General features: G+C 40.9%; 103 protein-coding genes (2 of these 103 cut by a window edge). 58 read left to right on the top strand and 45 right to left on the bottom strand.

The features are described 5' to 3' along the window. The 6 genes from kdpB to OC25_RS20500 form a co-directional block, all read left to right on the top strand. A protein-coding gene (kdpB, locus tag OC25_RS20525; protein WP_039479931.1) for a potassium-transporting ATPase subunit KdpB crosses the window boundary here: on the top strand, positions 1 to 1,898 show its 3' portion. 130 nt of this gene lie to the left of the window's left edge; 1,898 of the gene's 2,028 nt are visible here — the last part of the coding sequence; the start codon falls outside the window, past its left edge; it ends in the stop codon at positions 1,896 to 1,898. A 55-nt stretch (positions 1,899 to 1,953) separates the two neighbouring features. Next, the gene (locus OC25_RS20520; RefSeq protein ID WP_039479930.1) at positions 1,954 to 2,514 is read left to right on the top strand and encodes a K(+)-transporting ATPase subunit C; all 561 of its coding nucleotides are present in this window, start codon (positions 1,954 to 1,956) and stop codon (positions 2,512 to 2,514) included. Positions 2,515 to 2,618: 104 nt separating this feature from the next. Continuing rightward, positions 2,619 to 3,689 carry a porin gene (locus OC25_RS20515; RefSeq protein WP_039479985.1) on the top strand — a complete coding sequence of 357 codons (1,071 nt, stop codon included), beginning with the start codon at positions 2,619 to 2,621 and terminating at the stop codon, positions 3,687 to 3,689. A gap of 55 nt (positions 3,690 to 3,744) precedes the next feature. After that, entirely contained in the window at positions 3,745 to 4,002 is a 258-nt protein-coding gene (locus OC25_RS20510) for a hypothetical protein (protein ID WP_039479929.1), read from the top strand. A 33-nt stretch (positions 4,003 to 4,035) separates the two neighbouring features. Beyond that, on the top strand, positions 4,036 to 5,160 hold the full coding sequence (locus OC25_RS20505) for a sensor protein KdpD (RefSeq protein WP_039479928.1): 1,125 nt from the start codon (positions 4,036 to 4,038) through the stop codon (positions 5,158 to 5,160). Positions 5,161 to 5,359: 199 nt separating this feature from the next. Continuing rightward, positions 5,360 to 7,108 (top strand): ATP-binding protein, encoded by a 1,749-nt coding sequence (locus tag OC25_RS20500; RefSeq protein ID WP_039479927.1) that lies wholly within the window; start codon positions 5,360 to 5,362, stop codon positions 7,106 to 7,108. A 735-nt stretch (positions 7,109 to 7,843) separates the two neighbouring features. Here OC25_RS20500 and OC25_RS20495 read toward each other — a convergent pair. The 4 genes from OC25_RS20495 to OC25_RS20480 all read right to left on the bottom strand — a co-directional run bounded on the left by OC25_RS20495 (position 7,844) and on the right by OC25_RS20480 (position 12,761). Further along, positions 7,844 to 8,320, bottom strand: a complete 477-nt coding sequence (locus OC25_RS20495) for an acyl-CoA thioesterase (protein WP_039479926.1) — start codon at positions 8,318 to 8,320, stop codon at positions 7,844 to 7,846. Between the two features lie 407 nt (positions 8,321 to 8,727). Beyond that, entirely contained in the window at positions 8,728 to 10,872 is a 2,145-nt protein-coding gene (locus OC25_RS20490) for a glycoside hydrolase family 97 protein (RefSeq protein WP_209435616.1), read from the bottom strand. A gap of 169 nt (positions 10,873 to 11,041) precedes the next feature. Further along, complete coding sequence (locus OC25_RS20485) at positions 11,042 to 12,292, bottom strand: DUF2130 domain-containing protein (RefSeq protein ID WP_039479925.1); 1,251 nt, start codon at positions 12,290 to 12,292, stop codon at positions 11,042 to 11,044. 88 nt (positions 12,293 to 12,380) lie between these two features. After that, positions 12,381 to 12,761 carry an OsmC family protein gene (locus OC25_RS20480; protein WP_039479924.1) on the bottom strand — a complete coding sequence of 127 codons (381 nt, stop codon included), beginning with the start codon at positions 12,759 to 12,761 and terminating at the stop codon, positions 12,381 to 12,383. A gap of 355 nt (positions 12,762 to 13,116) precedes the next feature. On the opposite strand from OC25_RS20480, the gene OC25_RS20475 reads away from it, so the two are divergent. The 10 genes from OC25_RS20475 (at position 13,117) to OC25_RS20430 (ending at position 19,550) form a co-directional block, all read left to right on the top strand. After that, complete coding sequence (locus tag OC25_RS20475) at positions 13,117 to 13,482, top strand: YtxH domain-containing protein (RefSeq protein WP_039479923.1); 366 nt, start codon at positions 13,117 to 13,119, stop codon at positions 13,480 to 13,482. 51 nt (positions 13,483 to 13,533) lie between these two features. Beyond that, positions 13,534 to 14,292 (top strand): YdcF family protein, encoded by a 759-nt coding sequence (locus tag OC25_RS20470; protein ID WP_039479922.1) that lies wholly within the window; start codon positions 13,534 to 13,536, stop codon positions 14,290 to 14,292. Positions 14,293 to 14,553: 261 nt separating this feature from the next. Continuing rightward, on the top strand, positions 14,554 to 14,973 hold the full coding sequence (locus OC25_RS20465; RefSeq protein WP_156131544.1) for a hypothetical protein: 420 nt from the start codon (positions 14,554 to 14,556) through the stop codon (positions 14,971 to 14,973). Between the two features lie 20 nt (positions 14,974 to 14,993). Beyond that, complete coding sequence (locus OC25_RS20460) at positions 14,994 to 15,659, top strand: hypothetical protein (RefSeq protein ID WP_156131543.1); 666 nt, start codon at positions 14,994 to 14,996, stop codon at positions 15,657 to 15,659. Beyond that, complete coding sequence (locus OC25_RS20455; RefSeq protein ID WP_039479920.1) at positions 15,640 to 16,458, top strand: sensor histidine kinase; 819 nt, start codon at positions 15,640 to 15,642, stop codon at positions 16,456 to 16,458. The genes OC25_RS20460 and OC25_RS20455 overlap by 20 nt, the downstream gene beginning before the upstream one ends. 87 nt (positions 16,459 to 16,545) lie before the next feature. Beyond that, positions 16,546 to 17,199, top strand: a complete 654-nt coding sequence (locus OC25_RS20450; RefSeq protein ID WP_039479919.1) for a response regulator transcription factor — start codon at positions 16,546 to 16,548, stop codon at positions 17,197 to 17,199. 205 nt (positions 17,200 to 17,404) lie between these two features. Beyond that, entirely contained in the window at positions 17,405 to 17,710 is a 306-nt protein-coding gene (locus OC25_RS20445) for a hypothetical protein (protein ID WP_039479918.1), read from the top strand. A gap of 57 nt (positions 17,711 to 17,767) precedes the next feature. Continuing rightward, on the top strand, positions 17,768 to 18,322 hold the full coding sequence (locus OC25_RS20440; RefSeq protein ID WP_156131542.1) for a hypothetical protein: 555 nt from the start codon (positions 17,768 to 17,770) through the stop codon (positions 18,320 to 18,322). 2 nt (positions 18,323 to 18,324) lie between these two features. Continuing rightward, positions 18,325 to 19,146 carry a hypothetical protein gene (locus OC25_RS27065; protein WP_052266349.1) on the top strand — a complete coding sequence of 274 codons (822 nt, stop codon included), beginning with the start codon at positions 18,325 to 18,327 and terminating at the stop codon, positions 19,144 to 19,146. Then, positions 19,131 to 19,550, top strand: coding sequence for a thiol-disulfide oxidoreductase DCC family protein (locus OC25_RS20430; RefSeq protein ID WP_039479916.1), 420 nt, complete (start codon positions 19,131 to 19,133; stop codon positions 19,548 to 19,550). Before OC25_RS27065 ends, OC25_RS20430 begins: the two co-directional genes overlap by 16 nt. Positions 19,551 to 19,564: 14 nt before the next feature. Here the strand turns inward: OC25_RS20430 and obgE are convergent, their stop codons facing one another. From obgE to OC25_RS20410, 4 genes are all read right to left on the bottom strand, one after another. Then, complete coding sequence (gene obgE, locus OC25_RS20425) at positions 19,565 to 20,560, bottom strand: GTPase ObgE (RefSeq protein WP_039479915.1); 996 nt, start codon at positions 20,558 to 20,560, stop codon at positions 19,565 to 19,567. 171 nt (positions 20,561 to 20,731) lie between these two features. After that, positions 20,732 to 21,322 (bottom strand): adenylate kinase, encoded by a 591-nt coding sequence (locus tag OC25_RS20420; RefSeq protein WP_039479914.1) that lies wholly within the window; start codon positions 21,320 to 21,322, stop codon positions 20,732 to 20,734. A gap of 313 nt (positions 21,323 to 21,635) precedes the next feature. Next, a complete protein-coding gene (locus OC25_RS20415; RefSeq protein WP_039479913.1) occupies positions 21,636 to 22,220 on the bottom strand; it encodes a hypothetical protein in 585 nt (194 codons plus the stop codon). A 118-nt stretch (positions 22,221 to 22,338) separates the two neighbouring features. Next, a complete protein-coding gene (locus OC25_RS20410; RefSeq protein ID WP_039479912.1) occupies positions 22,339 to 22,605 on the bottom strand; it encodes a helix-turn-helix domain-containing protein in 267 nt (88 codons plus the stop codon). A 117-nt stretch (positions 22,606 to 22,722) separates the two neighbouring features. Between OC25_RS20410 and OC25_RS20405 the strand changes: the two genes are divergently transcribed. After that, positions 22,723 to 23,001: a hypothetical protein gene (locus OC25_RS20405; RefSeq protein WP_039479911.1), complete on the top strand. Its 279-nt coding sequence runs from the start codon at positions 22,723 to 22,725 to the stop codon at positions 22,999 to 23,001. 160 nt (positions 23,002 to 23,161) lie between these two features. Here OC25_RS20405 and OC25_RS20400 read toward each other — a convergent pair whose 3' ends face one another. The 6 genes from OC25_RS20400 to OC25_RS20375 form a co-directional block, all read right to left on the bottom strand. Beyond that, positions 23,162 to 24,421: an anthranilate synthase component I family protein gene (locus tag OC25_RS20400; RefSeq protein WP_039479910.1), complete on the bottom strand. Its 1,260-nt coding sequence runs from the start codon at positions 24,419 to 24,421 to the stop codon at positions 23,162 to 23,164. Positions 24,422 to 24,596: 175 nt separating this feature from the next. After that, a complete protein-coding gene (locus tag OC25_RS20395) occupies positions 24,597 to 24,902 on the bottom strand; it encodes a type II toxin-antitoxin system RelE/ParE family toxin (protein ID WP_245222104.1) in 306 nt (101 codons plus the stop codon). Next, positions 24,896 to 25,123, bottom strand: a complete 228-nt coding sequence (locus OC25_RS27995; protein WP_143009650.1) for a hypothetical protein — start codon at positions 25,121 to 25,123, stop codon at positions 24,896 to 24,898. Before OC25_RS27995 ends, OC25_RS20395 begins: the two co-directional genes overlap by 7 nt. Before the next feature lie 304 nt (positions 25,124 to 25,427). After that, positions 25,428 to 26,708 carry an adenylosuccinate synthase gene (locus tag OC25_RS20385; RefSeq protein WP_039479908.1) on the bottom strand — a complete coding sequence of 427 codons (1,281 nt, stop codon included), beginning with the start codon at positions 26,706 to 26,708 and terminating at the stop codon, positions 25,428 to 25,430. A gap of 38 nt (positions 26,709 to 26,746) precedes the next feature. Then, positions 26,747 to 27,244: a Fur family transcriptional regulator gene (locus OC25_RS20380; RefSeq protein WP_039479907.1), complete on the bottom strand. Its 498-nt coding sequence runs from the start codon at positions 27,242 to 27,244 to the stop codon at positions 26,747 to 26,749. A 173-nt stretch (positions 27,245 to 27,417) separates the two neighbouring features. Next, a complete protein-coding gene (locus OC25_RS20375) occupies positions 27,418 to 29,625 on the bottom strand; it encodes a RelA/SpoT family protein (protein ID WP_039479906.1) in 2,208 nt (735 codons plus the stop codon). A gap of 109 nt (positions 29,626 to 29,734) precedes the next feature. Here OC25_RS20375 and OC25_RS20370 point away from each other — a divergent pair, with 109 nt between their 5' ends. The 4 genes from OC25_RS20370 to OC25_RS20355 all read left to right on the top strand — a co-directional run bounded on the left by OC25_RS20370 (position 29,735) and on the right by OC25_RS20355 (position 33,145). After that, on the top strand, positions 29,735 to 30,349 hold the full coding sequence (locus OC25_RS20370) for a DUF4294 domain-containing protein (RefSeq protein WP_039479905.1): 615 nt from the start codon (positions 29,735 to 29,737) through the stop codon (positions 30,347 to 30,349). A 6-nt stretch (positions 30,350 to 30,355) separates the two neighbouring features. Next, positions 30,356 to 30,868 (top strand): glutathione peroxidase, encoded by a 513-nt coding sequence (locus tag OC25_RS20365; RefSeq protein ID WP_039479904.1) that lies wholly within the window; start codon positions 30,356 to 30,358, stop codon positions 30,866 to 30,868. 5 nt (positions 30,869 to 30,873) lie between these two features. Continuing rightward, entirely contained in the window at positions 30,874 to 31,590 is a 717-nt protein-coding gene (gene bshB1 / locus OC25_RS20360; protein WP_039479903.1) for a bacillithiol biosynthesis deacetylase BshB1, read from the top strand. 193 nt (positions 31,591 to 31,783) lie between these two features. Further along, positions 31,784 to 33,145, top strand: coding sequence for an acyl-CoA dehydrogenase family protein (locus tag OC25_RS20355; protein WP_039479902.1), 1,362 nt, complete (start codon positions 31,784 to 31,786; stop codon positions 33,143 to 33,145). A gap of 42 nt (positions 33,146 to 33,187) precedes the next feature. Here OC25_RS20355 and OC25_RS20350 read toward each other — a convergent pair whose 3' ends face one another. Both OC25_RS20350 and lat read right to left on the bottom strand, forming a co-directional pair. Then, on the bottom strand, positions 33,188 to 33,589 hold the full coding sequence (locus OC25_RS20350; RefSeq protein ID WP_039479901.1) for a hypothetical protein: 402 nt from the start codon (positions 33,587 to 33,589) through the stop codon (positions 33,188 to 33,190). A 2-nt stretch (positions 33,590 to 33,591) separates the two neighbouring features. Continuing rightward, complete coding sequence (gene lat / locus OC25_RS20345; protein WP_039479980.1) at positions 33,592 to 34,923, bottom strand: L-lysine 6-transaminase; 1,332 nt, start codon at positions 34,921 to 34,923, stop codon at positions 33,592 to 33,594. 320 nt (positions 34,924 to 35,243) lie between these two features. On the opposite strand from lat, the gene OC25_RS20335 reads away from it, so the two are divergent. The 11 genes from OC25_RS20335 to OC25_RS20285 are packed head-to-tail and all read left to right on the top strand — an operon-like array spanning position 35,244 to position 47,567. Then, positions 35,244 to 35,846 (top strand): HD domain-containing protein, encoded by a 603-nt coding sequence (locus tag OC25_RS20335; protein WP_052266348.1) that lies wholly within the window; start codon positions 35,244 to 35,246, stop codon positions 35,844 to 35,846. A gap of 35 nt (positions 35,847 to 35,881) precedes the next feature. Continuing rightward, positions 35,882 to 36,559, top strand: coding sequence for a response regulator transcription factor (locus OC25_RS20330; RefSeq protein WP_039479899.1), 678 nt, complete (start codon positions 35,882 to 35,884; stop codon positions 36,557 to 36,559). Further along, on the top strand, positions 36,556 to 37,815 hold the full coding sequence (locus OC25_RS20325; protein ID WP_039479898.1) for a sensor histidine kinase: 1,260 nt from the start codon (positions 36,556 to 36,558) through the stop codon (positions 37,813 to 37,815). Before OC25_RS20330 ends, OC25_RS20325 begins: the two co-directional genes overlap by 4 nt. Before the next feature lie 52 nt (positions 37,816 to 37,867). After that, on the top strand, positions 37,868 to 38,275 hold the full coding sequence (locus OC25_RS20320) for a PepSY-like domain-containing protein (protein ID WP_052266347.1): 408 nt from the start codon (positions 37,868 to 37,870) through the stop codon (positions 38,273 to 38,275). A 4-nt stretch (positions 38,276 to 38,279) separates the two neighbouring features. Then, positions 38,280 to 39,071: a phosphatase PAP2 family protein gene (locus tag OC25_RS20315; RefSeq protein ID WP_052266346.1), complete on the top strand. Its 792-nt coding sequence runs from the start codon at positions 38,280 to 38,282 to the stop codon at positions 39,069 to 39,071. A gap of 56 nt (positions 39,072 to 39,127) precedes the next feature. Further along, a complete protein-coding gene (locus OC25_RS20310; RefSeq protein WP_052266345.1) occupies positions 39,128 to 40,621 on the top strand; it encodes an ArnT family glycosyltransferase in 1,494 nt (497 codons plus the stop codon). Between the two features lie 35 nt (positions 40,622 to 40,656). Next, entirely contained in the window at positions 40,657 to 41,907 is a 1,251-nt protein-coding gene (locus OC25_RS20305) for a TolC family protein (RefSeq protein WP_039479897.1), read from the top strand. Between the two features lie 7 nt (positions 41,908 to 41,914). Further along, complete coding sequence (locus tag OC25_RS20300) at positions 41,915 to 42,853, top strand: efflux RND transporter periplasmic adaptor subunit (protein WP_039479975.1); 939 nt, start codon at positions 41,915 to 41,917, stop codon at positions 42,851 to 42,853. Positions 42,854 to 42,855: 2 nt separating this feature from the next. After that, on the top strand, positions 42,856 to 45,909 hold the full coding sequence (locus OC25_RS20295; RefSeq protein ID WP_052266343.1) for an efflux RND transporter permease subunit: 3,054 nt from the start codon (positions 42,856 to 42,858) through the stop codon (positions 45,907 to 45,909). Then, complete coding sequence (locus OC25_RS27060) at positions 45,902 to 46,558, top strand: phosphatase PAP2 family protein (RefSeq protein ID WP_167335420.1); 657 nt, start codon at positions 45,902 to 45,904, stop codon at positions 46,556 to 46,558. The genes OC25_RS20295 and OC25_RS27060 overlap by 8 nt, the downstream gene beginning before the upstream one ends. 1 nt (position 46,559) lies before the next feature. Then, complete coding sequence (locus OC25_RS20285) at positions 46,560 to 47,567, top strand: YncE family protein (protein ID WP_039479896.1); 1,008 nt, start codon at positions 46,560 to 46,562, stop codon at positions 47,565 to 47,567. 183 nt (positions 47,568 to 47,750) lie between these two features. Here OC25_RS20285 and OC25_RS20280 read toward each other — a convergent pair whose 3' ends face one another. From OC25_RS20280 to OC25_RS20270, 3 genes are all read right to left on the bottom strand, one after another. Next, on the bottom strand, positions 47,751 to 48,500 hold the full coding sequence (locus OC25_RS20280) for a hypothetical protein (RefSeq protein ID WP_039479895.1): 750 nt from the start codon (positions 48,498 to 48,500) through the stop codon (positions 47,751 to 47,753). 310 nt (positions 48,501 to 48,810) lie between these two features. Beyond that, a complete protein-coding gene (locus OC25_RS20275) occupies positions 48,811 to 49,680 on the bottom strand; it encodes a 1-aminocyclopropane-1-carboxylate deaminase/D-cysteine desulfhydrase (RefSeq protein WP_052266341.1) in 870 nt (289 codons plus the stop codon). Positions 49,681 to 49,746: 66 nt separating this feature from the next. After that, positions 49,747 to 50,775 (bottom strand): DUF6588 family protein, encoded by a 1,029-nt coding sequence (locus OC25_RS20270; protein WP_039479893.1) that lies wholly within the window; start codon positions 50,773 to 50,775, stop codon positions 49,747 to 49,749. Between the two features lie 94 nt (positions 50,776 to 50,869). Between OC25_RS20270 and OC25_RS20265 the strand changes: the two genes are divergently transcribed. The 3 genes from OC25_RS20265 to OC25_RS20255 all read left to right on the top strand — a co-directional run bounded on the left by OC25_RS20265 (position 50,870) and on the right by OC25_RS20255 (position 53,623). Next, on the top strand, positions 50,870 to 51,898 hold the full coding sequence (locus tag OC25_RS20265) for an RluA family pseudouridine synthase (protein ID WP_039479892.1): 1,029 nt from the start codon (positions 50,870 to 50,872) through the stop codon (positions 51,896 to 51,898). Between the two features lie 3 nt (positions 51,899 to 51,901). Further along, positions 51,902 to 52,741 carry an aminotransferase class IV gene (locus tag OC25_RS20260; RefSeq protein ID WP_039479891.1) on the top strand — a complete coding sequence of 280 codons (840 nt, stop codon included), beginning with the start codon at positions 51,902 to 51,904 and terminating at the stop codon, positions 52,739 to 52,741. Between the two features lie 129 nt (positions 52,742 to 52,870). Then, complete coding sequence (locus tag OC25_RS20255) at positions 52,871 to 53,623, top strand: hypothetical protein (RefSeq protein WP_039479890.1); 753 nt, start codon at positions 52,871 to 52,873, stop codon at positions 53,621 to 53,623. Between the two features lie 69 nt (positions 53,624 to 53,692). On the opposite strand, the gene fmt is transcribed toward OC25_RS20255, so the two are convergent. After that, entirely contained in the window at positions 53,693 to 54,601 is a 909-nt protein-coding gene (fmt, locus tag OC25_RS20250; protein WP_039479889.1) for a methionyl-tRNA formyltransferase, read from the bottom strand. An 88-nt stretch (positions 54,602 to 54,689) separates the two neighbouring features. Here fmt and OC25_RS20245 point away from each other — a divergent pair, with 88 nt between their 5' ends. Further along, a complete protein-coding gene (locus OC25_RS20245; RefSeq protein ID WP_039479888.1) occupies positions 54,690 to 55,733 on the top strand; it encodes a DNA topoisomerase IB in 1,044 nt (347 codons plus the stop codon). 32 nt (positions 55,734 to 55,765) lie between these two features. Further along, positions 55,766 to 57,625, top strand: coding sequence for a PAS domain-containing sensor histidine kinase (locus tag OC25_RS20240; protein ID WP_039479887.1), 1,860 nt, complete (start codon positions 55,766 to 55,768; stop codon positions 57,623 to 57,625). Between the two features lie 28 nt (positions 57,626 to 57,653). On the opposite strand, the gene OC25_RS20235 is transcribed toward OC25_RS20240, so the two are convergent. Both OC25_RS20235 and OC25_RS20230 read right to left on the bottom strand, forming a co-directional pair. After that, a complete protein-coding gene (locus OC25_RS20235; RefSeq protein WP_052266340.1) occupies positions 57,654 to 57,860 on the bottom strand; it encodes a hypothetical protein in 207 nt (68 codons plus the stop codon). Positions 57,861 to 58,012: 152 nt separating this feature from the next. After that, on the bottom strand, positions 58,013 to 59,281 hold the full coding sequence (locus OC25_RS20230; RefSeq protein ID WP_039479886.1) for an exo-beta-N-acetylmuramidase NamZ family protein: 1,269 nt from the start codon (positions 59,279 to 59,281) through the stop codon (positions 58,013 to 58,015). Positions 59,282 to 59,446: 165 nt separating this feature from the next. On the opposite strand from OC25_RS20230, the gene OC25_RS20225 reads away from it, so the two are divergent. Next, positions 59,447 to 60,667: an ABC transporter permease gene (locus tag OC25_RS20225; protein WP_039479885.1), complete on the top strand. Its 1,221-nt coding sequence runs from the start codon at positions 59,447 to 59,449 to the stop codon at positions 60,665 to 60,667. An 81-nt stretch (positions 60,668 to 60,748) separates the two neighbouring features. On the opposite strand, the gene OC25_RS20220 is transcribed toward OC25_RS20225, so the two are convergent. Both OC25_RS20220 and OC25_RS20215 read right to left on the bottom strand, forming a co-directional pair. Next, positions 60,749 to 61,192 carry a hypothetical protein gene (locus OC25_RS20220; protein WP_039479884.1) on the bottom strand — a complete coding sequence of 148 codons (444 nt, stop codon included), beginning with the start codon at positions 61,190 to 61,192 and terminating at the stop codon, positions 60,749 to 60,751. Between the two features lie 30 nt (positions 61,193 to 61,222). Continuing rightward, complete coding sequence (locus OC25_RS20215; RefSeq protein WP_039479883.1) at positions 61,223 to 62,029, bottom strand: tRNA pseudouridine synthase A; 807 nt, start codon at positions 62,027 to 62,029, stop codon at positions 61,223 to 61,225. Between the two features lie 76 nt (positions 62,030 to 62,105). On the opposite strand from OC25_RS20215, the gene OC25_RS20210 reads away from it, so the two are divergent. After that, the gene (locus OC25_RS20210; protein WP_039479881.1) at positions 62,106 to 62,489 is read left to right on the top strand and encodes a YchJ family protein; all 384 of its coding nucleotides are present in this window, start codon (positions 62,106 to 62,108) and stop codon (positions 62,487 to 62,489) included. Here OC25_RS20210 and OC25_RS20205 read toward each other — a convergent pair. From OC25_RS20205 to mnmC2, 8 genes are all read right to left on the bottom strand, one after another. Next, positions 62,484 to 63,608 (bottom strand): ATP-binding protein, encoded by a 1,125-nt coding sequence (locus tag OC25_RS20205; RefSeq protein WP_039479878.1) that lies wholly within the window; start codon positions 63,606 to 63,608, stop codon positions 62,484 to 62,486. The two genes, OC25_RS20210 and OC25_RS20205, sit on opposite strands and share 6 nt — an antisense overlap. Before the next feature lie 118 nt (positions 63,609 to 63,726). Further along, a complete protein-coding gene (gene mazG / locus OC25_RS20200) occupies positions 63,727 to 64,533 on the bottom strand; it encodes a nucleoside triphosphate pyrophosphohydrolase (protein ID WP_039479876.1) in 807 nt (268 codons plus the stop codon). A gap of 37 nt (positions 64,534 to 64,570) precedes the next feature. Further along, the gene (locus tag OC25_RS20195; protein WP_039479874.1) at positions 64,571 to 65,020 is read right to left on the bottom strand and encodes a DoxX family protein; all 450 of its coding nucleotides are present in this window, start codon (positions 65,018 to 65,020) and stop codon (positions 64,571 to 64,573) included. Between the two features lie 63 nt (positions 65,021 to 65,083). Beyond that, entirely contained in the window at positions 65,084 to 65,380 is a 297-nt protein-coding gene (locus tag OC25_RS20190) for a hypothetical protein (protein ID WP_039479873.1), read from the bottom strand. A gap of 1 nt (position 65,381) precedes the next feature. Further along, positions 65,382 to 66,491, bottom strand: coding sequence for an AI-2E family transporter (locus OC25_RS20185; protein WP_039479870.1), 1,110 nt, complete (start codon positions 66,489 to 66,491; stop codon positions 65,382 to 65,384). Positions 66,492 to 66,575: 84 nt separating this feature from the next. Beyond that, positions 66,576 to 66,779: a hypothetical protein gene (locus OC25_RS20180; RefSeq protein WP_039479868.1), complete on the bottom strand. Its 204-nt coding sequence runs from the start codon at positions 66,777 to 66,779 to the stop codon at positions 66,576 to 66,578. A gap of 211 nt (positions 66,780 to 66,990) precedes the next feature. Next, positions 66,991 to 67,938, bottom strand: a complete 948-nt coding sequence (locus OC25_RS20175) for an aldo/keto reductase (RefSeq protein ID WP_039479866.1) — start codon at positions 67,936 to 67,938, stop codon at positions 66,991 to 66,993. A gap of 120 nt (positions 67,939 to 68,058) precedes the next feature. Further along, positions 68,059 to 68,724 carry a tRNA (5-methylaminomethyl-2-thiouridine)(34)-methyltransferase MnmC2 gene (mnmC2, locus tag OC25_RS20170; protein WP_039479864.1) on the bottom strand — a complete coding sequence of 222 codons (666 nt, stop codon included), beginning with the start codon at positions 68,722 to 68,724 and terminating at the stop codon, positions 68,059 to 68,061. 329 nt (positions 68,725 to 69,053) lie between these two features. On the opposite strand from mnmC2, the gene OC25_RS20165 reads away from it, so the two are divergent. After that, on the top strand, positions 69,054 to 69,392 hold the full coding sequence (locus OC25_RS20165; RefSeq protein WP_082018668.1) for an MmcQ/YjbR family DNA-binding protein: 339 nt from the start codon (positions 69,054 to 69,056) through the stop codon (positions 69,390 to 69,392). A 57-nt stretch (positions 69,393 to 69,449) separates the two neighbouring features. Here OC25_RS20165 and OC25_RS20160 read toward each other — a convergent pair whose 3' ends face one another. Beyond that, positions 69,450 to 70,247 carry a DUF2625 domain-containing protein gene (locus tag OC25_RS20160; RefSeq protein ID WP_052266339.1) on the bottom strand — a complete coding sequence of 266 codons (798 nt, stop codon included), beginning with the start codon at positions 70,245 to 70,247 and terminating at the stop codon, positions 69,450 to 69,452. 269 nt (positions 70,248 to 70,516) lie between these two features. After that, positions 70,517 to 72,553, bottom strand: coding sequence for a M13 family metallopeptidase (locus OC25_RS20155; protein WP_039479860.1), 2,037 nt, complete (start codon positions 72,551 to 72,553; stop codon positions 70,517 to 70,519). A gap of 400 nt (positions 72,554 to 72,953) precedes the next feature. Between OC25_RS20155 and OC25_RS20150 the strand changes: the two genes are divergently transcribed. Next, positions 72,954 to 74,939 (top strand): heavy metal translocating P-type ATPase, encoded by a 1,986-nt coding sequence (locus tag OC25_RS20150; RefSeq protein ID WP_039479857.1) that lies wholly within the window; start codon positions 72,954 to 72,956, stop codon positions 74,937 to 74,939. A 231-nt stretch (positions 74,940 to 75,170) separates the two neighbouring features. Then, the gene (locus tag OC25_RS20145; RefSeq protein WP_039479854.1) at positions 75,171 to 75,806 is read left to right on the top strand and encodes a Uma2 family endonuclease; all 636 of its coding nucleotides are present in this window, start codon (positions 75,171 to 75,173) and stop codon (positions 75,804 to 75,806) included. Here OC25_RS20145 and OC25_RS20140 read toward each other — a convergent pair whose 3' ends face one another. Beyond that, positions 75,807 to 76,214: a DoxX family protein gene (locus OC25_RS20140; RefSeq protein WP_039479853.1), complete on the bottom strand. Its 408-nt coding sequence runs from the start codon at positions 76,212 to 76,214 to the stop codon at positions 75,807 to 75,809. Positions 76,215 to 76,615: 401 nt separating this feature from the next. Between OC25_RS20140 and OC25_RS20135 the strand changes: the two genes are divergently transcribed. From OC25_RS20135 to OC25_RS20115, 5 genes are all read left to right on the top strand, one after another. Further along, positions 76,616 to 79,282 (top strand): valine--tRNA ligase, encoded by a 2,667-nt coding sequence (locus OC25_RS20135; protein ID WP_039479850.1) that lies wholly within the window; start codon positions 76,616 to 76,618, stop codon positions 79,280 to 79,282. A gap of 329 nt (positions 79,283 to 79,611) precedes the next feature. After that, positions 79,612 to 80,967 (top strand): Gfo/Idh/MocA family protein, encoded by a 1,356-nt coding sequence (locus OC25_RS20130; RefSeq protein WP_039479848.1) that lies wholly within the window; start codon positions 79,612 to 79,614, stop codon positions 80,965 to 80,967. A 17-nt stretch (positions 80,968 to 80,984) separates the two neighbouring features. Continuing rightward, a complete protein-coding gene (locus tag OC25_RS20125; RefSeq protein WP_039479846.1) occupies positions 80,985 to 82,352 on the top strand; it encodes a 3-keto-disaccharide hydrolase in 1,368 nt (455 codons plus the stop codon). A 206-nt stretch (positions 82,353 to 82,558) separates the two neighbouring features. Then, a complete protein-coding gene (locus OC25_RS20120; RefSeq protein ID WP_039479844.1) occupies positions 82,559 to 83,752 on the top strand; it encodes a Gfo/Idh/MocA family protein in 1,194 nt (397 codons plus the stop codon). Positions 83,753 to 84,194: 442 nt separating this feature from the next. After that, complete coding sequence (locus tag OC25_RS20115; RefSeq protein ID WP_039479842.1) at positions 84,195 to 84,488, top strand: GIY-YIG nuclease family protein; 294 nt, start codon at positions 84,195 to 84,197, stop codon at positions 84,486 to 84,488. A gap of 485 nt (positions 84,489 to 84,973) precedes the next feature. On the opposite strand, the gene OC25_RS20110 is transcribed toward OC25_RS20115, so the two are convergent. Together OC25_RS20110 and OC25_RS20105 are read right to left on the bottom strand one after the other, a co-directional pair. Further along, positions 84,974 to 85,444 (bottom strand): type I restriction enzyme HsdR N-terminal domain-containing protein, encoded by a 471-nt coding sequence (locus OC25_RS20110; protein WP_039479840.1) that lies wholly within the window; start codon positions 85,442 to 85,444, stop codon positions 84,974 to 84,976. Positions 85,445 to 85,543: 99 nt separating this feature from the next. Beyond that, the gene (locus OC25_RS20105; RefSeq protein ID WP_039479838.1) at positions 85,544 to 86,227 is read right to left on the bottom strand and encodes a formylglycine-generating enzyme family protein; all 684 of its coding nucleotides are present in this window, start codon (positions 86,225 to 86,227) and stop codon (positions 85,544 to 85,546) included. 106 nt (positions 86,228 to 86,333) lie between these two features. On the opposite strand from OC25_RS20105, the gene holA reads away from it, so the two are divergent. Next, positions 86,334 to 87,356: a DNA polymerase III subunit delta gene (gene holA / locus OC25_RS20100; RefSeq protein ID WP_039479836.1), complete on the top strand. Its 1,023-nt coding sequence runs from the start codon at positions 86,334 to 86,336 to the stop codon at positions 87,354 to 87,356. A 139-nt stretch (positions 87,357 to 87,495) separates the two neighbouring features. Then, positions 87,496 to 89,754: a glycosyl hydrolase family 95 catalytic domain-containing protein gene (locus tag OC25_RS20095; protein ID WP_039479834.1), complete on the top strand. Its 2,259-nt coding sequence runs from the start codon at positions 87,496 to 87,498 to the stop codon at positions 89,752 to 89,754. A 109-nt stretch (positions 89,755 to 89,863) separates the two neighbouring features. Here OC25_RS20095 and OC25_RS20090 read toward each other — a convergent pair whose 3' ends face one another. Next, entirely contained in the window at positions 89,864 to 90,676 is an 813-nt protein-coding gene (locus OC25_RS20090) for an MOSC domain-containing protein (RefSeq protein WP_039479831.1), read from the bottom strand. A gap of 92 nt (positions 90,677 to 90,768) precedes the next feature. Next, positions 90,769 to 94,833, bottom strand: a complete 4,065-nt coding sequence (locus OC25_RS20085) for a hybrid sensor histidine kinase/response regulator transcription factor (RefSeq protein WP_167335419.1) — start codon at positions 94,831 to 94,833, stop codon at positions 90,769 to 90,771. Positions 94,834 to 95,138: 305 nt separating this feature from the next. Here OC25_RS20085 and OC25_RS20080 point away from each other — a divergent pair, with 305 nt between their 5' ends. From OC25_RS20080 to OC25_RS20055, 6 genes are all read left to right on the top strand, one after another. Next, positions 95,139 to 96,404, top strand: a complete 1,266-nt coding sequence (locus OC25_RS20080; protein WP_082018666.1) for a glycoside hydrolase family 88 protein — start codon at positions 95,139 to 95,141, stop codon at positions 96,402 to 96,404. A 132-nt stretch (positions 96,405 to 96,536) separates the two neighbouring features. Next, positions 96,537 to 99,686 carry a SusC/RagA family TonB-linked outer membrane protein gene (locus OC25_RS20075; RefSeq protein ID WP_039479828.1) on the top strand — a complete coding sequence of 1,050 codons (3,150 nt, stop codon included), beginning with the start codon at positions 96,537 to 96,539 and terminating at the stop codon, positions 99,684 to 99,686. Between the two features lie 19 nt (positions 99,687 to 99,705). After that, on the top strand, positions 99,706 to 101,397 hold the full coding sequence (locus tag OC25_RS20070) for a RagB/SusD family nutrient uptake outer membrane protein (RefSeq protein WP_039479827.1): 1,692 nt from the start codon (positions 99,706 to 99,708) through the stop codon (positions 101,395 to 101,397). 31 nt (positions 101,398 to 101,428) lie between these two features. Further along, positions 101,429 to 103,018: a DUF4955 domain-containing protein gene (locus OC25_RS20065; protein WP_167335418.1), complete on the top strand. Its 1,590-nt coding sequence runs from the start codon at positions 101,429 to 101,431 to the stop codon at positions 103,016 to 103,018. Positions 103,019 to 103,049: 31 nt separating this feature from the next. Next, positions 103,050 to 104,549 (top strand): sulfatase family protein, encoded by a 1,500-nt coding sequence (locus tag OC25_RS20060; protein WP_245222102.1) that lies wholly within the window; start codon positions 103,050 to 103,052, stop codon positions 104,547 to 104,549. A gap of 21 nt (positions 104,550 to 104,570) precedes the next feature. Beyond that, complete coding sequence (locus tag OC25_RS20055; protein ID WP_052266338.1) at positions 104,571 to 106,091, top strand: alpha-L-fucosidase; 1,521 nt, start codon at positions 104,571 to 104,573, stop codon at positions 106,089 to 106,091. Between the two features lie 1,701 nt (positions 106,092 to 107,792). Here OC25_RS20055 and OC25_RS20050 read toward each other — a convergent pair. The 3 genes from OC25_RS20050 to OC25_RS20040 all read right to left on the bottom strand — a co-directional run bounded on the left by OC25_RS20050 (position 107,793) and on the right by OC25_RS20040 (position 110,036). Next, positions 107,793 to 108,689, bottom strand: coding sequence for a hypothetical protein (locus OC25_RS20050; RefSeq protein ID WP_039479822.1), 897 nt, complete (start codon positions 108,687 to 108,689; stop codon positions 107,793 to 107,795). A 177-nt stretch (positions 108,690 to 108,866) separates the two neighbouring features. After that, positions 108,867 to 109,517 carry a hypothetical protein gene (locus tag OC25_RS20045; RefSeq protein ID WP_039479819.1) on the bottom strand — a complete coding sequence of 217 codons (651 nt, stop codon included), beginning with the start codon at positions 109,515 to 109,517 and terminating at the stop codon, positions 108,867 to 108,869. Between the two features lie 78 nt (positions 109,518 to 109,595). Then, positions 109,596 to 110,036 carry an energy transducer TonB gene (locus tag OC25_RS20040; protein WP_167335417.1) on the bottom strand — a complete coding sequence of 147 codons (441 nt, stop codon included), beginning with the start codon at positions 110,034 to 110,036 and terminating at the stop codon, positions 109,596 to 109,598. A gap of 122 nt (positions 110,037 to 110,158) precedes the next feature. Between OC25_RS20040 and OC25_RS20035 the strand changes: the two genes are divergently transcribed. Beyond that, positions 110,159 to 110,431, top strand: coding sequence for a hypothetical protein (locus tag OC25_RS20035; protein ID WP_039479816.1), 273 nt, complete (start codon positions 110,159 to 110,161; stop codon positions 110,429 to 110,431). A 167-nt stretch (positions 110,432 to 110,598) separates the two neighbouring features. Here OC25_RS20035 and OC25_RS20030 read toward each other — a convergent pair whose 3' ends face one another. The 3 genes from OC25_RS20030 to OC25_RS20015 form a co-directional block, all read right to left on the bottom strand. Beyond that, positions 110,599 to 111,249: a DMP19 family protein gene (locus tag OC25_RS20030; protein WP_245222101.1), complete on the bottom strand. Its 651-nt coding sequence runs from the start codon at positions 111,247 to 111,249 to the stop codon at positions 110,599 to 110,601. A 219-nt stretch (positions 111,250 to 111,468) separates the two neighbouring features. Beyond that, a complete protein-coding gene (locus tag OC25_RS20020) occupies positions 111,469 to 112,101 on the bottom strand; it encodes a hypothetical protein (protein WP_039479814.1) in 633 nt (210 codons plus the stop codon). A gap of 450 nt (positions 112,102 to 112,551) precedes the next feature. Beyond that, on the bottom strand, positions 112,552 to 113,064 hold the full coding sequence (locus tag OC25_RS20015; RefSeq protein WP_039479813.1) for a T6SS immunity protein Tdi1 domain-containing protein: 513 nt from the start codon (positions 113,062 to 113,064) through the stop codon (positions 112,552 to 112,554). 1,119 nt (positions 113,065 to 114,183) lie between these two features. On the opposite strand from OC25_RS20015, the gene OC25_RS20005 reads away from it, so the two are divergent. Both OC25_RS20005 and OC25_RS20000 read left to right on the top strand, forming a co-directional pair. Beyond that, positions 114,184 to 114,588, top strand: coding sequence for an EVE domain-containing protein (locus OC25_RS20005; protein WP_039479809.1), 405 nt, complete (start codon positions 114,184 to 114,186; stop codon positions 114,586 to 114,588). 229 nt (positions 114,589 to 114,817) lie between these two features. Beyond that, a protein-coding gene (locus OC25_RS20000) for a hypothetical protein (protein WP_156131540.1) crosses the window boundary here: on the top strand, positions 114,818 to 115,343 show its 5' portion. It continues 38 nt past the right edge of the window; the window shows 526 of its 564 coding nt (coding positions 1–526); it begins with the start codon at positions 114,818 to 114,820; the stop codon falls past the right edge of the window.

The following is a 115,343-nucleotide window of genomic DNA, read 5'->3' as shown; positions in this document are numbered from 1 at the left end:
TAATGGCTTACGTAACGGTATATTCTTTTAGCCATAGCGAACAAGGCTCAGCATTGTACAACTTCTTCATCTTTTTGGTGTTATTGCTCACCGTTCTCTTTGCCAATTTTGCCGAGGCCATTGCCGAAGCCAGAGGTAAAGCCCAGGCCGATAGCTTGCGCAAAACCAGAGAAGAAACACCTGCAAAAGTATTACTAAGCAACGGAACAACCGAAATCCGCTCATCAAGCCAGTTGCAGAAAGGCGATATTTTTATCTGTGAAAACGGCGATATCATCCCAACCGATGGCGAAATTATCGAAGGTATTGCTACTATTGATGAATCGGCCATTACCGGCGAGTCAGCTCCTGTAATTCGCGAGTCGGGTGGCGATAAATCATCCGTAACCGGAGGTACAAAGGTATTATCAGATGAGATTAAAGTTAAAGTAAGCACTGCACCGGGCGAAAGCTTTCTGGACAAAATGATTGCCCTGGTTGAAGGTGCTTCGCGCCAGAAAACACCTAACGAAATTGCTTTAACCATTCTTTTGGCCAGCTTTACCCTGGTATTCATTATCGTTTGCGTTACCTTAAAACCATTTGCCGATTATGCCAATACCCCTATCACCATTGCAGCTTTAATTTCGCTATTTGTATGTTTAATTCCAACTACTATTGGCGGTTTACTTTCTGCTATTGGTATTGCCGGGATGGACAGGGCTTTGAGGGCTAACGTAATTACCAAATCGGGTAAAGCAGTAGAAACCGCAGGTGATATCGATGTTTTACTTTTAGATAAAACCGGAACCATCACCATTGGTAACCGTAAGGCAACCAACTTCTACCCTACTGCCGGCGTGATCATTAAAGATTTTACCGATGCTTGTGTATTGAGTTCGTTAGCCGACGAAACCCCAGAAGGTAAATCGATTATCGAACTGGCCGCAGAGCAAGGTTTTAAAAGTTTAACTACCCCCGAAGGTTCGACCTTTATCAAATTTACAGCCGAAACACGCTCCAGTGGTTTAGATACCAAAGATGGTCGCAGGATCAGAAAAGGGGCTTTCGATTCGATTCGAAATATGGTAGAAAAAGCGGGTAACATCTTCCCTTCTGATATTGAAGACCACGTTAAAAGTATTGCCACCAATGGCGGTACTCCGCTGGTTGTAGCCGAAAACGAAAGGGCACTGGGTGTAATCGAATTACAGGACATTATTAAACCAGGTATTAGCGAACGTTTTGAACGGCTGCGTAAAATGGGCGTTAAAACGGTAATGGTTACCGGCGATAATCCGCTTACAGCCAAATACATTGCTGAAAAAGCAGGTGTAGATGATTTTATTGCCGAGGCCAAACCCGAAGATAAAATGAACTACATTAAAGACGAACAGGCTTTAGGTAAACTGGTAGCCATGATGGGCGATGGAACAAATGATGCTCCGGCCCTGGCGCAAGCCGATGTTGGTGTAGCCATGAACAGTGGTACCCAGGCTGCAAAAGAAGCGGGCAACATGGTCGATCTGGATAACGATCCTACTAAGCTGATCGAGATTGTTGAAATTGGTAAACAATTGCTGATTACACGTGGTACACTCACCACCTTCTCTATTGCTAACGATGTGGCCAAGTATTTCGCAATAGTGCCAGCTTTGTTTATTGCTTCAATACCAGCCTTGCAAAGCCTCAACATCATGGGACTTCATACCCCCGAAAGCGCAATTATGTCGGCGGTAATTTTTAATGCCATTATCATCCCGATTTTAATTCCATTGGCGTTAAAAGGTGTGGCCTACAAACCCATTGGCGCTACCGCGTTGCTACGCAGAAACCTCTTTATTTATGGCATTGGTGGCGTTGTAGCCCCCTTTATCGGCATTAAGTTAATTGATCTTTTAGTGGGTGTATTTATTTAAAAAGATCAGTGTCATCATATAAATCACAGTAAAAATCAGTGTAATCAATAAAAAAATGAAAAAGTACATCATACCATCTATACGCTTAACCTTAGTATTAATCGTATTGTTATGCATCTTATACCCCATCAGCATTGCGCTGGCCGGTAAATTCGCTAAAGGCAAGGGAGGAGGCGAAAAAATTGTTAAAAACGGAAAAACAGTTGGCTACGCCATGCTCGGTCAGTCGTTTACCAAACCCGAATATTTTTGGGGACGGCCATCGGCAGTGGCTTACAATGCAGCGGGTTCTGCAGGTTCGAACAAAGGCCCTTCCAATCCCGATTACTTAAAAGAAGTTCAATCGAGAATAGATGCCCTTTTAAAATATAATCCCGGACTTAAGAAATCAGATATCCCGGCAGATATGGTTACGGCATCAGGCAGTGGTTTAGACCCCAATATTTCTGAGCAAGGCGCTGCTATACAAATTGCCAGGGTAGCCAAAGCCAGAAAAATAGACGAGAAAAAAGTAAAAGAACTGGTAGCCATGAATACTTTAAAACCACTGATGGGTTTGTTTGGCCCCTCATCGGTAAATGTATTAAAGTTAAACCTGGCTTTAGATAATCTTTAATTGATCAATCATAAAGACCATGCATTAAGATTACCGCCTGTTCGGGAATGACCATCGGGCTGGTAATTACTTTAAATCACAATAAAAATCAGTGTAATCACTCCATGAAAAAATTAATCACCCTTATTACCACATTAACAGCAACAGTAAGTGCATTTGCACAAAACGAACCAAAAGTTAAATTCTCCGGTTATTTAGAAACTTACTACGGTTACGACTTTAACAAACCAGCCGATCATAACCGTCCGGCATTTATATATTCGCACAACAGGGCCAACGAGGTAAACTTAAATTTAGGTTTCATTAAAGCAGCTTATGATAGCGGGAATATCCGTGCCAACCTGGCTGTAATGGCAGGTACTTATGCCAATGCCAACCTATCGGCCGAACCCGGCGTGTTAAAAAATATCTTCGAAGCCAACGCAGGTGTTAAACTTTCCAAAACCGAAAACCTGTGGATTGATGCCGGAGTATTCGCATCACACATTGGTTTCGAAAGTGCTGTTTCTAAAGATTGCTGGGTACTTACCCGGAATATCGCTTCAGAAAACACCCCTTATTACGAATCGGGCGCTAAACTTACCTACGGTACCCAGGATGGAAAACTTACCGCGACCCTACTCTACCTCAACGGATGGCAAAGAATTACCCGTACTGATGGCAATAATAAACCTGCCGGCGGTGTGCAACTCACGTGGAAACCTACTGATAAAATTACGGTAAACTACAGCAATTATTTAGGTACGGAAGGTGCAGATTCGGTTCGTGTAAACCGCTTCTACCACAATGTTTATGGTGTTTTTCAGGTGACCGATAAATTTGGCTTAACCCTGGGCTTTGATTACGGCACACAACAAAAGGCAAAAGGTAGCAGCCATAAAAACGAAGTACTTTCGCCTGTGGTTATTGCACAATACAAATTTGCCGATAAATGGGCTGTTGCCGGCCGGTTTGAATATTATGAAGATAAAAACGGGGTGTTTATTGCTACCGGTACACCAAATGGTTTTAAAACCAAAGGTTATTCGCTCAACTTAGATTACGCACCAATTTCAAATGCAGTAATCAGATTAGAAGGTAAAACTTTTGATAGTAAGGATAAAATTTTTAGCCGCGAAGGCAACGCTGTAAATGCCAATACTACTTTAACGGCAAGTATTGCTGTAGCGTTTTAAATAAACCGTATCACCCTATTGCAAATCATTAGGGTGATACTCAATTTCCAATGAGATGAAACTATATATCGAAATATTATTCAGCATACTACTCTTAGCCAGTGGTATCTCTTTTATAGTTCTAAAGCACCGCAAAAAAGCCGAAAAACTGAAGCGGCTTTACACCCGTTTAAGCAACAACAGAAAAGAAATGCTACTGGCCATGCAAAGGGCTAAACTGTATAAACTCGTCATGATCCTCTCAGGAGTATTTCTTTTCACCTTGTGTGTGTGCGTACTCGTAAATGAGCACATTATAGCGATACAATGGTAATAGATTAAGTAAATTACAATTACATCAACAACCATGTTAGAAAAAGAAGATTCGGTTAAACATTTCCTCGAGCTGATTAAAAAATCGAGAAGAGGAAAACTCAAAATCTACATTGGGATGAGCGCCGGCGTAGGCAAAACCTACCGGATGCTACAGGAAGCCCATGCCCTTTTACGTGGTGGTATAGATGTTTGCATTGGCTATGTTGAAACCCATAAGAGGGTCGAAACCGAAGCACTTGTGGCCGGCTTACCTTTAATTGCACGCAAAAATATCTTTTACCGGGGTAAGGAAATAGATGAAATGGACTTGCAGGGTATTTTAAACCGTCACCCCGAAATTGTGGTGGTTGATGAGCTGGCGCACACCAATGCAGAAGGCAGCAAAAATACCAAACGCTGGCAGGATGTTTTCGATTTGCTCGAAGCCGGAATCAGTGTTATTTCGGCAGTTAACATTCAGCACCTGGAAAGCATAAATGAAGAAGTTGAGCAAATAACCGGTATCCAGATTACTGAACGCATCCCCGATAAAATATTGCAGATTGCCGATGAAATTGTAAACATCGATTTAACAGCCGATGAACTGGTTACCCGTTTAAAAGAAGGTAAGATTTATGATAAAACCAAGATCGAAAGTGCGTTGGGTAATTTTTTTCAGGCCGATAAAATTTTACAACTCCGCGAACTGGCCCTCAAAGAAGTGGTACATCAGGTGGAAAGAAAAATACAGACCGAAATTCCCAAATCGATTAAGCTTCGTCCCGAACATTTTATGGCCTGTATTTCATCCAATGCCGAAACCGCCGGTGTGGTGATTAGAAAAACTGCTCGTCTGGCATCATACTATCGCTCACCCTGGATTGTCTTGTACGTGCAGAGTGATGCAGAAAGTTTAGACCGCATTAAACTAGACAAACAGCGACACCTGATTAACCATTTTAAGCTGGCTACAGAACTAGGTGCCGAAGTGATTAAGATCAAAAGCAACCAGATTACCCAAACCATAATTAATACAGCTACCGAAAAGGAAATTACCACTATATGCATCGGAAAACCCCATTTAAATATTTTTCAGGTCATTCTTCGAACGGCAATTTTTAATCAATTGTTGCGTAATTTAGCCAGCCAGGAAATAGATCTGGTGATACTGTCTTAATAAACCGCAAAGGGCGCTGAGCATGGCGCAAAGCACGCCAAGTTTTGGTTCAATTCACCTAACCACTGCCCGTTGCGGATAATAATAAATGAATAATAGGTAAAGGCTGAGGAGAAGACGTAATAGCTCATGATGTATGATAAAACCTTTGAGCCCTTTGCGAAAAACTTTCCGTCCTTTGCGGTTAATAAAAAATGTCATGAAAATAAAAACCAAGCTTCGTCTCGGATTCGGCTTTCTCTTCATCATTGTCTTATCCTTTGGCTTAATAGCCTTATTCTTCCTGAATGAGCTTTCGGATAAATCGAAAATGATTTTGAAAGACAACTACAAATCTTTGCAATATGTAGCCTCCATGCGCAAGGTTATAGACCAAAATAACTTTCCCTTAAGCGAAGCACAGCGCCTGACATTTGTAGAAAACTTAAATAACGAAAGCCAGAATATTACCGAACAAGGTGAAAGAACAGCTTTCTTAAAGCTCCAAAGTGCCTATAAAGTGTTAAATGATCCATCTGCTACAGCGACTAACGGAAATAGTTTAAAAAACATACGAACTGCTTTACACGAGATTGAACAGGTAAACCTGGCAGCCATTTACGATAAAAATGAGCGTGCCAACGAAACTTCTTCGAGGGCTAACCTCTATATCATGATTGCGGCTACGCTGAGCTTCATCATCCTGTTTACTTTTATCGTCAACTTTCCGGGTTTTGTGGCTAATCCATTAGCTGAGTTTGGTGCTGCTATTAAACAGATTAGCCGCAAAAATTATAAACAACGCCTGCATTTCGAAAATGATGACGAATTTACCGAACTGGCCGATTCGTTTAACGGTATGGTGGTGAAATTGAATGAATGGGAAAACAGTAACCTATCTACCATTAAATCAGAAAAGCTTAGGATTGAAGCCATTATTGCGCAAATGCAGGATGCCATTATTGGCCTCAATGAAAAAGGAGAAATACTCTTTTTAAATCACCTTGCTGCAAAACTGATGGGTTTGGATGGTGATAAAATTATTGGGCAGAATGTAACTGAACTGGTTCAGAAAAACGAACTCTTGAAAAGGATTATTAAACCAGATACCAACGAGCATACTTTAAAAATTTATGCCGATGACAAAGAATCTTATTTCCAGCTCGAAAACCGCGAAATTATCATCCCCAATTATGAAGAACAAGGTGATGATACGCTAATTTCAGCCACCAAATCAGCTGGCAGCGTATATATCCTGAAAAACATTACTCAATTTAAGGAGCTCGATGAGGCGAAAACGAACTTCATTGCAACTGTTTCGCATGAGTTAAAAACACCACTATCTTCTATTAAAATGAGCTTAAAACTACTTAATGATTCTCGGGTAGGCAATATGAATGAAGAACAACAGGAGTTGCTCACCCACATTAAAGAAGATAGCGACCGGCTTCTGAAAATTACCAGCGAGTTGCTCGACCTTTCGCAGGTAGAAACTGGTAACCTGAAACTGAATTTTGCCATTACCAGTCCGGAGGCTATTGTGCAGTATGCTATTGAGGCCGTTAAATTTCAGGCTGAGCAAAAATCTATTCAACTAAGTTTAAACTGCGATCTAAACCTGCCAAATGTGTATGCCGATATTCAAAAAACAGCCTGGGTAATGGTTAATTTCTTGTCTAATGCCCTCCGCTACAGCGCAGAGAAATCGAAGGTAATTATCGATGTTTTTCAAAAAGATCAGTTTATCCAGTTTTCGGTTCAGGATTTTGGAAAAGGCATAGAAGAGAAATACCAGAAACGTTTGTTTGATCGCTATTTTCAGGTGCCAACTGATGGGCAGAACAAATCGGGCTCTGGTTTAGGCCTGGCCATTTCTAAAGATTTCATCGAAGCCGAACAGGGAAAAATATGGGTGGTAAGTGCCCTTGGCGAGGGTAGTAAGTTCTGTTTTACGCTGCCGGTGGCATAGTCTTTTTCATTTTACCACAGAGTGCACAAAGTTTGCACAGAGAAAAAGAGTAATATTTTTCCACCACAAAGAAAACACAAAAGAGGCCCACAACATTTCGTCGCTTGCGCTCGTTTTTAACGAGTGCATAAATAGCAATGCGATTCTATCGCACTTTATATAGCTCAAGAAACACTATTTTTTACCACAAAGACTCTAAGTACACAATGATACTCACAACAATATAACTTCGTGACCTCTGTGCCTTACCTCTGTTTGCTCTGTGGTTAAATTTACTACACAGGACGCTAAGTTTGCACAGAGAAAAGGAGTAATATTTTTTCGCCACAAAGACCTATTAAGAGACTCACTGCACTTAAAAACTTCGTGCACTCTGTGCTTTGCCTCTGTTTGCTCTGTGGTTAAATTTACTACACAGGACGCTAAGTTTGCACAGAGAAAAGGAGTAATATTTTTTCGCCACAAAGACCTATTAAGAGACTCACTGCACTTAAAAACTTCGTGCACTCTGTGCTTTGCCTCTGTTTCCTCTGTGGTTAAAGATTGCAGCTTGCGCTCGTTTTTAACGAGTGCTTAAATAGCAAAGCGATTTTATCGCATTTTATATATTACAAAAAACATTTTTTTACCACACTAAGCACACAAAGAGGCTCACAGCATTTAAAACTTCGTGCGCTCTGTGCCTTGCCTCTGTTTCCTCGGTGGTTAAATTTGCCAAACGCTTAACGCCATCCGCTAAACAATATAGGGTTCCATTTCCTTATCAATGCTTTTGCGTAGCTCCATCAGCTTAATGGCGTAGCCGTGCATGGCAATTTCCTTTTCGGTTTTAGGTTTAAACTCCGGTATACGTTGCGGATTTCCATTATCATCTACTGCCACAAAAACAATAATACAGTGGGTATTCTTCACAAAATCAATTTTCCCTACCGGTTTCGAATAAGCATCAACAGCGATGTGCATGCTCGTTTTACCTGTATAAATAATGCGTGCATCCATTTTAACCAAATGGCCAATGTGTACTGGGTGGAAGAAACGGATACCCCCAACATATACCGTTACACAATAGGATTGGCTCCACTGTAAGGCACAGGCAAAAGCTGCCTGATCAATCCACTTCATCATCATCCCCCCATGTACCTTGCCTCCGTAATTTACGTCTGAAGGTTCGCTTAAAAACTGAAGTTCGATGTGATTTTTGGGACGTGCCATTTTTAATAATAATTAGAAGGTTTGGTTGTTATGTCGCTAATATATTACAAAATCACTTATAAGCACAGGGAATTATGATTTTTATCATGTTTATTTAACAAAAACTTAACAACAAATCAATCCAACATACAAAAACACCATAATTCAATAAAAAATTAAGCAAAACACCTGAATCACCCAGCGAATAAAAGCATTTAACATCCAAAAAAAACAGACTAGAAATAAAAAAACACAGACAAGTAAATCTCATCTGTGTTTATCTGTAACAAAAAATAACTTTTCAGTGTCAGTTGGCAACAACTGACGCCACAACATATATAAAATCTTATCTGTGTTCATCAGTGTCATCTGTGGCAAAAAAAAATAACTTTCAGTGTCAGCTGGTAACAGCTGACACCACCGAGAAATTACTTAGCCATAATGCTAATTGCATAACCGCCACCCGGTGCACAATACTGGCTAAGTTTGCTTTTGCTGGTTACCTCTATTTTGCGGATGGTATATGCTTTCGGATTGGTTTCATAATGTGCATCCTTAGCATCAGCATAAATAGTTGCCGTATATTTTTTACCTGGATCTAAAAAGCTGAAATCTATTTTCGAAGTACGCGCCACCTCATCGTTGGTACGGCCAACAAACCAGTTGTTTTTACCTTTTGCTTTGCGCGCAAAAGTAATGTAATCGCCAGGTTCTGCTTCCAACACCTTGGTATCATCCCAATCAACGGCCACATCTTTAATAAACTGGAAAGCATCCATATACTTGTTATAAGTTTCGGGCAAATCGGCAGCCATTTGCAGCGGACTATACATGGTAACATACAAAGCCAGCTGACGTGCCAAAGTACTGTGAACAAAGGAAGTATTTGCAGGATTATAGGCACTTACCTTCGTTTCGAAAATACCCGGTGTATAATCCATTGGTCCGCCAATTAAGCGGGTAAAAGGTAAAATAGTAGTATGGTCTGCATTGTTGCCACCAAAAGCTTCGTACTCTGTACCACGTGCCGATTCGTTACCGATTAAATTCGGATAAGTGCGTGCCAAACCGGTTGGCCTGACTGCCTCGTGGGCATTCACCATAATTTTATATTCTGCGGCCTTTTGTATAGCATACAGGTAGTGATTGTTAAGCCACTGACCGTAGTGGTGCTCTCCCCTTGGGATCATATTACCCACATAACCGCTTTTTACGGCATCGTACCCATTAGCTTTCATAAATTTGTAGGCCGTATCTAAATGGCGTTCGTAATTACGTACCGAAGAGGAAGTTTCGTGGTGCATAATCATTTTGATGCCCTTGCTTGCTGCATAGCGGTGCAATTCCTGTACATCAAAATCAGGGTATGGCGTTACGAAATCGAAAACATAGTCTTTTGTTTTACCAAACCAGTCTTCCCAACCTTCATTCCAGCCTTCGACCAAAACGGCATCCAAACCATTTTTAGCTGCAAAATCAATGTATTCTTTTACATGGGCAGTATTGGCCGCATGTTTTCCGTTGGGTTTTGTTTTAGAATAATCGGTTACCCCCAATTGTACACTGGTTAAATCGTTGTATGCCCAGGTACTTTTTCCGGTAATCATTTCCCACCATACGCCAACGTATTTGGTTGGTTTAATCCACGATACATCTTTAAATTTAGTGGGTTCGTTTAAGTTGTAAGTCAGTTTAGAAGTTAAAATGTCGCCAGCCTTATCGCTCACAATAATGGTACGCCATGGCGATACGCAAGGTGCCTGCATATAACCTTTATCGCCAACCGCATCGGGTGTTAACCACGATTCTAAAACCATATTTTTATCATCGAGATTTAACGACATTAACGAATAGTTGATTAAAGCAGCCTCATGAATATTAATGTACAATCCATCTTTGCTCTTCATCATTAAAGGCGTTTGCAAGCCTGTAGGTGAAAAAGTAGTTTGCGATGCATTAGGTGTTACCGCAGCTTTCATTTTGCCACGCACTTCCGATAAATTCGACGTTACTGTGCTGTATTCCTGCGTATCGTAATCGCCAGGTAACCAAAAAGCTTTATGATCGCCGGCCAAAGCAAACTGCGTTCGCTCTTCTTTAATCACAAAGTAATCGAGGTTTTTCTGCTCCGGGAATTCATACCTGAAGCCCAGGCCATCATTAAATAAACGCAAACGCACCACAATAAAGCGGTTGCTTTCCTTTTGGGTTAAGGTAACGGCCAGTTCGTTGTAATGGTTTACAATTTCTTTTACCTCGCCCCAAACCGGTTTCCAGGTTTCGTTAAACGTACTGGTTTTGGTATCAGTTACTTCAAAGCCGTTTAATAAAGATTTACCCTCTTTAAGTTCTAAACCAAGCTTGCTGGTTTTAATCACGTCTTTTCCTTTATACTTTAAGCTATAGGTAGGTACTCCCCCATCAGCCAAAGCAAAGCTGGCTACCAGATTGCCATCCGGCGATTTCAATTCCATTCCGGGAACGTTCCCGAAAACATCCCCAAAAAATAGCATAGCGCATATTAAAGTAAGGATTTTAATGCCGTTAAAGAATTGGTTTGGTTTCTTATTCATCTTATCATTTATTTATTATTACTATATATATCACATTAGTTTTGGTTTGTGCAACGTCGAAAAGTATTTAATTAAATATAATTCATATCTCGCAATACTCAAAACAGCCATGGCTCGTGTAGCCACGAACCATACCATAACAACCTGTAAGTCAAATATTTGCGACAACTTATTCTAAAAGTAACGCATCATCCTCATCCGTTAAACTCAACTGAATGCTGTCGCTACCGGCAATACCTTCAATAGAACCACGAATGTGTGTGGCATTTAAAAGCACTTTTTCAAGTTGTTTTTCACGGGCTTTCCACAAACGCTCCATCGCATCGCGTTCGCGCTGTATCGATAGTTTCATGCTCATAAATCCTTCGCGAATGGCCTTCCACTGCTCCGAAAATTCTACTCCCGTTAAATAGTCGTACAACATGTGCATTTTATCGCCACGGTTTTCCTGCGATTTCATCGCACTTGCTAAACGCAGAATCCCATCGCGCAAAACATAAGCTACGGCATTTACTTCTTCGAAAGAGCAAATCCAAACGCCATCTCGCTGACCAAAGCTGCTCATTCCTTTAGGGTAACACTGACTCACAATCACTGCTACATCTACGCCCATGCTGCGCATGTCTTTTTTCAGTTTTTCAATCCAGTCGCCGCCAAAATCTTTGGTACGCTTACTTTCATATATAATTTTGCCACACTCCTGTCCAAACTGGTTGCGTACTACCTGTACACAATCTGCTCCTCGTACGCCTTTGCCAACCTCATCAATCAAATCGAAAGGGAAATTGCTGCGCAACAGTTCCTCCAAAATCAGCTCCTGCACCTCGCCCTGCAACTGCATACTGCCCTGCTCTGCTTTGCGCTTCATTTCTTCGGCAAGCTTTTTCTGGTCGTCAAGCTGCTTTTCAAGCTCCTTTAAACGCAGCTGATGTTCAGTTTCTTTAATACTGTTTTTTTCAGCCTCCTGCTTTCTAATCTGCTCTACCAACTCGTTGCGTTGTTCCTGCATTTTACGCTGAAAGGCCAGTTCCATTTCTTCCTCTTTCAGCTTCAGGCTCTGCTCGCGTCTTAAAAATTCAAGTTCCTTTTCGCGGGCAAGCTTTAATTTCTCTTCATTATCTTTTGCATTGCCTTCGAGCATTTGCAGCTTGGTTTCAAAATCGGCCGCGATACTTTTACGCAGGTTGCCCTCCAAATCATCTTTTAGTTTAACCTTTTCTTCAGCAAGTTTAACATCAAACGCCTTTTGCTGCTGTTGTTTTTCGTTTTCTATAGCAGCAAGCTTACGCTGGTATTCTTCGTCCTTTTGCTTGGTAAAAGTGACCATTTTCTCACGCAACTCTTTCTTATAATCTTCGGCCATCGCTTCTTCCATCGGAAAAACATGGGCACAGTTAGGGCATTTTATTTCGGTAGGCATAAATATTTTTACTCCTTAAAAAATCAGGGGAACTACAAAGATATTAAAGCTTTTCATCAATGTATAACCGAGTTTTGCACCGTTAGGGTTAAAGCACTTTTGATCTGATTTCGTGACCTGCAGCCAAAATCTTACTCACCGGACATTTTGTTGCAATATCTTCCAGTCGTAATTTCTGTTCTTCAGTAAGTACGCCTGTACAGGTAATTTCTTCCAAAAAAATAGTCTCGCCGTTTTCTGTATCTACGTTAACTTCCACCTCAATCCGTTCTACCGGCCAACCTTTCCGGTCAATATACATCCTCAAAGTAATGGCCACACATGATGCCAGCGAAGCCATCAGCAGCCCTTTGGGTGCAAACCCCTGGTGGGTACCTCCATATTCCAACGGCTCGTCGGCTATAATTTCATGCGATCCGTTGCTTACCGAACAAGCATAATGCTCGCGGTTTATTGTTGCTTTTACCATATTAATTTAGCTCTTAAAAACGCTAAACTTAACAAATATTTCCTGATTGAAGGGTACCCAGCCATATCTCTACCTTACTTACCTGCATTATTTTTTTTGAAAAGCAGGGTCTGTACAACTATTAACGGTAGCCCTGCTCCCGATGAATCGGGATGCCCGCTCTTGTCAGGTTTATTTTACCCGGGCAAACTGTGCTATTAAAAATAAGTTCCAGGCATAAAATCTGTAAATCTGCGGCTTTTACAAATAATTTTATCCTCTGGACAATTATTCCTCAATCTTTTTTAATCTTATTTTTAGTTATTTTTTTGAAACATTATTTCACGGCATTTGTTCTTTTTCGAAATGTGATGTTATGAAATACAGAAAGTTAATCAGAAAATATTTAACGCAAAGGTCCGATAACAATGTTCAGGTTGCACTCGCATTAGTTGCAGGTTTAGCGGCAGGTGCCGTAATCAGTGTTTTATTTGCTCCCGATAGCGGCGCTGGTACCCGTGGCAAAATTGCAGGCAAAGCCAAAAACCTGCGCTATGGCTTTCAGGATAAATATAACCTTTTAAAAGAAAAGGTATTTGGTGTTGAGGCTATAGAAGATGATATTGTTGAACACGAAGTGCCGCATTTTAAGCATAAAATAGAAAAAAAGCGTAAATCTGATGTGAAAGAAATATTAGATGACGCCTATAAAAACGGACAAGTACAGGAAGGTCAGGGATAATTGCGGTAAAGCAGATTAAAATCTTAGTTTTGCAGCTCCAGTCTGCAAATCATGATTTTTATCCTCTCCAAAGTTTTATTGTTTTTAATCAAGCCATTTATATGGTTTTGCGTTTTGCTGGTTGCCGCTATTTTAGCCAAAAAGGATAAAACAAGAAAGAAATTACTCATTGCATCCGCACTGGTGCTGCTGTTTTTTTCTAATCCGTTTCTGGCCGGAAAAGCGGTTAACTTGTACGAACCTGCATACCCTACGCAGAAGAAAAACTACGATATAGCTATTGTGCTTGGCGGCTTTTCGGGTTTAAACAAGCGCAACAATGAAATACAACTGAACGGACACAGCGATCGCCTGTTTCAGGCGCTATCACTTTACCGGCAAGGTAGGGTTAAAAAGATATTAATTACCAGTGGCAACGCCAGCCTGGTTAACAACGAGGTAAAAGAGGCCGATCTGGTTAAGAATTTCCTGCATCAAATCTGCATTCCCGATAGCGCAGTACTTATCGAAAACCAGAGCAGAAATACCATCGAAAATGCCAAATTCAGTTTGGCACTAATCAAAAAAACGATGCCTAATGCTAAAATTGTAGTGGTTACCACCGCATGGCATATCCCCAGGGCAAAGGTAATTTTTAAACGTTTTTTTGGCGATGGCTTAGATTACCTCCCCACCAATTATGCAGGTCAGGTAGATTACAGTTTCAACGATTTTATCATCCCCGATGCCGGCGCTTTCGGCACCTGGGATATGCTATTTAAAGAGTGGCTAGGCCTTCTGATCGACAACTTTCGCCAATTGATACTTTAAATCAATCACTTCCTTTATTTACTCATTAACCTATTGCAGACGCTTTATTGGTGGGTTCAAAAGATCTGTTAACATTAATAAATAACAATACACCTTCAAGATTTAAAACAGTATTCAAAGTTTTACTTAACAAGTATATTTTTAAATACATTATTTGTATACATTTATATCGTTACAAATACACTAAAAATTATGCTCACTAAAGAAAAACAAACCCAAAAATTTTATTGGCTCAAGTATGAGATTAGCACAATCCAGTCTATGATCTTAAATTCCCCAGGCATTGATCAATTTGTATTCTGCTATTTTTTCCCCGACACCGATAAAAAAGAAAAGCCTTTACAGCTGATTGCCTATGGTTATATGGCTGACACCAACCAATACAGTAGTTATTTCGATAAACTGGAGGTTTACAACAATAGCGCCCTTGACCTTAGTGGCCCGATCATCATGAGTAATAACATCATTTCCCTGGCCGATATCCAGTTACTCATTAACACTCCCGATACCCATGGCGATAAGCCCGATTATCTGGTATTTGTGCCGAATGTGGCGCAAGGGCATGTTTTCTATAATGTAAAAAGATTTAAAAGAATTGATACCGGAGATACAGAATTGTTGTACAACGATGGTCTCGATCCAATTGAAACCAATCCTTCGCCACCGGCAACCATAAGCTAATGCCATAATCCTTACCTCAGATGCTAAAAATATTCCAATTAGTCCTCGATTGGTCTGAAGTATGGGCATTGTTTATCCCAATTACCATTTTAATGGTTAAGCAACAACCAGCAAAACTTAAGCTGGTTGTTGCTTATGTATGGGCGGCATTGATTATTAACCTCGCTATAGATCTGGTTTGGAAATTCAGGATGCTGCTACCACCAGCATACAACTCCAACAACTTTCTTTACAACCTGCATTCAGCAGTGCGTTTTTATCTGTTCAGTGCCTTTTTTATCCATCTTCAGCAGCCTTTTTGGGTTAGGGTTAAAAAAATTATGCCAGTCTGTTTTACGCTCTTTATGATTATCAACTTTACTTTTTTCGAAAACTTTTTCGATTACTGGAAATTCAGCAGCCGGTTGCTTTCTATCGAGGCCGCGCTCCTGCTTTTTTATGTATTACAGTATTACCTGTTTAAAATAAACGATAACATAGGCACAAAGATTACGGATAACGTTTTTTGGGTTGTTACCGGCCTGGGCATTTTTGTGGCACTTAATTTCTTCATTTTCCTGCTCTACAATGAGCTTACCTTGCGTTTTCAGCGCTTTGCCATAAGTTTGTGGAGCGTGCACAACATATCGTATATTATTTTAAACCTGTTTTTAGCCAAAGGTTTTTATGAATCAGGAAAACAATAAGATTACCCTAATGTTAATGGCAGGTATGGCTGGTATGCTGATGCTTTTTATTAGCATTTTGCTCATTTTTATTTTCATGCAGCGCAAAAAACTTCAGTACAAAATGAATTTGCAAGCGCTGCAAAATGCACAAAAAAATCAGCTGATAGCTGCAGCTGTAAGAAGCGAGGAAATGGAAAAGCTACGCATTGCCGAAGAACTTCATGATGAGGTTGGGGCTATACTCGGGGCATCGAGCTTGCATTTTTATGGAATTAACCTCGATAATTGCGATGAAACCAGTAAGGAAATGTATGCCAAAAGCAAAAGCCTGCTCGATGAGGGAATCAGCAAGATCAGAGGCATATCGCATAACCTGCACTCCAATATCCTGCAGGAACTGGGCCTTAAAGAAGCAATTAGCCACTTCTGCGATAAGATTGGCCATAGCAGTTTAATTAACATTAGTTTAGATCTTCAGGACAGGCACAACACCAAAGCCAGTCCTAACGATATCAGCATTTACCGGGTTGTTCAGGAATTGCTTCACAACATTAACAAGCATGCAAAGGCCAGTCACATCCATATTACCTCGGCCAGCACAAACAACCAGCTGATCTTTACCATTACACACAACGGAAACGGGCTCACCCAAAATCAGTTCGAAGAACTCAGATATACTAAAGATGGCCTGGGTTTAAAAAACATCCAGAACAGGATGATCATGCTGAAAGCCTGCCTTAATTTTTCGGAACAGGCTGGCCATTACCAGATCGAATTAAAAATACCGGTTGAGGAAAGGAAACCAAATGACGAATAATTAATACAAATAAGTAGTATTAAAATGTAACTTGTACTGTCAGTTTATAAAAAATTAACTAATTTTAAAAGATTAAATAAAGTAACCATGCCCAAAATAAGGATAGCTATAGCAGATGATTACAGCATTTTTAGAGATGGCTTAAAAGTTGGTTTTACACGCGATAAAAACCTTGAAGTGATATTTGAAGTATCAGACGGGCATGAACTGATGCAAAAACTCGAAGAGGTAAAACCCGACGTGATTTTGATGGATCTCAAAATGCCCGGAATGGACGGTATCGAAGCCATCAAGCTGATCAGGAAAAAATACGAAAGCGATATTAAAATACTGGTTGTTACCATGTATGATGATGTTAAATTCATTATTCACCTGATGGAAAACGGTGCCAATGGCTATCTGCTCAAAAATACCGATCCAAAAGAAATCAGAAAGGCCATTTACTCCGTACATGAAAGTGGTTACTATTTTAATGATATTGTAACTAAAGCCTTGCTCAAAAAACTGACCATTAAAAGCACCTCCAAACTCTCACTTAATCAGACTATAGAATTCTCAGAACGCGAACTCGACGTATTAAAACTGATTTGCGACGAGAAAACAGCCAGTGAAATCGGTACAGCACTTTTCTTAAGTCCACGTTCTGTGGAAGGTATCAGAATGCGCATCATAGAAAAAACAGGTGTGCGCAATACAGCCGGTTTAGTCATGTTCGCCATTAAAAACGGTGTTATAGACTAATTTCCTTCCTTCCTCCCTTCCTTCCTATTACACCTCAACCCCTTGCACTTTACCCTACTAACTACGTAGAAATACTTAGTTTTCTGATTAGGTATTATCACGCTGGTATCAAAACCACCTCCTCCTGAACTTTACATTGTGCAAACGAAGCTTCAAAAACCACGCACATAAACAATTTATTTATTTACCTCAAAAAGAAAACAAAATGGCAAAGTCAGGTTTATCCAAGGCAGAACTAGCAATCCTTGATGCATTAATCGCCGATTTACAAGGCGACAATGAAATTGTTGAAGCAAATTCAGCAGCTCCCTTATTTATTACAGCAATAGCACGCACCGCTGTACAGGCTGTAAAGGTAACCGTTAAAGCAACTCCTGTAGTTACCCAGGTAGTAGAAGCTGTGGGTGCAGCAAATGCGTTGAACGAAGCTGAGATCAGCGATCTTTCTAAAGAGGCCAACAATGGCTTATCGTTAGATAAATTGATCGAACTCCGTAAAAAATTCAATTAACAATTTGTGGAGGACAGTTAAACTGTCCTCCCTTTTTTCTCCAATCTTATTTTAAAAATGATGATGTTGAAATTAACACCTACGGCAATTTACGAACTTGTAATAACCGTTATCCTGGCCTGCTGGTTTTTAGCCACCATATTATGCCAGTTCAAAGAAACCAGAGTATCCTGGTTCATCAGATATAAAATCGACCTCTTTAACCTGATTCCATTATGGACATTTTTCGCGCCCCATCCAGGCAAAAGAGACTATCATCTGCTATTCAGAGACAAGATATCAGATGACAGTTATACCGAATGGCATGAAATGGATATTACTGAAGAACGCACATTCTGGTCGTGGTTATGGAACCCCGAAAAACGGGATAAAAAAATCCTCTCAGATGTGGTACAGAGCCTTGTTTCAAGTATCCCATCTTACCGCGAAAAAACAGGCAATTTAAACTTACTCATGTTTTCTACGCCTTATATCATTGTATTGCATGCGGTTAGCCATTATAAACGACGTACAGAAAACTGCCACCGCCAGTTTATGCTGGCCGAATCGGCGGGTTATCAAAAAGAAACGACTCCATCATTAATCCTGTTATCTGTTTTTCATCAAATTTAGCCATGATTTTATTTAACAACATATCGCAAATTGTATTGATCATACTCAGTGTGGGTTTACTGATCTCTACCTTAGAATACCTCAAAAAAGTACAGATATTTTCTCCTAACGGCTTGTTATCCTGGAATGTAATGCAGCTTAAATGGACCAAAGAAAACCAAAAACCTCTTCTGAAACCCTTTTTTAAACTATTCAGTGTTCCGGGTTTGGCCATACTCTTCCTCATCAGGTGCCTGCTCATTACCGGTTTGTTATTTTTTCCTTTACAAAGTACAGTTGGATGGGTATTGATCAGTTTATTAGGCCTGAGCTTACTCCTGGCCTCACTGGTTACCCATTACGGAAGCGATGGTTCCGATCAGATGAGTATGCTGATCATCATTACCCTCATTTTATGCAATATGCCGGCACTGGCCAGTAGTAAGTTAAGGGATATCGGACTTTGGTTTATTGCATTACAGGCTTGCCTTTCATACGCAGTTGCAGGCATTGCCAAACTTGTATCGGCCGAGTGGCGTTCGGGCACTGCGATAAAAGACGTGTTTTCTACCAAAACATACGGTTCAAAAAAGGCAACGCTTTTCTTGCAGAAATATCCCGCAGCCAATCTTTTTCTATGCTGGAATGTTATCATTATGGAAACGATTTTTCCGCTATGCTTGTTTTTACCCTGGCCATTTGCGCTGATATTTCTGGTATGGGGGTTTATCTTCCACTTTTTTACAGCGGTAATTATGGGGCTAAACTCTTTCTTCTGGGCTTTTATGGCAACCTATCCGGCAATTTATTTCGTTAACCACCAAATTTCATGGCACCTGTTTTAAATACATCGAAAGATATTATCCTGTTTGATGGCGTATGCAATTTCTGTAATGGTTATATCAATTATGTTATTGCAAACGATCACCGTAATAAATTTCATTTTGCGCCATTACAGAGCAAGACTTCGGCAATGCTGAGCGAAATGCATAAAACTGATTTTGAAAAGCTCAACAGTATTGTTGTGGCTAAGGGAAATGAGGTACTGACTCAATCAAAAGCTGTGCTCTATATCCTGAAAAACCTGGATATCTGGTGGTCGCCATTAATCAATCTGGCCTATCTGATTCCAAACATTATCAGGAACTGGTTCTACATCGCCTTTGCTAATAAACGTTATAGCTTTTTCGGGCGAACAGAAAGCTGCATGATCCCAACGGCAGAAGTTAGGAGCCGGTTTTTGACCTAAAATAAGAATGGGATTTAGCCTTCAATAGCCTTCCAAAGCATATCTTTCAGTTCGAGAATATTCTTTTCTGCTACCGAAGAAATAAAAATAGCAGGTATTTTAGGCAAATCCTGTTTCATTTCTGCCATTAATTCCTCATCCAGCATATCCGATTTGGTGATGGCCAGTACGTGTGGCTTTTGCATTAATTCGGAGTTGTACGATTCCAGTTCTCTTTTTAAAATTTCGTACTCTTCTTTAATCGAGCGGCTGGTATCGGCCGGAACCATGAAAAGCAATACAGAATTACGCTCAATGTGGCGTAAAAAGCGATAACCTAAACCTTTACCCTGTGAAGCACCTTCAATAATACCCGGAATATCGGCCATTACAAATGATTTGCCACCACGGTAACTTACAATGCCCAGGTTAGGCACTATGGTAGTAAATGGATAATCGGCTATTTCGGGCTTAGCTGCAGATACTACCGAAAGTAGTGTAGATTTACCCGCATTCGGGAAGCCTACCAAGCCAACATCGGCCAAAACTTTCAGCTCAAGAATGTTCCAAACTTCCTGACCTTGCTCACCTGGTTGGGCAAAACGCGGTGTTTGTTGCGTTGGGCTTTTAAAGTGTGCGTTACCCAATCCTCCACGACCGCCGGCCGTTAAGATTTTGGTTTCGCCATCTTTTGTAATTTCAAAAAGCACCTCTCCGGTTTCCGCATCGCGGGCAATGGTTCCGAGGGGTACTTCTAATATTTCATCTTTACCTTGCTTGCCCGATTTATGCGAGCTGCCACCGGCACCACCATCTTCAGCAATAATGTGCTTGCGGTATTTAAGGTGCAATAATGTCCAGATATGGATGCTTCCTTTAACAATGATATGACCACCACGGCCACCATCACCACCATCAGGACCACCCATAGAAGTTAAAACATCACGATGTAAATGTGCCGAACCTGCCCCACCTTTACCAGAACGGCAACAGATTTTTACATAATCTACGAAATTTGAACCCTGTGACATATTATTATTGTTGAATGTTTTAATGTTTTAACGTTAACCTGCTACAACCACAGTTCCGTTAAAATTAAAGAGTTATAACGCTTTAACATTATAACTCTTCTTATGTTTTTATACTGCAGTACCGAAAAAATTGTCCGGTACTTCTTTATACTAATTTTGCTTTGCAGCTATTTATTTAACTTCGATACCGTTGCTGAACTGATCGATCACTTCGCAAAGATTGCTGTAAATGGTTTCAATTTCACCAATACCATTCACTTTGCTCAATTTACCTTGCTCCTCATAATAAGGTAATACGTGGATGGTTTTATCGAAATATTCTGAAATCCGTTTTTTTAGTTTTTCAGCATCATCATCCGGGCGGCCACTAATTTTCTGGCGCTCAGCAATACGTTTTGTTAATTCTTCCTGATCAACATCTAAAGCAATAACGCCTGCAATTTTGCTGCCTTTACGCTCTAAAAATAAATCAAGTTCTTTTGCCTGTGGAACAGTGCGTGGAAATCCGTCGAACACAAATCCTTTTGCATCAGGGTTTTTGTCTACTTCTTCTTCAAGCATGGCAATTGTAATTGCATCCGGAACCAATTCTCCATCCGCCAACAACTGACTTACTTTTTTTCCTAATTCGGTTTCACCTTTAACGTGTGCTCTAAAAAGATCGCCTGTTGAAACGTGTACCAGCTGATATTTTTCAATCAGTTTTTCAGATTGGGTGCCTTTACCCGCCCCCGGAGGGCCAAAGAGTACTAAATTAAGCATTCAGGTTGTTTAGGTTGTCTTCAAAATTAAAAAAAGCCTTATTCCTATGGCTTTACCGAAAGTAACGCACCTTTTAGTTAATAATCAGCTAAATAACTACGCCCTTTCGAGGCTGCAAATATACAATTATTAATTTACAAGCCATTTATAATTGAGAATTTATTTAAAAAAGCGCTGTTTTAATGACATTTCTCTTATCGTACAAAGATTCTTGTGCCATTTTTATATTTAGCAGAATATTCTTTTAAACAAACTGTTAATTAACCAAACTATTTTCAATATCTCTTCCAATAAATTCTTGCTTTTACACAACTTACCCTTTATTGGGATTCAAAAATTGCTTTAATACATCATCCACTCCTGGCAAACTTTTTAGGTTCGACTCAAGCCTTATTACCAAATCTTCAAAACGGGCTTCATAATTCAAAACTTTAACCGCATATTCAAATGGATAAAGCGATAACAACACTCCTTCCCGATCATACTTTAGCGTCATACCTCTCAATGGATACTCAGGTTTTTTATCATGAAATAGCTTAAATCCGTAAAGTTTAATCAGAAAGTCGCTAAAAGCATAAGCAAGCATCATAGCAGCATCTGTATTTCCTAAATTAAGCGCTTTACAATACAATTCGAAACCAAATCCATCCTCAACCACCTGATCCAGATTTAATGGATGATTTATTGGAGACTCAACCTTTCTGTCTAGTTTGTTAGCAACAGCAAAGCCTTCAATCATTTTCAGACAGCCTTCAAGCATTTCGGGCTTTATAAAATCTTCATCATATCTTTCATCAAAATACTCGGTAGAAACGATCTCTTTAAAAGGTGTTTCCTGATCAGTTTCATTTTGATTTTTTTCGCTTTTAGCAGAAAATAGTTTTTTAAAGAAATTCATAGCTACGTTAATTTATACAACTAAGATATTAATTAATCGCAGCATTCAGGCTATCAATTATGTTCAATATGCCAGTCCTCCTAATTTTTCATTACTGGCTCATTTATCATTTCTGCGATCACTTAGCTGATTGATCGAAACCCTCGCTGAAAAATTCCGCAAGGCTTATATCCAATGCCGATAGGACCTTGAGCAAAGACGAAAAATTCAGATCTTCCCCATTCTCATACCGCCAGAGCTGCGTGCGGTTAAGGTCATGCTTAAAAGCAAATTTTTCATAGTTGCGTTCCCCTTTAGCTTCCCTAAGGAAACGAATCCGTTCGCCAACCAATTTTAAAACCTGCTTTATATTCTCGCTGTTCTGATCGTTTTTGGCTCTACTCATAGGATAAAGTAAACCAAAATGATGCGCCAAAGGTACTTCTAAAAAGAAACACCACAATAGATACAGCTTATAAGAAACAAAGTTGTATCTTTATTATATTTCAAATACCAATAAAACATGGAAAAGGAGAACATACTACAGATCCCGATTGAAAAACTAGGTTTTAGTGCTAATTTCTGCAGGGCTTGTGATACCATGAATGTCAGCACGCTAAATGACATCACATCCGTTTCGCCTAAACAACTAATAGATAAAAAGGGATTTAGTTACGGCTGGCTGGGGGAGCTCAGCGCATACTTAGATAAGAAAGGACTGTTGCATTTATTGCAAAGATTCAGAAATATTTACCAGAGGCACAGCAGTATTACAAAAAATAAGGTAGAAGGCAGAAGGTAAAAAGGGTGGAAGGTTTAGCATGAAGCATAAACTTCCACCTTTTTCATTGATCCACATGCTGATCCGATAGCTATCGGATTTATTTCAGCATCTTTTTTCTTAAATAAGCTAAGTAATAGATTGATTAATTAGTATTGGGTTTATCCATTAAACCAGTGAACTAGTTATCGCCCAAAACCTGCAATATAGCACTCGCCTTAAGCAAACATTCTTCATATTCTTTTTCGGCGTCGCATTGATAGGTAATGGCGCCTCCAACCTGAAAGGACAGGTATTTTGATTCGGCATTAAATAAAATGCTGCGGATCACTACGTTAAAATCGAAATCTCCATCCGGACTAATACAGCCAAAAGAGCCTGAATAAATGCCTCGTTTGGTTTCTTCGTATTGTTCAATGAGCTGCATGGCCTTAACTTTAGGAGCACCTGTCATAGAGCCCATTGGGAAGGCATTTTTAATGGCATCAATAAAATGAATGTTCGGATCGAGCTCACAACTAATGGTCGAAATCATTTGGTGCACCTGAGGGAAACTATAAATACCAAAGAGCTCATCCACCTTAACAGTGCCTTTAACAGCCGATTTAGTAAGGTCGTGACGCACTAAATCTACAATCATTACATTTTCTGCCTGCTCTTTAATATCGTTTCTTAAATCTCTTTTAATCTGCTCGTCTGTTTCAGGATTTGAACTGCGTTTTGCTGTTCCTTTAATGGGTTGCGATATTAAGCGCTTGCCGCGTTTGCACATAAACCTTTCGGGAGTGGCCGATAAAATATACTGGTTGTACACTTTAAAGTAACCTGCAAATGGGGTAGGTGAAAGTTGATTCAGCGATTCAAAAGTTTCGACAGGATTGATCTGTGCATTTTCTGCAAAAAACTCCTGACAAAAATTAAGCTCATAAACGTCGCCACGGATGATATGATTTTTTAAGCTTTCAATTTTGCTGATGTACTGCACTTTTGAAAGTTTCTGTTGGATATTTAATGCTGCAACCTGGTGCTTAGTTTCGATTGGAAAGCTATTGATTTCATTTAAAATATCCTCATCACCAATTAATACCTCTGCTTTACCATTTTTAAATGCAATGAGATATTTCGGTACAAAAAAATACAGGTCTGGAAAGTTTAGCTGATCAGCATGATTAGAATGCAAATTCTCGGTCTCGTTTTTAAGATCGTAGCTAAAAAATCCAAAAAGCCATTGTTGATGGGCTGCCTGGAAAGCCTTTAACTGATCAAAAGCAGTACCTGATGCACAGCTTAGCTCGCTTTGTACGGCTGCTGCAATCACAAAATCGTACGCCGAGTAAGCATCTTTATACTGATTCGAATCCAGAAAGCAACACACTTCAAACTGGTTGGCCCAGTGCAGTGCTTTTTGTTTAAATTTTAATATGTTTTGTAGGGTTTCCAAGTTGCGGCAAAGGTAGAAATAGCGCTGATAATTGTAAGAAATTAATTTTTATCTTTTTGGAAAGTGATAGTCCTACTTTGTAACGAGAATTAATGAGAAAAGCGATTATATCGCTTATTTGTCTAACCACATTGCAAATGTGGCTTTCGTTCATCCTAGTTGCAAAGGAGGACGATTAGTATTTTTTAGGATTCATTTTAGTGTGCCTGATTCTTAAAATCCTTATAATTTCATTTTCGTTTCTATAAGAAACTCTAAAATGATGTTTTTCAAAGGCACGGTAGGTTCCATCGTTGTCTTTTTTATATTGATCGGGCTTATATTTTTCAGGATGTTGAACTATATTTCCTACGGCATCGGTTAAGTCATTAACAACCTTTATTGCATTTTGGACAGACTCTATCCTAATATATTCAAAGATTTCTCTTAATTGTTTTTTTGCCGGTGTGGTCCAGACAATTTCAATATTGTTGGTTACCAACTTTTAATCTCATTTAATAATTCATCATGAGAGATGTAATTACCGTTTTTAAATTCATTTTCGGCTGATAATAATTCGCTATTATATTGTTCAAGACTTTGTTTAGGATTTTCTTTTTTACCTTTTATAAATGCCTTTAACATTTTAACAACAGAAGTCTTTTCGGCATCGTCTAGTTGAGTAAAATAATTAAGCATTTCGCTTTCTAAGATAGTTGCCATGATAGAATATTTATAGTCAAAAATAATTAAATTGATATTGATTAGCAAATAGTTGCGTAGGTTGAATGTAAACAAAAGTGTTGTTTTGTAACGAGGATTAATGAGAAAAGCGATTATATCGCTTATTTGTCTAACCACATTGCAAATGTGGCTTTCGTTCATCCTCGTTGCAAACGAGGACGATAACGCATGATAGTCTGTAAAACAGAAAAGCAATCCGTTTTGGATTGCTTTTCTTTATTTTAGTCATTTATACTGAAGCTCTTGCCTGCGCAGGCAAGAGCTTCAGTATGACTAATATTAATTAGTGTAACTCTAAAGTTTGTGCCCTGTCTGGTCCTACCGAAAGGAATTTGATTGGCACTTGCAATTCTTTTTCTAAGAAAGCAATGTATTCAGTCAGTTTAGCAGGGATTTCGTCAACCGAAGTAATTTTAGTTACGTCAGTAGCCCAACCATCAATTGCTTTTAAAACAGGTTTTGGTTCGATAGAAATGATATCATAAGGCATGTAATCAATCGTTTCGCCATTATATTCGTAGTGTGTACAAGCATAAATGGTATCAAAAGTATCCAAAACATCGGCTTTCATCATAATTAACTCGGTAACACCGTTTAACATGATGGCATATTTTAAGGCAGGAAGATCAATCCAGCCACAACGACGGGCACGGCCTGTAGTTGCGCCAAACTCATGACCTAAGGCACGTAAGTTCTCACCAACTTCATTATCTAACTCAGTAGGGAACGGACCACCACCAACGCGTGTACAGTAAGCTTTAAAAATGCCATAAACCGCACCAACTTTATTAGGGGCAATACCTAAGCCTGTACAAGCGCCTGCAGTTGTGGTATTGCTTGAAGTTACGAAAGGATAAGATCCGAAATCAACATCCAATAAAGTTCCCTGTGCACCTTCTGCTAAAACAGCTTTTCCTTCTTTCAGGTAACCGTTTACAAAGTGCTCGCTATCTACGTGTGGAATGGTTTTTAAGAATTCAATAGCTTCGAAGAAAGCAGCTTCTTTTTCGGCCAGTTCATATTCAAAACCTTCGTAGTGCGAAAGAATTTCAGTGTGTTTTTCTACCAGTTTGGCATAACGCTCTTTAAAATCAGGTAGGGTAGTATCGCCAACACGTAAACCATTACGGCCGGTTTTATCCATATAAGTTGGACCGATACCTTTTAAGGTAGAACCAATTTTGTTTTTACCCATGCGTGCCTCATTGGCTGCATCTAATAACTGGTGACTTGGTAAAATTAAGTGTGCTTTACGGGCAATAACCAGTTTGCCTTCTGCAACCGGATCATGACCAGCTTTTTTTAAATTATCTAATTCTCTTTTTAAGATAATAGGGTCTATTACTACACCATTTCCAATCAGGTTCATGGTTTTTTCGTTAAAAATTCCTGATGGGATGGTATTTAAAACGAATTTTTTGCCATCAAACTCTAAAGTATGTCCGGCATTTGGGCCGCCCTGAAAACGGGCTATAAGATCATATTTTGGACTTAGTACATCAACGATTTTTCCCTTTCCTTCATCGCCCCATTGCAGGCCGAGAAGTACATCTACTTGCGTCATTATTTAATAAATTAAGCTGGTTTTATTAGTATTATAATTTAATTTGTTTCCAGATTTGCTGCTGTAGCAGCACTTTCATTCACTTTGTTAGCCATGCTGCAATCAGAGCAAAAGCCATAAAGGTTTAACGAATGGTGCTTAACATCAAATTTTAAAAGATCACCAACCATGGTTTGGATCTGGTGAATACGCGGGTCGCAGAATTCTACTACTTTACCGCATTCGATACAGATTACGTGATCGTGCTGGCGGTAACCATAAGATTTTTCGAATTGCGCCATGTTTTTACCAAACTGGTGTTTGGTAACTAAATCGCATGAAACCAGTAACTCCAGCGTGTTGTAAACCGTTGCACGGCTAACGCGGTACTTTTGGTTTTTCATGTGGATGTACAGGGTTTCTACATCAAAGTGGTCGTTTCTTGAATATATTTCTTCCAATATAGCGAAACGCTCTGGTGTTTTACGTAGATTTTTGTTCTCTAAATAAGCTTCAAAAATCTTGCGAACGAGCTCATTTGTTTTTTGTTCAGACATAGTTTTTAAACTCCATTCAAAGGTAGTCAATTAGTTTGATTGTTCGAGGGTTAGATTGTTTAAATGTTGTAATAAGTCGGAGGTCGGCAAGGCTGAGGTCCGAAGTTCAGTCTGAAAATAGCGTATAAATACCATCTTGACTTCTGACTCCGGACTTCCGACTTTCGGACTAATTAAGCATCAAACCTCGTAACTCCGGTAACTCCTCTAACTTTTAGTAAATTTTTAATCAGGTTTTCTAAATGTTCGGTATCGTTTACGAAAATCATAATCGACCCATCAAAAATTCCTTCGTTGGTATCAACGGTAATCGAACGCATATTTACCTTAAAATCGGTAGAAATAACCCGGGTGATGTTGTTAATTAAGCCCACATCATCAATACCCACAATGCGTAAACCGGTTAAGAAAGTAAGTTCCTGTTGCTTGTTCCATTTGGCCTTAACTACTCTATAACCGTAATTAGACATGAGCTGAGCGGCATTCGGGCAATTGGTTCTGTGGATTTTTATCCCTTCGCTAACCGTTACAAAACCAAACACATCATCGCCAGGAATCGGATTACAACAAGCGGCAAGGGTGTAATCTATTTTCTGCTGATCTTCACCAATCAATAAAATGTCGTTTTCCGAGCCCTTTATTTTGTTTTTAACCATATCAACCGTTAGGTTTTCTGGTCGTTCAGGCGCACGGCTTTCTACTTCTTTTTCGCTCGACAGGTATTCTTTAATGTCTTTCAGCTCAATTTTACCTAAGGCAACATTTACGAAAAGCTCCTGTGTTGAAGGCAGTTTGAAGAAATAACTTAGTTTTTGAATGTTATCGGTATTGTAGGTGATTTTTAGCGATTTCATTTTTCGCTCTAAAATCTCCTTACCATTTTCGGCAATTTTCCGTTTTTCCTCTTTTAATGAAGATTTGATTTTTGATTTCGCCTTTGCGGTAACTACGGTATTGAGCCAGTCTTCTTTTGGTGTTTGCTTGCTTGAGGTAATGATTTCTACCTGATCGCCATTTTGCAGCTTGTAAGAAATAGGTACGAGTTTGTGGTTAACCTTGGCACCAATACAGGTTGCACCTACATCGGTATGGATTTCGAAAGCAAAATCTAAAGCGGTGGCGCCCAGCGGTAACTGGATTAAAGCACCTTTTGGGGTGAAAATGAAGATCTCATCAGAAAAGAGGTTCATTTTAAAATCATCAAGGAAATCTAAAGCATTGGCTTCAGGATTACTCAGCATTTCGCGTACTTTCTGAATCCATTGGTCAAGCCCGTTATCGTTGCTCGATTCTTTGTATTTCCAGTGTGCCGCGAAACCTTTTTCGGCAATTTCATTCATCCTTTGGGTACGGATTTGTACTTCTACCCACTGGCCACGCGGGCCCATTACTGTAGTGTGTAAACTCTCGTAACCATTTCCTTTTGGCGATGAAACCCAATCGCGCAAACGGTCGGGATTAGGGCGGTATAAATCAGTTACAATCGAATAGGCTTTCCAGCAATCGGCTTTTTCATTTTCAGGTGCCGAATCCAGGATAATGCGGATGGCAAAAAGATCGTACACCTCCTCAAATGGGATGTTTTTCTTTTTCATTTTATTCCAGATGGAATGGATAGATTTTGGCCGGCCATATACATCGGCAACCAGGCCTTGTTCGTGCACAATCTCATCAATCGGCTCTACGAACTTTTTGATAAACAGTGCCCGTTCTGCTTTTTTCTCGTTAAGTTTCTTGGCAATGAATTTATAGGTATCAGGGTCGAGATATTTCATGGAAAGATCTTCCAACTCTGATTTTATGGCATATAAACCCAAACGGTGGGCAAGGGGTGCATATAGATAAATGGTTTCGGATGCAATTTTAAGTTGCTTATGTCGGGGCATAAAATCCATCGTCCGCATGTTGTGCAGGCGGTCGGCCAGTTTAATCAAAATTACCCTTACATCATCTGCCAGGGTAAGCAGCATTTTCCTGAAGTTTTCGGCCTGTAAAGAGCTGTTGGTATCAAAAACGCCCGAAATTTTGGTTAAGCCATCTATAATTTTGGCGGTTTTCTTGCCAAATTCGCGTTCAATATCTTCGAGTGTAATGTCGGTATCTTCTACCACATCGTGCAGCAGCGCACACACAATAGAGGTAGTTCCCAAACCAATTTCTTCGGCGGCGATTTGTGCAACTGCAATGGGATGGTAGATATAGGGTTCGCCCGATTTACGGCGCATATCTTTATGGCTTTCGAGTGCCATATCAAAAGCTTTGCGGATTTCCTTTTTATCGCCCTTCTGTAAAGTAGATTTACTGGCGCGTAATAATGCCCTGTATCTTTTAAGAATCTCTTGCTTTTCTGCCTCTAAATCAATCACTAACTCTGTTTTCATTTGTATTTTTTGCGTAAAAATTGCGTCTTATTTATGAATAAAACTTATATTAGTTCTGTGGAACAACTAATATATGAAATAACACCTAACTTTGTAAAAGTATAAATTTATGAAAATTAAAGGGCTCTTTTTTCTTTGTATTGTAATGATTTATGGTGTTTCACTGCAGGCGCAGGAACCAGCTGCCCCGGTATTCCCTAAATTGGGTAAAAGCGATACAATAAGAGTAGCCTCTACAAATGATAATGGGATCATGATTCCATGGATGCAGTTGCAGGATGTGACGATATTCGCCCCGCGGATATGGAAATCGCCGGCCGAGCAGGCAGCTTATAACCGTTTAAGGTATAATGTGCTCAAGGTGATGCCTTATGCTTTGTTTGCTAAACGCAGGTATGAACAACTTGAGCAGGACTTAGCCAAAACGGCAGAAAAAAAGGAACAAAAACAACTGGTTAAACAATGTGATAAAGAAATTAAAGACATGTTTAACCGCGAAATAAAGGAACTGACGATTACCCAGGGACAGATTTTAACGAAACTGATTGATCGCGAAGTTGGCCGTACAACCTACGATATTGTAAAACAAACCAAAGGAGGTTTTGCCGCGTTTTCATATCAGATTGTTGCCCGTGTGGTTGGCCATAATTTAAAAAGCACTTACGATCCGACGGAGGATAGGGATATTGAATCCATTATCCGCACTTCGGGTTTTTATCAATAAAAAATAATGCAGGAAAGCATTCCGAATATTTATCCCTTCAAGGTTAAGAAAATTAATGGCCAAGATCAGCCTTTATCTGCCTACCGGAATAAAGTAGTACTCATCGTGAATACCGCATCAGCCTGCGGATTTACCCCGCAACTGAGAGAATTACAGCAATTAAAAGACGAAATCAATCATCCCGACTTCGAAATATTAGGTTTCCCGACCAACGATTTTGGCCAGCAGGAGCCCTTGGATGGTACCGATATCGCGTCCTTTTGCGAGGTTAACTATGGTGTTCAGTTCCCGGTTTTTGATAAAATAATGGTACGTGGAAAGCTGATGCACCCGCTTTACCAGTTTTTGAGCGATAAAAAACAAAACCGCAAACTGAGTTCGAAACCCCGCTGGAACTTTCATAAATACCTGCTAAACAGAAATGGCGAACTGGTAGATTTTTATTTGCCTTTTACCAAACCTTTAAGTACAAAAATCAAGAAGAAAATTCAGCAGCTGCTGAATCAAAATGCCCGTTAAAACTTATGAAATTAGATATATTAGTTATAGCCGTTCATCCTGACGATGCTGAGCTTTGCTGTTCAGGAACAATTTTAAAACATATTGCACAAGGTAAAAAGGTTGGTATTGTTGATCTTACCCGTGGCGAACTGGGTACACGCGGTACTGCCGAAACCAGAGATGAGGAAGCCGCAGACTCGGCTAAGATACTGGGCCTGCATGTACGCGAGAATCTGGGCATGCGCGATGGCTTTTTCCAGAATGATGAGTTTCATCGTTTAGAAGTGGTTAAAGTGATTAGAAAATACCAGCCGGAGATTATTTTAAGTAATGCTTTGGAAGATCGTCACCCAGACCATGGAAGGGCAGGGGATTTGGTTTTCGATTCGGTATTTTTATCGGGTTTGCCTAAAATTGAAACGGTTTTAAATGGTGTTAAACAGGAAGCACACCGCCCGAGGTTACTTTTACAATACATTCAGGACCGTTATTTAAGACCAGATATTATTGTTGATATCTCTGATCATATGGATACCAAAATCAAATCAATTCAGGCCTTTAAAACACAGTTTTATAATCCGGATGTGGCAGGTCAGCAGACCTATATCTCATCGCCCGAGTTTTTTGAAAGTGTAATTGGCCGTGCAAGGGAATTTGGAAAAAGCATAGCCGCTACTTTTGGTGAGGGTTTTACCTCGAGAAAATTATTGGGTGTTGATAACCTGTTTGATTTGAGATAATAAAGATTTGTCATTCTGAGCGCAGCGAAGAATCTTTGAGTTAAAAAGTAAGCTTGGCATAAAATAACTTTTAGTGTGTTCTCGTCTTCCCGTAATACGCTCAATAGGTTGTAGATTCTTCACCGCGTTCAGAATGACAAGCTACGTCGCCAACAAAACCGCGCCTTATTTGTTATTCTTAAAACGAATAATAATGGCGAATATATTTTCTTCTCTTAAAAACGCGTACAAGCTTTTTAAACATGTTGATTTTGATAAGTTAGATGCCTTGTCGAAAAAGGTCGATCTGCCTAAAATGGTCGAAACAATTTCTAACCTGGACGATAAACAAATCCAGGGGATGATGAAAATGATGGGCGGAGGGCAGAAAAAGAAAGAATTGCCACCTATTGAAGGCGATTTCTACCATTTAGGTGATGAAGCTTTAAAAGATGAAGACCGTGAGCTCCAATTAAAAGTGCGCGCCTTTTTAGAAAAGGAAGTTAAACCGATTGTAAACCAGTATTGGAACAGGGCTGAATTTCCTTTCGAAATTATTCCCAAACTTGCTGAACTGAATATTTGCGGATTAACCTATCAAGGGTATGGCTGCCCGGGTAAATCTAACCTGATGGAAGGTATCTTAGCTATGGAAATGGCGAGGATTGATACCTCTATTTCGACTTTTTTTGGTGTGCAAAGCGGTTTGGCTATGGGCTCCATTTATTTATGCGGATCGGAAGCGCAAAAGCAGCAATGGTTGCCCCTGATGCAGCAGTTTAAAATTATTGGGGCGTTTGGTTTGACAGAGCCAGAAGTAGGCTCAGCTGCTGCCGGAGGTTTAACTACAACCTGTAAAAAGGCAGGAGGGAAATGGGTTTTAAATGGTCAGAAAAAGTGGATTGGTAATGCAACTTTTGCCGATATACTGGTGATCTGGGCACGGGATGAAGAAGAAGGCGAGGTAAAAGGCTTTATTGTTAAAAAAGATAACCCAGGTTTTGCAGTAGAAAAAATGCAAAATAAAATGGCACTCCGCATTGTGCAGAACGGATTGATTACTTTAACCAATTGCGAGGTAGAAGAGGCAGATCGTTTGCAAAATGCCAACTCATTTAAAGATACCGCAAAGGTTTTACAGATGACCCGGGCGGGCGTAGCCTGGCAGGCGGTTGGTTGTGCCCGTGGAGCCTACGAAAATGCACTCGATTATACCCGCACGCGTAAACAGTTTGGGAAACCAATTGCTTCTTTTCAGCTGATTCAAAACCACCTGGTAGAAATGTTATCGAATTTAACGGCGATGCAGACCCTGTGTTTTCGTTTATCTCAACTGCAGGACCAGGGCTTACTGAAAGATGAGCATGCATCATTAGCTAAGGTTTTTTGCTCCTTACGTACGCGCGATGTAGTAAGCAAGGCACGTGAGGTAATGGGCGGTAATGGTATTTTGCTGGAGTATAATGTAGCCCGTTTTGTAGCTGATGCAGAGGCTATTTACTCTTATGAAGGTACCAAAGAGATTAATACGCTGATAGTTGGGCGGGCAATAACAGGTTTTTCGGCTTTTGTATAGCTGTAAACCTATGAGGTTTTGAAAACCTCATAGGTTTAATATTTAATAAGGATGCTTATTAAACGCCACCTGACTCATGGCGCTTTTTTCGTACAAGGCAATGCAATCTTTGTTAAAAACCGGATCGAAATTTACTTCGCCGGGTTGCAAGCTTTGCGGAACATTGGCATTTTGCATAAAGAAATACACTTTGGTATTGCCATATTTGGTATGGGGCATTAAATTGCCATAATCTTCCAACTCTTTCCAAACCGAATCTTTAACCGTTACCACGTAAATGCGTTGCACAGGTCCGGTATTGTTGGCGTTTCTGTACTTCACAATTTCTTTGAATCCAGCTTTCATATCCTCAATTCCGGGTTGATTAAAAGTATCTTTAACCATAAAGAAAACCAGAATTAAAACAATTGCGGTAATGGTATAAATAAGAGATTTTCTGCTCATGCCTACAATAAAGGCAATATTTTTTCCATAACAGTCAGGCCTTCGTCAATATGTTTTTGTTCAATGCAAAGTGCCGGACGGAAGCGAATGGTTTTTTCGCCGCATCCCAGAAACATCACGTTGTTTTCCAGTCCTTTGCTGATAAAATTATTGCGCATTTCTTTATTTGGGAAGTCAAAGGAACAAAGTAAGCCTCTGCCGCGCACATTGGTCATCTGATCGAAACGTTGCGCTAAATTTTCGAGTTGACTGCTTAAATAAGCACCCACTTTTGTAGCATTCTCGCAGAGTTTATCTTCTGCTATAATCTGAAGAATTTGCGTTGAACGTACCATATCTACTAGGTTACCGCCCCAGGTAGAGTTAATGCGGCTGGGTACCTTAAATACATTGGTTTCGATTTCGTCTATTTTTTTGCCAGCCAAAATACCGCAAACCTGCATTTTTTTGCCAAAAGCTAAAATATCGGGTCGTGCCTTTTCGCTAAAGTGCTGGTGACACCAGAATTTGCCTGTTAAGCCAACACCGGTTTGTACTTCATCGTAAATTAAACAAGCTTCATTTTCATCGGCGAGTGCTTTTAACTGGATTAAGAATTCTTCGCGCAAATGGTTATCGCCACCTTCCGATTGGATCGGCTCAACAATAATGGCACAGATCTCATCTTTATTGTCGGCAAATGCCTTTTTAATCTGGGCTATAGTTGTTGCTTCAGTTTCGATAGCACGGGATAGGTTATCGCCCGATTGTGGGAATTTAACCTCCGGAACCGAAACCCTGGGCCAATCGAACTTGGCAAACCATTTGGTTTTATCGGGTAGCGTATTGGTTAAACTCAATGTGTAACCTGTTCTGCCATGAAACGCCCTTTCGAAATGCAGTACCTTAAAGCCTTTTTCGCTGGTATACCCTTTGGCAAAGTTCTTTTGCACTTTCCAGTCCATGGCTACTTTAAGCGCATTTTCTACCGCTAAACCACCACCTGCGATAAAAAAAGCATGGTGCAGGTAATCGGGGATACCCACTTCGGAGAAAGTTTCTACAAATTGGGCGTATTGCTGGGTATAAACATCAGAGTTTGATGGATTGGCCAATGCAGCCTGAAAAAGACTTTGTTTAAAGGCTTCATCATTGATCATTTTGGGGTGATTGTATCCTAAGGGAACAGATGCAAAACAGGTGAAAAAATCGAGCAGGGTTCTGTTATATTTCGAATCGTAGATATAGGCCCCATGACTCTTTTCCATATCATAGGTAAGATCGAAACCATCAGCTAAAATGTGCTTACTTAACGATTCACTAACGCGGTTTGCAGGTACTGTTAATTGATACATAAACTTGGTTTTGGTATAATCCAAATTTAGTAAAATGTGCCTGAAATTAAAATTTAAGCACTTTTTGAACCTGTAAAGCAAAAAATAGGTTTAAACAGTTTAAAGTATGTTTATAGACAAATTTGTGTTTTGGACTTCACAGATGTGGAAAACTTTTTTGCTAAAACTCCATCAAGAGGTTTTCGTTTGTCTACTTTTTCGGTTGGGTATTTCGGTAAAATTGGGGAAGAACCAGCTTCCTTAAAATATGCACCCGGGAGCATGTTCAACTCCAGTTTTTCTTCAGATTTGAATTTTAGTTTTGCAGCAAATCCCGAATTATGATCCAGGACAAAGCGATGCTTCTAAACCAGGTTGAAGTTTTTATCAAAGATATTTACAACAACCGTTTGCCTCAGGGGATGTATTTTCATAATTTTGAACATACCCTCCTGGTAGTAGAGGGCGTACAATTGATTTCCAGACAGGAGGGCTGTACAGAAGAAGAAAAGCTGGTTTTGATACTTGCCGCTATGCTTCATGATATTGGTTATGCTAAGCTTTATCTCGGCCATGAAGAGGTGGGGGCTAAAATGGCAGTAGAATTTCTCAATGAATTAAACGTTGATGAAGACATTATATCCCAGGTAACAAGCTGCATCATGGCTACCCGGTACCCGCAGAAACCAGGTTCTAAACTAGAATATATTATCTGTGATGCCGATTTTTATCATTTTTCACTTGAGGATTACCTATATTATGCAGACCGATTGAAAAAGGAATGGGAGGAAAAGCAGGATATCCGTTTTTCAGCACAGGAGTGGGATGAGCTTAACCTAAAACTGTTATCAACGCACGAATATTTCACCGGCTATGGAAAGACAAAACTTCAGCAGGAAAAAATGCTCAATATTGAAAAATTAAAAAGCAGGCTTGGCAAGTAGGTGATAACTATCGATAATTAAAACCAATACATAAAATGAAAATACTGGTAATAGAAGATGAACAGGCCTTGCTGGAGAGTATTCTCGATTACTTTAAAGGTGACGGAAATATCTGTGAACATGCTTCAGATTTTTCTGCTGCGGTAGAAAAGATATCGCTTTATTCTTATGATTGCATTTTATTGGATCTGGGTTTACCGGGAGGAGAGGGGCTCGATATCCTGACCCGGTTAAAGGAACTGAAAAAAAACGATGGGGTATTGATTATTTCGGCAAGGCATTCTCTGGATGACCGTTTGGCCGGACTTGATCTGGGTGCAGATGACTATCTGGTTAAGCCTTTTCACCTTTCTGAACTTAAATCCCGCGTTACCGCAATTGTGCGTAGAAAAAATTTTAACGGAGAAAACCAGATCCAGTTTCAGGAGATCAAGGCAGACCTGGGTGCCATGAAGGTAGAAATCAGGGGGCAGGTGGTTCCGCTTACCAGAAAAGAGTTTGAATTATTGGTTTATTTCCTGTCTAACAAAAACAAAGTGGTAAGCAAGAATGCGATGGCCGAACATCTTTGGGGCGATGAAATGGACATGTCTGACGATTTTGATTTTATCTATACCCATGTTAAGAATCTGAGAAAAAAACTAATAGAGGCAGGAGCGGGCGATTATCTGCGTTCTGTTTATGGAATAGGATATAAGTTTACCGATCAATGAAACTCGCGACCAATTACAACCGGGTAAATATTGTTACCTCCACTGTTGTGCTCATCTGTACCGGAATTGTCTATTACTTATTCATCCACTCCATACTCACCGACAAGCTCGACAAGGATCTTGTTGTGGAAGAAGATGAAATACAGCAATATGTAGCCACCTACCATAAACTTCCGTTACCGGCCAGTTTCATCAATCAACAGGTTGCCTATTCCGTGTTTGATCCCAGCCAACCGGAGCGTGAATTGCGTTACACCAGCTATATCGATCCCAAGGATAAGGACGAAGAGCCTGGGAGAAGTCTGTTTACCACGGTAAAGGTGGGAGAGGTGACCTATCGGGTTGTAATTACCAAATCGAGGGTTGAGGCCGAAGACCTGGTACGCGTTATCCTGTTGATTACGCTGGGCGTATCGCTGTTGCTGCTAACCGCACTTTTACTGATCAACCGGTTTTTCTTCAACCGGCTTTGGAAACCTTTTTACTCGATTCTTCAAAAAATGAAATCTTTTGAGGTGACCAGAATGACGGGTATCAGAGAAGAGTCTACCAGTATCGACGAGTTCATTGAGCTGAATGCCTCGGTAAATGCCATGGCCGAAAGGGTACACCGGGATTATCGCGAGCTTAAAAGTTTTACCGATAATGCTTCTCACGAGATGATGACCCCATTGGCAGTAATCAATTCCAAACTGGATTCACTGCTTCAGACCGAGGAATTTACCCTGAGACAGGGAGAACTCCTGCAGGATATTTATCAGGCCACCGGTAGGCTGTCCCGACTCCACCAGTCATTGCTTTTGCTTGCCAAAATTGAAAATAACCTCATTCCGGATATACAGCAGATAGATATGGCTGTTCTCGCCAGTTCAAAACTCAGACAGTTTCAGGAACTTTTTGAAAAAGATGATCTGCAGATAACAGCTGATATCGACAAATTGGAAGTACGGATGAGTAAATATCTTGCGGATATACTCCTTAATAATCTGATCAGCAATGCGGTGAGGCATAATATAAAAGGCGGAAGCATTGAGGTCTCACTAAAAGGAACGATGCTAACCGTTTCCAATACCGGAAATGCCGAGAAGCTTGAAAGCAACTCCTTTGACAGATTCGCGAAATCGTCACATTCGGAAGGAATGGGCTTAGGGCTTGCCATCACCAGGCAGATCTGCAATCTTTACCATTTTGATCTTGGTTATGCATACCACGATAACAGGCATTTTTTTTCAATAAATTTTAGTTCAGTCAGTTAACTACAGAATTGCTCCAAAATTGGTTTCTAGTTTTGATTAAAAATAAATGACTATGAAACATTTTTTTGGAATTTTGGCCATTGCGGTATGTGCAACAACCGCGGCTAAGGCACAAAAGTTAAGCACTGAGAAAGTGCCTGCACCCGTAAAAGCAGCCTTTGAAAAACTGCATCCACATACCAGGGTAAACTGGGAAATGGAGAAAAAAAACTATGAAGCAGGTTTCACTGCAAATGGTAAAGAAACTTCTGAGGTTTATAATGCTGGTGGCTCCCTGCTGGAAACCGAAGTAGCTATTAAAGTCTCTGAACTTCCTGCAAGCGTTCAATCGAAACTTAAAGGCATGAAAGTTGCCGAGGTCGCTAAAATTACCAAAGCCGACGGTTCGGTTAACTATGAGGCAGAGGTGAAGGGAAAGGATCTGTTGTTTGATCCAAACGGTAATCCAGTAAAACCTTAAGGCCATGGGTAGATTCTTCCTGAGTTTTGTCCTGCTTACAGGACTCTCTTTAAACCTGTCGGCGCAGTCAACAGACAGTGTTACCACTGCTCAGCCTGATACCCTGGGTAAATGGTATGCAGGTAAACCAATCCCTAAACAACATTTTAAACCCGCAGCGTTCATCGCTCCCGTTATTCTGGCAGGCTACGGTTTTGCCAGTGTTTATGATCACGGGGCATTAAAACAGCTAGATGAGAGCACCAGGGCCGAACTGCAGGAAGATCACCCTTTATTTGCCGCCCACGTTGATGATTACCTGCAATTTGCTCCCGCTGCGGCAGTTTATGCCCTGAACCTTTCGGGAGTAAAAGGCAAGCACAACCTCTTTGATGCTTCTATGCTGTACCTTACTTCCGGCCTGATTATGGGTGCCTCTACGCATTTTGTCAAGCAGGGGGTAGGACGCATGAGACCAGACGGAAGCGGTTATAATTCTTTCCCGTCCGGCCATACCGCCTCGGCTTTTATGGCAGCAGAATTTCTTCATCAGGAATATAAGGATACTAACCCATGGATTGGCTATGCCGGGTATTTTGTGGCCACCGCAACAGGCGGCTTACGGATGTACAACAACAAACACTGGTTCAGCGACGTGGTTGCCGGGGCGGGCTTCGGAATTGCCTCAACCAAAATTTCTTACCTGATCTATCCCTATATCAAAAGCCTTTTCAACGGCAAAAAAACGGCTAAGTTCACCCTGATGCCTTACTATGGTCAGGGTGCATCGGGACTGATGCTTGCAGGTAAACTCTAATATTCACCATTATAAACCCGGCCCATTTGGTGCTGGGTTTTTTTATACCTATTGTTATGTTTAAAAAGCTATCCGGCGATTTGCTTTTGAAAATGCTTCTTCCGGTTTTACTGATCCGGCTCATTTCCATTTTTGTTATGGGGCCAATGCCACAGGATGCCTATTATTTTTTTTATGCCCAGCATCCTGCGCTTTCTTACTTCGATCATCCACCTGCAATTGCCTATCTGCTTGGCGGGTTTACTGCATTGTTGGGAAAGCAGGTATATGTCATCAAGTTGGCAGATTCGTTGCTCACTGCAGGTACAGTCATAGCACTTTACCAGCTTTCAAAAAGATTTTATCCGGGAGAGAATTCCAGAAAAGTGATCCTGCTCTTTTTAAGCACGCTAATGGTTAGTATCCTCTCTCTGGTCTCTACGCCCGATACCCCTTTGCTTTTTTTCTGGACCCTATCGCTAATTGCACTGCACGACGCTATCTTCGCTTCCAAAAAATATAGCTGGATTATTGCCGGGATTTTAATGGGGCTGGCTTTTGACAGCAAGTACACTGCTGTGTTTATTCCTGGTGGGGTGTTCTTATTTCTTCTGTTATCAGCTTCAAAAAGGAAATTTTTATTGACAATCTGGCCCTGGTTATCCCTGCTGCTGATGATTTTGGTATCTGCTCCAGTTATCATTTGGAACATGAACAATCATTTTGCTTCATTTGCCTTTCAGGGATCGCAACGTATACAGGCAGCTTCGGCCTTTGCACTCAAGCCTACCTATGTACTTGGCCTCATCGGGCACCAGATGGCACTTCTGATTCCGGTCGCACTCATCGCAATAATATGGGCTGTTGTTCGGGTTTTTAAAATCCATAGCACCCATTTTAAGGAAATACCTGTAAAAACAATCTTTTTACTCTCTTTTTTCCTACCCATTTTTCTGACTTTTCTTTTGTTATCGCCAATTTATTGGATCAAGATCAATTGGATGATGCCGGCTTATATCACCGGGGTAATACTCGCTGGCGCTGTGATCAAAGAAAAATGGCTAAAGATTCAGCTGGCCTTATCCCTGGTGGTACATGTGGCACTGCTGGTCGAAATCATCTTTTATCCTTTTCCGATACGCTCGGATGATACCTGGGTGGGATGGAAAGCGCTTGCCGAAAAAACGGCCTTGCTGGCAAAGCGATATCAGACTGATTTTGTTTTCTCTGCCGACAGTTATAAAACAGCGGCAGAACTGAACCTGTATAGCCCCGAATTTGTATACGGGCAGAATATAATTGGCGAACATGCACTCCAGTTTGATTTTATAGGAACCAATCTTAACACATTGAAAGGGAAAGATGCACTTTTTTTAGACTCGGATCCACACTTGAGCAACGGTACTAGTGAGGAGAGTTCAAAACTACACTTATACTTCGAACAGGTGAAGGAATTAAGCCCAATCATCATTGAATTTCAGGGGCGCCCGGTAAGAAAATTCCATTTATTTCTTTGTAAAGGATATCGGCCGCCTCAAAAAGGGTTAACTACAGAATTACTTCATAATTGAGCACTAGATTTACATGATAAAATAGCATAGCAATAATGAAAATATTAGCTAATTCTACCCTGATCGTTTTGATAGCAGCTATTGGCCTTGGAAAAGCCAGGGCACAGCAAATACCCAAAGATCTCGGCTTCTTTCTCTCCCAGGCAAAATCATCAAGCCCACTGCTCAAAGACCTTAGCAACCAAAGGAAGTCGTTGGCCATTGATAGTATGGTTACCCGGGCTACTGCCGGGCCACAACTCAGTGCAAACGGAGCAGGGCTATATGCACCAGTTGTGCATGGCTATGGCTACGATGAGGTGATTACCAATGGACAGGCATTGGAAGGCTATCTCAGTCTGAATTATGATCTGCTGAATAAAAAGCGGGTACAAAACCAGCTCGAAGGAATAAAACTCCAGGGAGATTCTATCCGCTACGCCGGAAAGCTTTCTACATTTGACCTCGAACGTACGATTACCGACCAGTACCTTTTGGCTTATGCCAGTCAGGAGCAGCAACGCTTCAGCAGCGAAGTAGTTTCCCTGCTGCAAAAGGAGGATGCGCTGCTAAAGACCCTCACCAGGACCAATGTTTACAAACAGTCTGAATATCTGACTTTTCTGGTTACCCTTCAGCAGCAGCAGCTCGCAGAAAAACAAGCTGAAATACAATACCGGAACGATTATGCAACGCTTGCATATATGGCTGGTATGCAGGATACCACGAGGACCAGGTTGCAGGAACCGAAACTTCAGGATACCCAACTTTTAGAAAACCGGACTTTCTTTATGAAAAAGTTTGAGCTGGACAGCATGAGGAACGATAACCTGAAAAAAGGGATCGACCTCAATTACAGGCCTAAACTTGGCGTTTATGCCAATGGAGGATACAGCTCGTCGCTGGTATTGCAACCCTACAAGAATTTTGGGGCAAGCGTAGGTTTTACCTTTTCAGTTCCGATTTATGACGGACACCAGCGTAAAATGCAATATCAAAAGCTGCAGATATCGGGCGAAACCATAAATGCCTATCGCGATTTTTTCTCTTCGCAACAGCGCCAGCAGCTCCAGCTCATCCGCCAACAAATTAGCCAGACCAATGGTCTTTTTAATAAAATAAACGAGCAGATCAAATTCAGCAAGGGCCTGATCGAAGTAGACAGCAGACTGCTTCATACAGGTGACCTGAGAATAGCTGATTTCATTATCGCAATAAACAATTACATGTCTGCACAAAGCCTTTACCGCCAGACGATGATAAATAAACTTAAGCTGATCAATCAATACAATTACTGGAACAAATAAAATGAAAATGAACAGAACGTTATATTCTACAACATACTTACTGTTTACAGGATTAGCCATTTTTCTCCTATCAGCCTGTAAAGGAAATGCAGACCCTGCAGCGGTGGAAGATACCCCCTCAACAGTCACACCTGTGCAGGTTACCGGCATAACGGACAGCACGATGCAGGAGACCATTGAGCTATCGGCAGTTTCTGCCTACCTGGAAAAAAGTTTCGTCAAAGCCAATATCAACGGTTATGTATCTGCTGCAAATGTCCGTACCGGAGAACAGGTGGGCCGTGGCCAGCTACTTTTTAGCCTGCTTACCAAAGAAGCCCGGTCTATCGGCAATGCTGTAAACAAGCTTGATCCGGGCTTTAAATTTTCGGGTGTTTCTGCCATCCGTGCCGATGCTGCCGGCGTGGTGGTTCAGGTGAATCACCAGAAGGGAGATTATGTTCAGGACGGGGAAGCAATGGCGACGATCAGTAACCGCAACAGTCTGGTATTTCTGCTCGACCTGCCTTATGCACTGAACCAAATTATTACACAGAACAAAGTGCTATCGGTATTGCTTCCAGATGGAACCAGCCTTCCCGGAACCGTTTCCGGCACCATGCCGGCTGTGGATTCACTGGCCCAGACCCAGCGCTATATCATTAAGGTAAATGCTTCGAAAGATATTCCTGAAGGGCTTATTGCTAAAATAAAACTGACCAAGCTTTCGCATCCATCCGCCCAGGTTGTGGCCAAATCTGCTGTGCTTTCCAATGAAACTGAGGATGAGTTTTGGATCATGAAACTCATCAACGATTCTACTGCGGTTAAAGTGAATGTGAAAAAAGGCATTGAAAGCGACAGGCTGATAGAAATTTTAAACCCGCGGCTGAATAAAAATGACAGGATCATCAGCTCGGGCAATTATGGTTTGGCAGACACCGCTAAGGTGAAAATACAGAAATAGCCATGAAGAATTTTTTTGTTGCCCATAAAAACTCCATCCTTGCCGTAATCATCATCGTGCTTATCGGCGGAACCTATTCATTCTTTCAGCTCAAAACAGGATTATTTCCGGAAATCACTTTTCCAAAGATTAAAATCATTGCAGATGCAGAACTACAGCCGGTAGATAAAATGGTGGTAACGGTAACCCGTCCGCTGGAAAATGCAGTAAAGCAGGTGCCAGACCTTCAGCTTATCCGCTCTACAACCAGCCGCGGAAGCTGCGAGATTTCTGCTTTTATGAATCCCGGGGCTGATATCGACCTCAGCCAGCAAAGGATTGAATCGCAGATCGCCAAAATAAACGGTACCTTGCCTCCTGGGCTGAATATCTCGGTCGAAAAGATGAATCCCTCTATTCTTCCGGTAAGCGGCTATACGCTGGAGAGCCATAGTTATTCTCCTGCCGAGCTCAAAAAAATCGCCACCTTTACTGTAAAGCCTTTCCTCTCGCAGGTTGCAGGGGTTTCCGAGATACGGATCATAGGCGGGAAAACACGCGAACTCTGGATGGAACTGGATATGCAGGCCATGCAGACTTTGGGCATTACGCCCGATCTGATCAACCAGGTGCTTACCCAGACCAATTTTATCAAATCAAACGGCTATCTTTCTGATAATAACTTTCTGTACCTTTCGGTAACCGATGCTTCGGTAAAGTCGAAAGCTGACCTGGAAAATCTCGTGCTGACCAGAAGGGGTAACCGAATCGTAAGGGTATCTGACATTGCCAAAGTCAATTTCCAGCAGAGCGTGGAGTATACCCGTATTAATGCCAACGGAAAAGACGGTATTCTGGTTGCAGTAATCAAACAGCCCAATGCGAACCTGGTAGATCTTTCTGCCCAGATGAGTGCCAAGGTTACGGCATTAAAGGGCGTGCTGCCTGCAGGGGTTACCATCAAGCCTTATTACGTTCAGGCAGATTTCGTTAATGAATCGGTAAGAAGTGTAAAAGACAGTCTGTTTATCGGTTTGGCGCTGGCCATCATTGTGGCCATTATTTTCCTGCGTTCGCTGAAGGCCAGTGCAACCATACTGATCACTATACCAGTAACCTTGTGCCTTAGCGTAATTGTGCTCTATGGCATTGGTTATTCGCTTAATATCATGACCCTGGGCGCTATTGCTGCTGCTATAGGACTGATTATCGATGATGCCATCGTAGTTGTGGAGCAGATCCACCGTACCCATGAGGAGCACCCTGAAGTACCCACAGTAAGACTTTTAGGTAAAGCCATTCGCTACCTGTTTCCGGCTATGTTAGGCTCATCAATCAGTACGATAGTGATTTTTATCCCATTTGTACTGATGACTGGAGTAGCCGGATCCTATTTCCAGGTAATGACCAATACCATGATCATTACGCTCGTATGCTCGTTCTTTGTAACCTGGATTTGCCTTCCTGTGATCTATCTTTTGCTGACGCGGAATGCCCATAAGGGAACAACAGGGAAACAGACCATCACCCACGAAGTGAAAGCGCAGAACTGGGTAGGGTATTTCATCACGAGGCCCTATATGAGCTATATTTTTCTTTTGCTGCTGGTTTGTTCCATTGCGCTGGTGTTCCCAAGGCTACAGACCGGATTTTTACCGGAAATGGATGAAGGCAGTATTGTACTGGATTACTCTTCGCCACCGGGTACCTCTCTGGAAGAAACCGACCGGATGTTAAGGGAAGTAGAAAAAGAAATTGTTAAAATACCCGAAGTGGCAGCATATTCGCGCCGTACAGGAACACAAATGGGATTTTTTATTACAGAACCCAATACAGGTGATTATCTGATTCAGTTAAAACCCAATCGTAAGAAGACAACAGATGAGGTAATTGCAGAGATTCGTCAACATATTGAAAGCACCCAGCCGGCACTGGTGGTAGATTTCGGGCAGGTGATAGGCGATATGCTCGGTGATTTGATGAGCTCAACCCAGCCTATCGAGATCAAGGTTTTTGGAAGCGATCCGGTGAAGCTTAAGAGTCTTTCGAAACAGGTGGCCTCAATAGTATCCAAAGTGCCGGGTACAGCAGACGTATTCGATGGTATCGTACTTTCAGGACCAACGGTAACTGTAACCCCGAATTATGCTGCACTTGCACAATACGGCATCACGCCTGTAGTATTCCAGCAGCAGTTACAAACGGCCATGCAAGGCACTCTGGTAGGTGATATGTACGATAAACAGCAACTTTCGCCCATTCGTATGGTTTATCCCGGCAGTCGTAAATTCGGAACTGCCGATATTCAGCAGCTCAAAATATTCCTTGCCGACGGTACAGCAATTCCCATCACCAATTTAGCAGTAGTGGACCTAAAAGCCGGAAGTGCGGAAGTGGAGCGGGAGGACCTGCAAACCATTGGAGCCATTTCTGCGAGGCTGGATAACCGTGATTTGGGCAGTGTGATGAAGGATATTCAGGCATCGATAAAAACTAATATCAATCTTCCCTCGGGTTACCATATTGAGTATGGCGGCGCCTTTCAGGAACAACAAAAATCCTTTTCAGAGCTGCTGACTATTCTCATTGCCTCCAGTTTGCTGGTTTTTACCGTGATTCTCTTTCTGTTCCGTGATTTCAGGATAGCTTTTATGATTTTGCTCATTTCTGTATTGGGTATATCAGGCAGTTATCTGGCCTTGCTCATTACCGGCACACCTTTGAATGTGGGCAGCTATACCGGACTGATTATGATTGTTGGGATCATTGGCGAAAATGCTATTTTCACCTTTTTACAGTTCAGGGAATCGCTCCATGAGAAAGAAAAGGATGAAGCGATTATTTATGCCATATCAACCCGTTTAAGGCCAAAACTGATGACTGCTTTGGGTGCCATTATTGCGCTCATGCCTTTAGCACTAGGTATAGGTGCCGGAGCGCAGCTGCACCAGCCACTGGCTATTGCGGTAATCGGAGGTTTTGTGGTCGCCATGCCGCTATTGCTTATTGTACTGCCAACGCTCATCAGAAAGTTTTACAGCATACAACATACACACCATGAATGGCTTGATGATTGAAAATAAGCGCCCAAAATACCTGCGCTATCTTCTTTTTATCTCAGCTATTGGTTTCCTGGGATTAACAGCCATGGTTGTCATTTATCCTCCTACTGAAATCGATAAATGGTTTTCTTTAGCAATCCAGGAACATTCCTGTCCGCTTTTTGACGGGTTTATGTTTGCCGTAAGTATGGTAGGTTACATGCACATCACTATTCCCGTGGTACTATGTACTGCCCTCATTTTTCTGCTTTGTGGTTACAGGCGGGAGGCACTGTTTACTGCGCTTACGCTTTGCTCTGGGCTGATCAGCTCAGTAGTCAAATATTTTGTCAACAGGCCGCGCCCAACCAGCGACCTGGTCAGGGTAATAGAAATTACCCGCCAACAAAGTTTTCCGAGCGGACATGTGATGTTCTACACCGTTTTTTTCGGCATGTTAATCTACCTCATGTACCGGTTAAAGCAACTTCCGGGGGCAATTAGACTACCAGTATCTATCCTATCAGCATCAATGATTATACTGATATCCATTTCCCGGATTTATCTCGGTGCCCACTGGCTTACCGATGTGCTTGCAGGTTATCTGCTTGGGTTTTTATTCCTCAATTTACTCATCTGGCTATACCGCCAAAATGAGCAGCGTACCTTACTAAATATCAAATAAAATGAAAACAAAATTAATTGCAACCCTACTGCTAACAGCTTCTACGCTTGCCAGCCTAGCTCAAAGTAAGCATTCAATCTCGGTTCTGGCTACCCACAACATCAATAGCGAGGGAGGTTGGGACTACCTCAGTGTAGACAATAAGAATAATAACATTTTCGTATCGCATGGCAACCAGGTAAATGTGCTGAGCCTGGTAGGTGGAGATTCGGTCGGAATTATCCACAATACAATGGGCGTTCATGGGATAACTGTGGTGAACGCTCAGGGTAAAGGCTATACCACTAATGGAAAAGCTGGAACCTGTACCGTTTTCGATCTCAAAAATTTCATGGTTCAGGGAGAAATCAAAGTAGGATCAAATCCTGACGCTACCTTTTATGATGATTTTTCAGGAAAAATAATTGTATTTAATGGAAAAAGTCACGATGCGAGTATCATTGACCCCTTATCGGATAAAGTGGTGGCAACCATTCCGCTAGGTGGTAAACCTGAAGCAGGTGTATCAGACGGCAAAGGGAAAATATTCGTTAATATTGAAGATACGGGTGAAATCGTATGCTTTGACAGCAGAACCTTTAAAGTGCTTTCCAGGTATAAACTTCAGGGTGGAGAAGAACCCTCAGGCCTGGCAATAGACAGATCAACCTCCAGACTTTTTACTGTCTGTGCTAACAAGGTGATGCTCATTTTGGATGCCAAAACCGGAAAACAGGTAAAGACTATTCCCATTGGAGAAGGTTGTGACGGCGTTGTCTTCGATCCTTTTTCCAAAACGATTTTTTGCGCTAACGGCGAGGGAACGGTTACAGTAGTTAAAGAACTAGCTGCGGATAAATTCGTTGTACAACAGAACGCAAAATCTGCGCGTGGAGCCAGAACCATCGCTTTAGACCCTGTCACCCACCATATTTTCCTTCCTACAGCAGATATTAAAGAAAGCAAAGATTCAGCTGGTAAACCACAACGTGTTCCTGGAACTTTCCGGGTGCTGGAGATGGGAGAGTAACTGGTGCCGCGGTGTCGCTTACAATCAGAACCTGTTGCAGGTCAATGAAACACTGATCTGCAACAACACAGTTTAAAGTATGTTTATAAACAAATTCGTGCTTTAGACTTCACAGAAGTGGAAAGCTTCTCGTTTAAAATTTTGTCCGATTGTATCTTGTTTTTACAGTTTACCCGGAATTATTTAAAACTTAATCGATAACTTTTCAGATACCAGTACATTATCTTTATAATACTCAAAAAACCAGTTTCCGTCTTTTTTTAATACGATACCATTGGTGCTGCTGTTGCTGGCTATAAAGTAATCGGCAACAGTTGTTTTGAGTAGGGTGAGTACTATTTTGGGGGTCGAATCAATTAACTGGTAGCCATTGTTAATGCCTTGCGCATATAAAAGTGCTTCAGCCTGTTTGGTTGTGGCTGTTGCAGGTTGATTAACGGGGGCAGGAGCAGCTGTCTTTACTTCCTGAACCGGGTTTACAGGCGTTGCATTTACTACAGTAGTGCTGCCCGCTTCGTAATGTAAATCGCCGAAAGAGCTAAAAGCATCTCTCATAGCAGCATTGTACGATTGTTTGTATTCTTTTTCCCTGCTTTTGCCTTCTTTACTTTTGAGTACAACATTGCCTTTACAATCTTTAAGCAAAATGGTCAGGTTGGTAACAAACATGCTGTTGTGTTCCTCCACTTCAACTACCAAAGCCCTGCACCTGTCGGTTGCAATTTCTGAAGGTATTTCAGTGTTATCGTAATATACTGTAAAGCCTTTATCTTCAAAAAGTGCTTTGGCTAGTACATTTAAGTTATATTGATTGGGTTGTTTAAGAAAACTGAATTTTTCGGGTACAATTAAATATTTGTAATTAACGGTATTCGACTGTCCTTTTGCTGCAAAAGAAAACGCCAAAAGAAAAATGAAAAAATATGTTTTCATAACGGTTGTTGCTGTGGGGGATTAGATTCTGGTTCAAGTTATGCAATGATACAGAGAAAATCAAATTTGACTGAAGTCGTAATGAAATAAACGCACCTTTTGATGCCATGTTACTTGTTTTTCAAAAGTGTATAAATATGGGTATTACATCTATTAATTGATAGTGTTGATCTATTTTCCTCGCATTAGATCAGAATGAGCAATATATTTATACCAAGAATCAAATCAACGGGACGATTTAGAAATCTTATTTAGGCTCCACAGCAATGTGGGGCCTTTTTATTTATTTGTTAGTCATAATATCTACGGCTTAAAACTTATCCTTCATCCCAAATAAACCCATTAAACCACCAGTATGAATCGCCAGAATGCGTTCGTCGCGGTGCAACTGTCCTTTTTTTTCTAAATCGCTAATGGCATAAAACATTTTTGCGGTGTAAACGGGATCTAAAAGTAAGCCAGTTTGGGCGGTGAACATTTTGATAAAATGAATGAGCTCCGGAGTGGTTTTGGCGTAACCGCCGAAGTGGTAATCTAAATGCAGCGCTAATTGTTTATCTGTTGTTGTGTACCTAGCGATTTCGTCTGCTATAAATCCGCCACCTTTTAAAACCGGTACAACATGAAGTTTGGCAGCAAGTTGTTGCTGCTGAATGCCTTTAAGTAACCCTGCGGCTGTAGTGCCTGTTCCGGCTGCGCAAAAAATATGATCGTAGGTTTCGGTTAGCTCACCAATTATTTCTGCACAACCAAGCGTAGCTTCTGCCGATGCGCCACCTTCATCTACAAAATAAGCTTCAGCGTTGTTTGCAAAATGACTTTCAAAAAGCTGGTGCTTATCGCGGTAACTTTCGCGGTCGGTAAAAATCAGTTCCATGCCGAATAAGCTGCATAGCAACAGCATTTCGTTTTTTACCGTTTCACCGCGTACAAAAGCTGTAGCTTTTAAACCCGATCTTGCTGCGGCAGCCGCAGTGGCCACCAGATGATTGGAATAAGCCCCGCCAAAAGTTACCAAGTGTGTTTTGTTTTCAGCCTTTGCTTTAGCCAGTATGTATTTCAGCTTGCGCCATTTATTGCCCGAAATGTAAGGGTCGATCAGGTCATCGCGCTTTACAAAAAGATTGTTAAAAGGCGCCAGGACTATTTTTTGTACAGGGCTGTATATTTCTTCGAACACGCGTAAAAATAAAAAACACCTGATGTATTTCAGGTGTTTTTAAGAAATAATATCGCTGAAAGGCGCTTATTTGCCAATCCCTAAACCTATACCTGCATTAACCATGCTGTATTTAGCCTGGGTGTAAGAGCCGTAAAATTTAAAGAAGCCGAATTTTAACTGGAAACCTAAGCTCCCTCTCAGCCCATCAATATCAGTTTGTTTAACCGATACAGGGTCAACATAGGTGGCATTGGTTCCACCATCGGTAAACTGATAAGTACCTAAGGCTTTTAAATTGGTGTTTGAAGTTTGGTAACCTACGCTGGCAAAAGGAGTGAAAAATAGGATTTGCTTCGAAACAATGGCATCGAAATTCACACCATTAAATTTGGCATCAATCCGTTGGTCAGAATTAGCCGAGTTATTGATATTTAGCGGCAGGTTATATTTATATTGGGTAAAACCTCCTGCTATGGCAACATCTACCGGAAACAGCTTTTCAGCGGTTGAGCCCATAAATAAAGGTAAAAGTTCAACCTTTGCACCAAAACCAATCATTGATAAGCTTCCTAAATCGCTGCCCAGTTTTATTTTAGGCATGGCCCTTAAAGTAACATCGATATTTTTTGGCAAGCCCAGCGTTGCCTGTATTTGTGCTGCCGGTACCACATGGAAACCTACACCCTGGGGCAGGTTAAAAAATTTACCTGTTGGAATACCGCTACTGGTATAAATTTGCATTTTGCCGCCTTCATGGTCATCGCCAAAAGCAGTTGGGCCAATTGAAGAAGCACCAGGAGCTGGTTTAATGTTACCCAAACCCAAGGTATTTACATCGTAACTTCTGCCCGATTGCGGTACAAAAGAAGCCGAAGCCGATACACGCACTTCGAATTTTAAAAAGCCTTTGGATTTGGCGGTATTCGTCCAGCCATCGGTTAAACCCAATCCTAAACCTTTGTACAAAGGATCGAAATAGGCGTTAATTAATTTGGTCGCATCGGCTGGTCCTGACACAAATAAGCTCCCCACATCCTGTTGGGCACTGGCTTTTTGGGCGGTTGCCAATAACAATAAGGCACATAATGCCTTTAAAGCGTAGCATTTTTTCATATATAATAATTTGATTTAGAGTAAAGATAAAGCTGTTTTTTGCAAAACTGTAATCATTAAACAATTCTTGCTGTTAAAAGTTTATTTTTGCACCATGGAAAATGTGGTCGAAGTGCAGGAATCGGAAGAGCAGGAATTATATGAACATTTAAAAATTATTGTCGATAAAGGGCAGTCTTTGCTGCGCATCGATAAATTCTTAATGGTGCGTGTAGAAAATGCTTCGCGAAACCGTATTCAGAATGCCATTGATGCAGGTAATGTGCTGGTTAACCAGAAGCAAATCAAATCGAGTTATAAGGTTAAACCTTTTGATGAGATTTCGATTGTTTTACCACATCCACCACGCGATACAGAAGTTTATCCGGAAGATATTCCGCTGGATATTGTTTACGAAGACAGCGATTTGCTGGTGGTAAATAAGCCGGCCGGAATGGTGGTACACCCCGGTTTTAACAATTATACCGGTACGCTGGTTAATGCCCTGGCTTTTCACTTTGAACAGCTGCCGCAGTTGCCGGGTAACGATGGACGTCCGGGTTTAGTGCACCGCATTGATAAAGATACTTCGGGCTTATTGCTCATCAGTAAAAACGAAAAGTCGATTACCCATTTGGCCCGTCAGTTTTTCGATCACAGCATTACGCGTAAATATATTGCGCTGGTTTGGGGCGATATTGAAACCGATGGTACCGTTACGGGCTATATTGGCCGCAGTGCCAAAGACCGCCGCGTGATGGATATTTACGATGACGAAGAAAAAGGGAAATGGTCTGTAACGCATTATAAAGTTTTAAAGCGTTTGGGGTATGTTACTTTAATTAGCTGCGAACTCGAAACCGGCCGCACACATCAGATCAGGGCGCACATGCAGCACATTGGTCATCCGTTGTTTAGCGATGCCATGTACGGTGGTGATAAGATTTTAAAAGGAACTACGTTTAACAAATACAAACAGTTTGTAGAAAATTGTTTTGAGCTGTTGCCCCGCCAGGCTTTGCATGCACAGAGTTTAGGTTTTATACATCCAACAACTAAAGAATATATGTACTTTGAATCTCCGCTGCCGGAAGATTTTAAAGCAGGTTTAACTAAATGGGAAAATTATATCGCTACATCATAAAATATGCTTCAACAGTACCTTTTATTTAATGATGAATTTCATGCGACAGATGCTCCTGTTTTAAGTGCTTCTAACCGGTCTTTCAAATTTGGCGATGGTTTGTTTGAAAGCATGCGGATGATCAATAACAAGCTGCAATTTGCCGATTTGCATGCCGACAGGCTAACCGCAGGTATGAAAGCCCTGAAAATGGACGGACATGCCCTGATGGACGATTATTTTTTACGCCAAAAAACTGCCGATCTGGCCAAAAGGAACAAGTGGAACGGCAATGTGCGTTTTCGTCTTTCCGTTTATAGAGAAGGGGCAGGTGTTTATACACCCGAAATTAATAAAGCAGGTTATGTTTTGGAGGGGATTCCTTTAACTGCTTCTACCTACGAATTAAACAGCAAAGGCCTGATTATCGATGTTTTTGACGAAATGACCAAACCGGTTAACAAACTGTCTAACTTTAAAACCTCTAACGCCTTGCTTTATGTTATGGCCGGACTTTTTAAAAGCCAGAACCGTTTAGATGAGGCCATGATTTTAAACCAGCATGGTTTTTTGTGCGAAAGCATCAGCGCCAATGTTTTCGTAGTGTACAACAAGCAGGTTTACACCCCCGCATTAACTGAAGGTTGTGTGAGCGGTGTAATGCGTACGGCCATTATGCAGCTTTGCAAAATGAACGATATTCCTTTAATAGAAGCCCAGATTAATCCCGAAATATTAAAAGCCGCCGAAGAAGTTTTTATTACCAATGCCACCCAGGGCATACAATGGGTAATGGGTTATGGTCGTAAACGTTATTTTAACGAAGTTTCCAAGCTTTTAATTGATAAGCTGAACGCTTTGTAATAGTCGCCTTTAATAAACATGGTAGCAAGTTGCCTTTGCCTCGCCAATGTTACATTTTATTTCTGCCAGTTTGTGTTTATCCGAACTATATTTTTAGTATAATTGATAACACACACAAATTTAACCGAAATGAAAAAATTACTCATTCTCGTACTGGCTTGCTATGGCCTGAACGCCCGTTCACAACAGTTGAACGAATCCAGAAACTTTCTGTACTTCTATTCAGATTCTACAGTTTATGCACAAAAAATCAGATTGCGACCCGATTTTAGCGGCGGGTGGTCGCTCCGCGCCGATTCAAGGCGGGTGTCGGTAGCACAAGTTAAGTTTTTTAACAATCAGGATGGCTTTTTTGCGAACACGCGCAGACTCAGCCTCTTGGGCGAAGCCACTTTTGCTGAACGGATTATTGAAGGTAAAATTAATCTTTATCAGGAAGTGCTTTATGATAATGTTCCGATTGAGGGGGAATATTATGGCTTTAGAGATTACAGGCGACAGGCTGTAAATACACGCATGTTTTTTAACAAGGGATATTCCGACCTTGAAAGGGTAAACTACCGTAATTTAAACGAAGCGATGGCCGATAACCCAAAAAGTTTAGCCTTATTGAGGGAGTATAAAAGCCGTAAGAGTTTAGGAATTGTAATGTATGTTGCCGCTGGGGCAGCAATTATTGCCAGTGGGATTACACTGATGTCTAACTCAGGCTTTAAGCAAAGCAGTGCTGGCTTTGGTGGAATGCCAAAATATGAAGACCGAAGTTATACCGGCAGTTTTGTTTTGCTGGGGCTTGGTGCCGGTTTGAGCTTAGGAGGTTACCTGGTTGGCGAATCGGGTAAGAAAAGCATCGAAAGGGCTGTCGATAACTATAACCGCTAATGTTTAAAATAACCAGACAGGCCTGATTAAGGGACTGTCTGGTTATTTTATGAGTTTATATTAATCCGGTTACAAACGCATTCCCCTTAAAAAATCTTCAATCAGCATGCGTTTTTTGCCCTCGTACTGGATGTCTAACAGTTTTATAAAGCCATCCCTAGCAGCAAATTTTAAATAGGTTTTTCCATCAGTTAAAAAGCCTCCGGCAACAATGCCCGGCTCTTTATCTTCTATTTCGGCCTTAAATATTTTTAAGGTTTTATCGTTCAAAATAGTAAAAGCGGTAGGGTACGGGCTCAATCCGCGGATTAAATTATAAATCGGCTGCGCCTGATTGTTCCAGTCGATTTTGCAATCGTCTTTAAAAATTTTAGGGGCATGTTTTAAATCGCCGCTTTGCGGTTGAGGTTGCTCGCTAACCTCGCCAGCGTCAATTGCTTTAAGTGTTTTTACCAGCAGGTTGGCGCCAACGTGCATCAGTTTATCGTGCAGGTCGCCAGCGGTTTCGTCATCGGCAATAGCAACACTATCGCTCAGGATAATATTTCCGGTATCAATTTCGTGTGTAAGGAAAAAGGTAGTTACACCACTTTCTTTTTCTCCGTTTATAATGGCGTGGTTTATGGGCGCAGCACCACGATATTGTGGTAAAAGCGATCCGTGCAGATTTATGGTGCCCTTTGGCGGCATGTTCCATACCACTTCTGGCAACATCCTGAAGGCCACTACCACCTGTAAATCGGCTTTATAGCTGGCCAGGGTTTCCAAAAATTCAGGGTTCTTTAGTTTTTCAGGCTGTAACACTGGAATATGCTTTTCAACTGCGTATTTTTTTACTGCACTTTCGTTAAGCTTTTGCCCGCGGCCTGCAGGCCGGTCTGGTGCAGTTACTACCGCAACAACATTAAAATTGGCTTGTATCAGTGCATCTAACGAAGCTACAGCAAAATCGGGCGTACCCATAAAAACTATTCTCATAAGAAAATGTTGTGTTCTAAAATAACGTGGCTAGCCACTTAAAGTTTTGCAAAATAACTAAAAATAAACCCATACTTACAGGCAAAAAATGGTACAAGGTAAAGATGTTGTAAAAGCAAGTGGATTGGTTTATGTAACTGACAGTATGCCTGGTATATACCGGAAAGGCAAATCTGGTAAGTTTCATTATACAGATAAAGACGGAAATAAAATTACCGATGAGAAACACCTCGGGCGGATTAAAGCGCTTGTAATACCGCCCGCCTGGCAAAACGTGTGGATTGCCAATAAACCCAATGCCTATTTGCAGGTTACCGGGATTGATGCCGCCGGACGTAAGCAATACAAATACCATACAAAATGGACCAGCCGCCGCGCTGAAGATAAATATTTTCGTCTGCTCGAATTTGGAAAAGCCCTGCCCAATGTACGGAAAAACCTGCAAAAAGATCTCCGCAGAAAAGATTTCGACGAGCGTAAAGTATTGGCCATTTCTGTTGATGTACTCCAAAAAACACTCATTAGAGTAGGAAATGAGAGTTACAAGCAATTGTATGGTTCTTTTGGGCTTACCACTTTGCGCGATAAGCATGTAAAAATAAATGGAAGTAAGATTACTATGGATTTTGTCGGTAAAAAAGGAGTACAGCAAAAAGTAGAGCTGAACGATCGCACACTGGCTAAATTGGTAAAAAAATGCAGGGATATTCCAGGACAGGAACTTTTTCAGTTTTATACCCATGGCAGCGAACATAAAAGCATCGATTCGGGCAAAATAAATGCTTACATTAAAGAAATTACCGGCGATGATTTCACAGCCAAGGATTTCAGAACCTGGGGTGGCACCCTCGAAGCCATGCGGCAGTTTGCCCAGTGCCAGATTAATGAAAATGCCGGTTTAAACAGTAAAAAAACAATTGTGGCTGTTTTAGATTGTGTAGCCAAAAAACTGGGCAATACCCGGGCGGTATGCAAGAGTTCGTATGTTTACCCGCTTTTGCTCACCGCTTACGAGAACAATGAGCTTGAAAAATACCTGAAAAAGATAAATAACAATTCGCATAAGGGCAAGGTAAGTCTGGAGCACAACGAAAAGGTGTTATTATCTTTCTTAAAATCAGGTAGCAAGTAAAAAAAGCAATTATATTTGTTTTTTATCCTGTTATGCAAATCAACCTCGACGATACAGCCAATATTTTCAATACGCTTATAGAAGAGTCTCCAATGCCAATTGCGCTTTATATTGGCGAAAATATGGTTATTCAGGTGGCCAACAGGGCTATACTTAAAGCTTGGGGCAGAGATGCATCAGTAATAGGTCAGGAACTGGCCCTTGCATTACCCGAGTTAAAAGATCAACCCTTTCTAGGTATCCTGAATCAGGTAAGAACTACCGGGGTAGCTTATGAAGCTAAAGAAGATAAGGTGCTACTTTTAAACAATAATGTACTCCAAACCTTCTATTTCGATTTTATATATAAACCCTTAAAGGATACTGACGGAAATGTTTGGGGCATTTTAAATAATGCTACCGATGTTACCGAGCTGGTAAATGCCAAGTTTAAAGTTGAGCAAAGTGAGGCCCTGTTTAGGCAAATGATTTATGATGCCCCGGTGGCCATTGGTATTTTGAGGGGGAGAGATTTGATTATTGAAGATGCCAACGATGATTTGCTGAAAATATGGGGGAAAAGTAAAGCTGTAATCGGTTTAAAACTTTTAGATGGACTACCCGAAATTATTGGCCAGCCTTTTCCAGATCTTTTAGATGAGGTTTACAATAGCGGCATTGCACATTATGGTTACGAAACCATGGCCCGGCTGGAGCGAAACGGGGTTTTAGGCGATTTTTATTTCAATTTTGTATACGATCCGATTTTTGGTCAGGATGGACAGGTTTCGGGTATTATGGTGGTGGCCAATGAAGTTACAGGACAGGTTATTTCAAAAATGGAAGCTGCCAAAAGTGAGGAACGCTTTCGTAATTTCATGTACGATATACCGATGGCCACAGCGTATTACGAAACAGAAAATCTTATCATCAGGCTGGCTAACGATGAAATGCTCCGTTTTTGGGGAAAGGATAAAAGTGTAATCGGCAAAACTGTTGTAGAGGCAATCCCCGAATTGAATGTGCAGCCATTTGTAAGTATTTTGCAAGAGGTATACCAAACCGGAATAATTTATCATGCCGATCAGGAAGAAGCGCGTTTGCTGATTGATGGTAGAGAACAAAAACGCTGGTTCAGCTTTACTTATAAACCGCTTAAAGATGCGGATGGTCAGGTTTATGCCATTATCCATGCTGCAATGGATGTAACCAAGCAAGTGCAGTTACAACAGCAAAAAGACGAATTTTTGGGTATTGCCAGTCACGAATTAAAAACGCCTGTTACCAGTATTAAAGCCTATGCACAGGTGCTCGAGCGCATGATCAGGAACGAAGGTGATGAGAAAAAGGCCAATATGGTGCATAAAATGGATCTCCAGTTAAACCGCTTAACCGGCCTGATTGGCGATTTACTGGATGTGACCAAAATTCAGTCGGGCAAAATGACTTTTAACCCGGTTGAATTTGACTTTGATGCTGCGGTTGAAGAAATTGTGGAGGAAATGCAGCACATCAGTTCTAAACATAGAATAATTTGTGCTTTAGCCAGTAAGGCCATTGTTTTTGCAGATAAAGAGCGCATTGGACAGGTGATTACCAATTTTTTATCCAATGCAATAAAATACTCAACCGATGCCAGTGAGATAGAAGTTATAACTTTTAGTCAGGATGGCGAAGTAATATTAAGCGTTAAAGATTACGGCATCGGAATTTCGAAAGATATGCAACACCTGGTGTTCGATCAGTTTTATCGCGTTGACGGAAATTTACAACATACCTACCCTGGTTTGGGTTTAGGCCTTTATATCTCGGCCGAAATTATAAAAAGTGAAGGTGGCCGGATTTGGCTGGAAAGTGCTGCCGGGCAAGGCGCTACTTTTTTCTTTGCACTAAACATAAAATCGTTCAGATAATACAGTTTTCTGTAGTCTGAACGATTAATTATGCTTTCGGTGCTTTTTTTATCGGATGTACCGGTTGCTCTTCGTTTTCGCGCTGCTTAGCCGGATTATTCGTTTTAACAGGCTTGTTGGGTAAACTGTCGTTTTCTTTTCTTACCGTTTTATGGTCAACAGGCTCTCTGCCTTTTGGAACCTCTTCCTGATAATTGCTTCCGGGTTTATCGCTTTTAACTTTTGGACCGCTCATATTGTTAATTATTAAATGTTGAAAGGTTTTAAGGTTGAAATGTTGCCAGCACCCAGCCAAATCCTTTAATTAATAACAATGCTTTAGCGGTTAAGTTTGAAAAATTGCTTTTTCCATTCACTCAGCCATCCAATAATTTACTCGATGCGTCTTTACGGATAAAGCAGATACTTTTTACGCATGGTTTTGTAAGCACTCAGGCCTGGTTCCCAGCTGGCCCTGATTTCGGCTTCGCTTTTTCCATCGATAATCTGTTGCCTGAAATCGCCAGAGCCTACCAATCTTTCTATGGTGCCCATTTCTTTGCTCAGTTTCGAGTTAAAAAAATCTTCTTTTTTAGGCGATGCCTGGTATAACGAAATTAACCACGATAAATTAACCTGTTTGCTTTTGCGAAGTTCGGCAGTATCATATGTTCTTAAATCCAGTCCGTAACAAACCTGATCCTGAAACAAAGGTGTTTCCGACATGCCTTTAATGCTGGTAGGTGTAAAGCTGAAATCGAATTTTCCTTTCAGGTAAGGTGCCCCAACAACAGTAAAAGGGAACAGGGTGCCCCGACCATGATTTAAATAAGTGCCTTCGAACAAACAGGTTGAAGGATAAAGCAGGATAGCTTGTTGCGTATTTAAGTTTGGTGAAGGTTTAACCGGTAAGGTGTATTCCATGTCGTGGTTGTAATTGGCATTTTTAATCACCGTAATCTTACATTTCACCTTATCTTTTAACCAGCCTTCGCCATTTAACATTTGTGCATATTCGCCAACGGTTAAACCATGTGCGATAGGAATAGGCTGTATGCCGATGCCCGATTTAAATTTAGGATCGAGAATTGGTCCGTCAATTAAATAACCATTCGGGTTTGGCCGGTCTAAAATCAGCAATGTTTTTTTGTTGGCTGCACAGGCTTCCATAACATGTTGCAGGGTATTGATGTAGGTATAAAAACGAACACCCACATCCTGTATATCGAAAACCATAATGTCAATATCGGCCAGGTCTTCTGCAGTTGGGGTACTGTGCTTGCCATAAAGTGAAATGGCTTTGATACCGGTTTTGGTATCAACATCATCGTTAACCGTAACGCCGGCACTTGCATTTCCTCTAAATCCATGTTCGGGACCAAATATTTTCTGGATTTTAACGCCTAATTTTAAAAGGCTGTCGACCGAGGTTTGTGTACCAATTACTGAAGTAGGGTTAACCACCATACCCACCCTTTTACCTTTTAAAAGCGGCAGGTATAGCTCGGTTTGCTCTGCACCGGTTTTAAGTGCTGATGGCAGTTTCATCGTTCTGATCATCAGTTTTTTGGTGCCAAGGCCTTTACTGCCCCCAATTTCTTGTTCAAGTGGTTTAGGTTGGCTACAGGCCGATAAGGCAATTAAACTGGTTAAAGCAAAGCTGAGGTATTGTTTCATATCCGGTATATTCTAATCTTAAATAGCCACTGCAAAACAATTTATCCGTGTTACTGGTATTGCTTTGGGTACGGCAGCATTATTGTTAAAGTTGCTTATTTATTTTCGAAAATGCCATTTTTTAAAAGGAATTGAGCATTTTTGTTACTTAGAAACCTATTAAAATTGAATTTCGAATATTTTATAGCCGGGCGGATAGCCGTTAAGTCAGAACGTACATTTTCAAAGCTCATTGTTCGCATTGCGATAGCGGGCGTAATGCTGAGTTTGGCTGTTATGATCCTGTCTATTGCCATTATTAAAGGCTTTAAAACCGAAATTAAGGATAAGGTACGTGGTTATTTGGGCGATGTACAAATTACGCGCTACGATCTGAACAATTCTTTTGAGCATTCGCCATTTGTTTTAGATGATACCACTAAAAACGAGCTCAAAAATAATCCCAATATCGAATATTTTTACCCTTTTGCCACCAAGCCGGGTATTCTTTCGGCCAATAACGAAATAGAAGGAATTAATTTTAAAGGGGTAGATAAAAGTTACAATTGGGCTTATATCAAAAAACACCTGATCAGTGGCAGTATCATCAATTTTGCCGATAGTACAAAGGCCATGCAGGAATTGTTGATTTCGAATTACACAGCCAACCGCCTGAAGTTAAAAACGGGCGATGATTTTATCATGTATTTTGTACAAAACCAGTTGCGCCCGCGTAAATTTAAAATTGTAGGTATTTACGATATTGGTGTAGAAGATATTGATAAAGGTTTTGTTTTGGGTAACCTGAATATTATTAAGCGTTTAAATAATTGGGAGCCTAACGAGATTGGTGGAATAGAGATCAGGATTAAAGATTTTAATCAACTGCAGCCTGTTGCCGATGCGATTTATGAAAAGCTGCCACGTAACCTGCGTTCTTTTTCTATTGAAGAAAACTTTCCCAATATTTTTACCTGGCTGGGGCTGTTAGATGTAAATACCAAGGTGTTGTTAATTTTAATGCTGATTGTGGGGGTAATTAATATGGTTACCGCTTTGTTAATCATGATTTTAGAACGTACCAACATGATTGGGATGCTTAAATCGTTCGGTGCCAGCAATTGGAGCATTATGAAAATTTTCCTTTACAATGCGGCTTACCTAATTGGAATAGGATTATTTTTAGGCAATATTTTAGGCTTGGGTTTAGGCTTTTTCCAGCAGGCTACACATATTTTCAAACTTAACCAGGCATCCTATTTTTTAGCTTATGCACCAATCGAATTTCATTTTATTGATGTACTGCTACTCAATGTGGTAACAGTTGTGGTATGTTTAACGGTGTTGATTGTACCTTCGTTGTTAATCAGTAAAGTTTCTCCATTAAAAGCCATCCGTTTTAAATAGGGCATAAAAAAGCCTGGGTCATCAAATCAGATCATTTTCGACGCCCAGGCAACCTAAACCTAACTTTTTTATTCGTTCGCGCTAATTTGCTTTTTTCAAAATGTATTCATATTCCAGGTATGCATATGAAGTAGCTGCCGGGTTTTCGGAGGTAGCTGGCTTAAACTTCTTTTTAAGGGTGAGATCGGTAGCATTGCTTAAAACCTCATACTCTCCGTTTAAAATCATGTTCCAGTCAAAATCGGCGGTATATGCACCTTCATTAACAAAAACAGCCAGTCCTTTATTAAAGGTGTAAGTACCCGATCCTGCTGAGGGTTTACCAATGTTTTTGTAGGTGATGTTAAACCGTCCGTTTTTTAAAGAAGCAACAATAGGATAGGTGCTGGGCACTGATTTTGCACTATTGGTTACCACAAGTAAACCGGTATAATCGCCATCGTTTACCACATCAACCTTGTCAGACTTTTTACAGCCCAGCGATAGCCCAAGGGTAAATAACAGGATGGAGATTTTAGCTTTCATACCCCTTAAACGGAGACCGAAACCAAAACGCTACAGTTTAACTGAAATCCAGTCGGTTCCTTGTGTACTGTGCAGAAATTCAGTTCTGGGTGGCAGATTTAAATAAGGGTAGGTTACCTTCGACAGATAAAGACCTGTAGGATGCGCCGGATCTAACGTTTTGGGCGTTTGGCGGTCAATTAAGAGGCTTTCAAATTCATCCAGGCTCAATTCGCCCAAGCCGGTTTTTAAGATTTTTCCCATTAAAATACGGATCATTTTACTTAAAAAACGATTGCTGGCGATATGGAATCGAATACGGTCGCCTTTTTCGTTCACAAATAAATCGGCTTCCATTACATTGCAAATGGTGTGCTCGTATTTATTGGGCTGGGTACAAAAAGCCCGGTAATCTTTGTATTGTGGCAGCAAATTTACAGCTGCTTTCATTTTTTTAAGGTCCAGCTGCGGGGCCAGATAAAATGAGCTTTGGTTGCTTAAAAACGGATCTTTATAAGTATGGATAAAATAATCGTAGCGGCGTTGAACAGCATCGAAGCGGGCATGCGGCAGGCCTTCCATTTCAATAATATCGAACACAGCAATGTTTTGAGGTAAAGCTTTGTTTAAGCGGTAAAGCAAGTCAAAATCAAAGGGCTGATCGATATCGGCATGAAAGAAAAACTGACTGGCGTGTACGTGCGCATCTGTTCGGCCGCAACCAATAATGGGAACAGCTTGTTTTAAAATTTTTTCCAGTGCTTTTTCAATTACGGCTTGTACGCTAATGGCGCCCGGTTGTTTTTGCCAGCCGTTGTAATGCTGACCCTGATAAGCAATGTGGAAGAAGTATCTCATTATTTTGGACTGCAATTTTACGGAAATTTTGGCATCAAGGGCATTAAATTCCTAATTTGCCGCTCAAATAACCGAAATGAATATTAGTAACTGCCCCTGCGGAAGTGGTTTATTATATCAAAACTGCTGTAAGCCATACCATTTAAAACAACAAACGGCCCCTACAGCCGAAGCCCTAATGCGCTCGCGGTATTCGGCTTTTGTAGTTCAGGATGGCGATTACCTGGTGGAAACCACACACAGCAGCAAAAGGAAAGGTAACAGCAAAGATGCCTATTTAAAAAGTGCAAAAAATACTAAATGGCTTAAACTCGAAATTGTGGGTTCAACTTTCGATACTGTAGAGTTTAAAGCTTATTACCTCAATAAGAAATTCCAAACCGAAGTATTGCACGAAAAATCGAACTTCAGGTTAGAAGCCGGTAAGTGGTATTATGTGGATGGGGAGTTTTACTCATAGTAAAAAATCACTGATGTTTTCAGGTGTTATCACTTTGGTTTCCACATCAAGATAAGCATTTAAGAACGTTTTTGGAAATTTAGCATTGACTTTTGGATTCCATTTAATTTCATAAGCACTCATTAATCCATTCCGTTCTTCAATGTAGTCAATCTCTTGCTGGGCATGTGTGCGCCAAAAATATTGGTTGCAGTTAATTTGTTGGTAGGCCAGAAATTTCACCCGTTCGCTAACAACAAAGTTTTCCCAAAGCGCACCTATATCCTGACGCAGCGCTGCAGGGCTAAATTGGTTAATGACCGCATTTCTGATGCCATTATCATAAAAGTAAATCTTTCTGCTTTTCTTTAGCTCATTCCTTAAATTTCTACTTAGAGACCCTAATCTGAATATGATAAATGCTTTTTCAAGCAGATCAATATATTTTTCGGTCGTTTGATTATCCAAACCAGCTATTTGACCTAGTTCGTTGTAAGATATCTCATTTCCGACTTGAAAAGCCAAAGCCTGCACCAGTCGCTCCATTTTATCAGGCTTCTGTATCTTTTCCCAGGTTAGGATATCTTTATACAGGTAGCTATCTGATAATTGTTTTAACCGGATTTCTTCTTCTCCAGGATTGTTTACAATTTCGGGGTAATAGCCATAAACGAGGCGATGGTTTAATAATCTTTTCTCGGTAAGTAAACCATGTTCTGCTACCATTTCTCCAAATGAGAAAGGGAAGAGGTTGTACTCCCATTTTCTACCGGTGAGTGGCTCATTGATGTGGTTGGCCAATTCGAATGCTGATGAGCCTGTAGCCAGCACTTTTACATCTTTAAGCTGATCGATAATTAATTTGATCGATAAACCAATGTTATCAACCCTTTGCGCTTCATCAATAATTAAAGTTTTAGCCTTGCCAAGAAGTGCACGTAAAGATGTAGCTGTAGTATTGGTGAGTAAGGTTCTGATGTCAGCATCATCTCCATTCCACCATATTACGGGTTGAGCGAATTTTGATGATAACTGATTTAAAAGCGTGCTCTTTCCAACTTGTCTCGGACCTAATAAAATAATTGCTTTATTATCTTTCAGGTGTTTTTCAATTGAATCTGATATGGCTCTTGAAATCATAATCGCAAATTTAGTATAAATTTTGCGAATGTAATCGCAAATTTCATATAAATTTTGCGAATGTAATCGCAAATTTAACAAAAATGCCTTTGCATGATAGCATTACGAAAGCCAGGAATTATACCTTTTTCGCTTCGTTCCAATAGATATCCATTTCAGCAAGTGTCATATCACTTAGTGCTTTTCCGTTTTCTTTGGCCTTACTTTCCAGGTATTGAAAACGTTTAATGAACTTTTTATTGGTCTTTTCCAGGGCGTTTTCGGGGTTGATGTTAATGAAACGTGCGTAATTGATTAATGAAAAAAGTACGTCGCCAAATTCCGATTCTGCTTTTTCTACGTCAATTGCGGTATTATCGGCTACGTTAAATTCCGATTTAAATTCCTGTAATTCTTCTTCTACCTTTTCCCAAACCTGGTTTTTGTTTTCCCAGTCAAAGCCTACCCCGCGGGCCTTCTCCTGAATGCGCGCCGCTTTAACCAGTGCAGGGAGTGAGGCCGGAACACCAGCGAGAACCGATTTATTGCCTTCTTTAAGTTTGATCTGCTCCCAGTTGCGTTTTACATCTTCTTCGTTTTGCACGTCTACATCGCCATAAATATGCGGGTGTCGGTTAACCAGTTTATCGCAAACGCCATTTAAAACATCAGTTATGTTAAATTCGTTAGTTTCCGAAGCAATGCGCGAATAAAAGACCAGGTGCATCATTACATCGCCCAGCTCTTTTTTAATTTCATCCAAATCACCTTCCAAAATCGCATCGCTTAATTCGTAAGTTTCCTCAATGGTTAAATGACGCAGGGTTTCCATGGTTTGTTTTTTATCCCACGGGCATTGGGTACGTAAGGTATCTAAAACGGTAAGCAGACGCATAAAGGCGTCGGCAGGATTATTTGCACTGGCAGGAATCGGATTGTTAGGCATATTTATGGTGTTTTGCAACAGGTTTTGTAATTAGCTGTTAACGGATGCTAAAATACCAAACCCAGGTGATTAAGAAAAGCTGAAAGGGGATTCTGAACCATAAATATTTAATATCTGGTCCGGGTTTGTATAAGTCTTCGTAATTGATGCGGTGTTTGGCCGCGTAAATATTGGAAGGCACAACAGCTAGCAGAAAAATAACCAGTGCTATGCCGGTATAGTACCTGATACTTTCTATCTGGAGCGCAATGGCAAAAAGTATTTCCAGAACGCCGGTAATGAGGATAATTTCTACCTTTTTAGGAATAAAAAGCGGAATCATTGCGGCCATACTGGTTTTAAACTTAAAGTGACCAATAGCTGTAAAAAGCAGCATCACCCCCATGGCCAGGTTACCGGCAAAGATATTTCCCTTATCGAATGTGGTATGACCGCCAAAGGCAAGCAGGGCAACATAAACAACGAGTAATACGAATAAAGGTTTCATGCTTCAAAGGTGTAAATTAACAAGCAGATCTGCTAAAAGACCGGTGTAATGGAGTTGTAAAAATTATGAAATCAGGTTAAAGGCAATTAATATCGTAGAGATAAATAATACTACCAATCCTGAAAGGAAGATAAAATCGGCAGTTTTTTCCAGCCTTTGGCTTATAGATTCGCCTTTTCTCATAGAAATAAAAGATAAGATACAGCTTGCCATAAACAGGATTACGGCTGCCACGGCAAACTCATCTATCACCGAACTATCGGCCAGGTTAAGCTTTTTTAATGAGGTAAGTACTATAAAGCAAATGCCCAGTAAATTGGCCGAAGTACTTAGAATATGCGGTGAACGGTTTTCGGCCATGTTAATCTTTTTCTTCTAATTTAATCTTTTTGGTAATGCGATAAACCCGTTTTTTCTTCTCGGGTTTATGTTCTTCGCCCATTAAAATGCCCCAGGGTTTGAGATTGTCTATCCGGTCGAAAATGATTTTGAGCATGGCTAAATAAGGAATACACAAGAACATACCCGAAATACCCCAGATCATTTCGCCAACTACAATACCAATAAAGGCAAAAAGTGCATTGATTTTTACTTTAGAGCCCACTACGAGCGGCATCAGCAGGTTACCATCCACAGCATGAACACCTACAAAAGCAATGAGGACCAATAAAACTTTACCTGCGCCTGCAGTGGCGAAAGTAATTAAACAGCTAACCAACAAGGCGAAGAATATGCCCAGATAGGGTACCACGTTAAATATACCGGCCACGAGGCCTAACAAAACCGCATATTTTACACCTAAAATGCTTAATACGGTAATCATCAGTACGCTTACAATCAGCATTTGTAAAAACAAACCAATGATGTATTTTTTTATGATATACTGGATTTGCGAGACAATTTCGGTTACCTTTTCTTTGTGTTCTTCTTTAAAAACAGCGGTTAAAAAAGTAAACAATACTCTCCTGTAGTTGAGGATGAAAAAGGTAAATAACAAAGTAAAACCCAGAAATAACAAGGTAGAAGATAAAGTAGCCAGTGTAGTGGCCACAATAGCGGCACTGGTTGCAAGGGCTTTTTCGGTACTATCGTTCAGGTAGGCCAGTTGTTTTTCGGAGTTTACATGAAAGGTTTTCGAAATCCAATGTTGTAGTTCATGGTAAGAAACATTGGCTTTTTCCTTTAACAGGGGCCAGTCTTCCCATAAATCGCTTAGCTGATTGCCAAAGAAATAAACAATGCCTCCAATTATGGTAATCATTAAAATCACTGAAACCAGCGTTGACAATCCCCTTTTAAATTTAAACCGCTGCTCTAAAAAATTGGCTACAGGCAGCAATAATATGCCCATTAAAAAAGAGAAAAGAAGCGGGGCAAGCAGCGATTGCCCTAAAATGGCAATATAGGTTAAGCTAATTAAACAGAAAAGCACCAACGCAAGCTTTGGCAAAAATGATAGTTTGTCTTTCATAAAAATAAGTTCTGTTTAATACAATCAGGCTGGCTAAATGTTTTATCTATGTGGCGGTAAAATACCAGTACAAAATATTAAATATTATCTGTCTTTTTTGAAGAATATCAGAATTATAAAGAAGGCGATTAAAGGTGTTGTAAAGATTGCCAACAGAAGTGAACCAAAATACCCTAATGAGGTATTTTTACCATAATTAGCTACAGCTAACAATATCGCAATACCAACAAGAATAACGAGGATTTCTATAATGCCCGGAATGGATGCTAAGATTGTAGAGATTGCCATAGATTTAGATTTGTCACAAATGTAAAGAATCTCTTAAAGAGTTGCGATATGTATGATTGAAAACTATAATGACAAGGGGTATTTTAACTTTTAGAATGAAGCTTCAAGCATTTTTATGGTGCTTCAATAATTTGCAAGGTTCATAAAAGCTGATCCCGAGTTGATAAATTTGAAGAGAACTGCCTTTATGAGACAGCTCTCCTGCAAACTTTTAATAAATACTGGCTTTATCCAGCAACGAAATATCCTCAGCGCTAAGTTTTAAATTTGCCGCTTCGGTGAAAGATTTTAGCTGGTTTAAATCGGTAACACTGGCAATGGGCGCAGTAACCGAAGGGTGATACAGCAACCAGGCCAACGCTACTGAGGCCTGTTCTACACCATGTGTTTCTGCCACCTGATCTAAGGCTTCAAGTATTTTAAAACCCCGGTCGTTCAGGTACTTTTTAGCACCGCTACCCCGCTGACTTTTACTTAAATCGGCTTCGCTACGGTATTTTCCGCTTAAAAAGCCGCTTGCCAGCGCATAATAGGTTACTACACCTAAATTGTGCTCCAGGCAAATTTTTTCATGCTCTGCCTCAAATCCTTCACGATCGTACAGGTTGTAGCCGGGCTGGTAAACTTCGTAGCGGGGCAGATTGTGCTCGTTAGAAAAGATTAACGATTCTTTTAAGCGGTTGGCCGAAAAGTTCGAAGCCCCGATCCACCGCACTTTCCCTGCCTTAATCAATTCATCGTAAGCACCCAGGGTTTCTTCAACCGGGGTGTTCTCGTCATCATAATGCGAAAAATAGAGATCGATATAATCGGTTTGTAGCCGGTTGAGCGAATGTTCTACCTGATTGATGATGTAATCTTTTTTGAGAGATTTTCCTTGCCCCATATCCGAGCCTACTTTAGTGGCAATAATTACATCGTGCCTTTTATTGTGCTTTTTTAACCAGTTACCAATAATGGTTTCTGATTCGCCTCCTTTATTGCCGGGCACCCAGCGCGAATAAACATCGGCCGTATCGATACAATTAAAGCCATTTTCGATAAATTGGTCTAAAATTTCGAATGATTTTGCCTCATCTATCGTCCAGCCAAAAACGTTACCGCCAAAAACAATGGGTGCTATATTTAAATCTGATTTTCCTAATATTCTTTTTTCCATGATGTGAATTTTATATTAGGATTAACAAACAGAATGAGATGCGGTTTTAAGAAAACGTTTGCTAAATGTCAGGGTTTGACACTTGCATTAATTCACTAGCTTCCAAATCCATTTTCCATCTTACATTCCTTTCACCGCCCTGAGCATTTCCCTTTTTCCGGGGGCGCCGGGTAATTTTTCGATGGTGAAACTACAGGCTTTTATTGCTCTTTTTAATTTTCCGGTAATGGCATAGGTCACAAAGGTTCCGCCGGGCTTTAAAAAACTACAGGCATGCGCAATAATTTCATCACTCCACATTTCAGGTTGGTGTTGCACTGAAAAGGCATCGTAATAAATAATATCGAACCTTTTAGGCGTATTAAAAGCTGCCAGAGTAGTATGCGGAATTTCGAGCGTACTTAATGCTGAAAGTGATTGCGGGCTTTTAAGCGCAGCCTCGTAATTGGTTATAAAGCTATTCCAAATGGTTTGTGGCACATAGGCCGAATAGCCTGTTTGTTCAATTAATCCGGTAGATAAAGGAAAGGCCTCAATACTTGTATAATTGAGCTGAATGTTATTATCCTCGCAATATTCGAGGGTTAAAATAAAGTTTAAACCTGTTCCAAAACCAACCTCCAGGATCGAAATTTCAGCCTGCTTTGCTGCAACAAATTGCAAACCTGCACCTATAAATACGTGTTTACTTTCTTGTAAAGCACCATGTTTGCTGTGGTAATGCTCGCCAATGGTTTCGTTGTAAAGAGTATTCGAGCCATCAGCTGTTGGGGTTATAATATTCATGGGCCAGGATTTATTTTTTGCAAGATAAATGATGCAAATATAAGATCAGGATAAATAGGATTGTTGGATTTTAAGATAAATTGGTTAGAAAATGGAAAAAGGATAAACGGGGTTTTTGAATTTTAAGACCATTAGTTGGAGATAGGAGTGGACAATTAATCTGCTTTAGTCTTTCAGCTTTGGTCTTCCTGCCCTGTTCTTCAGCCTCCCGGCCTCCGTCTTTTTCCCTTTCAGCTTTAATCTTTTCTACTTAGCTTTGATCTTACCCTAAACCCTAAACCCTAAACCCTAAACCCTAAACCCTAAACCCTAAATCCTAAACCCTAAATATGGATATCGAAACATTCAGAGAATATTGTTTGAGTTTGCCTGGTACAACCGAAGGTATGAAATGGGGGCATTTGTGCTTCATGATTGAAGAGAAAATGTTTTTCATTATTGCCATTGATGAGGATAACAGTTTCTCGATCAAATGCGATCCTGAAGAGTTTGATGCCCTGACCGCGAGGGCTGGCATACAACAGGCACATCACATGGCCAAACGTCAATGGATCCGCGTAGCTAATTTAGAGGTATTTAACGATAGTGAATTAAAGAGCAGGGTAGAAGCATCACGCGCTATGGTCCTGGCTAAACTATCAAAGAAAGTTCAGGCTAAATACGTGTAGTTTATTCGCGGAGCCACAAAATCACTGAATTTCGCAGATACAATTTTCAGATAAGCGTTATTGCTCTGTTTTGGTTTCCTCTTTTTTCGAGTCGTCTTTTTTTATGCCTTTATCAGCATTTAATTCTTTCGACTTCATAATATTAAAACGGTACATGTCTTCGATTCCAACCAGTTTGCGGGTACATTTTTCGATATCAGTGCCTTCTTCCCACAGGTAAGGGCGGAAGCTGTAGGTTTTAGTTCCATCTAAATTGGCAATAAACTGGTTCCAGCTGCTCCAGCGCAAGCCTTTGTAAAATTTAGACAGATCGCTGTCGAAACAGAAAACCAAAAACTCTCCATAACCTGCACCAAGCGGTTGCCAGGTTAAGCTGTTTGGTTCAAGGTAATATACGTTTTTAATGTCTTTGCCCAGGCCGCCGTAATTAATGGCGAAGAAACCGCCTACGGCGTCATCGGCAACAAGCAAGTAGGGCATGTTATCGCCATACTCTTTAATGGTTTTACCTTTGTTCCATTCGGAAACAGAACGGTTTAAACGCTCACTTCCCGAACCTAAAATCCTGATCCAGCCGTTATCGACCATAATGCCACCAGTATTGTAAATTACCGAACCCAGGGTAGAATAGGTAGAAATTTGCGTATTGTATAACACTTCTTTGGCTTTTGTCGAATCGATAGGCAAAATTTCGACCTTGTTTTTAGCAGAATCAATCCATTTTTTAACCATTGGCCATGCCGGATCTTTCTTGTTGATTAATTCTTCGGCAGTAAACAGTTTGTTTTGTGCAAAACCGGTTACAGAAAGAAAAGTTAAAGCCAGAACGGACAGTGTTTTAATTGCGCTTTTCATGGGATGCGTAGAATGTTTTTTCAAAGATAGAATGATATTTAACAATAGCGGAAAGGAGCGGGATTAATTTTTGAAGGTTTACCAGAAATCAATAGACCGGATAAAATGAACTGCGAGAAAAGCGTCAGCTGGTAACAGCTGACACCAGGTAAAAAACAAACACCCCAATTTTTAATTGAGGCGTTCGCAATATTATGATATGTTGTGTTTTGGTGAGCGGGAGATGGTCAGCACCTTCCGCCTTCAACCTTTACACCTTCTAGCTTAAATTACCACATTCTAATTCTGTCTTCTGGTTTTTTATATAATTTATCGCCAGGTTTAACATCGAAGGCATTGTACCAGGCATCCATATTTACAGGTGCACCAATGGTACGGTATGGACCTGGAGAGTGCGGATCGGTTTTAATTAACTGAGCGGCACTTTCTGGTAAAATATTACCTCTCCAAACCTGTGCCCAGGCCAGGAAGAAACGCTGATCTGGCGTAAAACCATCAATTTTTTCGTTGCTTTGGCCTTGTTTAGTCATTTTGAATGCGGTATAGGCAGCATTTAATCCACCCAAATCGCCAATGTTTTCGCCCATGGTTAATTTACCAATTACATGCACGGTATCTAATACGGTGTAGGCATCAAACTGTTCGCCCAGGGCTTTGGTTTTGGCATCAAACTTGGCTTTATCTTCAGCTGTCCACCAGTTTTTTAAGTTACCGGCAGCATCGTACTGGCTTCCGCTATCATCAAAACCATGGCTCATTTCGTGGCCGATTACTGCACCAATACCACCATAGTTAACGGCATCATCAGCATTCGGGTCGAAGAACGGGAATTGTAAAATACCTGCAGGGAAAACAATTTCGTTCAAGGTTGGGCTATAATAGGCGTTAACCGTTGGCGGGGTCATACCAAAACGTTTACGATCAACAGGTTTGCCTAACTGGTTAACCATTTCGTTGTATCCCCAAACACTTGCATTCCGTAAGTTTTGGAAGTAAGTATCTTTATTAATTACCAAACCATCGTAGTTTTTCCATTTTTCAGGGTAACCTACTTTAGGCGTAAAGGCATGTAATTTAGCCAATGCTTTTTGTTTGGTTTCGGGGCTCATCCACTCCAAACCGTTAATTCTGATTTCGAAGGCTTTGCGCAGGTTCACAATCATCTGGTTCATGCGTTCCTTAGCCTCTGGTTTAAAATATTTAGCCACATAAAGCTGACCCAATAATTCGCCAATGGTGCCATCGGTTAACGATGACATGCGCTGCCAGCGTGGTGTTTGTACTTTTTGTCCGGTTTGTGCTTGTGTAAAGGCAAAGCTTGCTTTTACAAACGGCGAACTTAAACTCGATGCCGATCCTTTTAAAATATTCCATTCCAGGTAGGTCTTCCAATCAGCTACCGAAACCGATTTTAACATACCATCTAAACTGGCCATAAATTTAGGCGATGATACCAAAACGGTATCCTGACCTTTAATTTTAAATTTTGGCAAATACGTTGACCAATTGATATCAGGCGTTTTGCTGTTCAGTTCGGCAACGGTAAGTTTGTTGTACGTTGCATAAGGATCGCGCATTTCCAAACGGCTCATTTGCGCTTCTGCAAACTGTTTTTCAATTTTAAAAACGGTTGCAGCTTTTTGCTTAGCCTCTTCAGCACTGCTGCCGGTTAAGGTAAACAGGGTAACCATGTAAGTATTGTAAGCGTCGCGGATTTTAACACTACGCGCATCATCTTTTAAATAATAATCGCGATCAGGCAAAGTGGTACCACCCTGACCAATGTTAACCATGTACTTGTTTACGTTTTTACGATCCTGACTAACACCAACACCAAACATGGCGCCGGCTAAACCATTTACACGCATGTAAGCTACCTGATCTAAAACGCCTTTGATATCTTTAATCTGTTGAATTTTAGCTAAATCGGCTTTAATTGGCGTATAACCTAATTTTTCGATGGTTAAACTGTCCATTGCAGCGGTGTAAAAATCGCCTACCCTGCGTTTTACCGATCCGGCCGGTGCGCTTTTATCAGCTGCGGCATCTTCAACAAGTGTTTTAACGGCATTGATATTGAAATCGCGGAGTTCGTTAAAAGAGCCCCAACGGGTTTCTTTGGCTGGAACAGGGTTATTTTTTATCCAGGTACCACTTGCATATTGGTAAAAATCATCGCCGGGTTTAACCGATAAATCCATGTTGGCAGGATCGATAAATTTTTTGGTGGTTTGTGCGTTTGCAGAAAAGCCAGCAGCGACTATACCCAGCGCCGCAAAATATCTTTTCAAATTTTGGTATTTCATTCGCTTAAAATAAGTTAGTTTAAAGGCGAAATTTATGAAATACTAATTAATACCGTAGTAATATATTAGAAATATTACTTGTAAAACCAATAGTAGATTTTTGCCAGACCTAGTCGTCTGATCAAATCTGATGCTGAGAATGGGATTTTAATAGATTTCATCTGTTTTATATATTTAACTTTATGCTTCAGATGGATCCTTCTCCGATTGTTTTAATCGTTTCAGGATTCATGATTTTAAATCTTTTTATACACTATTAACATTTTTTAACAAATTTTATTGTGTGGCTGTAAAAATTATTGCTATTAAGAATGATTCGGGATAAACCATTTTTATTTTCCATAAATTTGATTCCAGATCGTTTTATATAGCTTAATAACGAATTATAGTGTAATAGATAATGAGCCACTCCCACGATACTCACGATAGCTGCTGTAGCAGCAAAGCACATCCGGAACCCCAACATCAACATCATGACCATTCGCATGGCGATGGCGATGAACACGATCATGATCACGGTGGCGACCCATCTGCATTTCAAACTTACCTGCCGGCGATCGTTACCCTTGCGATGTTGCTGATTGGAATTGTATTCGATAATTTTTTTAAGGTACCCGCTTTTCAAACCATCAGGCCGTATTGGTACATCCTGGCTTATTTACCGGTTGGTTTGCCTGTTTTACGCGAAGTTTGGGAAACTTTTAAAGCTAAAGCCTTTTTTACCGAATTTTCTTTAATGTCTATCGCTACCATTGGCGCTTTTGCCATAGGCGAGTATCCTGAAGGGGTTGCCGTAATGCTTTTTTATACCATTGGTGAGCTTTTTCAAATGGCAGCTGTAAACCGGGCAAAAAGGAATATTTCGGCTTTGCTTGATGTTCGTGCTGATGTGGCACATGTGCTCAGAAATGGAAAATATGAAGATGTAAATCCTGAGAAAGTAGCCATTGGCGAAACCATACAAATTAAAGCCGGAGAAAAAATCCCTTTGGATGGCGAAATGCTCTCCGAAAAAAGTAGCTTCAATACTGCTGCATTGACCGGCGAGAGTAAACCTAAAACCATCAATAAAGGCGAAAGTGTTTTGGCTGGAATGCTTAACCTGGATAAGGTGATCGAAATAAAGGTTACCAAAGCTTTTTCCGACAGTGCTTTATCGCGCATACTGGAAATGGTACAAAATGCCACTGCGCGTAAAGCTAAAACCGAGCTTTTTATCCGCAGGTTTGCTAAAGTTTATACGCCCATTGTATTTTTCCTGGCCTTAGCATTGGTTACGCTGCCCATCTTGATTTTGGGTAGCGAATATCATTTTCAAACCTGGTTGTATCGCGGACTGGTTTTTCTGGTTATTTCCTGCCCCTGTGCCCTGGTTATCTCCATCCCATTGGGTTATTTCGGCGGTATTGGAACGGCATCAGCAAATGGTATTTTGTTTAAAGGGTCGAATTTTTTAGAATTGATTACCAAGCTCGATACCGTGGTGATGGATAAAACGGGAACACTTACCAAGGGTGTTTTTAATGTCCAGAAAATAGAAAGTACCATTAACGAAAAGGAATTTTTAGCCTATCTGACTGCTGTAGAAGCTAAATCAACCCATCCTATTGCCAAAGCTGTGGTGGAGTATGCCAATGGGGCAGAACTTCATCCCGCTACCGATCTCGAAGAAATTGCCGGGATGGGCCTGAAAGGTACAGTAAATGGCAAAACAATTTTAGCCGGAAATACCAGGCTTTTAGCAAAATTCAATATTCCTTTTGATCTGGATATACAAGATATAGAGGGAAGTATTGTGGTGGTGGCTATTGACGGAGAATATGCCGGTTACGTTTTAATTGCCGATGAGATTAAAGAAGACGCCGCTGCTGCCGTTAAACAATTGCACGAAAACGGCGTAAAACAGGTGGTAATGCTGAGTGGTGATAAAACTTCAATAGTTAAAAGAGTGGCCGGTCAATTGGGCATCGATCAATATTATGGCGATTTATTGCCTGAAGATAAGGTAGCCAACCTCGAAAAAATTAAAAGCGATAAAACCAAGGTCGTTGCTTTTGTAGGCGATGGCATTAACGATACGCCCGTGCTGGCCATTAGCGATATTGGTATTGCAATGGGAGCCATGGGGAGCGATGCAGCTATTGAAACTGCTGATGTGGTAATCCAGACTGATCAGCCTTCTAAAATTGCTACGGCCATTAAAATTGGTAAAGCCACCAAAAATGTGGTGATCCAGAATATTGCGCTGGCTTTTGCGGTTAAAGCTTTGGTTTTAATTTTGGGTGCGGGCGGGCTGGCAACGATGTGGGAAGCAGTTTTTGCAGATGTTGGGGTGGCTTTGCTGGCGATATTAAATGCTGTTCGGATTCAGAAGATGAAGTTTTAGTGCATATTGGTTTTTATCATTAAAGGATTAAGATAGTTAAGGAATTAATGAAGTTTTTAATGTACTTAACTTCTTAATGGTGAATAAAATGCAGGTTAGTTTTTATCATTAAGGGATTAAGATAGTTAAGAAATTAGATGAAGTTTTTAATGTACTTAACTTCTTAATGGTGAATAAAATATATGTTTAAAAACAATATGTAAATTGCTATAAAATTTAGTATATTTGGGTATGTCTGAATCTAAACCATATCCAATTCTTAGCGACGACGAACCTGTGCGTGCTTTTAATGATATAGACGGATCGTTAACCTATACTTATGCCAATTATTTGAATTGGCTCTTTCCGGAAAGAGTAGAGCTGGTTGAAGGTAAGGTTTTTAAAATGAGTCCGGCGCCATCAAGGGTGCATCAGGGTATTGTAGGTAATATTTTTTTAAAACTGGGTAATTTTTTAAATGACAAAACCTGTAAGGTGTATACGGCTCCTTTTGATGTACGTTTTCCAAAAGAGAGCAAGGCCGACAAAGATGTATACACTGTTTTGCAGCCAGATATTTGCGTAATTTGTGATAAAAGTAAGCTAGATGACCGTGGCTGCATAGGTGCACCTGATATTGTAGTGGAGATTTTATCACCAGGTAACACTAAAATGGAACTTCTGCATAAATACCGCATTTACGAAGCGTTTGGCGTAAAAGAATATTGGGTGGTAAGTCAGAGCGATCAAAGTATACTCGTTTATACCCTCCAGGATTATGGTAAATTCCAGCCATCTAAAATATTTACACTTAGCGAAAAAATAACTTCTTCGGTTTTGCCGGGCTTTGAACTTTTTTTGAACGATGTTTTCGAAGATTTAAGCTAATTACTGTTTCAATTCTGGGCGGCTGGCATTGTTTAAAAATACAATTGCGGTTAACACACAAATCAACACAAAGTTATACTCTACACCGTTTCTGCCTCCACCTACTACAAACCAGCCTTCTTTAAAGTGCACCATAATAATGCCCGTTATTAAAACAAAAATGCTGGCAAAACTGGCCAGACGGATGTATTTGTTAAACACCAGTAATATTGCGCAAAACACATGCGAGAGTTTAATACTCCAGGCAATAGCTACGCCAAAAGGAGCAAAGCCAACTTTGTTCAGGTATAAATTGCCGAAATCATTAATACCGCCATCAAACATGCCAAACACGCTGTGCGATAGTAAGATAATTGCTACAGCATAACGTAAAATGGCATAAGCTACTTTAGAATTGTTAGTATTCATGGTAATTTAAATGGTGTATTATACTAAAATACACTATTTATTTAGATTATTGTGGTATTAGCTGTTCCCATCTGGCATTGAATTAATATTATTCTTTTTGCCTTGAAACACGGAATTTGCAGATTAAAGGCGGTTTGTATTTAAAGCATCATTTATAAAAGCACGATCCTGTGTTTCTAAACCTGATGGGAGTGAGCATTCCGATTCTTCATCGGAATAAAACGGACAGCAGGACTGACTTTAAAATGAAATGCTGGACCTGCTTTTTAAAAAAAACAGGTATCTATATCTTTCATTCCTACTAATATGATGTTTAGCTGCTTAGTCTTTCAGCTTTCCGCTTGCCTGGCTTTGGGCTTTCAGCTTAATTAGCTATTTTTGGGCCTTTATAACAATTTTTCATGAGCATTTCCACCAAGTACAATCCTGCAGAAACAGAAGATAAATGGTATAGCTACTGGCTATCTAAAAAGTTTTTCCACTCAGAGCCTGATGAGCGCGAACCTTACACCATTGTAATTCCGCCACCAAACGTCACAGGGGTACTGCACATGGGGCACATGCTTAACAATACCATTCAGGATGTTTTGATCCGTAAGGCGCGTATGCAAGGTAAAAATGCCTGCTGGGTGCCCGGAACCGATCATGCTTCAATTGCAACTGAGGCTAAGGTTGTAGCCATGTTAAAAGAGCAGGGGATCAATAAAAAGGACCTTTCGCGTGAAGAGTTTTTAAAATATGCCTGGGAATGGAAAGAGAAATACGGCGGTATTATTTTAGAACAGTTAAAGAAACTGGGCGCCAGCTGCGATTGGGATCGCACACGTTTTACCATGGAGGAAGATCTTTCTGAAGCGGTTATCGATTCATTTATCCACCTGTACAAAAAAGGCTGGATTTATCGTGGTATCCGGATGGTAAACTGGGATCCCGCAGGTAAAACGGCTGTTTCTGATGAAGAGGTAATCCGTAAGGAAGTTAACCAGAAGTTATATTATATTAAGTACCTGATTTCGGGTACAACCGACCAGTTTTTAACGATTGCTACCACACGCCCTGAAACCATTATGGCAGATGCAGCGATCTGTATTAACCCGAACGACGAACGTTTTAGCCACTTAAAGGGCAAAAAAGTTTTCGTACCGCTGGTTAACCACGAAATTCCGGTTATTGAAGATGAGTATGTAGATATCGAATTTGGTACAGGTTGCTTAAAAGTTACCCCAGCACACGATTTGAACGATTATGAACTGGGTGTAAAACACAATTTACCGGTTACCGATATTTTAAATGATGATGGTACTTTAAATGAACTGGCCGTTATTTTGGTGGGCGAAGACCGCTTTGTTGCGCGTAAAAAGATTGCCAAAATGCTCGAAGAGGCGGGCCATTTAGAGAAAGTAGAAGATTATAAATCGCAGGTTGGCTTTTCTGAACGTACCGATGCGGCCATTGAACCTAAACTTTCGATGCAGTGGTTTGTGAAGATGAAAGAAATGGCACAGCCTGCTCTGGATGATGTATTGAACGGAGAGGTAAACCTGATTCCGAATAAATTTGAAAATACCTATCGCCACTGGATGGAAAATGTGCGCGACTGGAATATTTCGCGTCAGCTGTGGTGGGGCCAACGCATTCCGGCCTGGTACGATGATAAAGGAAACTGGGTGGTTGCCAAAACCAAAGACGAGGCTTTAGAAGAATTCTGGAAGAAAAAACATTTGGACGAAAGCTGTTCGGACGCTGAAAAAGCAGGTTTTAAACATCAGTTAGAGCCTTTTTTACGTCAGGATGAAGACGTAATGGATACCTGGTTTTCTTCTTGGTTGTGGCCAATTTCTGTTTTTGATGGTTTTAAAGATCCCAACAACAAGGATATTAACTATTACTACCCAACCAACGATCTGGTTACCGCACCTGAGATTTTATTCTTCTGGGTGGCGCGCATGATTATGGCGGGCCATGAGTTTATGGGCAAAAAACCATTTACCAATGTGTATTTAACCGGTATTGTACGCGATAAATTAGGCCGTAAAATGTCTAAATCGCTGGGTAACTCGCCAGATCCGATTGGATTGATTGAAAAATATGGTGCAGATGCGGTACGCGTAGGTATGCTGATGTCATCACCGGCAGGTAACGATTTAATGTTTGATGAAAGCTACTGTGAGCAGGGACGTAATTTTGCATCGAAAATATGGAATGCTTTCCGTTTGGTTAAAGGCTGGGAGGTAGATGCAAACTTAGCAAATCCAAATAAACAGGCTATTTCGTGGTTCGAAAACCGTTTTAATGCTGCACTGGTAGAAATTGAAGATAACTTTAAGCAATACCGTCTTTCGGAAGCTTTAATGACTACCTATAAACTGGTTTGGGACGATTTCTGTGCCTGGTATTTAGAAATGGTTAAGCCAGCTTACCAGCAGCCAATTGATGCAGAAAGTTACCAGGCCACTGTTAATTTCTTTGAGCAGATTATTAAACTGTTGCACCCGAACATGCCTTTCATTACGGAGGAATTGTGGCACGACGATTTGTTTGCTGCCCGTGGCGAAATGGACTGCTGCATTGTTGCCGAATTCCCGAAAGGAGGCAGTATTGATGAGCAATTGCTGAAAGATGCCGAGGTAATTAAAACTGTTGTTGCCGAAATCAGGAACGTACGCAACCAAAAACAAATCTCACCTAAAGAAGCTTTACCTTTAAGTTTGAAGGTAAATTCTGAGATCGATTATGAGAAATGGTTAAATATTGTTTTCAAACTGGCCAATGTATCAGAAGCCGAGATTGTGAACGACAAAATTGTAGGTGCTACCGCATTTATGGCCGGTAAAGATGAATTCTTTATCCCGTTAACCGAAAATGTAGATGTGGATGCAGAGCGTGAGCGTTTAAATGCTGATTTGGTTTATCTGCAAGGTTTCTTAAAATCGGTTGAGTCGAAATTGAATAACGAACGTTTTGTACAGAATGCCAAGCCAGAAATTATTGCCAACGAACGCAATAAAAAGGCTGATGCTGAAGCGAAAATCAAAATCATTGAAGAAAGTTTAGCGATTTTAGGATAATCATATCATCATTAACACCTGCAAGGTTTTTAAAACCTTGCAGGTATAATATCAAAAGTCTCTTAGCAACTGTTAAGAGACTTTTCTTTTTTAGCCCAACCCCAAATTATTATTTCAATCGTTTTCCTAAATAACAAGCTTGTTTAAATTTAATTAAAAAAGGCTTTAAAATAGCTTGTTGGATAAGTTTAGGGCCGATTAAGTGCTGCTGCGCCAAAAAATGGTTTCAAGAATAATACCTGCTGAGTTTTAGTGCAATTTATTTAAAATACTATTTTAGCTCAATCAATATGGTTTGATGAGCAACCATATTTATAAAATAACCAAATATGGAAAATTCCAGAAGGAAATTTATTAAACAATCTGCAATATTTGCTGCGGCAACCTATGCCGGTACAATTGGTATGAGCGCCAAAAGCTATGGCCGCATCATTGGGGCAAACGACAGGGTACGTGTAGGTGTGGTTGGTTTTTCTGATCGTTTCAGAGAAACCCTGTTGCCTTGTTTTATGAACCACCATAAAGAGCTGAATTTCGATATTGTTGGCCTTTCTGATTTATGGAATTACCGCAGGGATTTGGGTATTGCCCACCTTAAAGCAAAATTTGGTCACGATATTAAAGCCTGCCGCAACAACGATGAACTTTTTGCCACAAGAGATCTTGATGCCGTAATTATCAGTACGGCCGATTTTCAACATGCTTTACATACCATTGAGGCCGTTAAAGCCAATTGCGATGCCTACGTAGAAAAACCTTTTGCCGAAACGATGGATGATGCCAAAGCAGCATTTAAAGCGGTTAAAGCAAGCAAACAGATTGTACAGATTGGTTCGCAGCGAAGAAGTGGAGAAAACTACACCAATGCTGCAAAATTTATTCAGGATGGTAAATTCGGTCCTATAACGGCCGTAGATCTGGTTTGGAATGTAAATCAGCCGGGCAGGTGGCGCAGGCCCGATTTAGTGGCCAAGCTAAAAGAAGAAGATATCGATTGGAAGCGCTTTCTACTTAACCGTCCGGTTGAGGCTTTCGATCCAAGAAAATATTTAGAATACAGGTTGTTCTGGCCATATTCATCAGGCATGCCCGGGCAATGGATGAGCCACCAGATTGATACCGTACACTGGTTTACCAATTTAAAGCATCCGCGTAGTGTAGTGGCCAACGGAGGTATTTACACCTGGAAAGATGGCCGCAGAAACTGGGATTCGATGGTAGCTGTATTCGATTATGGCCAACCCGATACTACCGATGGTTTCCAGGTAACCTTTACCTCGCGCATGCAAAATAGCGTGGGCGATGTAGGCGAAGTATATTATTCGAACGGTGGCGAGCTTAACCTCATCACCAATAAAGTATCGCCAAAAGGCGGGTTGAAGGAAAAAGAGGCAGCAGCCATGGGCTTAAAAGCTAACCTTTTACCGGAGTTTGATTTGAGCAAAACCGAAATCAAAACCGCAACTGGCGCCAGTATGGGCGGCGATCCGTTAACCTCGGGCCACATGCGCAATTGGATGGAATGTGTGCGCAGCCGCAAAACACCTAATGCGCCGGTAGAAGCCGGTTATTCGCACTCCATTGCCAATATCATGACCAACGCTGCGGTAAGAACAGGTGCAAAAGCCACTTTCGATGAAAGCAAACAAGAAGTAATCGCAAACGGAAAAGTATTTAAATATTAATTATCCCTAAACCAATCATGTTAAAAATTAAAAAGTATAGCATTCTTGCTTTTTCCCTAATTAGTTTATCAGCTGCTGCTCAAAAAGCAAAACCCTTATTTGATGGTAAAACCCTAACCGGCTGGAAATCAGTGGCGGGTGTAGCGCCATACAAAGTTGAAGATGGAATGATTGTGGGTACCATGACCAAAGGCACACCGAACTCATTTCTGATTACCGAAAAAGAATACGGCAATTTCATTTTAGAACTGGATGTTAAACTTGAGGGCGAAAGTACCAATTCTGGTATCCAAACCCGTAGCCACATTAAACAGGAAGCCAATAACGGCAGAGGAATGGTTTTTGGCCGTCAGGTGGAGATAGATCCATCGGCAAGGGCCTGGAGTGGTGGTATTTATGATGAAGCCAGAAGAAGCTGGTTATACCCTTTAGAGTTAAATCCATCAGCAAAATCTTTGTATAAAAAGAACGAATTTAACCACTACAGAATCGAATGTATTGGGAATGAAACCAAAACCTGGTTAAACGGACAGCCCGTAGCCTATGTAATCGATACTTTAGATCAGTCAGGCTTTATTGGTTTGCAGGTACACGGTATTGGTAACAATACAGAAAACGATGGTAAGAAAGTTTATTTTAAAAACATCAATATCCAGACTGAAGGTCTGAAAGCCAAAGCTTTTCCACAAGGATTTTACGTAGTAAACTTAACCCCAAATGCCTTATCGCCTTTCGAGAAAGCCAATGGCTACAAACTGCTTTTTGATGGTAAAACCAACGCTGGCTGGATTGGTGCTTATAAAACTGCATTTCCAACTAAAGGATGGAAAATTGCCAATGGTACAATCAGTGTAGAGCCATCAGGCGGTGCCGAATCAACCAACGGTGGAGATATTGTAACCAAAGACGAGTACGCAGCTTTTGATTTGTCTTTCGAGTTTAAACTTACCCCTGGCGCCAATAGTGGTGTAAAATACTTTGTTACCTTAAGCGAGAAAAACACAGGTTCGGCCATTGGTTTAGAGTATCAGGTGCTGGATGATGTGCTTCACCCAGATGCGAAGTTAGGTCGCGATGGAAACCGTACACTTGCCTCGTTATACGATTTAATGACTGCTAAAAAAGAGTCGAGATATTTACGCCCGATAGGCAGCTGGAATAATGGCCGTTTGGTCGTATATCCGAATAATAAGGTAGAACACTATTTAAACGGAGTTAAAGTTTTGGAATATACCCGTGGTTCGGAAGAGTTTAGAAAACTAGTAGCGATTAGTAAATACAAAGACTGGAAAAACTTTGGCGAAGCGCCAAAAGGCCACATCTTGTTACAAGACCATGGCAATAAAGTAGATTTCAGGACTATTAAAATTAAAACATTAAAATAATCCTACTTAATTAAAAAAGTATACTGCGAAGTACAGGCTATCAATTGCTTTGTACTTCGCATTTATTGCATCAGGGCATTTGGTTTTAAACGTACGTTTACCATTTGCTCCTCTTGTAAAAAGTTGGTGAGCTCGGGCATTGCCCATTCACTTTTTACTACCTTTAAGAACGTAATTTTAAATCACACACAAAACAATTTAATATCATGCATCGTCGATCTTTTGTTAAGCATACCGCATTATTGGGCTCTGGTTTATTAGTAGGTAATGAGGTTTTTGCAGGCCTGTATGCCGATCAGGTTATCAATGTGGCCATGATTGGTTGTGGCGACAGGGGGAAGGGTGTGTTATCGGTTATTAAATCGATGCCTGCTAAATATAAAATTGTAGCCTATTGTGATTTGCTCGATTTTAGGCTTAAAGAAAGCGAAAAGTATGTGCCCGCCGGTGCAAAAGCCATTAAAGATTATCAAAAGGTTTTAGCTGATAAAAGTATCGATGCCGTTTTTATTGCCACGCCTTTAAGTGAGCATTTTAAAATTGCAAAAGACGCTGTGCTTGCCGGTAAACATGTGTATGTAGAAAAAACCATGACTTACAATATTGAGCAGGCCCTGGCCCTCAAAAAACTGGTTAAGCAACACCCTAAACAAGTATTTCAGGTGGGTTACCAATATCGCTATTCTCCTTTGTATTTTAAGGTGAAAGATATGATTCAAAGTGGTTATTTGGGTAAGGTTACGCAAATCGATTGCCGTTGGGACCGTAATGGTAACTGGCGTAGGGCAGTACCAGATCCGTCTTTAGAAAGGAAAATTAACTGGCGTATGTACAAGGAGTATTCGGGTGGCTTAGCTGCCGAATTGCTTTCGCACCAGATTGATTTTATTAACTGGGCTTTCGAAACCCAACCCGATGAAATTATGGGCTCGGGAGGAATAGATGTGTTTAAAGATGGCCGCGAAACTTACGATAATATTCAAGCGATTCTCCGCTATAATGAAAAAGGGATGATTGGTAATTTTGGTGCCACTTGCGGCAATGCGCACGATGGTTACCTGTTTAAAATAAAAGGTACCAAAGGTTCGGTATCGCTATTAACCAATACCGGCTTGTTCTATCCCGAAGAAACCACTAAAAAAGAACTGGGTATTGTAGATGGGGTAACCGGGGCAACAAAAATTGTGGTCAATAAAGATGGGGGCATCCCGATTCTGGATAAACCAACCATTGATGGAACCAATTATGCGCTCGATGAGTTTTATAAATCGATTACCACAGGCAAAGAACCGGCTTCTAATATCAATACCGGTACACAGGCTGCCATATGTGTAGGCATGTGTAATGAGGCTATTTACTCGGGCGAAAAACAGGTTTGGAAACCAACTTATAGTGTTTAGTAGGGGTGCGTTCCTAAGATGATCCTCTTAACAGATCGTCATTCCCGTGAAAACGGGAATCCTAAAGCGATGTGTTAGTCTAGCGCTAGTTATAAGGTTGAGATTCCCAGTCAAGCTGGGAATGACGATTTTCTATGGATGATTTTCTATTGGTGATTCGCTTGACATATCTTCCTTAGCAAATCCGTCATTCCCGTGAAAACGGGAATCCTAAAGCGATGTGTTAGTCTAGTTCTAGTTATAAGATTGAGATTCCCAGGCAAGCTGGGAATGACGATTTTCTATGGATGATTTTCTATAGATGACTCATTACGCTGATCCGTCATTCCCGTGGAAACGGGAATCCTAAAGCGAAGGAAAAGGATAGCCATAGCCCTGTAAACCCACCCTTTGAAAATAAAACTGTAACACAAATTTCACAAGAAATACCTATGTTTATTTAATGGAACGAGGTGGCTGGGTTTACATCATGACCAATGTGCACAATACCGTTTATTATATCGGTGTTACATCAGACCTATACTCGAGAGTTTTTGAACATAAAAACAAAGAATATCCAACTTCATTTACAGCTAAGTATAATTGTACAAAATTGGTTTACTTTGAATTCTATTTTGATATAGAAGAGGCAATTGCTGAAGAGAAAAGACTGAAAAAGTGGAATAGGCAGTGGAAAATCGAATTAATCAACTCAAAAAATCCAGATTGGTTGGACTTGTTCAATGAAGATTTGTAATCGTAAAGAGATATGCGTCCTTGGCTATAGCATTAAGATTCCCATCCGATAGCTATCGGATCAAGCTGGGAATGACGATTTTTTATGGATGATTTTCTATTGGTGATTCACTTGACATATCTTCCTTAGCAAATCGTCATTCCCGTGAAAACGGGAATCCTAAAGCGATGTGCAGTTATAGCTACAGCATTACGATTCCCAGTCAAGCTGGGAATGACGGTTTTTCTATAGATGATCCTCTTAACAGATCGTCATTCCCGTGAAAACGGGAATCCTAAAGCGATGTGCAGTTATAGCTAAAGCATTAAGATTCCCAGGCAAGCTGGGAATGACGGATTTTCTATGGATGATTTTCTATAGATGATCCTCTTAACAGATCGTCATTCCCGTGAAAACGGGAATCCTAAAGCGATGTGCAGTTATAGCTACAGCATTAAGATTCCCAGTCAAGCTAGGAATGACGGATTTTCTATACGCGGCCCAAACTACAACCCCAAATACTCAGGCATTTCCTCTATGAAGCTAAAACTTCCTTTCTCCAGATCCATTTTGGCATAAACGTGTTGCAAACCATTGGTGAGTACAATCCATTTGGCCTGATGGATGGAGTTGTATCTCGCAGCCTGGTCAAAAACCGATTGGGTAATTTTTACTTTTGGGGCTTTGCATTCAATTAACATTAGTTTCTCACCGGCAGTGTTGTATACTAAAATATCGCTCCGTTTCTGCAGTTGGTTTAATATCAAGCCTCCTTCAATCTGAATCAGCGTACGGGGAAATTTTTTCTCCGAAATCAGGTTCTGTATAAAATGCTGGCGCACCCATTCTTCAGGGGTAAGCACCAGGTGTTTCTTCCTCAACTCGTCGAAAATAAAAATCACATTATCCTTTCTTGTAATTTTAAAAGGATAAGGCGGTAGGTTAAGCGGGGTAGGGGTAAATGTTTCAGTTTTCAATTGGCAGTTTACAGTTTTCAGTTGGCAGTATTCAATTTACAGTTATCAGTTTGGGGTTTTCAGTTAACCAGTTTAAACAATTAACCACTTAAACAATTTCTAAAAAATATTCCTCGCCAGCCTGAAACCCAGATCTTCTATTTTAAATGATTTAGGGTGACTGCGCCTGCGGTTAGTGGCCATACAGCCTCTTTCCTCGTCGCTCCAGCCACCACCACGGATGATGCGGTAGGAGCCGTACACGGTTTCGTCATAAATGTCGGTACACCATTCCCAAACATTACCCAGCATATCATACAAGCCCCAGGCATTGGGCGCTTTGAGGCCTACCTGCCTGGTGGTTTTTTCAGCATTTTTTTTGTACCAGGCAATCTCGTCAAGCTCACCATACCTGATGCCAGTGCTACCTGCTTTACAGGCATATTCCCACTCGGCCTCTGTGGGCAGCCTAAAACCGTTGGCCAAAGGATTAAATATTACCTCATCAGCTTCCTTATCAAAAACATAACAAGGGTTTAGGTCATTTCTATCGGATAAGGCGTTACAAAAGGCCACGGCATCACGCCAGGTTACGGTTTCTACAGGGTGCTCGTCTCCTGCAAATGTACTGGGCCGCTTACCTGTTATCTCAAAATAAAGTGCTTGTGTAATACTGTATTTCGCTAAATAAAAAGGTTTTATTTCAACCGTCCAGCTTTGCTTAATCCTATCATCGCGCAACACTATTGTTCCCGCAGGTATTTCTACCATTTCAATAGCTGCAAGGTTAATGTCGTAAACCATTGTTTTTGTGCCTCATCAATTTATAAAGCCCAAAGTTAATATTATGTGCATAAACAAATCAGTTAATTTCTTTAATCGTTCAACCTAAATCGTAATTTTACCGGTCATGACTGCTGCCGAAATTATCAAAGATATTAAAGCCCGAAAATTCAAACCTGTGTATTTACTGCACGGCGAAGAATCATACTATATCGATCAGGTAACCGATTATATCGAAGATAAGCTGTTAAATGATGCTGAAAAGGGATTTAACCAAACCGTACTGTATGGTAAGGATACCGATATGGCAACGGTCCTGGGGGCTGCAAAGCGGTATCCTATGATGTCAGACTACCAGGTTGTTATTGTAAAGGAGGCTCAGGATTTAAAATGGGGCAAAGAAGATGGTGGCAGCAAAGAGGGCGAATTTGTACTTAATTATTTCGAAAAACCTTTGCCCAGTACCATTTTGGTCCTCGCCTATAAATATGCCAATTTCGATAAGCGTAAAAAGGTTTACAAAGCAATTAGCAAAAGCGGGTTAATTTTCCAGTCAGACCCGGTGCGCGATTACAAACTGGTGCCCTGGATTGAAGAGTTTATCAAAGAAAAAGGGTATAAGATCGATCAACAGGCTTCAGCCTTAATGGCCGAGTATCTGGGCACTGATTTATCTAAAATCGCCAACGAGATCGAAAAACTGATGCTCAATGTGCCTAAAGATCAAACCATCAATACCGATCTGGTACAAAAAAATATTGGCATCAGTAAAGAGTATAATGTTTTTGAACTGCAGAAAGCACTATCTATGCGCGATGTGTTGAAATGCAATAAAATCATCAATTATTTCGCCAGCAACCCCAAAGCAAACCCTACAGTAATGGTGCTGGCCAATTTAGGCGGCTATTTTACCAAGCTATTGAAATACCATTATGTGCCCAATAAGGCCGATGCGGCGTCAGCGCTGGGCGTACCACCATTTTTTATTAAAGATTACGAGGTAGCCGCCAGAAATTACAATACGGGTAAAGTTTTTCAGGTAATCAGTTTACTGCGCGAGTACGATTTAAAAAGCAAAGGATTAGACAGCACCGGCAATGTTGATGATGGCGAATTGCTGAAAGAGCTTGTTTTTAAAATCATACATTAATCTTTTATTCGCAAAAAGCAATTTTATATTAGCTGTCAAACGTTTGCGTAATTTTTAGGCGATTTTATTGTAATTAAATATCGGTATTTTAGGGATTGATACATTAAACACAAATGCTAATCAATTCTAAAAGAACCAAATGAAGACCAAAATTACGATCCTCTTACTGCTGCTCTGCTTTTCTTTTGCAGGTTACGCACAAAAGTTAAAACCTTACAACCTTTCCTTTCCTAAACTAGCCGATAAGTGGGATGAAGCCATGCCATTGGGGAATGGGATGCTGGGTGCATTAATATGGGAGAAAAACAATAAACTTCGTCTGTCTTTAGACCGTGCCGATTTATGGGATGAGCGTAAAGCCATGGATATTTCGAAATTCAACTTCAAGTGGGTTGAAGAGCAGGTGCATAAAAATAATTACGGCGCAGTGCAAAAACTGGGCGATGAACCTTACGACCGGAGTCCTTTTCCAACCAAACTTCCTGCTGCAGCCCTTGAATTTGATATGGCCAAACTGGGTAAGGTGGTTGCTAATGATCTCGATATCGAAACTGCTTTAAATACCGTTAAATTCGAGAATGGAACCGTTTTTAACTGCTACATTCATGCTACTGAGCAGCGTGGTTATTTCAGTTTCAGCGATTTAAAAGCGGCAGATCTTTTGCCATCCTTAATTGTGCACAATTACAGCAACAACCAAACCGAAAAAGGTGATAACAGCCATGCTGGCGTAGGTTTGCAAAAACTGGGTTATGGCAAAGGTACGGTGGTAAATACCCCGAATAGCGTACGTTACCATCAGCCAACTTACGAAGGGCATTATTTCGAAGTGCTGGTGCAATGGCAAAAAATTGGTAAGAACCAAATGATCGGTTCGTGGACCATTACCAGCGATAAAGCAGCGAGTTTACCTGCGATTTCTACAACAGCTAAAGAACCTACCGGCTGGATTGAACATACTGCCTGGTGGAAAAATTTCTGGAGCAAATCGAGTATTTCGGTGCCCGATGCCTCAATTCAGAAGCAATATTACCTCGAAATGTACAAACTGGGCAGTGTATCCAGAAAAGGTGCGCCAGCCATTACTTTACAAGCTGTTTGGACAGCTGACAACGGAAGTTTACCACCCTGGAAAGGCGATTTTCATAACGACCTGAATACTCAGCTAAGTTATTGGCCAACCTATACCGGTAACCGTTTGGCTGAAGGGGCTACCTTTACCGATTGGCTTTGGAAAATCAGAGACCGTAACCTGAGTTATACCAAACAGTATTTTGGCGTAGAAGGCCTGAATGTGCCTGGGGTTGTAACCCTAAATGGCGATCCTATGGGGGGCTGGATCCAATATTCGCTTTCGCCAACCGTTGGCGCCTGGGCTGCGCAGCACTTTTACTGGCAGTGGAAATACAGTATGGATGATACTTTTCTGAAAACAAGGGCCTATCCATATATTCATGATGTTGCAACTTATCTGGAAAACATTACCCGTTTAAAAGATGGTGTGCGTAAACTGCCCTTAAGCTCTAGTCCTGAGTATAACGATAACAGCATTAAAGCCTGGTTTTTAGAGTGGACTAATTTTGATTTATCGCTAACCAAGTTTCTCTTTAAGGCAGCTGCCGAAGTGAGCCTGGCCAATGGTAAAGCAGAAGAGCGCAAACACTGGTTAACTATTTTGAGTCAGTTGCCCGAATATGAAGTAAACGAAACCGGCTTTACCATTGCACCTGGTGCCAATTTAACCAGCTCGCACAGGCACATGTCGCAATACATGGCCATTTATCCGCTCGATTTGCTCGATGCCAACAAAGAACAAGATAAAACAGTAATCGATAACTCACTAAAGCGAATAGAAGAAATGGGTACGAGAGCCTGGTGCGGCTATTCTTTTAGCTGGATGGCTTCGTTATACGCCAGGGCTTACCAGGCTGATAAAGCTGTAAAACAACTCGAAATTTTTGCCAGTAATTTCTGCTCGGCAAACAGTTTCCACTTAAATGGCGATCAAAAAGGTGGACAATATTCAGGTTTCACTTACCGTCCGTTTACGCTCGAAGGCAACTTTGCTTTTGCACAAGGCGTGCAGGAACTGTTGGTGCAAAGCAGAAACAATTATATTCAGGTTTTTCCGGCTGTACCACAAAGCTGGGCCAATGTTTCTTTTAAAGATTTACGAACAGAAGGAGCCTTTTTGGTAAGCGCCAACAAAGAAAATGGTGTGCCCGCAAAAGTAAAAATCTATGCCGAAAAAGGTGGTTTGCTGCGTGTTAAGCTCCCTTTTAAAACCTATGTGGCCAAAGATGTACCTGCGGGTAGCGTAAAAATGGGGGATGATGGTATTGCAGAAATAAAACTGAAACCAAAGCAGACTGTGACTTTTGAGAATGGTTATGAATAAAATTTTAGATAATCGTCATTCCCAGCTTGACTGGGAATCTTAATGCTTTGGCCAAGCTTGTATATGTATAATCCTAGTGGTTCGTGTCCTCACGAACCACTACCAAACCTTACTTCCAATCCACAACCTTAATCTCATCTCCAATACGGATAGTACCTAATGCCTGTGGAAGAAGATTTTGACCAAACATAATTTTTTTGTTCACGGTACGGTAGCTCGCCAGGGTACGCAAAGGTTCCTGGCCTTTTTCGCCGGTTTGCTGGTCGATGGTAATCAGTACGCAGCGTGCACAGGGCTTTACCGCCGAGAATAGGATATCGCCGATATAAAAGGTTTTAAAATGATCTTCTTCATGCGGCTCACCACCGGTAAAGACAAAGTTGGGCCGAAACCTATCCATCAATACCGGTTCCTGCAATTTTTCGTTAAGCCCGTTTAAAGCCGATTGGCCAATCAACAGACAGGGATAACCATCGGCAAAGCTTACAATTTCGTCATTAGTGGCATAATCCCGGTCAACGAAACGCTTTTCAGCTAAAGGCATTTTGACCAGTTTTACTTGAAATTTCAGGTAGGCCGAAAACCAGTTGCTCACTTCAGGGTTTACTTCTACTCCCGTTGCGGTATCGTTCCAGATGGTTACCGGTACCGCTATTCCCGTATCTTCATCCAAGCCAAAAGAAGTGTATTGCGCTGGCGTTAGTTTATGGGTTACGGTAAGTTTTCCATCAGCAATACTTACCTGTAAAAGGGCCAGTTCAAAATGTTTGCGTTGGGTAATAAAAGTACCGTTTTCATCAACAAGCATCCACCTCCGGTCATATTTAAGGCCTTTTTCTTCTAATTCGGCTTCATTAAGGCTAAAGCCACCCAACGATTTAATGGGGTATACATAGATCTCGGAAAGGGAAAACTTATTCATGCTTTAAAGGTAAAAAACAAACAGGTAATTATTGCAGATGATGGCACATAACATCACAAATGCATAACGAATGAGCTTTTTCAGTCTTTTGCCTAGTTTTTAATGTAATGACTGGGCGTAATGCCATAAACCTTTTTAAACTCGCGGCTAAAATATTTCACATCATTAAAGCCCACTTGTATGGCAACAGCAAGAATAGAAGTTTCACCTTGCTGGAGCAGTGTTACCGCATGTTTTAAACGCTGCGTTTTAATAAACTCATTTAAAGAAAGATCGGTAAGGGCGCTGAATTTTTTATATAGTACCGATTTACTCATCCCTATCTCTAAAGTTAATGCCGCAATATCGAAATCGGCATTGGCTAAATTTTCTTCAATAATGAGCTGTAGCTTCGACAATAGTTTTTCGTCGGCAGAAGCATTTGGCTGCTGGGTAATTGCCGGTAATTGCAGCTGTTCGCTGTATTTTTTTTGCATAGCCCTTTTTAAGGCCAGCATATTTTGAATGTTAAGCTGAAGAATTTTATGACTAAAGGGTTTAGTTACATACACATCGGCACCATGCTGTAAACCCTCTATCTCGTGCACCTGTGCCGATTTAGCCGTAAGTAGGATAACCGGAATATGAGAAGTACGCACATCCGTTTTAAGTTTTTTGCAAAGGGTCAAACCATCCATTACCGGCATCATAATATCGCTGATAATCAAATCGGGAAGGGTAGTACTGGCAATTTCCCAGCCCTGTAAACCGTTTTCGCTCACCTGCACATCGTAATCATTAGCTAACGACTGCTTCATGAACTCTCTCAATTCCCTGTTGTCTTCTACAATCAGTACAGTAGCTTTGTTTTGGTTAGGCGTTGCTGCGGTTTGGTTAAGCGGACTTTCGGTAATATAGGCTGGTACATGCTCCAGCTGGTAGGCTTCTGATACTGTTGGCTCGCTGGCGAAAGTTTCGGTTAAATGGCTGTTGCCCAGTTGCAGCAATACTTTAAAAGCAGTAAAGCCACTTTGGTTTGCAGTGGCTTGCCGGCTGCTAACCTTAACCTCTCCTTTGTGCAGTTCTACCAGTTTCTTAGAAAGCGCCAAACCAATGCCTGTACCCATGCTTTGGTCTTCCTGATAAAAGTTTTTGAAAATATCGTCGATATTATACAGGGCAATGCCCTTTCCATTATCGTTCACCGTAACGCATACCTGCTCAGGTCTATTTTGCTCAATTACGAGGCTAATTTCGCCGTTGGCAGGTGTAAATTTAAAGGCATTTGATAACAGGTTGAAGAACACTTTCTCCATTTGGTTCCTGTCGAAATAAACAGGTATGGTTTCTTGTGTTGTTTTAAAAGTATAAGTGATGCTTTTGGACTCTGCCAGATGCCTGAAATTTTCGAACACCTCGTTTAAGAAAGCTACGAGATCCGATTCAGTAAAGTATAAACGTAGATTTTCAGAATCGGCTTTTCTGAAATCGAGCAGCTCGTTAACCAGGCGGTACAAACGACTGGTATTGTTTTTAATGGTTAAGGCATATTGGTGTACAATGGCATTGTCGGTTGTAAGCTCTTCGAGTTTCTCCAGCGGACCTAAAATAAGCGTAAGCGGGGTACGTATTTCATGCGATATATTGGTGAAGAAATCCAGTTTCATCTGGTAGTTGTTCTTCTGGTGCTCGGCTTCAATGTGTTCAAGATAGAGCTCCTGTTTAAGTTTGGCCTTCGCCCTGAAGAATTTAATAATGTAGGCTACGATAAAGTAAAGGGCTATGGCATAGATTAAGTAAGCCCAGATGGTTTTCCATACCGGAGGTAAAACTTTGATGGTAACCGATTTAATTTCCTTACTCCAAACCCCGTCGTTATTGGTGGCTTTGATCTGAAAGGTATAGGTTCCGGCCGATAAATTGGTGTAAGTTGCGGTAGGCACCTCAACATAATTCCAGTTGGTTTCAAAACCTTCCAGCCTGTAAGCGTATTTGTTTTTGTTTGATTTAATAAAGTTTAACGCCGAAAACTCTAAGGTGAAATTGTTCTGCAGGTGGTTAAAAGTAATGTTTTCGCTCAGGTTAATGCCTTCACTCAGCAGTTTGGTATCATCATTAATTTTAACAGGATTATTAAAAAGCTTTAAATTCGACAATACCACCTTCGGAGCTGTATTGTTTTTTTCGATTTTCTGCGGATCGAAAGTAACCAAACCATTAAAGGTGCCAAAAAACAAGTCTCCATTTTCGGCTTTATAAAAAGAACTCGTGTTAAACTGATTATCGGGCAAGCCATCCAGCATATTAAAACTCCTGAACAGGCGGGTTTTGCGATCGTATTTTACCAGGCCGTTATCCGTACCAATCCATAAATTTTTCTGCTCGTCTTCTACCAGGCTTAAAATGTTATCGCTGGGCAGGTTGTTTTTAGCATTAAACAGCTCGAAGGTACTATTGCGCTGATGCAATAAAACCAGGCCCTTGTGGTAAGTGCCCAGCCAGATATTACCTTCACTATCTTGCTGAATGCAATTGATATTGGATTTAAATGCCTGACCAGATTGATCTTTAAATGTTTCGAAACCTACTTTTAAATCCGGTTTAAGCGTATATAAGCCAGCGGGGGTGCCCACCCAGATTTTGTTCTGCCGATCCTGAAACAGCGCAGTTATCTTTTTGTTAAAGATAGTGTTGCTACCCGCTATAGTAAACAGTTTAAAATTTTTGGTTACTGGATCGAAAAGGTTTAATCCCTCATCAGTACCAATCAATAACTGCTGCTCACGGCTTACCAATACGCAATTTACATTGTCTGCAGCAATATTGTCGCGATTACTGCCCGTTCCGTTCCTTTTGTACACCTTAAAATTCCCGGTCTTGGGGTCGTAGTAACTTATGCCGCCAACTGATGTTCCGATGAGCAGGTTCTGGTTTTGATCTGTTGCAATAGCTTTAACCAAATTTGAGCTTAGGCTGTTGGGATTAGCCGGCGAATTTTTATAACTGATAAACTGATTGCTGAGCCTGTTAAAATAGTTTAAACCGCCCGCTTCGGTACCTATCCACAGGTTGTGTTGCTTATCTTCAACTATGGCACTTACAATACTGCTGCTGATGCTGTGGGGTGAGAGGTTGTTCTGATAACTTTTAAAGGGAGTATTAACCGCATATACCACATTTACACCGCCAAAAAAAGTGCCTATCCAAACCGAACCGTCTTTATCCTGAAAGAGCTCATGGATGGAGTTTTGACTTAAACTGTTGGCATCTGTAACGTCGTGCTGATAATGCTGGAAAGTAAATGAATCGGGATCGCCAATAGAAAGGCCATCCTGTGTGCCAATCCACATCATACCGTTTTTAACTGCAATGATTTTGCGGATGTTATTGTTCACCAGGTTTTGTTTACCCGGACCATTTTTGGCGATGTGTGTAATCTGTTTTGTACTTACATTCAGCACCTGTACGCCATTACTTTTGGTACCAAACCACAAATTGGAGTGTTTATCTGCTGCAATACTTTTTACCTGATTACCATAAAGTACATTAAAGGCTTCCTCCCGGTGAAGCACGATCTGTAGCTTTTTGTGGTTAAAGAAAAGCTCATACAAACCCTCTGATGTGCCCACCCAAATGTGTTGCTGCCGGTCTTCAAATATTTCGCTAACCTCACAATTGCCTTTGCCCAGCTGAATGGAAATTACCTTTTTGCTGTTGGCGGCTATAAATTTTAATCCTGTTGTTGTGGCTATCCAAACCTGTTTTTGTTTATCTTCTACCACTTTGGTTATACCCTGTGCGATGGGTATAATGTGTTCGAACGATTCGTTAACGGGATTGTAAAGGTCTACACCGCTGTTTACCACCCACATTTTTTGATCGGCCCTGATTTTTAAACTTTTAATGAAGTCGTTAGAAGAGATGGATGTTGCATTTTGCGGGTCGTTTTTAAAAATCCTGAAATTCCTTCCGTCAAAGCGGTTTAAACCATATTTAGTGCCCAGCCAGATATAACCGGTAGTATCCTGGGTGATCGATAATACAGAATTATTAGATAACCCATCGTTAATGTTTAAATGGTTAAAAATAAGCTGACCATTTTGTGCATAGCCCGGTGTTGCATTGATAAAAATGCAGCAAAGCCATATCCATAACAATGAAAAACGAAAAGTCTTCAAATATTTTGAGTTAATTCTGGTTTTATTTGGTTGCAATAGCTAAACGGATAGCTAATCAGGCATTTGTGCTTAATATCTAACCGGGATGAGCAGCTGGTTGCCTAAGCCATTTATACTCAAAAATAGGAATGAAAAGGAAATATTTCCCCTTTTTAAGGAAAAAAATTACCCTTTAATTGGCAGAACTACGGCAATTTCGAATCAGTCAAACCGGTAGAGGTGATGCTGTTCATCAGCTATATCATGTTTACCGGAGTTTAGACAGCTAATAAATCAGATTAACCTGAGTACTAACCAAATCTAAAATGATAAAGAAAAAATTACTGACTGCCGTTGCTATTTTTACTACGTTAACGGGTTTAACCAACATCAGCCGGGCGCAAAGCGAAACAAAATTTATACAAGACAATCTGGCCTTATGCCAAAAGCAGGTAAAGGCAATGCTGGCCAGCAAAGATCTTGCGGCTAATACTTTTCCGCAAACAATTAAAGATGGAAAGCTGCGCAGCGGTACTTTGTACGAGTGGACTACCGGTTTCTTTCCAGGTAACCTGTGGTATGCTTATGAGGCCGGTAAGGATGCAGGTTTGAAGGCTCAAGCCATCCAGTGGACAGAAAAGTTAGCCCCGCTACAAACCTTTACCGAGCACCACGACCTGGGCTTTATGATGTACTGCAGTTATGGCAATGCTTACCGCCTTACCCAAAACGAAAGTTACAAGCAGGTTTTAATTAACTCGGCCAAAGCATTAAGCACCCGTTTTAACCCGGTTACCGGCTGCATCAAATCGTGGAATGTATTTAAATCGTGGCATGGTAAAGAAAGCTACAGCTATCCGGTAATTATCGATAACATGATCAACCTCGAGTTGTTGTTCTTCGCCTCAAAAGTATCGGGCGATACCAGTTTCAGGCACATAGCCGTTACGCACGCCCTCACTACAATGAAAAATCATTTCAGGCCGGATAACAGTTCGTACCATGTAGTTTGTTATGACGATAAAACAGGGAAGGTGCTGGCGCGTGAAACTGCACAAGGCTATGCCGATAACTCTACCTGGGCCCGCGGGCAAGCCTGGTCAATTTACGGTTATACCATGACCTACCGCGAAACCAAAGATCCGCGCTTTTTAAAAATGGCGCAAGGTTTAGCCAACTACTATATCGATAGCAAAAACCTGCCTGCTGATTTTATTCCCTACTGGGATTTTAACGCCAACCAGGCTGGCTATACGCCGGGGGTAAATTCTAATGCCAATAAAATTAACGTAAAATACCGCGATGCTTCAGCTGCTGCGGTTACCGCATCGGCTTTGCTAGAATTGAGCACCTATACCACAGGCCAAACGGCTAAAAAATATAAAGATGCAGCCGTAAAAATGCTGCACTCGCTGGCCTCACTGGAGTATTTTGCTGCAACAGGAAGTAATGCTGATTTCATTTTGAAACACAGTGTAGGTTCAATTCCGCACAACAGCCAGATAGATGTACCTTTGGTATACGCCGACTATTATTTTATGGAGGCATTGCTCAGATACCAGAAACTAAATGCCGGTTTAAAACTATATTAAGCCAGATAAATTAAAGGTGAAAAGGATAATTTTCACCTTTAAAAGGAAAAAAATCCCCCTTAAATTTACGCCCGGGGGTTAAATTTGATACCAAACAAACAACCAACTATAAACTTTTATTGAATTAGTGTTATGAGAAGAATTCTGCTATTTTCAGTCTTTCTGCTGACTGTTTTTTCGAGTTCTGCCCAGCAGAGTAAGACTATAACCGGAACCGTTACCGATCAAAAAACCGGCGAAACCTTAGCCGGAGTAAGTATAAATATTAAAGGCACAACCAAAGGCGCAGTTACTACCAGGACTCAGGGCGATTACAGCATCAGTATACCTGCTGGTCAGCCAACCGTTTTGGTGTTCAGGTATGTAGGTTACCACGCCAAAGAGGTAACGGTGAATGAGCAAAAAATAATCAATGTTACCTTAGCCGAGCAAAACAACGATTTAGATCAGGTGGTAGTAGTGGGGTATGGTACAGTGGCCAAAAAAGACCTGACAGGTTCGGTGAGCTCGGTTAAAATGAGCGATTTAAACAAAGCACCTGTCCGTTCTTTCGACGAGGCTTTAGCAGGCCGCGTTGCCGGGGTTCAGGTAACCTCGGCCGATGGCCGCCCGGGTTCGGGTATTGATATCGTTATCCGCGGTAATAACTCGGTTACGCAAGCCAACAGCCCCTTGTATGTGGTAGATGGCTTCCTGATCGAAGATCCGAATAACAACGTGGTTAACCCCGCCGATATCGAATCGATCGACATTTTAAAAGATGCATCAGCAACGGCGATTTACGGCGCCAGGGGTGCCAACGGGGTAGTGGTTATTACCACCAAAAAAGGTAAACAGGGTAAACCTGTATTTAGTTTCTCGAGTACGGTAGGGGTGCAGCGCATGGCCAAAAAAATGGATATGATGAGCCCTTACGAGTACGTAAAATACCAACTCGAACTTACACCTGCCTTAACCGGCACACCAGCCACACCTACACAAATTTATCTTACCGATGGAAAAACCCTCGATTATTACAATGGTGTTTCTCCGATAGACTGGCAGGATTTGGTTTCGCGTACAGCTTTGTACAACAACAACGATCTGGCCGTAAGGGGCGGAACTAAAAAACTAAAATATTCACTTTCTACTTCAACGGTTAACCAGAATGGTATTTTGTTAAATTCAAATTATCAGCGATATACCGGCCGTGCTGTGATTGATTATGCCATTACCGATAAGTTAAAAGTAGGGATCAATGCCAATTACAGCCATTTAAAACAAAAGGGTATCGATCCGACCAGGGGTGAAAATGGCGCTACCACTAACGTTATGACTTCTATCCTAGGGATGAGACCAGTGCCTTCTGAGCTTTTTGACCTTGAAGATTCTTTTCAGGACCCGGATATGAATGCAGCTAACGATTACCGCATTAACCCGGTTATCAGCTTACAGAATTCTTACAACGTAACCACTACCAATAACATTACGGCCAATGGTTACGCCGAATATGCGATTTTAAAAGATTTGAAACTGCGATCATCTTTCGGGATTATAGAAAACAAAGCCGAGAATGATGTATTCAATAACACTAAAACCTCTGCAGGCCGGCCGGGAGGAGTAAACGGTGTAAACGGAAAAATTACCAATAACAACTACAGCAACTGGTTAAACGAAAATACCCTTACCTGGGATAAAAAGCTGAGTAAAAAATCGAAAATTAACATACTGGGTGGTTTTACCCTGCAAAAAAGACATACCTGGAGCAATGGCCGTTCGGTAACCCAGTTACCCAACGAAGACCTGATGTTTGATGGATTTGACCAAGGCGTGCAGCAAAGGGTCGATCCTTCGGCATCTGACTGGACCATGGCTTCTTTTTTAGGCCGCATCAATTACAATTACGATTCTAAATATTTGTTTACCGCTTCGTACCGTGCCGATGGATCTTCTAAATTTCCAAGCCAGAACCACTGGGGTTATTTTCCTTCGGCAGCTATTGCCTGGAGGTTCGACCAGGAGAATTTCCTTAAAAAATCTAAAATATTATCAGAAGGTAAATTGCGGGTGAGTTATGGCCAAACCGGTAATAACCGGGTAGGCGATTTCGATTACCTGACCAATTACTTCAATCCCATTATCAATACCTACACTTTCAACAACGAATATGTTCCGGGCGTAATTCCAACCAAACTGGGTAACTCCGATTTGAAATGGGAAACTACCGAGCAGGTTGATGCGGGTATTGATTTAGGTTTCTTTAAGCAAAGAATCGCCTTTAGTGCCGATGTATACCGGAAAGTAACCAAAGATTTATTGCTGAACACCCAGTTGCCACCATCTTCGGGATTTGGTACTGCACTGAAAAATATCGGTAGTGTAGAAAACAGGGGATTGGAGTTAACCTTAACCACCCAAAATATTGTAACCAAAAACTTTACCTGGACCACCAATGCCAATATTGCCTTTAACCGCAATAAGTTAGTAGCCCTGGCCGAAGGACAGAAAACCCTCGAAAGCACCATTAACTGGGATGCTGCCTGGCGTAACGTAAGTGCCTATGTGGCAGAAGTAGGCCAGCCATTGGGATCTATGTATGGTTACGAGTGGTTAGGTACTTATAAATATGCCGATTTTAACACCTCGGTAAATGGAAGCGGAGCCACAGTTTATACCTTGAAACCAGAAGTTGCTACCAACGGAAATGCCAGGGCAACCATTCAGCCGGGCGATATTAAGTACAAAGATCAGAACGGCGATGGTGTGGTAAATGCCCAGGATTATGTTAAAATCGGCAATGGTTTGCCTGCGCACACCGGTGGTTTTGCCAACAACTTTACCTATAAAGGTTTCGATTTAAATATCTTCTTCCAGTGGTCGTACGGTAACGATCTTTTAAATGCCAATAAAATGCTGTTCGAAGGGAATTCAAATGGTCTGGGTAACTTTAACCAGTATGCCAGCTACGAAAACCGCTGGACACCGCAAAACTCCGAATCGGATATGTTCCGTACCCGTGGATTTTTTGGCGGGGGCTATTCATCCAACTATGTTGAAGATGGTTCTTACCTGCGCTTAAAAACAGTTTCATTGGGTTATAACATCGATCCTAAAGTACTGAAGAAAATTTACCTTAAATCGCTGAGGGTCTTTGTATCGGGACAAAACCTGGCCACCTGGACCAAATATTCGGGGGGAGACCCGGAGGTAAATACCTACCGCTCGGTTTTAACCCCCGGCTTTGATTTTTCTGCCTATCCGCGTGCGCGTACCGTTGTTTTTGGAACAAACATTACATTTTAATCAACTAAATCATTTCAAGATGAAAAAGATATTTGTATTATTAGTTTTGGTGGCCGTTGCCAGCAGCTCTTGTAAGAAATTTTTAGATACCCAGCCAACCGATAAAATTGCCCTTGAGCAATATTATACTGATGAAGCAGGCTTAACCCAGGCATTGGCAGGAGTGTACGATCCGCTGGGTTCAGATAATGTGTACGGTAATTTGCCTAATGGTTTCGAAGCTTGTACCGATGAGGGGTATTATGCCCGTTCGGGCCAGGTAACCGGTATTCAGGTATTTAATTTCGATCCTTCCAATACCAATGTTACCAATTTGTGGACTGATTTATATACCGGAATTAACCGTGCCAACGATTTAATTGCACACATCGATGTACCACAAATGGATGAAGGCAAGCGCCAGATCATATTGGGCGAGGCCTTGTTTTTAAGGGGATATTACTATTTTATGCTGGTTACCCGCTATGGTGATGTGCCTTTAAGGTTAACACCAACCACCAGCCCCAACAATGTGCAACTGGCCCGCACCAAAACCGCCGATGTTTATGCCCAGATATTAAAAGATATGACTGCGGCCGAAACCAAAGTGGCTACTTCTACTGCAATTGGCTATCCGAGCCGCGTTTCAAAAACCGTGGTAGAGGGGGTTTTAGCCAGGGTTTGTTTGCAAATGGCAGGTTATCCTTTAAACGATACCGGTAAATATGCCGAAGCACTTGCCTGGACTAAAAAAGTAATTAGCTCGGGTGAGCATAGCTTAAATACCACTTTTAGTACTGATGCAGCTTTTAACGGTTTTAACGAAACCTTACCTTCGGTACCGGCAAACGCCAATAATGCCTACCGCCAGATCTTTATCAATGCCGCGCAGGAAGTTTACAACATTAAAGAAAGCATGTGGGAAATCGAATTTAAAGGGAACCGTACCGATGGCTATTTCGACCTTGGCCCATTAGGAAGTCAGGTAGGCATTACCATGACCCCTTCGGCAGCCAATTCGCCCTTGTACAACTATCCGGGTTATTGCTATGGTTTTATTAAAGGCACAGCTCGTTTGTTTAATAAATACGATGCCACCGGTAAAGATTTACGCCGTGACTGGGTACTTACTACCTACACCTGGACGGTAAATAATACCACCAATACCGCTACCAAAACTGCCATTGCGAAAACCGTTCAGTATGGCAGGGATATGGCCAAATGGAGAAGAGAGTACGAACTGCTGGCGATTAAAAATAAAAACCAGACCGGTATTAACTTCCCTGTACTGCGTTATGCCGATATCCTGTTAATGTTTGCCGAAGCCGAAAACCAGGTAAATGGCCCAACAGCCGAGGCTTATAACGCCATTAACCAGGTGCGCCGCAGAGGTTACGGACTTCCCATTGCAACAGCAAGTGTAGTGGCCGATTTAACCGGACTTACCAAAGCCACTTTTCAACTAGCGATAGAAGACGAACGCATGCGCGAATTGTGTTTTGAAGGTTTACGTCGTATGGATTTAATCCGCTGGAACAAATTTGTATCGACCATGAATTCGGTGGGAGCAGAGATGGGTGCAGCGCCTACCACTGGCGCCCTTACTTCGGGTAACCAGCAGTATGGTGGCTTAGGTGGTAAAAATGTTACTGCAAGGAATTTATTGTTCCCTATTCCTTCGCTTGAAATGTCGTCGAACAAATTAATTACAGAAAATAACCCTGGCTGGTAAGTAGCCGCTAATGCATAATAACAATTTAGGTATGGCTTTAAAAAGAATTCTTTTAGGTTTAATTACAATCAGCAGCTTATCGCTCCAGGCCCAGGAAAGTGCTGTATGGCAGGATTTTAAAAACGGGAAAAGTAAAGGCACTACGCCAATTTTGCCCGATTTCTCCTATGCAGGTTACCACTACAGCGAAGAGGCCATCCCCACGGTAAATTATACGGTTTTTGATGTAACGCGCTTTGGTGCCATCCCGAACGATAAGCTTTCGGATAAAAAGGCATTTATGAGCGCCATTGCAGCGGCCGAAAAAAACGGCGAAGGCATTATTTATTTCCCCAAAGGCAAGTATTTGTTTAACACTGCCAGCGACGATCAGCAGGTGATCCGCATTGCAGGATCGAAGATTGTATTGCGGGGTGAGGGTAGCGGGGAAAATGGTACGGTTTTGTTTTTTGATAAGGATTTGCCACCTGCCAATCCCCAGCAAATGTGGTCGGTGCCCATGGCTATAAATATTGGTGCTAAGGGTGGCAATAAAAAACTGGCTGAGGTAACCGCCGATGCCCCTCGTGAGAGCCACATTATTGAGGTAAACAATGCTTCGAAAATTAAAGCCGGCGACTGGATTATCCTCGAGGTAATTAACAACAGTCCTGAGCTCATTGATTATGATTTAAAAGGCATAAAGCCCGATACGAGCTGGACTTCGCTGGTTAAAAAAGGCGTGCAGGTTAACGAACGCCACCAGGTAGCCAAAGTGAGTGGTAATACGCTTACATTGGTAGAGCCCATCCATTACGATGTACAGGTCAAACACCACTGGACCATTTCGAGTTTTGCTCATTTAAGCGAGGTTGGGGTAGAAAACATTGCTTTTGAAGGCAACTGGCTAAAGAAATTTGTGCACCACCGCTCGGCCCAGGATGATAGCGGATGGAGTATCCTGAGTTTAAACAAATCAGTTAACTCGTGGGTAAGAAACTGCTCTTTCCGCAATGTAAACAACGGTTTAACCATTGGCGCATCGGCAGCCTGTACCGCTATTGATTTGGTTTTTGATGGTAACATGGGGCATAATTCGGTTGATGCCGCTGGTGGTTCTACCGGTATTTTGCTGGCCAATATTACCGATTTAACCGGTATGCACCATGCGGTTGGTGTAGGTGGTGGCAGCACTACGGCCACCGTAATCTGGCGTTCCCGGTATCCCGAAAATACCTGTTTCGAATCGCATTCCTCGCAGCCCCGTTGTACCCTGCTCGATCAGGTAACCGGTGGCCTTTCTGATGGCAGGGCCGGAGGAGCTATTTTTAATATGCCCAACCATGGCCGTAATTTAGTCTTGTGGAATTACAACCAGCTGGGTGCTGCGCGTAAGGATTTCGAATTCTGGCCGGCAAAATCCATCTGGTGGAAAATCGTGCCACCCATTATTGTAGGTTTCCACGGTGCCGCAACTACCTTTAATAAAGATCAGGTGCAGGTATTGGAAAGCCTGGGCAAAGCCGTGCAACCCGAATCGTTATTTGAGGCGCAACTGGAACTGAGATTAGGTAAATTGCCCCAATGGATAATGGAGGAAAAAGAGAAAATTAAGGAGCAGGAAATTTTAGCCGGAAAATAAAACAAAGCCCAATCACGAAAACACAACAATCATGAAAACTGATCAATTCAAGCCTATGAACAATAAAAAATATTCACCATACGTCTTGCTTTTGCTATGCTTATTGCCTGCGCTTTCGGCCATGGCACAAAAAGGAACGAAGCCTAAAACAGCTCCCAATTTATTAATTATCATGGCCGATCAATGGCGCGGGCAGGCGGTGGGTTTCGAAGGGCGTGAGCCTGTAATGACCCCGTATCTGGATCAATATGCCAAAGAGAGTCTGGTGCTGAGCCAGATGGTGAGTAATTACCCGGTTTGCTCGCCAGCCAGGGCCATGCTCATGACGGGGCAATACCCGCTTAAAAACCATGTGTACAGCAATGTTAATTCGAGCTCGGCTCCCTTCGGTGTCGAACTGCAAAAAGATGCCGTATGCTGGTCGGATGTATTGAAACAGAATGGCTACTCGAATGGTTACATTGGCAAATGGCACCTCGATTCGCCCTATCAACCTTACATTCCTACCTCAAACAATACGGGCAAAGTTGCCTGGAACGAATGGACTTCCCCTGACCGCAGGCATGGTTTCGATTACTGGTATGCCTATGGTACTTACGATGAACACAATAAACCCATGTACTGGGATACGAACGATAAGCGCGATGATTTTAAATATGTAAATGAATGGGGGCCGGAGCATGAGGCCAATAAGGCCCTCGCTTATTTTAAAAACGAAAGCGGAAAAATCCGTAAAAACGGTGCGCCTTTCTCGTTGGTGGTTTCGATGAATCCGCCACACTCTAATTACCGCACCGTGCCCGATAAATATTATAAGCTGTATAAAGATATTCCTTTAACCGACCTGGTAAAAGACCCCAATATCCCGGCAGCAGGTACGGCATTTGGCGATCAGTACCGCAAAGATGTGCGTTATTATTATGCCAATATTACGGGGGTAGATGAGCAGATTGGCCGCATTTTACAAGGCTTAAAAGATCAGCACCTGGCCGAAAATACCATTGTGGTGATCATGGCCGACCATGGTAACTGCCTGGGCAAACATGACGAAGAATCGAAAAACAACATTTTCGAAGAATCGTTACGCATTCCGTTTATTGTAAACTGGAAAGGCCATATACAAGCCCGTAAAGATGATACTTTTCTGGGCAGCATACCCGACATTTATCCTACGCTGTTAGATTTGATGGGGCTGAAAAACAAAATACCTCAAAACGTAGATGGCAAAAGTTATGCCCAATACTACCTGAATGGCAAGGGCGAAAAACCTGCCGAACAATATATTTTAGGGGCCATTGGCAGCAACAATGTAAACGTAAATACGGGTTTCAGGGGTATCCGCACCCAGGATTATAAGCTGGCTTTTGTGAAGAAAAAAGGCAAAGGCGCTTATGAACTGTACGATTTAAAAGCAGATCCTTTCGAACTGAATAACATTTATCAACCCGATTTACCGATTGTAAAAAAGCTGCAACCCGTTTTGGCGCAGTGGCTCGAAAAAACAAGAGATGCCTTTGTTACTGGGAAATAACCTTAATTCATGATTTAAGCAATGAGAAGAATTTTAATATATAAGTGCCTGGCTTGCGTACCATTATTTTGTGGTATTAATCTGGCCTCTGCACAAAACAAAGAAAGTGATAAAGTAAAAATGGAACACGCCCAGATTGGCATTGTAGAAGATGTGAAATCGGGCTATAAACATACCACGCACCCCGGGGCACAGTGGTTTCCGGAGGCTGGTCTAGGTATGTTTATCCACTGGAGCATTTCATCGATTAAACAAATAGACCTTTCGTGGCCGATGATGGCCGGTACCCAGATTGGCTGGCGTTCGCCAAAAATGGATTCGGCATCGGTAAAAAAAATTATGGATTCGGGCAATTATTTTGCCGGTAATGCCTGCGAAAAAACAAACAGCTGCATTACCCCGGTTGAATATTGGGCACTGGCCAAAGATTTTAATCCACAAAACTACGACCCCGAAAAATGGATTAAAGCCGCTAAAGCAGCGGGCATGACCTATGCTGTGCTAACTGCCAGGCACCACGATGGTTTTGCCCTTTGGCCAAGTGCCTACGGTAATTTCAATACTAAAAATTACATGGGTGGCCGCGATCTGGTAAAAGATTATGTGGCCGCCTGCAGAAAATACGGGTTAAAAGTAGGCATCTATTATTCTGGGCCAGACTGGCACGAAAACGGCGCCTTCCAAAATTTCATGTATTATGGTGTGGGGAGAGATTATCCCAATATCCCGGTGTTGGATGAAAATTTAAGGCCACGTACCACCGTAAAAACGGAAGCTGAAAAACAAGCCCACTACTATGAAATGGCTGCTTATGTTAAAGGGCAGGTTACCGAACTGTTAAGCAATTATGGGCAGATTGATATGATCTGGTTCGATGGTGCAGCCGATATTCCGCGGGGAAATAAAGCCTGGGATAAATGCATTACCATGGCCGAAATCCATAAACTGCAACCCGGCATTGTGGTGAGTCCGAGGTTTTTCGGGTATGGCGATTACAAAACCTTTGAGCAGGATAAAGCATTACCCAAAACCAAACAAGATGGCTGGGCCGAGCTTTGTACCACCATTACCGATGGCGGTTGGGGTTATACCGGCAAGCCTTTAAAACCCGTTGCGCTGGTGCTCAACAACCTGATTAAGTGCCGCGCCAACAATGCCAATATGCTGTTAAATTACGGGCCAACCAAAGAAGGGGTACTTACTCCCGAAATGTACACCAGTCTGACCGAAATTGCCAGTTGGATGAAAGTAAATGGCAGTGCCATAAAAGGCGCACAGGCGCTTGATGCCAGCGAATCGGCATCGGTACCGGCCACAGCAGCAGCCAAACACCGCTACCTGTTTTTACTGGCCCCTAAAAAAGGCGAAAAACCGGTTGATGAACAGGTAACCTTTAACACCAAAGCCGATATTAAAAACGTAAGCCTGGCGGGCAATAAAACTGCCCTTAAATACAGTGTAGCAAATGGCCAGCTTAGTGTGCAGGTACCGGCAGCATTACGTACCGCATTACCTGATGTTATTGAGGTCGACTTAAAGTAGGAGGCAGTTATCAGTTTGCAGTTATCAGTTGACAGTTCGACAGTTTGTAGTTCAGCAAGCAACCTTTTCCCCCTTTGGAGGGCAGGGGGATGATAGTTTGTGAATTAAAGATTTAAGCAAAACCTCACAGGTTTAATACTAAACTAATAGTATCTAAAAACCTGTGAGGTTTATTTATTTCAAGCCAATCTTTCCCTCTTTGAAGGGGGATGATAGTTTGTGAATTAAAGATTTAAACAAAACCTCACAGGTTTAATGCTAAACTAATAGTATTTAAAAACCTGTGAGGTTTAATTATTTAAAGCCAATCTTTCCCCCTTTGAAGGGGGCAGGGGGATGATAGTTTGTGAATTAAAGATTTAAACAAAACCTCACAGGTTTAATACTAAACTAACAGTATCTAAAAACCTGTGAGGTTTAATTATTTAAAGCCAATCTTTCCCCCTTTGAAGGGGGCAGGGGGATGATAATTGATATAACCCGGTTGTTGAAAAGACGAAATTGCCCCCAGCGTGCATTTAAAAGTACTCTTGAAGACTAATTTGGTCTTCTGAGATACTAAAAGGTACTTCAGAAGTAGAAAAAACACACGCCGAGCTAGAAAAAGGTTGTTCCGAACATCGGCGAATATGCCCGGAGATACTAAATGGTAGCTCGGAACGAGATTGCCGGGGTTCGGAACGGGATCATCGGGGTTCGGAACAGGGTCATCGGGGTTCGGAACGAGGTCATCGGTGTTCAGAACGAGAATAGTCGGTGTTCGGAACGGTGTCGCCGAGGTTCAGAACGAGGTCATCGGTGTTCAGAACGAGAATAGTCGGGGTTCGGAACGGGGTCGCCGGGGTTCGGAACGAGGTCGCCGGGGTTCGGAACGAGGTCGCCGGGGTTCAGAACGAGGATAGTCGGTGTTCGGAACGGGGTCATCGGGGTTCGGAACGAGGTCGCCGGGGTTTAGAACGAGGTCATCGGGGTTGGAAAAGTCCGTAGTCGGAAGTCCGGAGTCCGAAGTCTTGATACTTAATCTATCGTTCGCTACTCAGGTGCCCTTAGGTGGTTAAAAAGCTTAAAGCAAAAAGACTAAAGCTAAAAGCTTGGGTGCCCTTAGGTGTCTGAGGTGGTTAAAAAGCTTAAAGCAAAAAGACCAAAGCAAAAAGCCTGGGTGCCCTTAGGTGTCTGAGGTGGTCGGGCGAGTTTGGAGTTGGGAGTTTGGAGTTGGGAGTAGAAAGGATGGAAGATGTAAAATGGATGATGGAATGAAACATCCAGCACTGTGTCCTCTGCGTCTTTTTTCTTTGTGTGTTTTGTGGTTAAAAAAGTCGGAGGTTGGAACGGGGCTGCCCGGGTTCTTGAACTATCGTATAGCCACATTTTTTAAAATCCCTTAACGCTGATCGTCATTGCCAGCTTGATCCGATAGCTATCGGATGGCAATCTTAATACCGTAGAAAGGTTAATCGGTCACGCCCGAAACCTTAGAAAAGGTTGTAAAGTTCCTAAAATTCATCCCCCACCCCCCTTCAAAGGGGGACGGGATTATCAATATGGGTAAATTGCCGTTTTGATTTCTATCAGCCCCTTCTTTAAAGCCGATCTTTCCCCCTTCGAAGGGGGCAGGGGGATGATGGCTTAGGCAAAACCTCACAGGTTTAGCGCTGAACTATTAATGTCTTAAAAACCTGTGAGGTTTAACAGTTATATTAATCAAGGTTTAACATTTACAAAACTATCAAAGCTAACGCCGCTACCAAATTCAGTCGCTGTCTTTCCCAATTTTAATGCGTTAAATCTCTTTTTAATTTTATCAGCACCGGTATTTCTGAAAACTTTCAGGTTTGGAATTTCGTGTGGATAGTCTTCGAACTCGTCGGCAAATTCGCTGAGAACCATATCATAATCAACAAGGCCGACTTCTGTTACGGTTCTGAAAAGCTTTTTATATTCTTTTTTAACGATTAGAAAATCAACCGGAGGCAATATGATTGAGATATGTACAGGCCAAACACACGCGGTATATAATTGCCCGTCTTCTTTACTTTTTAAAACAAAATAGCCTGAAACAAATAAATCCTCTGTTAAACTATTTTGAAGGCTATCTCTTTGAAATTGAAACTGCCACAAATAGTCTGATTTTTCAACTGGTAAGTATTCGAAATTTAATCTGGCAAAATGGTCTAGCGTAACGCCGTCATTGTGCCTGATCCATTCGTCCTGAAGATATCTGGCAGGGAATTTTTTAGGCGAGTTTGGTTCTGCGCTGTCTTGTAAATCCAAAACAAAAAGGTCCAAATCGTTTATAAACTTTTCAATGATGGGGAATATTTCGTAAGCGAAAAATCTTGGCCTGAAAAAGTTAATGCTGCAACTGAAGTTTAAATTTTGATAGTCAGCAAAACCGTCAAAGATCTCGACCTCTTCCGGATCGTCTTCAGGTGTATTCCAGTCAATAAGAAAATAAACCCCGGTTTCAGGGTTTTCATAATTCCATTGCCGCTCATGATCGCTAATGTTATAGGCAAGGTTTTTAGTCAGATATGCTGCCACTTGTTCTGCTGTTAATGGGTTATCTTTTCGTTTGTAAAAATATAGGTCGAAGCTCATAATGATATGCTTAGGTTTTAGGGCACCGCAGTAAAGTACAATTTCAAAGCAAGGTATTGTATTTAAAAGCAGCAAAGATATGGGTAGCCTTGTTAAAATAATTGCCTTTAATGGCCATGAAGCTGTTGGTCATGTGGTGAGGTTGTTAAAATAAATAATGCCTTATTGTGTTCACGTTTAATAATTCTCCATCAACCATGCTGAATCGATGCCTTCTAAATCTGCTTCAGGATAATTTATTTCTGCCATATTCAATACTCTTTTTTTGGGGTCGAGTATTAGCCAAAGCGTTTCATCAATTTCAGCAAGGTTATCTTTTATTATTCTTTTAAGGTTTGCTTTGAGATAAAAACTGTAGTGAAGCCCAGCCGAAAAACCTTCCAACATACCTTCGCTTGGATGAGTAAGTTTATAAATTTCTTGCCTGAAATGAATCAGGTCATTGAAGAGCCAATTTATATCTAATGGTCTGCGGTTTATATATTCGTCCATACCAGGGTACAGAAGTGTAATTGTTGTAATTATCTTTTTTTGTAATTCTAAATTTTCATCTTTTTCTCTGTCAAAAAGAAACTCGCCCTGCAGTAAATACTCAAGATTTGTTAGCTTGTTTAGTTGTTTAGCTCTGCTCAATTTCTGCTTTTCTCCTGCAAATGAATATTTTATTTGTACTAAGGGGTTTACATATTTCTTTGAAAGCCCCAATGCATTCTGTAATGCTTCAATTTGTGAAAGTCTGATTTTAGCTGGTTTAGAATTCTTTCTCTCTGGCAACGTCCATAGGTAATTATAGTCTAATACTTTATTTAATAGATCTTTTGCTGTCATAATAATTGTAATCTATTTGAAATGCCAAATTTGAATTTGCGTAATCCGTTTCCATAGTTGAATAGAATGTTAATAACTTCATTCGTATTTAAACTCGAAAGGTTGGTGCAGTTTAACCCTAACTTTCTGTCCATCCCGGGTGCCGGGCGTATATTTGGGCAGGAGCTTTAAAATCCTCACCATTTCATTTCTCATCAGTTGGGTACCTGTTCCTTTAACTTCGTATTTAGAAACACTGCCGTCTTTTTCAACCAGCATAGAAATTTCCAGTTTGGTATAAAGCCGGTTCTTTTTAATGATGGGCGAAGCTGAAAATTGATTGTGAATGAAAAGATTATAATCTTGCTGGCTTAGGGTCGATTGTGGCAGCATGAGGAAGTACCCCTCGGTAGCCGCTTTGTCATCATATATGGTGGTATCAACCGCGGCATTTACTTTTAAGCTATCCTGGGCCTTTAACTTTTGGCCAATAAGCATTAGGATTAGAAGGGATAGGGTGAGGAGGAGTGGTCGTTTCATGAGATGGCGTTTAATCAAATATAATGTTTTTGGACGATAGCAAAGTGTGAAAGTGAAGAAAGAGGAGTAAGGCATTAGATAATATTTTAATTAATTTGCAGTTAAAACGCAATCAGCTCAATATGGTATTATCCTTTGAAATTATATATGTGTACCATCACCATAATCGTGGTCAATTTATTTTCGCTAAACTATTAACCGGCGAATCAGGTTTTGAAGTAAAAGATGGCATATTTGGTGGGATACCTATTTATAATTATGTTGAAATGCCCAGGATGCTTGATGAGAATGGCGAACAGAGATTAGATGTATTTGTGTTCTGTCCGATAGAGCCGATGCAAAAGGGTAATTTTGTTCAGGGGCAATGTGTAGAATTAGTATTGCCTAATCAATAATTAAACTGGTTAGGTTATATCAGAACAAATTTACTGCGGCCGGGATTATAAAATCGGAACAAGGCGGGGTGCTCAATTATCTAATGCTAATCAATCTACCCGCTAAAACAAGAGTCGTTCAGTACATTGATCTAAAAAAATACTTACCTCAGCAACGGTTCTTTTCATTAATCAATAAATTCAGTTTTATTCTTTCTGATAAAGTTTACCTGTATTTGTTGTAAATCTTCGGTTTTGTAAAGATCATAAAACTGATTATCAAATTCGTTTAAAGGATTGTCGTCATACGATTCGCTAAAACCTGCCAATGTTCCGTCTTGATGTTGCGTTATTTTAACATTTTCGCGAAGAAAAGTGTCGTTAGCCTGTTTGGTCAGCTCGGCAAATTTATTTGCGCCGACAAATTTTAAAGCCTCAGGTAAATGTTTATAAAACTTGCCGCTCGAATTAAAGTAGAACTGATTATAACCACCATTATTTACTTCAGCTTCCAATAGCCAGATCATATATATAGCTTGTCGTGATTTGTTCCAACTCATTACCGTTTCATATTCTTTTTTATAATCTGTGGGTTGTTTCGTTGATAAGTTATCAAAAACTACCTGTAATAAGTCCTGGTTCGGAGTTTTATCGATAATCTGACCCGTTAATTTTTTATGTATCGGTCTGTTGTTAAATGCATCTATTGAACTGGCAATTTGATCCTGAGTTTCTTTTGACAGCCCGCCATTATCTTTTTTTTCCTGCCCGGAACACCCGAACAAGTTTAATATCGTTGATATAAAACCCATAGTGATTAAAGTTTTTACCCTTGGCATGTTGTTAATTTAGTAATGGTGTATGTTAAAGAGGGTATGCATTATTTGCACCAGCGCATGTTTTGTATGTAACAGTTGAAGTGAGCGCACAAGCCATAAGATTTTGCTGATGTAGGATATGGAGGAATAAATTTACAATTTTGATAATGTGGTCGAGCAGCGGGATTTGTAATTCAGTTCCACTATTGTTTAATTGATTTTTGTCAGCTGTCATTATTTCTATGACTCAATTCCTAAAATTAGAATAATTTGCCCTGTTGATGTTTTATAAACTTCAATTGCAGATAAAACTAAGTCTGCTATGTCGTGCCCCCAAATTCCATATTTTCCGTTCGTTTGATTTCTATTGTACATGGTTGTTCGTTTATCAATCGGAATGGTCTTAACAGTTGCACTTTTTTCTTCTTCTTCGTAAAGTTTAAAATAATGCAAATTTATTTCTGATAATAATTGTTTTCTTGAAAAACCATCATTTGATGTTATTGTAAATTCGTATTGATTTGTGAGAGGGTAGTCAATAATAACTTTTACAGAATTCTCTTTGATGACTATTTCGTCACCCTCGTATAAGTTTGGAAGGTCTTGTTTAGCATTTTCAATGCTCGCCCAGGGAATAAATCCGTCTTCATAATCTTTCTTATTGTCAGTTTTTACTTTAAATGATATTGTAGAAATCAACTCACCAATATTTTCACTTCTCTTTTCAGTTGCTTTCTTTTCATTTTCCTGAATAATGGCAATTGGGTCTTTTACTTCTTCCTTTTCATTAGTTTTTTGAGTTTGCCCTTTGCAACTTGTAAATATAATTGTCAGAAAAAGAATCAAATATTTAGTCATTTTAATTTTTATCATTTTATGTAATTGTGAGTTTTTGGATTTTAGTTTTGAGGCCTATGTCTGGATTAGGATAAATTAGAAACGACATACTTCCTGGTATAATAAAGCATTTAAGTTTGAAAGGCTCCCATTTATCCGAAGGGCATTTCATATAAATCGTTTACTGATTCATCAATAGCTGTTACTTGTTGTAGTGAAATCACTTTAATCATCATCATTAGGATGGTTGTTTTCCTACGCATAAGAACTGCCAAAAGCCGTCTTCCACTTCATGGGCAACATACAATATTTGTCTTCTTTATTAAACACATGGTTACAAACATAGCAAGCTGTGTTTTTTGGAACGTTAAACTTATAGATCATGATTGAGTAGGTTAAATGGAAGTGAAGATATGCAATACCCAGAACAGTTACAATCTATCCTTAGTGGGAGAGACAAAGCTATCTCCTGTAATAGTTTTCAACCTATGGTTTTTTAGTAAATGGATCAATTAGCACTTTATCAATTCTGGTGCCATCGGGAAGGGGCATACCATTATCTGGTTTTATTATTTGTTGGCAAATTTGGCCCGTTATGCTAAAATGAACGGAAATATCTGTTGTGTCAAAATTATCCATTGAGTAGCTCCCGTTAAGAATTGGCATCACTTTGTAACTGTATACCTGGTTTTCTTTTAAAAGAACATCATTCTCGATCAGATCGAGAACAGTTGAAGCCAACATCCATTTGTCGAAGTTATCAATATCCTCTAAAGCCTCGATAAACTGATCAGTGCTTTCAGCTATCCTGGATAATTGCCCTATTCCTGTATCCAACCAATATACTGCCCCTGAAGTGTCAGTTAAAAACATATCACCAGAGCAAGTAACCATTATTGGATCATACTTATTTCCAAGTAACCATTGCCAATCTGAACAAATATCCCTGGTATCGATTTTCTGAATGTTCTTTATGAATTGATTTAAGTCTATTGTCATTTGCGAGAGGTTATTAATCTATCGGCAAAATAATAAATGTGATGGCTATTTCAAAGCTTTTGTTTAGTGTTAATTAGAGAAACTGAAAGTTCACTAAGTGATGTATAAATTTGTGATATATACGCGTACCGAAATGCGTATGGAGCGATGGTCGTTGCAGTAAAGCTCGTTAGAGCTGTATAGCAGTGAGGTTTGAGGTAAACAACAGATGTCTCAGTTGATTTTAGTAATTTCACTTTTAAGTACCAGAGAGCTAAAATTTGATGTAGCCTTTATTTTGTAAGTATTTCCACTGTAACTGATTATATTAACGGTAATAAGTGCGTTTTTAGGAGTATTGGGGAACTTCTTGAAATTATCTGCATCAGGTTTCAAGGTATATGAACAATTGCTAATCCATTTAATACTATAAGACGTCGGAACTGTTGAGCCATCATAATATTCATATTGATGGGTTGCATCGCGTTTTATTACTAATAACTTTCCGTTATACATCATATTAAACTTCCCTTGTTTGAATTTTAGACAGTCAGAGATTTGTGCTTTTACACTATTGAAAAAGGAGAATCCAATTATAGTGAGAACGAGATATTTTAGAGTCACGATATCGATGATTAAGATGTAAAACAAATATATGTTATTAATATAATTGTACAAGCGCTCACTGCTTGCGAACTGAGAAAATGTGCAAGAATCAGCAATTACGCTAGCCGAATTCATGAGACTCCTGAGCTTTATGAAGCAAAGCTGATTGTGATTCGTTGTAGAATGTCAATAGTATCGATATATTTGGAGAAATCTAATTAACTATGACATTATTCGCATTGTTTCCTATTGTATATCTTTTAATAATTGTAGGCTTATTGTATTTGTTTTTCAAGATTCTGGATGGAATAAGAAAATCTAATGATGAGCGGAATGATATTTTAAGAGAAATTCATTCGGAGCTAAGACGTCACAACGAAGGTAAAAACCAGTAATTTCTTTCTCGATTTTAGGCTCACCTTCTTTCGATAATTATTTCCTAATCCATTCCCTTTTCTTAGTTTTGAAGTTTAAACAACAACAATACACAATCGGCTTATCGGTACCGGTAAAGCCCTTTAAACAATACGATAGATGAATCATTGGTTAGTGAAATCAGAACCTTTTAAATACAGCTGGGAGAAATTTAATGCAGATGGCCGCACCTTTTGGGATGGCGTACGCAATTACCAGGCCCGCAACAACCTGAAAGCCATGAAGGAAGGCGATTTGGTACTTTTTTACCACAGTAATGAAGGTAAAAACGTGGTGGGCATTGCCAAAGTAGTAAAAGAGTTTTACCAGGATCCTACTACCGATGATACCAATTGGGTAGTGGTAGATTTATCGCCGGTTGAAAGCTTAAAAAATCCAGTTTCTTTAGAGCAGATTAAAGCCGAGCCCAGTTTGGTTGATATTTCGCTGGTACGCCAGGGCCGTTTGTCGGTTATGCCTTTAAAAGCAGCTGAGTTTGATAAGATCCTGGAGATGGGAAGTTAGATGGTTTGGAGTTTTTAGTTGGGAGTTCTCAGTTAAGCGTTAAAGTAATACGCCATACTCCAAACGCTTAGCGCCATGCGCCATGTTTGGAGTTTTCAGTTAGCAGTTACTGCACTAGAGCTTAACGCTAACCGCCAACCGCTAGGCGCCACACGCTCAACTCCATGCTCCATGCACTTTGCTTTTACGATAAACCTTACTATATTGAGTGGTCTCTAGCCGCTTGAATATGACAACGATCTCTTTTACCCTCGCTCTTTTGCTTACTGCTAGCCTCGCCATGGGCCAAAGCATTAAACCTTACATGGCCATTGTTAAAACCGAAAAGGCTAAATACAAAGGTGTTTTACAGAGGGTAGATTCAGTAAAGGTGGTTTTAAATCATGATGGTATGCTTATTCCGGTGTTGCTCAATGAAATTAAAACCGTACAAATCAGGACGGTTAAAAAAGGCTATGAAGGCTTTAGTTTGATTAAAATCGGCGAAGACCGCGCCGAAGAATATAAAATGGATGCCAGTGGTAAAATGGTAGATAAATGGGGCAAAGAAGAACCCACGTTTAAGGAGGATGTATCTGCCACTGTATTTTCGGTCATTTTTACTGCACTGGGCAATGCTATTGCTTTACCCATCCATGCCATTAACCCCAATGTTGCCCGGTTTAAGTTTAGTGATAAAGCTCCCAAACAGGTAAACGAACTGAGTTATTATTCTCTTTATTACCAGGCCAATCCAAACGTGTTGGCCGAGCTGC

This window comes from Pedobacter kyungheensis, from assembly GCF_000812965.1.
In the GTDB taxonomy this organism is placed as follows: Bacteria; Bacteroidota; Bacteroidia; order Sphingobacteriales; family Sphingobacteriaceae; genus Pedobacter; species Pedobacter kyungheensis.
The sequence above is the reverse complement of the archived record's forward strand: the minus strand, read 5'-3'. Positions and strand labels throughout refer to the sequence as shown.

Coding starts and splice junctions, on each gene's coding strand:
- OC25_RS20520 (WP_039479930.1), top strand. CDS start 1,954: ATGAAAAAGTACATCATACCATCTATACGCTTAACCTTAGTATTAATC.
- OC25_RS20515 (WP_039479985.1), top strand. CDS start 2,619: ATGAAAAAATTAATCACCCTTATTACCACATTAACAGCAACAGTAAGT.
- OC25_RS20510 (WP_039479929.1), top strand. CDS start 3,745: ATGAAACTATATATCGAAATATTATTCAGCATACTACTCTTAGCCAGT.
- OC25_RS20505 (WP_039479928.1), top strand. CDS start 4,036: ATGTTAGAAAAAGAAGATTCGGTTAAACATTTCCTCGAGCTGATTAAA.
- OC25_RS20500 (WP_039479927.1), top strand. CDS start 5,360: ATGAAAATAAAAACCAAGCTTCGTCTCGGATTCGGCTTTCTCTTCATC.
- OC25_RS20495 (WP_039479926.1), bottom strand. CDS start 8,320: ATGGCACGTCCCAAAAATCACATCGAACTTCAGTTTTTAAGCGAACCT.
- OC25_RS20490 (WP_209435616.1), bottom strand. CDS start 10,872: ATGAATAAGAAACCAAACCAATTCTTTAACGGCATTAAAATCCTTACT.
- OC25_RS20485 (WP_039479925.1), bottom strand. CDS start 12,292: ATGCCTACCGAAATAAAATGCCCTAACTGTGCCCATGTTTTTCCGATG.
- OC25_RS20480 (WP_039479924.1), bottom strand. CDS start 12,761: ATGGTAAAAGCAACAATAAACCGCGAGCATTATGCTTGTTCGGTAAGC.
- OC25_RS20475 (WP_039479923.1), top strand. CDS start 13,117: ATGAAATACAGAAAGTTAATCAGAAAATATTTAACGCAAAGGTCCGAT.
- OC25_RS20470 (WP_039479922.1), top strand. CDS start 13,534: ATGATTTTTATCCTCTCCAAAGTTTTATTGTTTTTAATCAAGCCATTT.
- OC25_RS20465 (WP_156131544.1), top strand. CDS start 14,554: ATGATCTTAAATTCCCCAGGCATTGATCAATTTGTATTCTGCTATTTT.
- OC25_RS20460 (WP_156131543.1), top strand. CDS start 14,994: ATGCTAAAAATATTCCAATTAGTCCTCGATTGGTCTGAAGTATGGGCA.
- OC25_RS20455 (WP_039479920.1), top strand. CDS start 15,640: ATGAATCAGGAAAACAATAAGATTACCCTAATGTTAATGGCAGGTATG.
- OC25_RS20450 (WP_039479919.1), top strand. CDS start 16,546: ATGCCCAAAATAAGGATAGCTATAGCAGATGATTACAGCATTTTTAGA.
- OC25_RS20445 (WP_039479918.1), top strand. CDS start 17,405: ATGGCAAAGTCAGGTTTATCCAAGGCAGAACTAGCAATCCTTGATGCA.
- OC25_RS20440 (WP_156131542.1), top strand. CDS start 17,768: ATGATGATGTTGAAATTAACACCTACGGCAATTTACGAACTTGTAATA.
- OC25_RS27065 (WP_052266349.1), top strand. CDS start 18,325: ATGATTTTATTTAACAACATATCGCAAATTGTATTGATCATACTCAGT.
- OC25_RS20430 (WP_039479916.1), top strand. CDS start 19,131: ATGGCACCTGTTTTAAATACATCGAAAGATATTATCCTGTTTGATGGC.
- obgE (WP_039479915.1), bottom strand. CDS start 20,560: ATGTCACAGGGTTCAAATTTCGTAGATTATGTAAAAATCTGTTGCCGT.
- OC25_RS20420 (WP_039479914.1), bottom strand. CDS start 21,322: ATGCTTAATTTAGTACTCTTTGGCCCTCCGGGGGCGGGTAAAGGCACC.
- OC25_RS20415 (WP_039479913.1), bottom strand. CDS start 22,220: ATGAATTTCTTTAAAAAACTATTTTCTGCTAAAAGCGAAAAAAATCAA.
- OC25_RS20410 (WP_039479912.1), bottom strand. CDS start 22,605: ATGAGTAGAGCCAAAAACGATCAGAACAGCGAGAATATAAAGCAGGTT.
- OC25_RS20405 (WP_039479911.1), top strand. CDS start 22,723: ATGGAAAAGGAGAACATACTACAGATCCCGATTGAAAAACTAGGTTTT.
- OC25_RS27995 (WP_143009650.1), bottom strand. CDS start 25,123: ATGGCAACTATCTTAGAAAGCGAAATGCTTAATTATTTTACTCAACTA.
- OC25_RS20385 (WP_039479908.1), bottom strand. CDS start 26,708: ATGACGCAAGTAGATGTACTTCTCGGCCTGCAATGGGGCGATGAAGGA.
- OC25_RS20380 (WP_039479907.1), bottom strand. CDS start 27,244: ATGTCTGAACAAAAAACAAATGAGCTCGTTCGCAAGATTTTTGAAGCT.
- OC25_RS20375 (WP_039479906.1), bottom strand. CDS start 29,625: ATGAAAACAGAGTTAGTGATTGATTTAGAGGCAGAAAAGCAAGAGATT.
- OC25_RS20370 (WP_039479905.1), top strand. CDS start 29,735: ATGAAAATTAAAGGGCTCTTTTTTCTTTGTATTGTAATGATTTATGGT.
- OC25_RS20365 (WP_039479904.1), top strand. CDS start 30,356: ATGCAGGAAAGCATTCCGAATATTTATCCCTTCAAGGTTAAGAAAATT.
- bshB1 (WP_039479903.1), top strand. CDS start 30,874: ATGAAATTAGATATATTAGTTATAGCCGTTCATCCTGACGATGCTGAG.
- OC25_RS20355 (WP_039479902.1), top strand. CDS start 31,784: ATGGCGAATATATTTTCTTCTCTTAAAAACGCGTACAAGCTTTTTAAA.
- OC25_RS20350 (WP_039479901.1), bottom strand. CDS start 33,589: ATGAGCAGAAAATCTCTTATTTATACCATTACCGCAATTGTTTTAATT.
- lat (WP_039479980.1), bottom strand. CDS start 34,923: ATGTATCAATTAACAGTACCTGCAAACCGCGTTAGTGAATCGTTAAGT.
- OC25_RS20335 (WP_052266348.1), top strand. CDS start 35,244: ATGATCCAGGACAAAGCGATGCTTCTAAACCAGGTTGAAGTTTTTATC.
- OC25_RS20330 (WP_039479899.1), top strand. CDS start 35,882: ATGAAAATACTGGTAATAGAAGATGAACAGGCCTTGCTGGAGAGTATT.
- OC25_RS20325 (WP_039479898.1), top strand. CDS start 36,556: ATGAAACTCGCGACCAATTACAACCGGGTAAATATTGTTACCTCCACT.
- OC25_RS20320 (WP_052266347.1), top strand. CDS start 37,868: ATGAAACATTTTTTTGGAATTTTGGCCATTGCGGTATGTGCAACAACC.
- OC25_RS20315 (WP_052266346.1), top strand. CDS start 38,280: ATGGGTAGATTCTTCCTGAGTTTTGTCCTGCTTACAGGACTCTCTTTA.
- OC25_RS20310 (WP_052266345.1), top strand. CDS start 39,128: ATGTTTAAAAAGCTATCCGGCGATTTGCTTTTGAAAATGCTTCTTCCG.
- OC25_RS20305 (WP_039479897.1), top strand. CDS start 40,657: ATGAAAATATTAGCTAATTCTACCCTGATCGTTTTGATAGCAGCTATT.
- OC25_RS20300 (WP_039479975.1), top strand. CDS start 41,915: ATGAACAGAACGTTATATTCTACAACATACTTACTGTTTACAGGATTA.
- OC25_RS20295 (WP_052266343.1), top strand. CDS start 42,856: ATGAAGAATTTTTTTGTTGCCCATAAAAACTCCATCCTTGCCGTAATC.
- OC25_RS27060 (WP_167335420.1), top strand. CDS start 45,902: ATGATTGAAAATAAGCGCCCAAAATACCTGCGCTATCTTCTTTTTATC.
- OC25_RS20285 (WP_039479896.1), top strand. CDS start 46,560: ATGAAAACAAAATTAATTGCAACCCTACTGCTAACAGCTTCTACGCTT.
- OC25_RS20280 (WP_039479895.1), bottom strand. CDS start 48,500: ATGAAAACATATTTTTTCATTTTTCTTTTGGCGTTTTCTTTTGCAGCA.
- OC25_RS20270 (WP_039479893.1), bottom strand. CDS start 50,775: ATGAAAAAATGCTACGCTTTAAAGGCATTATGTGCCTTATTGTTATTG.
- OC25_RS20265 (WP_039479892.1), top strand. CDS start 50,870: ATGGAAAATGTGGTCGAAGTGCAGGAATCGGAAGAGCAGGAATTATAT.
- OC25_RS20260 (WP_039479891.1), top strand. CDS start 51,902: ATGCTTCAACAGTACCTTTTATTTAATGATGAATTTCATGCGACAGAT.
- OC25_RS20255 (WP_039479890.1), top strand. CDS start 52,871: ATGAAAAAATTACTCATTCTCGTACTGGCTTGCTATGGCCTGAACGCC.
- fmt (WP_039479889.1), bottom strand. CDS start 54,601: ATGAGAATAGTTTTTATGGGTACGCCCGATTTTGCTGTAGCTTCGTTA.
- OC25_RS20245 (WP_039479888.1), top strand. CDS start 54,690: ATGGTACAAGGTAAAGATGTTGTAAAAGCAAGTGGATTGGTTTATGTA.
- OC25_RS20240 (WP_039479887.1), top strand. CDS start 55,766: ATGCAAATCAACCTCGACGATACAGCCAATATTTTCAATACGCTTATA.
- OC25_RS20235 (WP_052266340.1), bottom strand. CDS start 57,860: ATGAGCGGTCCAAAAGTTAAAAGCGATAAACCCGGAAGCAATTATCAG.
- OC25_RS20230 (WP_039479886.1), bottom strand. CDS start 59,281: ATGAAACAATACCTCAGCTTTGCTTTAACCAGTTTAATTGCCTTATCG.
- OC25_RS20220 (WP_039479884.1), bottom strand. CDS start 61,192: ATGAAAGCTAAAATCTCCATCCTGTTATTTACCCTTGGGCTATCGCTG.
- OC25_RS20215 (WP_039479883.1), bottom strand. CDS start 62,029: ATGAGATACTTCTTCCACATTGCTTATCAGGGTCAGCATTACAACGGC.
- OC25_RS20210 (WP_039479881.1), top strand. CDS start 62,106: ATGAATATTAGTAACTGCCCCTGCGGAAGTGGTTTATTATATCAAAAC.
- OC25_RS20205 (WP_039479878.1), bottom strand. CDS start 63,608: ATGATTTCAAGAGCCATATCAGATTCAATTGAAAAACACCTGAAAGAT.
- mazG (WP_039479876.1), bottom strand. CDS start 64,533: ATGCCTAACAATCCGATTCCTGCCAGTGCAAATAATCCTGCCGACGCC.
- OC25_RS20195 (WP_039479874.1), bottom strand. CDS start 65,020: ATGAAACCTTTATTCGTATTACTCGTTGTTTATGTTGCCCTGCTTGCC.
- OC25_RS20190 (WP_039479873.1), bottom strand. CDS start 65,380: ATGGCCGAAAACCGTTCACCGCATATTCTAAGTACTTCGGCCAATTTA.
- OC25_RS20185 (WP_039479870.1), bottom strand. CDS start 66,491: ATGAAAGACAAACTATCATTTTTGCCAAAGCTTGCGTTGGTGCTTTTC.
- OC25_RS20180 (WP_039479868.1), bottom strand. CDS start 66,779: ATGGCAATCTCTACAATCTTAGCATCCATTCCGGGCATTATAGAAATC.
- OC25_RS20175 (WP_039479866.1), bottom strand. CDS start 67,938: ATGGAAAAAAGAATATTAGGAAAATCAGATTTAAATATAGCACCCATT.
- mnmC2 (WP_039479864.1), bottom strand. CDS start 68,724: ATGAATATTATAACCCCAACAGCTGATGGCTCGAATACTCTTTACAAC.
- OC25_RS20165 (WP_082018668.1), top strand. CDS start 69,054: ATGGATATCGAAACATTCAGAGAATATTGTTTGAGTTTGCCTGGTACA.
- OC25_RS20160 (WP_052266339.1), bottom strand. CDS start 70,247: ATGAAAAGCGCAATTAAAACACTGTCCGTTCTGGCTTTAACTTTTCTT.
- OC25_RS20155 (WP_039479860.1), bottom strand. CDS start 72,553: ATGAAATACCAAAATTTGAAAAGATATTTTGCGGCGCTGGGTATAGTC.
- OC25_RS20150 (WP_039479857.1), top strand. CDS start 72,954: ATGAGCCACTCCCACGATACTCACGATAGCTGCTGTAGCAGCAAAGCA.
- OC25_RS20145 (WP_039479854.1), top strand. CDS start 75,171: ATGTCTGAATCTAAACCATATCCAATTCTTAGCGACGACGAACCTGTG.
- OC25_RS20140 (WP_039479853.1), bottom strand. CDS start 76,214: ATGAATACTAACAATTCTAAAGTAGCTTATGCCATTTTACGTTATGCT.
- OC25_RS20135 (WP_039479850.1), top strand. CDS start 76,616: ATGAGCATTTCCACCAAGTACAATCCTGCAGAAACAGAAGATAAATGG.
- OC25_RS20130 (WP_039479848.1), top strand. CDS start 79,612: ATGGAAAATTCCAGAAGGAAATTTATTAAACAATCTGCAATATTTGCT.
- OC25_RS20125 (WP_039479846.1), top strand. CDS start 80,985: ATGTTAAAAATTAAAAAGTATAGCATTCTTGCTTTTTCCCTAATTAGT.
- OC25_RS20120 (WP_039479844.1), top strand. CDS start 82,559: ATGCATCGTCGATCTTTTGTTAAGCATACCGCATTATTGGGCTCTGGT.
- OC25_RS20115 (WP_039479842.1), top strand. CDS start 84,195: ATGGAACGAGGTGGCTGGGTTTACATCATGACCAATGTGCACAATACC.
- OC25_RS20105 (WP_039479838.1), bottom strand. CDS start 86,227: ATGGTTTACGACATTAACCTTGCAGCTATTGAAATGGTAGAAATACCT.
- holA (WP_039479836.1), top strand. CDS start 86,334: ATGACTGCTGCCGAAATTATCAAAGATATTAAAGCCCGAAAATTCAAA.
- OC25_RS20095 (WP_039479834.1), top strand. CDS start 87,496: ATGAAGACCAAAATTACGATCCTCTTACTGCTGCTCTGCTTTTCTTTT.
- OC25_RS20090 (WP_039479831.1), bottom strand. CDS start 90,676: ATGAATAAGTTTTCCCTTTCCGAGATCTATGTATACCCCATTAAATCG.
- OC25_RS20080 (WP_082018666.1), top strand. CDS start 95,139: ATGATAAAGAAAAAATTACTGACTGCCGTTGCTATTTTTACTACGTTA.
- OC25_RS20075 (WP_039479828.1), top strand. CDS start 96,537: ATGAGAAGAATTCTGCTATTTTCAGTCTTTCTGCTGACTGTTTTTTCG.
- OC25_RS20070 (WP_039479827.1), top strand. CDS start 99,706: ATGAAAAAGATATTTGTATTATTAGTTTTGGTGGCCGTTGCCAGCAGC.
- OC25_RS20065 (WP_167335418.1), top strand. CDS start 101,429: ATGGCTTTAAAAAGAATTCTTTTAGGTTTAATTACAATCAGCAGCTTA.
- OC25_RS20060 (WP_245222102.1), top strand. CDS start 103,050: ATGAAAACTGATCAATTCAAGCCTATGAACAATAAAAAATATTCACCA.
- OC25_RS20055 (WP_052266338.1), top strand. CDS start 104,571: ATGAGAAGAATTTTAATATATAAGTGCCTGGCTTGCGTACCATTATTT.
- OC25_RS20050 (WP_039479822.1), bottom strand. CDS start 108,689: ATGAGCTTCGACCTATATTTTTACAAACGAAAAGATAACCCATTAACA.
- OC25_RS20045 (WP_039479819.1), bottom strand. CDS start 109,517: ATGACAGCAAAAGATCTATTAAATAAAGTATTAGACTATAATTACCTA.
- OC25_RS20040 (WP_167335417.1), bottom strand. CDS start 110,036: ATGAAACGACCACTCCTCCTCACCCTATCCCTTCTAATCCTAATGCTT.
- OC25_RS20035 (WP_039479816.1), top strand. CDS start 110,159: ATGGTATTATCCTTTGAAATTATATATGTGTACCATCACCATAATCGT.
- OC25_RS20030 (WP_245222101.1), bottom strand. CDS start 111,249: ATGCCAAGGGTAAAAACTTTAATCACTATGGGTTTTATATCAACGATA.
- OC25_RS20020 (WP_039479814.1), bottom strand. CDS start 112,101: ATGATAAAAATTAAAATGACTAAATATTTGATTCTTTTTCTGACAATT.
- OC25_RS20015 (WP_039479813.1), bottom strand. CDS start 113,064: ATGACAATAGACTTAAATCAATTCATAAAGAACATTCAGAAAATCGAT.
- OC25_RS20005 (WP_039479809.1), top strand. CDS start 114,184: ATGAATCATTGGTTAGTGAAATCAGAACCTTTTAAATACAGCTGGGAG.